Below are 111336 nucleotides of genomic sequence, written 5' to 3' on the forward strand. Positions count from 1 at the left end.
TGGCCAGCGCCACCGCACCGGACACCACCTGCCGCGCGGCGCTCCAATCGGTAAAACCATCTTCCTCTTCCGTCGCGTCGCTGCGATGAAAACGCACCCGCTCGCTGGCCGCTGGCGGCAGGCTGTAAGCGTCGTCAAACACCACCAGCTTCACCTGCGGATGCTCACCATCGACATGCTCGAAGCGCCAGGCATAACCCTCTTCGTGCAGAAGCCGCACGATGAAGTCGAAATCGCTCTCGCGGTATTGCAGGCAATAACTGCGCGGGCTGGCCGTGGCGGTGTGGAACTCCAGCGTCTGCACTTGGGCAAACACCGGGTTATTGGCCTGATGCTCGGCCAGAATCTGTTTGACGATGTCGGGGACGGACAAGTCCTGAAACACCCTCGAAGTGCGCCGCAGCCGCAGCAGCGCAAACGGCGGCTCGATGGTGAGGCCATACTTGGCAAAGCCGCCATCTGACCCCAGCAGCTCGGCCCGCGACACCACCCCGCAACGCACCACCTCGCTGCCATCGGCATCCAGCACCCCCAGGCGGGCAGCCACCCCCAGCAAGGATTTGAGCTCGATATTGCCGTCAGGCGACAAACAGCTCAGCTGATAACGATAAGCCTCGGACACCCCCTCGCTGCCGCCCAGCGTGTGCGGCAATAACTGCTCGGCGGCGATGTTGCCGCCATCCAGCTGCAGGGTGAGCAGGCGTTGGTGCTGGGAGAAGGCGGCGGCGAAGCTGCTTAAAAGGCTGGTAAGGTCCATCCCGGATTTATCTCTTATTTATTGCAAGGTGTGCGCCAGGGCAGGGCTGCTGCATGGCTTATTGCACCTTGTAAACATTGGATGACAGTTGCAGCGTGGCATCGAAGGTGACTGGCGGGCGGTGCGGGTGAATGCGCAGTACCGCATCCACGCGAAAGCGCAGATGGCGCTCCATTTCACGCGGGGCATCCAGATTTACCCGCACCCGCGATAGTCGCGGTTCATGGGTTTCGATGGCACGGCGCAGTTGTTCGCGCAGCAGCTCGCGGTCGTCCGGATTCAGCAGGCTGATGCCGCTGAGGTCGGGAATGCCGTAGTTGAGCATGCTGCTGCGCGCCAGCGGGTAGTCGTCATCGCGGACTTCCGCCGGCATCAGCCGTGTGTTGAGCAGCGCTTCCAGATCGCGCGCCAGCGATTGCTTGAACTGGGGCAGCTCGTATAGCGCGGCATGGTCGTGGCTACTGTTGTCCGGATGATCGTCCAGCAGGCGGTCCAGTACCGATGGCTGCAGCAGGGTGTGTCGGCTGAAGGTGCTCATGTCAGCCGCCAAATACCTTGCTTAATTGCTGTGATAGCAGCCAGCGGTAGGTCAGGAAAATGCCGCTGCCCACTACCGCCAGCAGGGCAAAGTACAGCCACAGGGGCAGTTCGTGCCGGACAAAGGCCTGAAAGCGCTGTGGCAGCTGCCAGTTGGGGGCAAACTCCGCCTTGCCGCCGCGCACCTGCTGGATTTCCTGGGCCAGCTTGTGGGTGAGGTAGCCCAGCTTTTCTTCGCCTTCCAGCAGGTATTTGCCCTGAAAGCCCAGCAGCAGGCAGGTGTAGAACACTTCCAGCGCTTCGATATTGCGGGTGGGTTCCAGCCGTAGCTGTTCCAGTCGGTTGAAAAAGCCTTCGCCGGCCAGATGCTCGCCAAACAGGCGCAACTGCAGCGGCATGCGTTCCCATTCGTCACGCAGGGAGAAGGCCGAGGACAGGATGATTTCGTCCATCAAGGCGCAAAAGGCGTACTTGGCATGATTGACGTCATTCATGTCCTTGCCGAAATTGCGGGCGTTTTTTTCGTACTGGGACAGAAAACCATCCACCCGGCGGTTGAATTCGACAGCACTGCCGGGGGCATTGCCATCCTTCAGCAGAAACAGCAGGTAAATGCCGTCCTCCAGCATTTCACGCAGCGAGGGGGCTGCGGGGGCTGACAGGGTGATCGGGCGTTCGGTAGTGGGGGTAGCGATAGCTTGGCTCATGGCGGACTCAGCGGAAGACGGCGATCAGCTCTAGCTTCAGATCTGACAGGGTTTGCGGAAGGTAAATGCAGATGCTGCGCGACTGCAGCATGCGACCGAAGATGTCGCCATGCGGCTCGAAGGCAAAGTAGTGGTTGCCCACCCGTACCGGCACCGCCGATGGTGTTTGTGCTGCATGGTGAATGGCCACGCCGCGCAGGGCGGAGTTAAGGATTTTCTCCACGTCGTCAGGTGCGCCAATCTTCATCTTGAGCGGCACGTTGTCGATGACCTGAGAGGCGGGCAGCTCGCTTTGCACCGATAGGTAGAAATCCACGTTTTCCAGCAGGCGGTCGCTTTCCAGGCGGCCAATATGGAAGGACGGCTTGGGTGAATGCAGTGGAATAACCGTGTAGCGGGCGGAAATCACGGTATCAAGCAGTTCGCGGATTTGCAGATCCAGCACGGGCAGCACCTGCTGCAGCTGGTCGTGGCGATAGGCTGGAATGTCGGCCAGGCTGTACAGCGTGGAGAAGGTTTGTAGCTCGCCACAGAATTCGGCCAGCGCCATGTATAGCTCTTCCGGGTGTAGCGGCTGGCACAGGGACAGGTGGCGCAGGCGGGCAAAGTTACGGTTTACGCTGTGCAGCAGCCAGAAAGAGCTGATGTCGGTGGAGCCGTACTCGACTACGCTTTTTGCCCGCTCGCGATGGCTGCCCGCCAGTGACTGGCTTTTTACCAGCAGGATATCCAGTAGGCGGCGCAGCAACTGCTGGATTTCATCCGATGCACTTACCGTAGTGAGCGGCGGGATAAAGCCTGCCGCCACCACCCACTGGCCGGTGGCGTTCTTTTCCAGGTCGCACAGGGCGATGGCATCGTAACCATCGCGGTTTTCTTCTTCCAGCAGCAGACGAACATCCAGCTCCAATGTGCTGATATCAGCGTCCACCGCCTGGGTGTACAGATCACCCAGCTCGCTTTGCTGGCTGGTAAAGCGGGTAGGGCGCGCACTGGTATCGCCGCTGCGGGTGTTGCCACCATAGGGCTGCATATTGGCCAGGCAGGCATAAAGGCGCGTTTTGATGCCGAGTTGCGGCAGTGTGGTCAGGTCGCGTGACAGGGGCAGTGCTGCGTTGCTGGGGGCCTGGTACAGGGTGCCGTCACGAAACAGCAGGGCCAGTTCATCCAGATGCACCATGCCGCCCTTGAGCGCCTGCTCGTCCAGTTTCAGCTGGATCAGTCCCCACTGGTGGCGGCATGCGTGTTGCAGCAGCGCTGTGGTTTTTTGTTCCAGGAAAAGTGCCTGTTGCTGGAAATGCTGTGGCCGAAGAAACATGCCTTCACCCCACAGAACCCGTTTTGCTTGTTGCATCGGATTTCAAACTTTCATGCTCATGGCATTATGGCTGTTACAGCGTAATGCCCTGGTTCATCGTGTCGATATTTCCGCGTCAAGGCCTTGTTGCCAGTGCTTGCGGATTACCTTGCCAAATCTGGTTTTGGTGGTTTTTTAGTGCTTTATGCGTATATTTACTTAGTAAAACTATCATTTGTCATATTTATTGGCCGAAAGATGTCAATAAAATTAAATTAATGAATCATTGAATGACTCATAACAAATGTTGTTAAATTGAGACAGTCCTGCGCCGAAGTTATAACTTTTTAACGCTGTTGTGCATGACAAACGCTTGGTATTTGCGCCGGCTGCCCCGGGATAGCGGTATTCTTGGTCCGCACTGGTAGCAGATAGCAGTCGGCCGCCTTGAAATTAAGGCCGTCACTTTTCACTGCGTCTGCCGCATACAGTAAGCGCCAGTAGGCCGGGTCTGCTTGTCTGAAAAAGCCCACCACGCCAACGTATCGCGTTTCTTCGCCTATGGTTTCCTGTTCGGCCAGCTTGCCTCCGGGAATCAGGGTGACCTCCTTGCTGGAGATCAGCGAATTGCCGAGCAGATCCGCTTCTGGCTTCCCGATCAGCAGGCTATCCATGGTCATGCGGTTGAAAGCATCGGCATTGCGCAACTGGTAGATATGCACCACCACGGACAAGGGTTTGCCTTGTGCGTCACGGTTCATCCCCTTGCTACCCTCGCCGGTGACATTGATCAGCTTGGGGCCGCCGCAAGCCGCCAATGCCAGTACTGGCAAGGCTTTTAGCAGCAGGTGCAGGCAGTGTGTTCTCGGTCTCTTCAGCATGGGTGAATTCTGAATTCAGCTAGTTTGGAAATGGAAGCTTCATATTTTACTAGTAATTACAACTAGTCAAAAGTCATGAAAAAGTACATTACAATATATCAGACAGCTATTGTTACATAAGCTGAATTCACTTTAAACTAAGTATCAAATATCCGAATTACTGGACAGAATCATGCAGTGGACTATCGCACTGCCTTTCGTCATTGCCGCGCTTGTGGTGTTGATGGCGTGGGTGGGGTGGCGTTTTTTTCTGGGTGGCCAGGTAGCTGGCAGTTGGGCTGTTGATACCTCAGCCGATGCAGTGCTGGAGCAGGGGGTGTCTGTGCCTCTTGCGCTGCCGCCTGGCGAAGCCGAGGCCGTGCCAGGCGCTGAGCCGGCTCCGGCCGCCCGGCTGCACAGCTATCGCTGGGTGACCTTGCCCTTGCTGTCGCTGCTGCTGGTGGGGCTTGGGGTGGTGGCTGTGTTCAAGATGGGCGGGCACTACTACCAGCGGCCTGATTATGTGGCCCAGGATTATCAGCAGGCCGGGCGTATCAAGCAGACCTTGCTGGAAGAAAAGCTGGTGCCGCCGCCGCCCTTGCCGCCCACCGCTTTTGCTGATGTGCAAACCCAGATGCCTTCCCTGGATATCGTGCATGCCAACCGGGACTGGTCGCATATGAATCCGGCCTTTGTGCAGACCGTATTGCGGGTGATGGTGGCCATGCGGGCGCGTGGGTTCGGCATGGTGTTGCTGGAAGGTTATCGCAGCCCGGAACGGCAGAATGAGCTGGCTGCACAGGGTAACCATGTCACCCAGGCCAAGGGTGGGCAAAGCAAGCACCAATACGGCCTGGCTGTGGATCTGGCCCCGATGCGCGCTGGCAAGGTGGTGATTTCAGAGCGTGATCCGTGGGCGATGCAGGCTTACCAGGCACTGGGTGAAGAGGCGCAAAACGCCGGGCTTACCTGGGGTGGTAACTGGAGTTTCAAAGATTATGGGCATATCGAGCAGACCGGTTCGCTAAAGGTATTGCTGGGTAAAAGGTAACGTTTCAATTTTCAAGAAGTGGTGGTTATGCAAGCTTGGCTTCGGCATGGGAAAGTCGCCTCGGCGATTGGTTTCCTGATTTTGATCCTGCTTATCTGGTTTGTTGGTCCCTGGATGGGGCTGCCTTCGCCGGAAGCGCGTCTGGGGTGGATTGTTGGGGTAATGCTGCTGTGGGTGCTGACTTTGCTGGTAGGTCAGCTGCTGACGCGCCGCGCCGGTAACCTGCTGGAGAAGATGCTGCGCAAACAGGCGGATGATGCGGTGATTGGTGCCGATGCGGGCAAGCGCGCCGAAGTTACGCTGCTACGGCAAAAAATGCTGGCGGCAGTGGATACCCTGAAAAAATCCAAGCTGGGGGTGTCCAGCGGCAGTGCGGCGCTGTACGAATTGCCCTGGTATATGATTATTGGCCATCCGGCAGCGGGTAAAAGCTCGGCCATCCTGCAATCCGGCCTGACCTTTCCGTTTAGTGACAAGAGCGGCATCCAGGGGGTGGGCGGTACCCGTAACTGTGACTGGTTCTTCTCCACCGAAGGGGTGCTGCTGGATACCGCTGGCCGCTACGCGACCCAAACCGAAGACCGTGTCGAGTGGCTGGAATTTCTCAAGCTGCTGAAAAAGCATCGTAGCAAAGCCCCGGTCAACGGTATTTTGGTGGCCATCAGCCTGCCCGAGCTGGCCCAGCACAATACCGAAGGCTTCACCACGTATGCGCGCCAGGTGCGCGAGCGCATTCATGAAATGTGCAATACCTTTGGCGCCCAGGTGCCGGTGTATCTGGTATTTACCAAGCTGGACCTGCTGGGCGGCTTTGCCCAGTTTTTTCAGGATGCCGACGATGAGGAGCGCGCCCGTGTCTGGGGCGTCACGCTGAGCGCCGAGCAGGGTAAGGGTTTTGACATTGCCACGGCCACCGCGCAGCAATTTGAAATGCTGTACCGTGGCCTGGTGCAGATGGGCGAGGACAAGCTGGTGCAGCATCGTGGCAGCCAGGTCAGCCCGGCGCACTTTGCTTTCCCCATCGAGTTTCATGGCCTGAAAGAAGCCGTGATCAAGTTCATGCGCCTGCTGCATGAGGAAGACCCATACCATGGCAGGCCGCTGCTGCGCGGTTTCTACTTCACCAGTGCCTTGCAAGAAGGGGTGCCGCGCATTGTGGCGGCCAACCGTGTGCAAGGGCAGTTCGACCTGAGTGCGGCCGGGCGCGATGGCAAGCAGGCACCCTCTTCATACAGTTTTTTCCTGCGCGACTTTTTCCGTGAAGTCCTGTTTCCCGATCAACATCTGATTTCCCGTCAGACCGCACCGCGTGGCGGTCGCGCCAGACTGTTGGCCATGGTGCTGGGCGTTATGCTGCTAGCTGGCGTGGCCGGGGTGTGGTCGTGGACCTACATTGGCAATCAGCGTCTGCTGGCGCAGGTAGCCAGCGATCGTAGCGAAGCGCAGAAAATGATGGCGTCCGGCCAGTTGTACAACAAGCTGCGTGGCTTGCTGGTACTGCAAAAGCGGCTGGAAGAGTTGCAGGACTACCGCAAAAACGGCGAGCCCTGGCAGCTGGGCTGGGGCCTGTATCAGGGTAGTGAAGTGGAAGTGGGCTTGCGCAAAGAGTACTTCACCGGCCTGCGTCAGGTAATGCTGGTGCCGGTGCAGCACAATCTGGAAGACGCCATCAAGCAGTACAAGGCGCAGCCAGAAGCCCAGCCTGTGGCTGCTCCCAAAGCCGAAGCAGTGGCCGCCAAGCCTGAACCGGCACGTGCCGCCCCGGCGGCCAAGCCCCGTCCGCGACCGGCCAGGCCGCACAGAGGCCTGCCCAATATCGTGATTGGTGCCCTTGGTGGGTACGACTACTGGGCGCAAAAGGCCACCGCCGCCATGCTGGATGCCAGTGCCCCCGCCGGTCAGGCTGCGGGCAACGGTGCGCCTGCCAACCAGCCGGTCAAGTTGGAAGTGGGATACAACGCACTGAAAACCTATCTGATGCTGCACGAGCAAAAGCGGATGGACGAGCCGCAGTTGATCGACCAGATTCCGCGCTACTGGCGGCCCTATCTGGAAAGCCAGCGTGGCCAGTATTCGGTAGAAGAAATCATGTCGGTGGCTGAAAAGCTGGTGGCTTTTTATGTCAGCCAGATCAAGGCGGGCGACCTGCCGTTGATCGACAACGATGCGCGCCTGGTTAGCGAAGTGCGAGACACCCTGCGCAGCTCCTACAAGCATTTGTCGGCGGAAGAGCGCGTGTACAACGAAATCCGCGCCCGCGCCAATACCCGTTATGCGCCGCTGACTGTGGCCCGTATTCTGGATAATCGCGATCTCGACATCATGGCCAGCAGCCAGATGGTGGAGGGGGCGTTTACCCGCGATGCCTGGAACGGCTATGTCAAGGCAGCCATCGATGAAGCCAGCAAGGGCGAAATTCGGGGGGATGACTGGGTACTGGCCTCGTCCATTCAGGACAATCTGGGCAAGGACGGCAATGTCGAGAAAAACCGTGCCGCGCTGATGGCGCTGTATCGCACCCAGTACATTGCTGCCTGGAAGAAATTCCTGCCCGGCGTGACGGTACGCGATTTTAGCAATCCGGCGCAGTCGGCATCGGCGCTGACCCGGCTGTCCGACAAGCAGAACTCGCCGGTAAAGCTGATTCTGGCGCGCGCCGCCATGGAAACCTCCTGGGATAACCCGTCCGAACTGAACCGCTCGCTGGAGAACGCCAAGCAGTCGGTGCTGGAGAAAACAACCGAGTTTCTCAAGGGTGGTAGCGATGGTCAGGGCAAGAAAACCGCTGACAAGCAGTTTGGCGAAGTAGGGCAGGCTTTTGCCGGGGTGGCGCAGCTGGTCAAGGGTGACAACCCGCCGATCAATGGCTATCTCGATCAGTTGGCCAAGCTGAAAGCCAAGGTGGCATCGATTGCCTCCACCGATGAGCCGGGTCCGCAGGCCCGCGCCACCTTGCAGGCCACGCTTAATGGTTCCGGCTCCGAACTGGCCGATACCGTTTCCTATGTAGACAACTCGCTGCTCAACCAGGTGTCCACCGATACCGCAGCCATGGTACGCCCCATGCTGGTTCGTCCGCTGTCGCAGTCCTATACCGCCATGCTGGGGCCGGTGCAGCAGGACATCAACCAGGCCTGGGCCAACGAGGTGCTGCCGCAATGGAAGCAACTGGCCGGCAAGTATCCGTTTACCGATTCGGGCAGCGCAGCTTCGGTGGCCGAGATCAACCGCTTTGTCAAAGCCAATGATGGCGTGCTGGATAAGTTCATCAACAAATACCTGAACGGCCTGGTGCAGCGCAAGGGTGACACCCTGGTGGCACGCGCCTGGGGCGAGCAGGGCATTCGCTTCAATCCGGAGTTTCTGTCCGCCGCCGGCAAACTGGGGGCATTGGCTTCCACCCAGTTGCAGGATGGCGAAAACAGCCGCTTCGAGCTGCAGCCGCAGCCTACACCGGGCTTGTCGGAAATATCCATTGTGGTGGATGGCCAGGAACTGCGTTACCGCAACGGCCCGCAAACCTGGCAGCCGTTTAACTGGCCGGGCAGTGACAATGCCGGCGGCGCGCGCATCCAGGTGGTTTCGTATAACGGCGCAGCCAGCGTGGTGGCCAGCCAGTCCGGTCGCATGGGTCTGATGCGTCTGCTGGCCTCCGCCAAGGTTGCGCAAGACAGCAGCGATCTGGTGCAGCTGTCCTGGCCTGTCGGAAAGGCCACGGACGGACAGATGGTGCGTTTCAATTTCCGTATGGTTGGTGGAGTTAATCCCTTGCAACTGATCAAGCTTTACAAACTAAACCTGCCTGAGCGCGTGACTTTGTAACAAGGACGACCAGTACATGGCCTTCAATTTCAAGCGCATACCAGTAACCGCAGGGGAATTCTGCGTATTTGGCAAATTGCCGCGACGTGGTGACTTCATCCGCATCAATGCCACCCATACGGCAGCGGCCCAGCTGGATCATGTCATTGCCGACAGCCTGGTGCTGCTGGATGACGACAGCGCCCGCCAGCGTTACCAGCAAATGCCGGCTTCTTCCTTCCTTACCCGCACGCCTGATGGCGCGTGGCTGGCCCTGGGGGTTATCCAGCCCAGCCGGGACGAAAGTGGCAGGCTGTATCCGCTGGTGGCTGCGTCCCTGCTGCCTTCGGACATGCCGCGCCCGTCGGTGGGCGTGATGATGCTGTCCAACGAGTTGTTCTACAACGGTTTGCAAGAGCAGCTGAGCAATGCCATCGACAACGCGGTGGAGATGGTGGCCTGCCGCCAGTATCTGGAGGAGCAATCCTTGTTTGGTGCCGGTTCTGCTGCAGATACCGAACTGGCCGAGCAACTGCTTAGCCGTCACCTGGCGGTGACGCCCTGCAGCCTGTTGTCTGCGCAGTTGGCACAGTCGGGCAATGCCGATCTGGCCTCCTTGTTGTTGTCCTTTGTGTTTCACAGCCAGCTGCTGCGCAAATTTCAGGGCAGCCTGTCTTCGCAGACTTATCTATTGCCGCTGCCGGATGGCGAGGGCGAAGACATGCTGGCGGTTGTCACCTGGCTGGCCCTGTTTACGGCGGCCACCTCCAGCCTGCCGGACACGCCGGTGCAATGCCTGATCATCCGTCAGCCGGAGCGCAACTGTCTGGCGCTGATTCCGGGGGCGCTTACCGCCCCCATGCTGGCGCAGTGCTGGGGCAAGCAGCTGGATACCCGCTACATCATCGATGTCACGGACCCAAACGCGCCCTGGTGCAACCACCAGTCTTACGCCGAGGCGGTGTACATCCTTAGTCGCCGCCTGAGCGATCCTCAGTTTTCACTGGCCCAGCTATGCGATGTGATGGCCAGTCTGTCTCGCAGTCTTGTTTAACGGTTTGATGCGCATTTTCGGTTATATGGGGATTCATCATGGGTAATGAAAGCACACAGAAAAAGCTGTCACGCGTACGTCCTCCGCGTGTGCAGATCACTTACGACGTTGAAATTGGTGATGCCATCGAAACCAAGGAACTGCCCTTTGTCATGGGCGTCCTGGGCGATTATTCCGGCCACCGCAAGGAGGCGCCGCCCAAGCTCAAGGAGGTCGATCGCAAGTTTGTGCAGATTGATCGCGATAACTTCGACGAAGTTCTCAAAGGCATGGCACCGCGTCTGGCAATGAAGGTGGATAACAAGCTGGTCAATGATGACAGCCAACTGGGCGTCGAGCTCAATTTTGAGTGCCTGGCCGATTTCGAACCGCAAAACGTTGCCAAACAAGTGGCACCGCTGAACAAGCTGGTTGCGGCGCGTCAGCGCCTGTCGGAGCTGCGTAACAAGATGGCAGGCAATGACAAGCTGGAAGCCCTGCTGGATGACATCGTGCAGGACACCGAAAAGCTGCAGCAGATCAGCAAATCCGGCAGCAATGACAAGGCAGGGGAGTGAGATGAGCGCAGAACAGCACATGGTTGCCAGCCCGCTGGCCGCCGAGCAGCAAGCCTCCAGCCTTCTCGATAGCATCATCGAACAAAGTCGTGTTGCCAGCAGCGATAGCGAACGCAGCCATGCCCGTGACCTGATTGCCGAATTGGCCGAACAGGTGCTGGAAGGCAGCGTTACCGTTTCGCGCGATTTGAGTGCCAGCCTGGATGCCCGCATTGCCGAAATCGATGCGCTGATTTCCGACCAGTTGAACGCCATCATGCACCACGCTGACTTCCAGCAACTGGAAGCGTCCTGGCGTGGCCTGAATTATCTGGTTAAAAGTTCGGAAACCAGCACGCAGCTCAAGCTGAAGGTACTTAACGTAACCAAGAAAGAGCTGGTCAAAGACTTCAAGGCCGCCTCCGAGTTTGATCAGAGCGCGCTGTTCAAGAAGATCTACGAAGACGAATACGGCACTTTTGGTGGCGCACCCTATGCCGCCCTGGTTGGTGATTTTGAATTTACCCGCCATCCGGAAGACTTCTACCTGCTTGAAGAACTGTCACACGTTGCCGCTGCCGCGCATGCACCGTTGATTTCCGCTGCTGCGCCGGGCCTGTTTGGGCTGGAAAGCTTTTCCGACATTGGCAAGCCGCGTGATCTGGCCAAAATTTTCGACACCGTCGAATACGCCAAGTGGAAGTCCTTCCGCGAGTCGGAAGATTCGCGCTATGTCGGCCTGGTTTTGCCGCACGTACTGGGTCGTCTTCCTTATGGCCGCGACAATGTGCCGGTGGAACAGTTCGACTTTGAAGAAAACGTGGATGGCACCAATCACGACAAATACCTGTGGACCAATGCCGCCTACGCCTATGCGGCACGCCTGACCGATGCCTTTGCCCAGTATGGCTGGCTGGCTGCCATCCGTGGGGTGGAGGGCGGTGGTCTGGTAGAGGGCCTGCCGGCACATACCTTCAAGACCGATAACGGCGAAGTGGCACTCAAATGCCCCACCGAAGTAGCCATTACCGACCGGACGGAAAAGCTGCTGTCCGACTTGGGCCTGATTGCGCTGGTGCACTGCAAAAACACCGACTATGCCGCCTTCTTTGCCGGGCAATCGGTACAAAAGGCCAAAACCTATAACACCGACGCGGCCAATGCCAATGCCCGTCTGTCCACCCAGCTGCCCTACATCTTTGCCGTGTCACGCATTGCGCATTACATGAAATCCATCATGCGCGACAAGATCGGCAGCTTTGCTTCGCGCCAGAACGTGCAGGACTACCTGAACACCTGGCTGGCGCAGTATGTGCTGCTGGACGACTCTGCCAGCCAGGAAGCCAAGGCCAAATATCCGCTGCGTGAAGCACGTGTGGATGTGGTGGAGGTGCCTGGCAAGCCGGGTGTGTACCGTGCTGCCGCATTCTTGCGCCCGCATTTCCAGTTGGACGAATTGACGATTTCCCTGCGACTTGTCGCAGAGCTGCCTCAGCCTGCGGGTTGATAAATGTTGGTGGGCTTGTCCCACGTGTCATTCATAATGAAAGGTAAATAAATGGCTTTTGATGCATTTCTGAAAATTGATGGTATTCCGGGTGAAAGCACCGATGACAAGCACAAGGACTGGATTGAAATTCTGTCCTTTGCCCATGGCCTGGAACAACCGGCCCAGTCCACTGCCAGCTCTGCTGGTGGTGCCACTGCCGAGCGCGTTAACCACGTTCCTTTTGAAATCACCCACTTCCTGGACAAGGCCAGCCCGAAGATCTACGAAGCATGCTGCACCGGTAAGCACATCAAGGATGTAACCATCGAGCTGTGCCGTGCTGGTGGCGACAAGGTGAAGTACATGGAAGTCAAGATGGAGCAAGTGCTGATTTCCAAGGTAGTTCCCACTGGTTCGGCCAATGACTCTGGCTTCCCCAGCGAAAAAGTCAGCTTCTCCTACGGCAAGATCAAGTGGACCTATACGCAGCAGAAACGTGCTGACGGTACTGGCGGCGGTAATGTCAGCGCCGGTTGGGACCTGACCAGCAACAAGACGATTGCTTAATTAGACTTGTTGTTGTCGTGCCCGCTCCCAGCCGGGGGCGGGCTGTTGTTCAGTTCAATTCTGGAAGTTTGTCATGAAGCAATTGCTGTTGTGCGGCCTGTTTTCGGTCATGTTGGCAGGCTGTGCTGCCAATCAGTCACATGCTATTGATCCCGTAGTCAAAGCTGCTTTGGATAAGGCCGCTGCGGAAAAGACGGCACTGGATAAAAAGATCGATGCCAACATGGCGATCGACGCTGATTTTATTCCGTTCGACAAACTCAGCCCCAAGCTGGATGAAGTGGGCAAGGGACAGCTGTTGCGGCTGTTGCCCAAACTTAAGGCGAGCAAGTCCATCATCGTGCGCGGCCACTGCTACCGTGGTGATATCGGCAATGCCAAGGTGGCTGCCCAGGCGCGTGCGGTGGACGTGAAAAACTTCCTGACCGACGTGGGTGTTTCCGATGTCTACATCACGGTTCGCTACGATACCGAACGCAAGTCGCATGGCGTGCAGCTGATTTTCAAATAAGCCAGGCTAGCGGCAAATAGGGCAGTGTGCAGGGAAGCTGCAAGCAGTTGCAGCTTCGACAGCGCATGCTGGCAGCTAAAAGAGGCTGGATTCAGCGCGCCCGTTTTCAGCTGGACAGCGCTGCGAATGCAAGTATCCAGGAAGATGGATGGCGTGGGCCTGGCGCTACCATCGCGCACTCAGTGCGTACCATCAACACCCCCTTCAAGATGACATGCGGCGTTAATTTAATCAGTTTGGATCAGCTTGGACTGGCCATGCTGTTTGAACTGCTCCCGCACCAGTTGGATTAACTGCCTGGCCGCCGGATTGGGCTTGTAGCCGGATCGCGTGATAAGACCGATTGTTCTCGATATTTGCGGATCATCCAGCATGATGCCAAGCAGTTGGTGCATATACGCTGGCGTCAAGGAGAGTTCGGGGACGATCATGACGCCAATACCGGCCATGGCCATGCCGTAGGCACCGTGCAAGTGACTGGCTTCATAGTGGATACGGGGCCGCTCGGCCAGGCTGGCCAGATGATGGTCCAGCAGCAGGCGGTTGCCGCTACGCTGTGACACGCCAATCAGCCGCTCGCCCACCAGGTCTTCCCAGCGCAGGCGCTGCTGGGAGGCCAGCGGATGATCATGCCGCATCACCGCCACATAGCGCTCGGTCAGCAGTGGCTCAAAGTCGATATTGGGGTCCTCTGCGCCAATAAAGTTGATGCCAAAGTCGGCACGTCCCGCCAATACCTGCTCCAGCACTTCTTGCGCACCCTCATCAAATACCCGCAGACACAGCGCCGGATGACTGGCGAGCAGCTTGGCCAGCGCGGCGGGCAACAGGTGCTGCGCCACCGATGGAATGCTGGCAATCGACACCAGCCCGCTGCGCCGCTCGGCGCGTTCACCCAGGCCACGCATGGCCTGTTCCAGTTCATCCACCACATTTTGTGCATGTTGCAGGAAATGGGCGCCCTCATCGGTCAGCCGCACACTGCGCGTGGTGCGTTCCAGCAAGCGCACCTGCAAGGACTGCTCCAGTTTTTCAATGCGTCGGCTCAAGGCAGGTTGCGACAGGTGCAGGGATTCCGCCGCTGCCTTGAAGCTGGACTTTTCCGCCACCGCCAGAAAAGCCTGCAATTCGTTGAGCTCCAGATTGATGCGTGCCATCGATTAATCCATGAAATAAAAGCAATTAAACATTTATTGCGTTTTGTGCATTATTCCAGCACAAGATAAGCACAACAAGAGGAGATTCTTCATGGCAAGAACATGGAAGCCGGGCTGTGGCCTGGCGGTATTGCTATTGGCCGTTAGCAGCATGCATGCGCAGGCAGATCAACTGACGGTGGTCAGCTCTGGCGGCTTTGCGGCCGCACTGAAACAGCTGGCACCGCAATTTGAACAACAAACCGGCCACCACCTGCAACTGGAATGGGGCCCGTCCATGGGCGATACCCCGCAAGCCATTCCGCAACGGCTGGCCCGTGGTGAAAAAATCGACGTGCTGGTGATGGTGGGCAGCGCGCTGGGCCAGCTACAAGCCCAAGGCCAGGTGGCAGCAGACAGCAACACCCCGCTGGCGGCATCGCGCATTGCGCTGGCGGTAAAACACGGCAGCCCGCAGCCGGACATCAGCACGCTGGCCGCCCTCAAGCAAACCCTGCTTAACAGCCATTCCATTGCTTACTCCGACAGCGCCAGCGGCGTGTTTTTGTCCAGCGTGCTGTTTTCCCGTCTGGGCGTGGCAGAGCAGATCAAGAACCGCAGCCGCATGATTCCGGCCGAGCCGGTGGGCAAGGTGGTGGCACGCGGTGAAGCCGAACTGGGCTTTCAACAATTAAGCGAGCTGATTCCGATTAGCGGCATCGACATTGTCGGCCTGCTGCCGGAACAGGCACAGCAAGTCACCACGTTTTCTGCTGGCATCAGCCGTGACAGCACCCATCAGTCAGCAGCGCGCCAACTGCTGCGCTTTCTTGCTGCGCCGCAGGCTGCGGCCACGATTCGCCAGACCGGGATGACACCGGTCAGCATCTCCGCTCAATAACAAGGACGACGACATGACCACTGCCAGCCCACGCCAGTCCAGCCTTTCCATGGTATTACGCGTTACCAGCGGTAACTTCCTGGAAATGTTCGACTTCTTCCTGTATGGCTTTTACGCCACCTATATTGCCAAAACCTTTTTCCCCAGCGGCAATCTGTATGCCTCGCTGATCATGGCCTTTGCCACCTTTGGCGCCGGTTTTCTGGCGCGCCCCATCGGTGCCATTGTGCTGGGCAGTTATATCGACCGCATTGGCCGCCGCAAGGGGCTGATTGTCACCCTGGCCATCATGGCCTGCGGCACCGCCTTGATTGCCTTTGTACCGGGCTATGCCAGCATTGGTCTGGCTGCGCCCTTGCTGGTGCTGCTGGGCCGTCTGTTGCAGGGCTTTTCTGCCGGGGTGGAGCTGGGCGGGGTGTCGGTATACCTGGCCGAGATGGCCACGCCGGGCCGCAAGGGCTTTTTTGTCAGCTGGCAGTCGGCCAGCCAGCAGGTGGCCATCATGTTTGCCGCCGTGCTGGGCTATCTGCTGCATCAAGTGTTCAATAGTCACCAGATCGACCAATGGGCATGGCGCATTCCGTTTTTCATCGGCTGCATGATCATTCCCTTCATTTTTGCCATTCGTCGTTCGCTGCAGGAAACCGATGCCTTCCTGGCGCACAAGCATCACCCCAGCTTTGCCGAAATCCTGCGCTCCATCGTGCAGAACTGGCAGTTGATTGCCGGTGGCATGCTGCTGGTGGTGATGACCACGGTGAGCTTTTACCTGATCACCGTCTACACCCCCACTTTTGGCAAGAGCGTGCTCAAGCTGAGCGAAAACGACAGCTTGATGGTGACCTTCTTTGTCGGCCTGTCCAACTTCATCTGGCTGCCCATCATGGGCGCGCTGTCCGACCGCATTGGCCGCTGGCCGCTGATGCTGGGTTTCAGCCTGCTGACCATGCTGACCGCCTATCCGGCGCTGGCCTGGATGGTGGCTTCTCCCAGCTTTGGCCACATGCTGGTGGTGGAGCTGTGGCTGTCCTTCCTGTATGCCAGCTACAACGGTGCCACCGTGGTGGCGCTGACCGAGCTGATGCCCAGCCATGTGCGCACCGTGGGTTTTTCACTGGCTTACAGCCTGGCTACCGCGATTTTTGGCGGCTTCACCCCGCTGGTATCCACCGCGCTGATTGACGCCAGCGGCGACAAGGCCGCCCCCGGCTACTGGATGACACTGGCCGCTGCCTGCGGCTTGGCCGCCACCCTGATGCTGTACCGCAAGGACATCCGCAGCCGCTTTGTCGGCAAGCCTGCCACCGCCTGAGGCATATCCCTCTCTTCGTGTGCTTTTGCTTACCAGTCAGCACATGTTCAGCCTCCGTCAGGAGGCTTTTTTTATGCCTGTCATCCGGACAGCGGTAGACTGCGCACTACACCATCAAACGCCACACCGGCGGTAACAGGACACGCAATGGAATTACGACAGCTGCGCTATTTTGTCAGCGTGGTGGCACAAGGCAGCATGGGGCGCGCTGCGCTGGAGCTGGGAGTGGGGACGTCGGCGCTCAGCCAGCAAATCAGCCGACTGGAGGGCGAATTGTCCACCCGGCTGTTGCAACGCACCTCCAGCGGCGTGCTGCCCACCGATGCCGGACTGGCGTTCTGGCGGCAGGCACAGCTGGCCATCCGCCATGCCGACGACGCCATGCGCGCCGCCCAGCTGGCGCGGCTGTCCGGCCATGTCAGCGTGGGCATGGCCCCCAGTACCACCGGGGTGCTGGGGCTGCCCTTCATGACGGCCATGCGCGCACGTTACCCGGACATCCGCCTGCATCTGGTGGAAAACCTGTCCGGCAATCTGGCCACCATGCTGGGGGCGCGCCAGCTGGACCTGGCGGTGCTGTTCCAGGAGGAGCGCACCCGGCGCTGGAGCGTGTTGCCGCTGCTGGAGGAAAAGCTGTTTCTGATCTGCCGCCGCGACCTGCCTGCTGCGCCCGCGCAGGACCACATCAGCCTGGCTGAGCTGGGCGACATTCCGCTGATTCTGCCCAGTGGCCCGCATGGTTTGCGCGCCTTGCTCAACAACGCCAGCAGCCAGGGCGCACACGCGCTGAATATCAGTGCGGAAATCGACGGCCTGTCCTTGCTGATGGATGCGGTGCGCGCCGGTTATGGTGCCACCATCCAGCCCGGTGCTGCCATTGCCCGCCTGCCGCCGGAGGAATTCCGCCTGATCGACATCACCGACGCCAGTGTCAGCCGCCCCAATTTGCTGGTAAGCCTGTCCGATGACGAGCTGTCCCCGGCCGGGCTGGCCACCCGCGTGGTGCTGCAGCAAGTAGCCAGCGAACTGGCCGATAGTGGCCGCTGGCCGGGCGTTACTGTTTACAAACGCTAAACACCTGTTGCCCGATCCGCTCTGGCGGGCCAGTCTGAGGGCTTTTTACAGTCTCCCCTTGTCTCAGGGAGGCTGTATCCATGTTTGATGTTTTGATCATCGGCGGCGGCAACGCTGCACTCTGCGCAGCACTGATGGCCCGCGAAGCCGGGGCCTCGGTGCTGCTGCTGGAGTCCGCCCCGCGCGCCTGGCGCGGCGGCAATTCACAGCACACCCGCAATCTGCGCTGCATGCACGATGCCCCGCAAGACGTGCTGGTGGAGGCCTATCCGGAAGAAGAATACTGGCAGGATCTGCTGCGTGTGACCGGAGGGCAAACCGACGAAGCCATGGCCCGGCTGGTGATTCGCGCCAGCGGCACTTGCCGTGACTGGATGCGCCGTCACGGCGTGCACTTTCAGCCCTCGCTGTCCGGCGCGCTGCACACCGCGCGCACCAATGCCTTCTTCATGGGCGGCGGCAAGGCGCTGGTGAATGCCTATTACCGCAGCGCGGAAAAACTGGGCGTGGTGATTCGCTACGACAGCGCGGTTGAACGGCTGGAATTACAGGATGGCCGCTTTGTTGCCGCCCATCTGTCGGGTGGCGAGCGCATCACCGCGCGCAGCTGTGTGCTGGCGGCTGGCGGTTTCGAGTCCAACCGTGAATGGCTGCGCAGTGCCTGGGGCCAGAATGCGCAAGGCGACTGGCCAGCGGACAACTTCCTCATTCGCGGCACGCGTTTCAATCAGGGCGTGCTGCTCAAGTTCATGGAGCAGGCCGGGGCCGACATGGTGGGCGACCCGTCGCAATCGCACTGCGTGGCGATTGACGCGCGTGCGCCGCTCTACGATGGCGGCATCTGCACCCGTGTGGATTGCGTGTCGCTGGGCATCATGCTCAACCGCAACGCCGAGCGCTTTTACGACGAGGGCGAAGACTTCTGGCCCAAGCGCTATGCCATCTGGGGGCGGCTGGTGGCACAACAGCCGGAGCAGATCGGCTATTCCATCATCGATTCCAAAGCCATTGGCCGCTTCATGCCGCCGGTATTCCCCGGCAACAAGGCCGACACCCTGCCGGAGCTGGCGCGTCAGCTGGGGCTGGACGAGGCGCGCTTTGTCGACACCATCCAGCGCTATAACGCCGCCTGCCAGGCCGGGCAGTTTGACCACACCGTGCTGGACAACTGCCACACCCAGGGCCTGACCCCCGCCAAAAGCCACTGGGCGCTGCCGCTGGATACCCCGCCTTATTACGGCTACGCGCTGCGCCCCGGCATCACCTTTACCTATCTGGGCCTGAAAACCAATGCCGACGCCGCCGTGCACTTTGCCGGTCAGCCCAGCCCCAACCTGTTTGTGGCCGGTGAAATGATGGCGGGCAATGTACTGGGCAAGGGTTATGTGGCCGGTATCGGCATGGCCATCGGCACCGCATTTGGCCGCATTGCGGGTAGACGCGCCGCGCAGGCTGCTTCAAAAGGAATCTGACATGCAACAACTCACCCGCCTGATTAACGAGGCGCAACAACTGGCCGCCGGTCAGCCAGCTTCACTGCTGAACAGTGCCGAAGCCGAAGTGGCGCGCGACCTGCAAATCTGTAATGCCTGCCGCTATTGCGAGGGCTTTTGCGCGGTGTTTCCCGCCATGACCCAGCGGCTGGAATTCGGCCAGGCCGACATCCATTACCTGGCCAATCTTTGCCACAACTGCGGTGCCTGTCTGCATGCCTGCCAGTACGCGCCGCCACATGAATTTGCCGTCAACATTCCGCAGGCCATGGCCCAGGTGCGCCAGCACAGCTATACCCGTTTTGCCTGGCCGGGTGCGCTGGGGCGGCTGTATCAGCATGCCGGGTTAACCGTCGCCTTGGCGCTGGCTGCCGGGCTGGCGCTGTTCCTGCTGTTATTGCAGGCACTGGCCCCCAGCGTGAACAGCGGCAATTTCTACGACTACTTCCCGCACCATCTGCTGGCCGGGCTGTTCGGCCCGGTATTCGGCTTTGCCGTGCTGGCACTGGGCATGGGGGTGCGGCGTTTCTGGCGCGACATCAGCCCGCAAGCCCCGGATGTACCGGCAGTGCTGGATGCCGGACATGCAGTGGCCACGCTGAAGTATCTGGATGGCGGCCACGGTCAGGGCTGCAATAACGCCGACGATGCCTACACCCTGTGGCGGCGGCGTTTTCACCACTTCACCTTCTACGGCTTCCTGTCCTGTTTTGCCGCCACCATCGTGGCCACCGGCTACCACTATTTGCTGGGCCTGCCAGCCCCGTATGCGCTGAACAGCCTGCCAGTGCTGCTGGGCAGTGTCGGCGGCATCGGTCTGCTGATTGGCCCGGCTGGCTTGCTGTGGCTGAACCTGCAGCGCAACCCGCAGCATGGCGACGTACAACAACGGCCGATGGATCGGGGCTTTATTGCCCTGTTATTGCTGACCAGTGCCAGCGGCCTGCTATTGCCCTTGGCCCGTGACAGCCATGCGCTGGGCAGCCTGCTGGCGGTGCATCTGGGCGTGGTGATGGCGCTGTTCCTTACCTTGCCCTATGGCAAGTTCGCCCACGGCATTTTCCGCAGCGCCGCCTTGCTGAAGTGGGCAATCGAAAAGCGTCAGCGCAAATAAATCATTCAAAAAAGCAATAAACACAACGCAACAGATGCAACAAAGGAGAGTACTCATGCAACAAACGCTAGCCACCAGCCAGCACCCCGCGCAGTCCCGACTGGGTGCGGTGCTGCGCGTGACCAGTGGTAATTTTCTCGAACAATTCGACTTTTTCCTGTTCGGTTTTTATGCCAGCTATATCAGCAAGGCATTTTTCCCCACCAGCAGCGAGTTTGCCTCGCTGATGCTCACCTTTGCCGTCTTCGGTGCCGGTTTCCTGATGCGCCCGCTCGGGGCCATCGTGCTGGGCAGTTATGTGGATCGCATTGGCCGCCGTCAGGGGCTGATTGTCACCTTGGGCATCATGGCCTGTGGCACGGTGCTGATTGCCTTTGTGCCGGATTACAGCCAGATCGGCCTGGCCGCGCCCTTGCTGGTGCTGCTGGGACGTTTGTTGCAGGGCTTCTCCGCCGGGGTGGAGCTGGGCGGGGTGTCGGTGTATCTGTCGGAAATTGCCACGCCGGGCCACAAGGGCTTTTACACCAGCTGGCAATCGGCCAGCCAGCAAGTGGCCATTGTGGTGGCGGCTGCCATCGGTTATGGCATCCAGCTGTGGCTCAGCCCGGCGCAGATTGCCGCCTGGGGCTGGCGCGTGCCGTTTTTCATCGGCTGCCTGATCATTCCGCTGATTTTCATGCTGCGCGGATCCTTGCAGGAAACCGACGCCTTTCTGGCGCGCAAACACCGCCCCAGCCTGCGGGAAATCTTTGCCACCATCGGCCTGCACTGGCGCACCATCGTGGCGGGCATGTTTCTGGTGTCGCTTACCACCACGCTGTTCTACTTCATCACCGTCTACACGCCGACCTTTGGTAAAAGCGTGCTGCACCTGAGTGCGGAGGACAGCCTGATCGTTACCCTGTGTGTGGGCCTGTCCAATTTCTGTTGGCTGCCCATCGGTGGGGCCTTGTCCGACCGCATTGGCCGCAAGCCCTTGCTATTGGGTATTTCGCTGCTGGCCTTGCTGACTGCCTATCCCGCCATGGCCTGGCTGGCCGATGGCCCCAGCTTTATCCGGCTGCTGACGGTACTGCTGTGGTTCTCGTTTTTCTTTGGCATGTATAACGGTGCCATGGTGGCAGCGCTGACCGAGGTGATGCCGGTGTATGTGCGCACCGTGGGTTTTTCGCTGGCTTTCAGCCTGGCCACCGCCATTTTCGGCGGGCTGACCCCGGCGGTGTCCACCGCCTTGGTGGAAATGACCCACAGCAAGAGTTCGCCTGCCTACTGGCTGCTGTTTGCCGCTGGCTCGGCCTTGATTGCCAGCCAGGTTTTGTTCAGGCAAAGCCATGGCAAGTCAAAAGAGTAAGCGTTGACACCAGGGCTTGAATTTTAACCGCGCTGGCGATTTTGATTGCTGAGGACAATGACCGATTTCCCCGTGGAGTCGGTCATTGTTATTGGTAGGGCCGGGTGGTGGCACCGATGATGGCGATGGATGTGCGCATGACGCTCTGCTTTTCCTATCCCGGCGTCAGTGCCAGCCTTGCTGCCAGTGCGCGGTATCGGTCAGCGTTTTCCAGGGAATGATGCGGCTGTGCCGACTGTAAACGGCTTCCAGCTCCACCTCGGTGATGGGCGTCTGCGGATCTTCCGGCAATAGCACGCGCACCACCAGAAAGTGCTTTTCCTTATTGGATGGCTGCAGTGCGGTCCATTTGCTTAACAGCAGCTTGCGCGGGTTGAGTTTGATACGCATGGCTCAGTCATCGCTGCGGGTTTGGCTGACCTGGATCAGCTGCTTGGTGTTGAAGCCCAGCTGTTGGGCCTGCGCCAGCAGTTTGTTTAGCACGGCATCCGGCAAGTGCTTTTCCCGCGCCAGAATCCACAGGTAAGAACGATCATTGCCCGCCACCATGGACCAGCGGTAATCAGGGTCCAGCGCCACCACGTGATAGCCGCCATAGAAAGGCCCAAAGAAGGATACTTTCAGCGAGCCGCTGTGTGGGTCTCCATTAAATAGTGCGCGGCCTTCTGCCTGTTTCCAGCGTCCGGCCTCGGTGTCAAAGCCGCGATTGATCACGCTGACGCTGCCATCTGCCTGTGGTGCATAGCTGGCGCTGACATCGCTCAGCCCACGCTCGAAGCGGTGGTCCAGACGGGCGATTTCATACCACTTGCCACTATAGCGTTGCAATTGGAAGCCACTGACCGGGGTAATGCCCGCTGGTGGCAGGGTAGAGCAGGCGGACAGCAGTACGCCGCAGCCGATGAGCAAGATGTGGAGTAAGCGTGGAAGGCGCATGGTGTTTTCCTTGGGTGATGGCGTCATCGGGTTTGCCGCCCTTGCAGATAGCGGGTTTGCTTGGGCGGGCAAGCCGGAGCTATTGCCCTTGAGGCAGCTGTTCATCGCCACTCTCCCTCGTCACGTACTGATAGCATGCGACGCAACAACCGTAGCGGCGGCCCGATCAGCGGCAGCTTGTGCAGTAATTCCTCGGCTGAATCCCAGTAGTCCCGATGCTGGATAACCTTGCCATCGGCATTAAAGCGCAAGTGGCTTGCGCCGTGCAGCAGATAGTCCTTGCCGCCTTTGCGGAAGCAGAAGTCCCAGGTGATGAAGGCCTGATCACCGTCCAGCAACTGCGCGCGAATGATGAAAGCTGGCGCTTGCAGCGTCTGGAACATGTGATGAAACACCGCACGGATTCCTTCCCGGTCTTGCACGGTATTGAAGGGGTCCTTGAAGCTGGCGGTAGCGGCATAGAAGTTGCCAATATCAGATAGCGTCTCCGGGCTTAACTGGGCGTACCAGTCCAGCAGCTTGGTCAATTGCGGCCTCAGTTGCGCACCAGATGGCGCAACAAGGGCAGTCTGAGACAGTAAGGCAGTTTCGCGAGCAGCTTGATCCATAGCGTAAACCTGCGTGGAAAGTGGATTTCAAAACAACCGCGCTCCAGGCCATGCACAATCCGTGCGGCCGCTGCTTCCGGACTGATGATGGCCGGCATCGGAAAGTCGTTGAGTGCGGTTAGTCGGGTGGAGACGAAACCAGGGTTAATAAGGTAAACATTCAGACAATAGCGTTTGAGTTCGGCATACAGCAGTTCGGCCAGATTGATCAGTGCGGCTTTGCTGGGCCCGTAAACGCTGGCACCGGGCAGGCCGACATAACCGGCTATGCTGGCGACCAGGGCAAGGCCACCGCTACGGCGTGCCATCAAGTCCGGCAGCATGGTTTCCAGGCCAAAGTACACGCCTGCCAGATTGGTGTTCAGGGTTTGCCGAACCTGTTCTGCATGTAGTTGCCAGCTTTGTTCGGGCCGGTAATCGGCCGCGCAGAAGATAACCAGATCCGGCAGGCGGTGTTGTGCGTGCAGCTGTGCCCAGCATTCACGCCAGGATGCGGGGTCGGCAACATCATGCACCAGCACCTGGGCTTGTGCATGACCAGCAGCCACCTGCTGCAATACCGCTTCCCGGCGCGCAGACAGCACGACATCGGCACCCTTTTCTAGCAGGTGACGTGCCAGCGCGGCACCGATACCACTGGATGCGCCGATCAGCCACACGCGTTGGCCAGGCCAGGCGCGGATGGGAGCGTTGGGGGGGGCAAATGGCATGGCCTTACTCCTTGCGGAAAAACAGGCTGACTTCACCCAGCCCGATGCTGAATTTGCTCATGCGCGCACTATTGAGCAGCGTCTGTTTGTCCTGCAGAAACATCCAGTCATCAAAGTCCACATTCCATTCCTGCCCGTCTACCGGCAGGCGCAGGCTGTAGCGCCAGTGCAGTGCGTTGCCAGCCACTTCACCCTCGGCCTCGCCGATCACATCTGCCGCCGTGCCGCGCCACTTGCCTTCACCATTGGGCTGCAAGCGCCAGCTGCGTTGCTGGTGTGTGCCGTCGGCATAAACAAAGCGTTCATCCAGAATCAGCACATCACCCGCGCGGTGGCCGTTGATGTCCACGCTAAAGCGCTTGATCAGTTTGCTGTTTCGGTCGCGGAACATGCCCCAGGCCTGGGTGTGGCCGGTGAAAAACTGGTACAGATCCAGCTTGGGCGTATTGTCACGGTAGCTTTGTATGTCAGGCGTACTGCAAGACGCCAATAGCGGCAGCCCGGTCAGCAGCAAGCAGCACAGGCGTTTCATGGTTGTGCTTCCTGCAGCAAAAATTGGGATACGCCTATGCTGTTCTCGTCAAACCCGGCCTCGCAATAACACAGGTAAAGCCGCCAGATGCGGATGAAGGCATCGTCGAAGCCGAGTTTGTGTACGGCGTCGAGCGCGTGTTCAAAACCATGCCGCCACCGGCGCAGGGTTTCTGCGTAGTCGTGGCCAAAATCCAGCCGGTCGCAGGTGTGCAAACCGGCACGGGCAGCCTGCTGCTGGAACGCATGCCGGCTGGGCAGCATGCCGCCAGGAAAAATGAAGGCCTGAATAAAGTCACTGCCGCTGCGATAACGTTCAAAACGGCTATCGGCAATGGTGATGCTTTGCACCAATGCCTTGCCGCCTGGTTTGAGCAGCTTGCGTAGTTGGCAGAAGTAGCCTTGCCAATAAGCTTCGCCCACGGCTTCAAACATTTCGATGGAAACAATGGCATCGTACTGGCCGTGCAGGTCGCGGTAATCACACCATTCCAGTTCTGCCAGTGGCTTGTTGGCCAGCCGCCGCTGTGCGAACTCCAGTTGGGCGTTGGAAATGGTGACGCCATGCACGGCAATGCCTTGCTGGCTTGCATGTTCGGCAAAGCCGCCCCAGCCGCAGCCTATCTCCAGTACCCGCATGCCAGGCTTCAGTCCCAGGACATCGCAGATGCGCTGGTATTTGGCTGACTGTGCTTGCGCCAGGGGCAAATCGTAATGGCCATCAAACCAGGCGCTGGAGTAAGTCCAGCTAGGGTCGAGCCATAGCTGGTAAAAGTCGTTGCCCAGGTCGTAGTGTGCATGGATGTTGCGCTTGCTACCGGCTTTGCTGTTGCGGCGCAGCTTGTGTTTCAGCCAGTACCAGGCACGCGCCGGCAGGCTGCCACTAGCGGCAGAACCCAGTACTTCTTGATTGCGCAGTGCCAGCCTTAGCAGGGCAACCAGATCGGGAGCGTCAAGCAGGCCATCTCGATACGCTTCGGCAAAACCGATATCACCGGCCAGCAGCAGCTTGCTGCAGGCTGCCCAGTCGCGTAGGTGCAATTCGGCATCCGGAATTTCCCCCGTCGTACCGAACCAGTGTGCGGCACCATCCGGTGTAATCAGGCGCAAGCTGCCATGACAAAGCCGGCTCAGCCTGGATAACAGTAATTTTCCGGCAAAAGGAGGTGTGCTGCATGGAATGTCTAGGGCGCGGGAAAGGCTCATGGGTGGAGCTCCTGTCCGTGAGTCAGATTACTGGATGGGGGTTGCGGTTTGCCGAACAACGGCACTTTCTTGCACAGCAGGCGCAGGGCCTGCCAATGAATGCGCAGGATGATGGACACGGTCAGCAAGGGTTGCTGCAGCAGGGCTGACACTGTGCTGGCTGAGGTCAACGGTGTCATGTCACCGGACACACTGGTATTGAGCAGCACACCGTCCGCATCGTGGTAATCGATACGCATCAGCATGCGATCGCTTTTTTCTGCCAGCCGGAACTGGTAATGCCCGGCTACCTGGCAGAAGGGGGATACATGCAGCTGTTTCACGCAGCTAAGGGCAAGGCCATTGCGAATAGGCTGGCCATTTTTGTTGGCCAACAGGTAGGCATGGTGTTCACCAAAGGTGTTGTTGACATCGGCCAGCACCGCCACCAGCTGGCGATTGGCATCGTGGCAGTACCAGAAGCTGACCGGATTGAATGCGTAGCCGAACACGCGGGGGAAGGTTTGCAGCCAAACCTCGCCATCGTCTGGCAAACCGGCCTTGGCCAATTGACTGCGAATCCAGGGCAGGAGCGGGCTGCCATCGCGCGGGCCATAGTCGCGGCTACGTACCGTCATCAAACGGAAGCGATTGACCCCGAACCAGGCATTGCCAATTTCATCCAGCGCAGACAGGCGCAAGCGCACGGCAAACACCGGATAGCGAAAGCGGTGATGGGCAGGGCGCAGCCGTTGGTGCATGACCACGCCCTTAACGAGATAGGCATCAGTCATCAGTCCAGCCTCGCCCAGCTTGGCAGTGGGGTAAAGTCCTGCGCTACCCGCAATGCCGATTTCAGACCATCCTCGTGAAATCCGTAACCGGTCCAGGCACCGGCAAACCAGGTGTGACGCTTGCCCTGCAAGGCAGGTAGCCGGGTTTGCGCCTGAATTGCAGCTTGATCAAACAAGGGGTGCTCATAGATGAAGCGGGCATACTCCAGTGATCGCTCTGGCTCCCGTAGCGGATTCAGGGTGACGATGACCGGTGAAGCAACCGGCACCGGTTGCAGTGTATTCAGCAAATAGCTGACGCACACGGCGCGCTGTGCGGCTTGCCGGCTGTCGGCAAGAAAGTTCCAGGCAGACCACACCTTGCGCCGCTTGGGCAATAAAGCCGGATCGCCGTGCAATATGGCCGTATTGGCTTGATAGCGTACCGCGCCCAGCACCGCCCGTTCTTCTGCATTGGCATCGGCCAGCATGGCAAGGGTTTGTGGGGCGTGAGTGGCAAAAATCACGCTGTCGAAGCGCTCTTGCCCATGGCGGCTATGCACGATTACCCCAGTCTCATCGCGCTGCACCGACAGCACGGGCGAGGACAGGCGCAGATCGGGAATTTGCTCCAGCAGTTTCTTGACGTACTGACGCGCACCGCCCGGCACGGTAAACCAGCGGGGACGCTGACTGATCTGCAACAGACCGTGATTCATGCAAAAGCGCAAGAAACTGGCGGCCGGAAACGCCAGAATTTCACCACTGGGGCTGGACCAGATGGCGGCGGCCATTGGCACCAGGTAATGGTCGCGAAAGCGTTCACCAAAGCCTTTCTGTTGCAAAAGCGCGCCCAGCGACAGCTGCTGTTTGAGCGCAGTTTCCAGCAAGCGCGGCGCTGCCTTGTTGAAACGCAGAATGTCGGACAGCATGCGGTAGAAACCGGGGGACAGCAGTTTGCTGCGCTGGGCAAACACGGTATCCAGATTGCTGCCCGCCCATTCGTCACGCCCTTGGTCCAGGGAAACGCTAAACGACATCTCGGTTGCGCAAGACGGCACGTCCAGCGCATTGAATAGCGCAATCAGATTAGGGTAGGTGCGCTCGTTGAATACCAGAAAACCGGTATCAACCGCGAAAGCGTGGCCTTGCAGTTCCAGATCCACCGTGTTGGTATGCCCGCCAGCGTAATCTGCCGCCTCGAACAGCGTGACGTGATGACTGGCGGAAAGTAGCCATGCGCTGCCAAGCCCGGCAATGCCGGCGCCGATAACGGCTACGCGTTGACCTTGGACTGGATTTGCTTTCACCATCACTCCCGAAAAAAGACACCGCTAGGTGTTGTTGGTCTGCAGGGGCGGTACGCAAGGGCCTTTGCAACAGGCCCGTATGCATTCTCTGCGATCAATCCATTCAAATCACTTGGCACCAGGCGACGCAGTGCTTATATTCAGCATATAACCGCTTTGTAAAAAAAGCTACTGATTAGTAAAAGGTCGTACTCATGAGTATTTTAAGCAAGCTCAGTTTCAAGGATCAGGCGTTCAAGTTGCGCGAGCAGGCCGTGCTGGATGCAACCACCCATTTGTTGGCAAGCAAGGGATTCGACCTGATGACCATGGACGATGTCGCCGAAGGTGCCGGCATCTCCAAACCCAGCTTGTACAAGCATTTCAAGTCGAAGGAAGATCTTGCGACAGAGGTGATGATCCGGCTGCTGGATGGCGCGCTTGACTATCTGGAGGGTCTGGATGAGGCACTGAGCGGCAAAGCCCGCTTGGGCAGCCTGCTGGAATGGGCACTGCGGGTAAGGCTGGAAGGCGGGCTGCCGTTTTTGCCGTCTACCAGTCCGCAGGTGAGGGAAATGCTGACACGCAGCATCCGCTATGTAACGCGTGTTTATAAACTGCACAAGCAATTGCAGGCCATTGTGGAGCAAGCAAAACTGGCTGGAGAAATCCGTTCCGATCTGCCGACGGATGTACTGCTTTACGCCTACTATTCACGCACTTGCGATCCAGCTGTTGATTACATGAAAGACTTTGGACGCTATAGCAATGATGAAATCGTCTCGCACATGCAAGCGATGATTTTTACCGGTATGGCGGCTTCTCCTACGGCGCATTAGCGCCGCGTATTTGTAGACGGATCGGTCTTCAGTTTAAACACATAATTAAGAGAAATTCATATAAAAAGCGGCTACTATAAACAGATCGTAAATTATGGCCTCAAGATGTCCCGCCTCCTCGACTCATGCGATTCCTTCACTGGCTGCTGATACTGCCGCTGTTATCCCAGGTCTGCCATGCCACCCCGATACGGCTGGTGACATTCGACTATCCACCCTATGTCGTCGATAGCGATCATGGCCCCCAGGGCCTTGCCACCAGTATCGTGAGCGAAGTATTTACCCGGATCGGCAAGCAGGCGCAGATCACACTCTATCCCATGAACCGTGGGCTTAGCCTTATCGCCAACCACCAGGTTGATGGTTTGTTTCCGTTAAAAAAGACCCCGGAGCGGGACTTGGCCATGGTCTATCCCACTCAGCCGCTGCTGGTTCAGGACTACGTGTTTTTTGTACGCAAGGACTCGCGGTGGAGGTTCAACGGCAAACTGGAGTCCATTGCCGGGGCCCGCATTGGCATTACCCGCAATGTGTTCTACAGCCCCCGGCTGGACAAGGCATTAAAAGCCGGGCTATTTGCCAACGTGGATAGCACCGATAGCCATGAATTGAACTTGCGTAAGTTGTTGGCCGGCAGGGTAGACATCGTGCCCTGCAGCCGTGTTGTCGGGCTTCATCTGCTGCAAACCATGCCGGGTGGAGATAAAGCCGTCCAGACCGGGCCTAGCATAGAAAAGGTAGCCAGCTATTTGGTCTTTTCACCTGGCCCTGATGCAGCCAAACTTGCCGCCCTCTTTGACCAGGTGATGACCCGCATGACCAAGGATGGAAGCCTGAACCGCCTGATCATGAAGGATCCGTAGGAACAGCAGAACCGGCCAGCTCGCCCCCATTAGTACCGGCACTTTCCATTACCTGGTCATACGTGGCCTGACATTTATACACTTGATGCCGTCGTATCAATCAGAAGCGGCTTTCTTTGGTGCGCATGGCTAAGCGGCCCGTTTCTGCCCGGATTTCAGCCTTATGCGGTTTGCAAGAATGCTTTCACCGCAGCCAAACCATCTTGATGCGGCGCGCGCAGACGCAGATTCGATGCACCATCCGCGCTTTGCACCACCACTGCCTTGGCGTGGCTAAAGCGGTTGAAACCGTGAATGCCGTGATAGGCCCCCATGCCGGAGGCACCTACGCCACCAAAGGGCAAGCTGTCGATGGCCGCATGCGTCATCACGTCATTGATCACCACGGCACCCGAGGTGGTGTGTTGGCTAAAGGCCTGCTGTCTGTTTTGGTTATCGCCAAAGTAATAGGCAGCAAGTGGGCGCGGGTGGGCATTGATATATTGCAGCGCGGCATCGAAGCTGGAAATCACCATGACCGGCAGCAGCGGCCCGAAAATTTCTTCTTGCATGATGGCCATGTCGTCGGTGGCATCCAGAACCAGATGCGGAGCCATCTTTCTGCCGTGCGGGTCTGCATCTACTTCGCCCGCTGCCGCCAGGCTGATGATGGTTGCGCCTTTTGCCCGTGCGTCATCCAGCAAGCCTTGTAACCGGGCAAAATGCTGCGGGCTGATGATGGCGGTGTAGTCCGGGTTGTCCTGAAAGCTGCGGTAGCTGTTGGCCACAAACTGGCGTGCAGCGCTTACCAGTCCGGGCAGATGCTGCGGTGTGAGCAGCAGGTAATCCGGCGACAGGCAGATTTGGCCGGCATTGAAGGTTTTGATGGTGAGCGTGCGGGCGATGGCCGTGTCCAGGTCCGCATCTTCGTCAATCAGCACTGGCGATTTGCCACCCAGCTCCAGGGTAACTGGCACCAGATTTTCTGCCGCCGCCCGCATGACATGCTTGCCCACAGCCGTGCTGCCGGTAAACACCAGATGATCGAAGGGCAGGGCACTGAATGCCCGGCCAATGTCGGCATCACCTTGCACCACCACCAGTTCATCCGGCGCAAAGTACTGCCCCACCAGCTCGGCCAGCAGGTCCGAGGTGCGCGGTGTCAGTTCCGATGGTTTCAGCATGGCGGTATTTCCGGCAGCAAATACCCCGGCTAGCGGCCCGAATGCCAGGTTGATGGGGAAATTCCATGGGCTGATGATGCCCACTACGCCCAGGGCTTGCGGTTCGATCCGCGCATGGATGCCAGGGGATCCCGCTTCCACAACTTGCGCTTGCATCCATTCACCAAGGTGGTCGGCGGCATGCTGCAAGCCCTTGATGGTGGTAACCATATCGACAAGCAGTGTTTGATATTGACTGCGGTGCGCAAAATCGGCGCTGATGGCATCAGCCAGGGCCTGATGGTTTTCTTGAATCAGCCGCACGCTGCGCTGCAATCGATCACGACGCAGCGCCATGCTGGCCGGGCCTGCCGCCAGTTGTGCTTTTTTTATTGCCTGCAGAATGTTGCGCAGGTCTTGTTGTGCTTGAGTGTCCATATCCGGTTTCTCTATGTTGGGCCAGCAGGAGCGGGTTGATCAGATGACGTGCAAAGCCACGTCGATATTGCCGCGTACTGCGTTTGAGTAAGGGCAGGTGGCATGCGCGGCGGCGACCAGCGCTTCGGCCTGGTTACGCTCGATGGCGGGCAGCTCGATACTCAGGCTGATGGCCAGGCCATAACCGCCTTCGCTGCGCGGACCAATTCCCACCTGGGCGGTGACGCTGGCGTTGTCCGGTACCTTGGGATGTGCGCCCTTGCTCAGTGCCGACACTGTTTTCATGGCGCTGAGAAAACAGGCGGCATAGCCCGCTGCAAACAGCTGCTCTGGATTATTGCCAACATCCTTGCCGCCGAGTTCACGCGGCAGGCCCAGCCAGATATTCAGTGAGCCATCTTTGGTGCGGGCATAGCCATCACGGCCACCGGTTGCAGTGGCTTCGGTTTGGTACAGGACAGAACTCAACATGCTTATCTCCTTGTTTGATGTGCATTTCTGCGATGGAGAAATCATAAGGGGGACTGGTATCTGGCCGCCAACAAGGGTATTTTTGCAGGGGTATAATTATTTTTATGGGCAACGCATGTCGCTAGTTCGTCTCAGAACATTTGTCGAGGTGTACCGCCAGCACTCGATCAGCGGTGCCGCCAGAAGCCTTAACCTCACCCAACCGGCCGTTTCACAGCATATTGCCGGTCTGGAAGTGGCCATCGGGCGGCCCTTATTCGAAAGACAGAGCCAGGGCGTGTTGCCCACTGCCGCTGCTGATGAGCTGGCAGCAGATATCGGCGACAAGCTGGATGCCGCAGAAGCAGCCTTGTCTACGGCACGGGCACGTTCGGCGGATATCGCGGGCAATCTGCATATCATCGGTCATGCAGACTTCATGGCAGAAAAGCTGGCCCCGGCACTGGTGCCTTTGCTGAAAGAGGAAATCCGCGTGCGACTGCATGCCGGTGACGGGCCGATGGTGACGCAGATGCTGCTGGAGGAGTACTACGACCTGGGATTCTCCGCGCACCCGGTCACGGATGCCCGGCTGAAAGGGGAGCTGATTCTGAGCGACCGGATCGTGCTGGTGGCTGCGCCTGCCGTGGCGCAGCGGCTGAAGACAGCCAGCAATCTGGGGGATGCGCTGCAGGCAGAGCCTTTGCTGGCCTACAATCTGGAGCGATCACTGATTGATCACTGGCTGGAAAAAAACCGTATCCATGCCCCCGGGCTTATCCCTGCGCTTACCGGCCAGGATTTACGAGGCTTGCGCAGCTTGTTGAGCCAGGGCTTCGGCTGGACGCTGTTGCCGTATTATCTGTGCGAATCCCAGTTGCATAGCGGGGTGCTGGAAGAGATTCCACCACCACTTGGCCATACTGAAATCCGCTATTACCTGATCTGGCTGCCAAGCAAGCTGCGTCAGCCACGCATTGCGCATGCCAGGCAAACGCTACTTTGGCAATTGGGAAAATAACAGGCATAGCGCGTGTAATTGGCTACTTACGTCAATGCGCTCACCAAGACCGAACCATCCATACACCAGAAATGTACTATTTAAAGCATGAGTGAAACTATCCAACTAGCTGATAAATCCCACGCTGCCGAAATTGCGGCGTTGGTCAATAAGGCATACCGGCCAGATGCCAATTCGCGTGGCTGGACACATGAATCGGATTTGGTGACTGGCGACAGAACATCACCAGAGCAAGTAATCCAGCAGATCAGCACCGGTTCAACAGTACTGATCGCCGTTCGCAACCATGAAATTGTTGCCTGCGTCCAGCTTACGCCTGATGCAGCAGATTGCTGGATAGGAATGCTTGCAACGCTTCCCTCCGCGCAAAATTCAGGGATGGGGAAAAAAATGCTGATAGCGGCTGAAGCTTACGCGATCAAATGTTTTAACCCGCAACGGCTGATGATGTCTGTGCTGTCTTCACGTATGGAATTACTCAGCTTCTATCAGCGAAGAGGATACCAACTTACCGGGAAAACAACGGCCTACCCAATTGATGCCGGAGTTGGAATACCGCTATTGCAAGACCTGCAGGTTTTGGAGTTGAGCAAGGCAGCCTGACCCGGTTGGCTGGGCTGAAATACCACTGCGCTCAAGCGTATGCGGGAATATTGAAACAAATTAGTCAGCCAAAGCAGGGCAGCACAAATACGGGCAAGTGTGTTTCTTCTGCTTTGGCTATTGGCACACGATCTTAGCAAATAGCGCGATTTACCCTGCTCACGCTACCGTAAGCGCACGATTGCCATTATCTCGGGAAATCGGTTTTCTGGCGCTCATGGACGCATCCAGGCTGCTGACGGTATCAAGACGTTGAATCTGTTCTGCCGAAAGCGTCAGCGCCAGCGCATCAAGGTTGTCCTTAAGCTGGGTTTGCGAGCGCGGCCCGATAATGGGAACGGCACCATGTGTCCCGGCCCAGGCAATGGCAACCTGACTGGCACTCACCCCTAGCTCAGCGGCAATTGCCAGTACCGTGTCAAGAATCTGCGTGCGCTGGATTGAGTTTTCTGCTTGAAAAACACGCCCGCCGAAACCTTCAGCCCGCCCTTTTTCACCTTGCCGATATTTGCCGGTGAGCATGCCGCCCCCCAGTGGTGACCAGGTTACAATCCCCAGGCCCAGCGCCAGTGATGCCGGGAACAAATCTGCCTCTGGCTCGCGATGTACCAGGCTGTGTTCAAACTGAGCCGCTGCAATGGGAACCGCATGCGTTAATTCTGCGTAGGTGACTGCCCGGGAAAGCCGCCAGGCCGGGAAGTTCGACAGGCCGGCATACAGAATCTTGCCGGCACGGGCCAAGTCCTCAAAGCCACGCACCATTTCTTCAATGGGGGTGATGCCGTCTGGATGATGTGCCCAGTAGATATCGATTCTATCGGTCTTGAGCCGTTTAAGACTGGCTTCCACCGAGGCAATCATTGCCTTGCGGCTATTACCGGTAACTAGCCGGTTGGCGTTGGGCGCGGAGCCGTTGGTAAACTTGGTTGCCAAAACAAAATCTTCACGCCGTCCTTCCAGCAGATCTCCCAGCAATGCTTCCGCCTGTCCAAACTGATAACTGTCTGCGGCATCGATAAAGTTACCACCTGCCTCGGCATAGGCGTTGAAAATACCAGCAGCAACGTCCGGATCGGCTCCATAGCCCCAGCCAGTGCCAAAGTTGCCGGTACCCAAAGCCACTTGCGATACCTGCAAGCCAGTGTTGCCAAAAATGGTGTAGTTCATACTTTGCTCCGTAAATGGAAGTATTCGTGTGCTGAATCAGCTGATGCTGCTGCGCGCATCAGTTTGCGTACTGGGCAAGGCCGCTGCCGAATGACCAGTTTTCTTTTTTAACCTCGACCAGACTGATGAAGACATCCTCCAGCCGAACACCCGCTTCTTTATTGAGCCCCTCCGCAATCGTCTGGTAGAGCAGCTTCTTTTGCTCTGTCGAGCGTCCTTCATTCAGCGTGATCTGGATAAACACCACGCCATCAGTCCGCTGGATTCCGAGATACGCGGGGTCGTAGACGAAATGATTGTCGTCGTGCTCCGTCAGGACCTGAAAGTTATCCTTGTCTGGAACATTGATCGCCTGCTTCATTGACGCGTAAACCACCTTGCCCAGCTTTTGGGCAAAGGTCGCATCAGGATTCTTTTTGATGTCGATACGCACCAGGGGCATGTTGCTCTCCTTGAATTTGCTTAAGCGCCTGCCCGGGCTGCGCAGGCCACAAGGGGGTGACCGCAAGCGCAACCCGGCTGAGGCTTCGATCAATAGTCGGTGTAGCCCTGTTCGCCAGGCGTGTAGAAGGTAGCGAAATCCGGCTCTGCCAATGGCTGCCCGGTCTGCAACTTGGTGACGAGATCGGGATTGGAGATAAACGGGCGACCAAATGCCACCAGATCGCCACGCTGCGCGTCGAGATCGGCCTCGGCGCGTGCGGCATCGTAGCCACCAGACAGAATGTACTGTCCGTTGAATGTGCTACGGATTTTGGCCTTCAATGCAGGGCTGACTTCCGGTGCACCCATGGCACTGTGATCAACAACATGGATATACAGCAGACCAAGGGTATTTAATTCCTCGATCAAGCGCAGATACAGCGTGTCCATTTCTGCATCTGGTACTTGCGCGTTGAAAACACCATACGGCGAGATACGCATGCCCACACGTTTAGAACCAATGGCAGCAACGGTGACTCGCGCTACTTCCACCGCAAAGCGGATGCGGTTTTCAACCGAACCTCCCCAGCGATCATGGCGCTGATTGGAGGCGGTATTAAGAAACTGGTCGATCAGATAGCCGTTGGCGGCATGCAATTCGACACCGTCGAAGCCCGCCTGCAGGGCTAGTGTGGCCGACGTGGCATATTCAGCAATGCTCTGGGCAATGTCCGCTTCATTCATTTCACCCGGCACCGGATACGGCTGCATACCAGCCGTGTCCGTCCAGGTTTCACCAGGAACCGCAATGGGCGAGGGCGCCAATACGCGGGCACCTTCCGGCATATTGGCCGGATGGCTGACGCGTCCGGTATGCATCAATTGCACAAAAATCCTGCTCCCGGCCTGATGCACGCCATCGGTTACCCGTTGCCAGCCCTGTACTTGCTCTGCATTGAATAATCCGGGAATGCGCGGATAACCCAGGCCATTTGGCGATGGGGACGTTCCCTCGGTAATGATCAGTCCTGCGCCCGCCCGTTGGCCGTAGTATTGCGCCATCAGTGCATTGGGCGTGTTGCCAAGCGCGCGGCTGCGCGTCAGCGGTGCCATCACGATGCGATTTTTCAGCGGCAGGCTGCCAAGCTGGGTAGGGCTAAATAAGAGATTGGGCATTGCAATGGCCTTGATGTTAGATTCACGTTTAGATGGATGGGCTGAGCTGCTCAGTGCTGTTGCTGATAGTGTTCTGCAGCATGGGCTTGCCGGATGTCTGACAGCAGCCCTTGACGCGCGCCATCCAGTGCATCCCAGCGTTCGGCCACATGCAGCGGGGGAATCGTTACCGGCTCGCGACGGTCGAAGCCGACCAGTGCCGCATCAACCAGTTCGCCTACTTCCATCACCTCCGGGAAGGTGTTGACGTCAATGCCGGCGTGCTGCCAGATTTCGGTGCGGGTGGCGGCTGGCAGTACCGCTTGTACGTAAACGCCTTTGGAGGACAGTTCCAGGCTCAAGCCCTGTGACAAATACAGCACAAAGGCTTTGGTGGCTCCGTAGATCGACATGGCGAACTCCGGGGCGAACCCCACCACCGAGCCAATATTGACGATGGCACCAGTACCGGACTGGGCAAGGCGCGGTGCAATCGCCGCAGCAAGCCGTGTCAGTGCGGTGGTGTTCAGCGTGATCTGGCGTTCAATCGCTTCGCCGGATTGCTGCAGGAATCCACCGGCTTGCGGCATGCCTGCGTTATTGATCAAGATGCCGATACTTGCGTCATCACGCAGCCGCGCTTCCAGTGCTGGCAGTTCTGCAGCGCGGGTCAGGTCGGCTTGCAGCACTTCAACGGCGACCTGGTACTCGGTATGCAGGCGCAGTGCCAAGGTATCCAGACGTGATTTGTCGCGCGCAACAATAATGAGATTGTGGCCGCGCCGTGCAAAGCGCTCGGCATAGGTGGCGCCAATGCCGCTGGAGGCACCGGTAATGAAAACGGTCGGAAGGGTAGTCATGGCTTTTCTCTGGATCAGTTGAATGGGTGGGAAGGGGAAGTAGGGCGGGCCTTACATCTTGACTACGACCTTGCCCTTGGATCGTCCCCGGGCCAGGTACTCAAGTGCGTTTTCTGCTTCCTGGAACGGAAACACCTTGTCGATCACCGGCTTGATCTGCTCTGTTTCCAGCAGCTTGCTGATGGCGGTGAGTTGCGTGCCATCCGGACGGACGAACAGAAAGGAATACGAGACGCTCCGCTGCTGCGCCAGGCGCCTGATCTTGCGGCTCATCAGGCCGAACACGAAGCGCAGCACAAAATTCAAGCCTTTTCTGCGCGCAAATGCCGCGTCCAGTGGGCCAACCAGCGAGACGATCCGGCTGCCCGGTTTGAGAATGGCAAGTGACTTTTCAATGCTGTCACCGCGCGTGGTGCCCAGCACGGCATCATAGTTACGCAGTACGGTTTCGAATTCCTGCTTTTTGTAGTCGACAACCTCATCAGCCCCCAGGCTGCGCACCAGGTCAACATTGCCCGTACTCGTGGTGGTGCCTACCTTTGCGCCCAGGTACTTGGCCAGCTGGATGGCAAACGTGCCAATCCCGCCGGACCCAGCCGGAATGAATACCTTCTGCCCAGCCTGCAGATTGGCCCGCTCTTTCAGCGCCTGCCATGCGGTGAGAGCCACCATCGGAATGGAGGCGGCTTGCACGAAGTCCAGATTGGCCGGTTTCAGTGCAGCAGCATGCTCCGGCACAGCGGCATATTCAGCAATCGACCCGGTACCCAGGTCGAAAATGCTCGCAAACACGGCATCGCCCGGCTTGAAGCGGGTTACGTTACTACCCACCTCGGTGACAACACCGGCCAGATCACTCCCCATTACGGCGGGCAGCTGGAAATGCAGCACCGGTTTGAACATCCCGGTCGGAATCATATTGTCGATCGGGTTAAGCCCGGCGGCGTGAACCTTCACCAGCAGTTCATCGGCTTTGAGTGCCGGGCGGGGTACTTCGGTAATGCCAATCTCTGGCGACTTGCCATAGCGTTTGAAGGTGAGTGCTTTCATGGTCTTCAATTTCGATCCTTAGTGTTGTCTTGTCAGTTCAATCTGCGAGGAAGTCCAACACGGCTGGCACAAACGTCCGGTAGTGCTGAAACACACCGCCGTGTCCTGAGTCGGGATAGATCGTGAGCTGTGCATTGGGCAAGCGGCGCGCCATGTCTGCGGAATGGCTGCTGTCCACCATCAGGTCCCGGTCACCGTTGGCGACAAAAACCGGCTGCGTGATGACCGAGAGATCGTCTGGCGCACTCAGCCCTGCAGTCTTGATGGCATTCAATTGGGCAAGCCGGGCTTGCAGGGAAATGCCCTTGTCGCGATTTGTGCTGCGCATTTTCAGGGCGGTGAAGTAATCCCGCGCCGCGCGCTTGCCTTCCGGGGTGCGAGGGAAAAACAGAAAATGTCGGGCATCGCTCCAGGTTAACGCTGCCTTGATGTAGGCCATGACGGCCACTTTGGTTACCTTTTCAATGCCGCCACCACCACGCGGCCCGGTGCCGGCCAGCACGATGCGTCGCACCAGGTCTGGCGCTTGCAATGCCACCATTTGGGCTACACCGCCGCCCAAGGAGAAGCCGAGCAAGTCCACCTGTGTGAAGCCCATGGCCCGGATAAAGGCAATGGCATCGCGCCCCATCTCTTCCACCGTATCGGGCACACGGCCGGTCGAGGCACCCACTCCGCGATTGTCAAAGGCGATGACGCGACGCTTGGCGGCAATGCCATCGATAACGCGCGGGTCCCAATCGTCCAGTACCGCCATCAGATGATGCAGAAAAATAACGGGCACTCCGGAGTCGGGGCCAAGATCGCGATAGGCAAAGGCCACGCCACCAACGTCAATGGTGCGGGTTGGCACATCCTGCCATTTCTCTTTGCGTACCGGCTGCATGACATGCGTGGCATGCCGGTCTGCGGCGGTCTTGGCAAACGATTGAGTGCTTGTATTGTGCGTGCTCATCAATGAAATCTCCCGACGAGTGGATTGCTAGTCCGTGAAGTGTTAGTATCAAAGTGATACGAACAATACTACCAATTTACCGATAAGTCACTATCAAAATAGTATGGACACTGAAAATAGTTGTGAGAACCCTTGCCCGATCTCCCGCAGCCTGAGCGTTGCCGGTGATGCCTGGAGCATTTTGATCCTGCGTGATGCCCATGCCGGACTGACCCGTTTCGACCAATTCCGCAAGAGCATGGGTATTGCACCCACGATGCTGACCCGTCGTCTGGCGACGCTGACTGACGAGGGTCTACTGGAAAAGCGGCGCTACTCCGAGCACCCGCCGCGTGAGGAATATCTATTGACGGCTGCCGGGCGGGATTTTTTGCCGGTGCTGTTCATGATCGGGGCGTGGGGCCGCAAGTACCGGGGTGGTGGCAAGCTGACGCAGTTTTTCGACGCCGAAACGGGGACGGAAATTAAAGCGATTGCGGTGGATGAAGTGACCGGAGCAAAGATTGGAACGCGGCCGATGCGCGTTGTTGTGCCGGATGAGCGCTGAGCGCACGGTGAATGCACAGTCTGCCAGCGCCAGGGGGATTCAGATTTCAGTCCTGCCTATTTGCATCCCTCTGCAGAGTTAGCAAGCAAGTTGCTGTTTTTAATGGAGCGATGGGCAGGTACTTGATGGCAGATCGTGCTGCCATCAACCGAATCAGGGAAATCCGGCTTCAGCGCGCGGCTTACTGCCATAGGGGGGATGGGCGCCCCATCTTTCGGGGCCGCCAGGTCTGAATACTCGCCAGCCCCCGCGTATGGATGGCCCCCGCCTTGCATGGAAAGGGGGCAGATCGTCGGCCAACGCAGCCAGGTATAGCCACAATCTCGACCTTCGCTTCTATATTGATTGCCGTCGTAAACGTATCTACAGAAGCAGGGCGCTTCACCCCCTGCTAACGCATGGGGCTAGACTGACGTTCGTGCAGTTTCTGCTCCAGCGCCGCCACGCGCAGCGCCAAGGCGTGCTCGGTGGTGACATCGGAAATGATGCCGTACCAGGCCAGTACCTCGCCTTGCTCGTTTTGGGCGGGAAAGGCACGGCTGCGCATCCAGCGCCAGCTGCCATCCGGCCACAAAATGCGAAACTCTATAAGAAACGGCTGCTTGCTGGGCAGATGTTTCAGCCAGGTTTCGCGTACCCGTACGCGGTCATCGGGATTCATGCGTGCCAGCCAGCAGGCATGACGCTCCTGATAACTGGAGTCTGCCGGGCAATCGACGAATTCACCCATATAGTCAACCAGCCCATCAGGACCGGCTCGCCAGGTGACATTGGGGCCTAGTTCCAGCACGGTGCGGAAGTGGGTTTCGCTTTCCCGCAGCTGCTTCTCTGCCTCGATACGGCTGGTAATGTCGACTAATACCAAGGACACGCCCAGCGGTAGTTGCTGGGCATCGGTAATCCGTTGATGGGTAATCAGGAAGGTGGTGCCACTGGGCTGATGGCAGTACTCGGTGGTTTCGCAGACTTCACCCGCCATCACCCGCACCAGCACCGCCATGAGGTTGGGGGTCATTTCATGGCCGAATATCTGGCTGACTGGTTTACGCAGGATGTAGTCCAGCTCCACACCCAGATAGCGGGCCAGCAGCTGGTTGGCACTGACAATGCGCATCTGGCAATCGATGAAGCACAAGCCCACTGGTGCATCCTGATACAGTGCTTCCAGCTGATGCAGGCGCTGGAACGGCGATAGGTCCAGCGTGGTCTGGGGTGCCTCTCCACCCCATGTCTGCAGGAGCTGCAAGGCTTGTGCAGCAGGCACGGCAGGTGACCACAGAAAGCCCTGGCCCGCATTGCAGCCCAGCTTGCGCAGTACGGCAGCCTGTGACGTGCTTTCTACACCTTCGGCCACAACGGTTAGCCCCAGACTTTGGCCAAGCCCCAGTACGGCAGTCACGATTCGCAGCGACTGTGTATCACTGTCTAATGCCGCAACGAAACTGGCATCAATCTTAAGTTCGTCGAACGGCAGTGAATACAGCCGGGTTAGGCTGGAATAGCCGGTGCCGAAATCATCCAGCGACAGCGCCATGCCGTGTTGTTTGAGGTCGCCCAGCACCTGCTGCACAGCGGCGCTATCGTGGAATAGCTCGCTTTCGGTAATTTCAATGACCACTCGTGACAGGGGAAAACCACTGCTGCATACGGTATCGAGCAGGTCGGTAACCAGCGTTGGCAACAGAAACTGGCTGGGTGCCAGGTTGAATGCCAGCGAGAACTGCCCCGGCCATGTTGCGACCACGCGGCAAGCTTCACCCATGAGTTTCAACAGCAAGGCATGCAACATGCCGCTGCGTTCGGCCAGGGGAATAAAGGTGGCCGGGGAGACACGACCATGCTGTGGGGAATCCCAGCGCGCCAGCACTTCAAAGCCGCAAACGTGGCCGCTGACCAGATTCAACTGGGGCTGAAAGGCCGGCCAGAACTCATCTCCCGCCAAGCCATGCCGTAAGGCGGCCTCCGATATGTGTTCGATCACATTATCTCCTTGTTGTCGCACCGCGCCGTAAGGGCGACAGACACCGCATCCTGACTAAGGGATTTCATGGCCATTAACGGCTCCATGGTAGCGCGATTGATCGATCCACGGCGTTGTCTTGGGACAAGCCCATCATCACCGTCAAATATAGCGCTGCCAGGTGCGGATGTGAGGCCAGTTTTTCCGGGGCTTGAGGTTGGCTAGGACTGCTATTCCTCGATTCAGCGGCATGCCCCATTGCGGCAGAGCGGCAACAAATGCCCCGCGCTACTGTGGCAGGCGAGAATGGCGCTGCTTGGCTAAGATGTAAAAGCAAAGGCCCGGTTTCCATCGCCTTGTGGATACCCATCCTTACCCGGTACTACCCAAACTGGTTGGATGTGCTCTGGCTCAGCAAAATGCAGGCTTGTTCAGACCTTCCCTTGTGTAATCGCTTCGCAAATTGTGATCGGTCATGACGCCACCGTTTGCGTGCATGCGCACTCGCCCGCGTCTTGGCGGAAGGATTGTATGCCGCTCATACCGGCATTGCATCAATGCCTTGTCGCAGCTGGCAGTGTATGGGCGATGAAATCCAGTTCAAGCCAAAAAAGTGCGATCCTTACAACAATTTACATGGCATTTGTTTGCGGTATATCAATAGATATCCTGTGTCGGATGTGCATTGGCAGACAAGGCATAGGCTTGCATTAGGTAGTTCTCCTTAGAACAATTACGGGAGCTGGACATGAAAAATCTCTACCGCCTCGCTTGCTTGTCTGTTTTTTATCCCTTGTTGATGTTGATCTTCCAACAGCAGGCTCTTGCCTTACCCAGCTATGCACGACAAACCGGAGAAGCATGTGTGGCCTGTCATGTCAGCTTCCCCGAGCTGACGCCTTATGGTCGGCTGTTCAAATTATCCGGATATACATTAGGTACGACACAGCTCTTTCCCGTTGCTGTAATGGCAGTGGGCTCAGTCAGCAAGGTATCCAATACGCAGGGCAATGACAGCAGCTACCCGCGTAATAATCAATTGCAGCTGGAGGGCGGCAGCCTGTTTATTGCGGGCAAGGTGGGTGATCACGCTGGCATGTTTTCCCAATGGACTTACAACAATCTCAATAGCACAACCCAGTCTGATGGCAGCACGGCCTTTAATGGCAAAACCACGGTCGACAATAATGATTGGCGGCTGAGCTGGCATATTGCCAAGGCCGACCTGGATTTGATCTACGGCCTGACGTTGAATAACAATCCGACGGTGCAGGATGTATGGAATTCCACCCCGGCATTCGGCTATCCCTACCAGTCATCGCGACTAGCCAGTGTCTGGGGAATCGGGCCACAGGCAACCCTGATTGAAGGCGGGCTGGCCCAGCAAGTAGCCGGGCTCAGTGCCTATGCTTTTCTCAACAAGAACTGGTATGCCGAAATAGGCAGCTATCGCGTGGCGGATGGCCCGTTCTCCTTCCTCAGCCATGGTGTAGACCTGAGCAACCGTCTGAGTGGCAATAATCCCTACTTGCGCTTTGCCTATAACCGGGACTGGGGCATGCATTCCCTGGCTGTCGGCGTGTTCGGTATGGATGCCAAAGTCCATACCGATGGCACCGATACCAATTCACCGCTCGATCATTACCACGACCGTGGCATTGACATGCAGTACCAGTATTTGTCCGATCCGCATATCTTCACCACCCAGCTTTCCTATATCCATGAAAGTACCGACTGGGATGCCTCGCATATCGGCAATGACCGGGCAGCTGCCAATAGCAAATTGAATAGTTTTCGCGCCAAGGCAAGCTATTGGTATCAACACACCTACGGGCTGAGCATCGGCTATTTTGGCGAGCATGGTACAACCGACTGGACCGCCTGGAGCAATACCGGCAGTCCGGATACCACCGGTTATATCCTGGAATTCAACTACATGATCAAGCCCAACTGGCGGGTTGGCTTGCAATATACCGGCTACACCAAATATCAGGGAGCCAGTCTCAACTACGATGGCAATGGGCGTAATGCGCGGGACAACAACACGACCTATCTTTATACGTGGATAGCTTTCTAGGAGCGATGGCCATGAAAATTACCAGAATTGCGCTGTTTGGGATGATTTCCCTGCTCCCCCTGCAAGTCATCGCGGCCGGTAGTGCAGAAGATCTGGCGCGGCAATGGTGTGCCAATTGCCATACCGCAGATGGCAATAGCAGCTCTCCCTTGTTCCCGCGCCTGGCCGGGCAGCAGGCAGGCTATATCGTCAATCAGCTGCAGGCGCTCAAGAACCACAGCCGCAGTGATGAATCTGCCCATGACTATATGTGGGGCATAGCCGCCACGCTGGATGACAAGACCATTGCCGACATTGCGGAGTATTTCTCCAGCCAGAAACCCCTGCCGAATACGGCTGCCGTGGAGCCGGAACTTGCCAAACAGGGCGAGCAGTTGTTCCGCAACGGCAATGAAGCCAAGGGCACACCGCCCTGCATGGCCTGCCATGGTCCCAACGGTGAGGGGAGTGAAGTCGGACCGCGCCTGGCTGGCCAACATGCGCCCTATGTCGAAAAACAGTTACATGTATTTGCCAGTACGCAACGACCATCCGCTGTAGAGATGCAGGCGATTGTCAAAACACTGGATGACAAGCAAATCCAGGCACTGGCGGCCTATATCCAGTCAATGCATTAGGATGCACACGGTGTATTTAAGGTATCAGACTTGATCTATCAACAAGGTGCATCGCCCCCGGTTTGCTAAACCGCGATGGCTGCATTTCCACTGCGACAGTGGCCATTGGTTATTTAAGGGGCGAATGGCCGCTTCGACCGAACTGCCGCCGACCAGGCTGACGCACCCTCAGTTGGTCGGCCAGAGCAGACGACTTAGTGACCCATGAAAAATGGCCACTTTCCCATAGGAAGCGGCCACAAATGTATCTAGTCGTCAACAGGGCAGCGGCGGCGCTGGATGCCGCCTGCGGCGGCCTTGGCCTTACTCGTGTGCTGTTTTACCAGTGCAAACCGGCAAGGCGCGCAGGCCGGGTGCAGATTGTGCTGGCGGATTTCGAGCCGGCGGCATGGCCGGTGAGCCTGGTGTATGCGGCGCAAGGCAGGTTGCCCATCAAACTGCGCGCTTTTCTGGACTTTGCCGCCCCGCGTTGGCGCGCGCAGTTGGCCGGGGGGTGAGGGCTGGTGCTGGTTTGTTTGTCGACTGGTAAACAGTACTTCAAAACAGCTGTGCTAGCATGACGGGCAATGCACGATGAATGGATTGGATCAAGAGAACTGGCATGCCCGCTCGCCAACCGTGAAGTGAGTCATCAAGGGCGAGTTTATGAGCAATTCCATTACCATGCTGATGCTGGATCTGCCAACGGTGCTGTTTTTGTATTCGACATCGTTGATTGCTGGTACCTGCGCCGTATTGAATGCATGGCGTCACCAGCGCAATGAAACCGGGCTTGGGCGGATTGCGCTGGCGCTGGCGGTGCTGGCGGTCGGGGGTGGGCTGGCGGGGCTGAGCGAGCTTGCGCTGCTGCCCTGGCCGTTCTTGTGGCGGTATGTGCATTTTTTGCTTGGCGTCGGCGGCTATGTTGCCCTGTGGAGCGGTTTGGCCGAGCTGAGCAGCCCGCGTTGGTGCGCCTGGAGGCTGCGGGTGGCCCTGGTGCCGCTGCTGTGGCTGCTTGTCGGCATGCTTACAGGTTTTATCGCGCACAATGAGCAGCGTGCGGCGGTGTTTCATTTCAATGCGTTTTTCTTCCTGTTGGCGGCGGCATTCTGCATGTGGCATGACCGTCATGCAGAGCCGCTGGCTTCCCGATTGCTGCTTAGCCTGACGCTGTTGCTCAGTGCCCTGCTGTATGGCAGCGAGTGTTACTGGATAGTGAGCAGTGCCTGGTCCCGGCAGTTGCTGTCCTGGGCTTTCTTCGCGCAGATCATCTGCAATTTCACCCTGGTGTTGCTGGTGCTGACCTTTCTGTCCGAGCGGGCCGCAATCAGGCTGCGTCAGGCCAGCGAACGGGACGAACTGACGGGCGTGGGTAATCGCCGTTACCTGTTTGCGCGCTTGCCTGCGCAGGCAGAGGCGGGCAACGCCATCATCATGGCGGATGTCGACCACTTCAAGCGCGTGAACGATTGCTTTGGCCATCTGGGTGGGGATCGGGTGTTGGCGGTGGCTGCGCAGGCGCTGCAAGCCACATTGCGAGAGCAAGACCTGATTGCCCGCTTTGGCGGCGAGGAGTTTGTGATTTTCCTGGCGCAGGTGAGTCAGGCCGAGGCCCGTAGCCTGGCAGAGCGGCTACGCTTGCAGCTGGCTGCGCAGGAAATCGACATGGCGGGTGAAAAATGCAAGGTCACCGTGAGTATTGGTCTGGTCTGGCTGGATGGCCCCGGCCGCAGCTGGGATGAGTGGCTGAATCTGGCGGATGCTGCCTGTTATCAGGCCAAGCAGCAGGGGCGGAATCGGGTATGCGAACATGCACTGTAAATGAATGGCGAGCGGGCATGAAAGCCTGCCGCGCTGCCAGCAGCGGTCTTCAGCAGGTTGTAGGCGATATACAACTGGTTATGTTGCGCATTGATGCTGGCTATTCACTGGTGCCCAGGCCCCAACTGCTGCGCTAGCGACCAGTTTCGCCAAATGCCATTACCTGGCTGCTCAGCAGCAGACCCGGACACAGTCCCAATACATGTTTCATGGTGTTTTCTCCAAGCAATAACAGTGATATCAAGCGTGAGCTTGTCCGAAATTCGGTGTAAAGCGGTCGTTATTACCAGCTAATCTCACCGATCGCTTTGGCCGACTTGTGACCTTAACACCGGCAGCTCTGACAGGCGGTTTGCCAAGACAGTGATCCGCAGAGACGTCCAGTAGACTTGGGCAACGAGTTCCACGCAAAGCGACTGAAAATGACTTCACTAGCAGAATCCATTGTGCTGATGGTCGACAGAGATAGTGTCTGCGCAGGAGATGACTGTGCATCGCATGCCTGCTCGTTTTCCGTACCCCCTGCGGCGTCTCTTTCAGAGCTGCTCTACCAGGCGAAAAAAGCGTGCAGGCTTGCAAGCATATCAGGTGGTAAAGCCACCTGGATTGTCGAAGTGGGAGGCTACGATGGCATGCCAATTGCAGTGGTGGCTCAGCAATGGGATGAAGCGCGCGCACTGATTCCAAGCGCAACAACGGTTGAAAGCCTGTTTGCCAATCAGCAGAAGCAGCTGTACTTCAAGTATTGGTGCCAAGCAAACCCGGAGACAGTGTTCGATGCCTTAGTGTCAAACAGCCCGCTGCCAAGTCGGTATGCTTCATAGCAAACTTGTTGCAGCGGCTAAAGCGTGTTTATAGAAGCCGGGGCGATTCAGAAGCACTTGTCGGTGCTGTCAATGACGGGTGACTCAAGGGGGACTCAGTGAGTACGTGCTGAATGCCCCACAGCGCAGATCGCCTCATCCGCATATCCTGCAGCATCTTGCTTGCATCCATATTTGATTTGGTAACTGTGACGCGCTCTAGTGGCGGGCGTTACAGGGACTGGCAGTACCATTCCAAAGCCAAGCAATGTCAGCGCGCGGCACCTGGGACAGCCTACCTGCCACACCTTGGCACGGCCCGTTGCTCTCCGGGAATACGCCCCAGGCTGAACCCGTCACAGAATTTGCCAAAACCGGCGCGATGACGACGCCCCCATTTATGCCAAATCACTGACAGAAAATCAGGTAAATTACTCACGCAGGCTAAAACCACACTCTGAGAAATGCGGCAAGAGTACGTCCAGGCCCGAATCCCGCCTCCAAAGGATATGCCATGATCAAGATCCGCCGATATTTTCAGTACCAGATGGGGGGACTTGTCCTCCTGATTGGCCTGGCATTTACGCTGGGTGCTTATGCCTTGATGAGCAAGGTAGCGGAGGACGAGGCAGAAGCGACGTTAAGGTTGATCACCAATGAGTCCGGTGCCGCCATGAATCATTTGTTGCTCCCGGCTACCACCTTGCTGAAACTGCTTTCCAATGTGCCCGACCTGAAAACGGGACAGGAAAAAGACTGGTTGGACCGCCTTTCCGCGCAAACATCGATATTGCGCGATCAACCCATGCTCAACAGTGTCTATGTTGGCGGCCCGCAAGGTCAGCTTCTATTGCTGCGCGCACTCAGGGATAAATGGGACCACACCAAATTCAAGGCGACCCCGGAGGCGCGCTGGCTTGTCCAACTACAAAGGGTTGACAAGAGCCGGGGCGAAACCCAGGACTGGGTTTATCTGGATGACAAGCTGCGTATTCTGCAGCGTAAGCAGATGCCGGGCACTGAAAGCTATGACCCGCGTAGCAGGCCCTGGTATCAGGCTAGTCGTCAAAATAGTGGGGTATTGCGCACCGAAACCTACAAGTTTTATTCCTCAGGGAAAATCGGTATCACTCTTGCCAACGACATGCACGATGGCTGGGTGATCGCGATGGATATCAGCCTCGAATCCCTGCAAGAAGAGTTGGCCAGAATGGCAACCGCCTATGCTGGCTATATTGGTCTGTTCGAGCAAACCGGCGCAATCATTTCCGCCAATCTTAACGAAAGCAGCGCCAACGTCTTCTTCAAGGGCTTGGTTGAAAAAGGGGGCATTGCGGATGGCAAAGACCTGAAATGGATGGTCGATCCGAACGGTCAGTCCTGGTGGATGGGCACGGCTAATGTCAAGCTGCAGAAATATGATGACATTTTCCTCCACGTTGCCGTTCCACGTGACCGCCTGTTGGCGAAGGCCCAGAAGCTGCGCAACTTTTTGCTGGCCCTCACCTTGCTGATAACGCTTCTTACCCTGCTGCTTGCGCAACGCAATGCAGACCGGATCGCTTTGGTATTCCAGACACTGGCAGACCGAGCCAACGCACTGGTCAATTTTGATTTCCGGCAGTTTGATCAATCCAAAACCCGTATTGCCGAAATTGCCCAACTGGAAACCGGGCTTGAGCGCGCGCGGACGAGCACCGAAAATTTTTTACACTTGCTAGGAAAAGTTTCGCGCGAAGCGGACCTCGACAAATTACTGCCGATGGTCGTGGAAGAAACAAGCGAAGCTGCACAAGGCGAGTTTGCCTGGCTCTACATTCAGGACGGCACGAACTGGACTTTGCGTGCACAGCGCGGGGATCGCAACGGCAATGATTGGTTAGCGAAGTACCAGCGGCAACGCGAGGAAAATGGCGATGCCCACTTTCGTCTGGATGAGCCGATTGATGGGCGCTATGCACTGATGCTGCCCCTGTCCGGCCGACGGGGCCAACTTCTGGGTCTGCTCATTATTGAGCGCCAGCAAGCATTCAGCGAACATCACCGCAGTTTTGTCGAAGCGCTTTCCGGTTTTGCTGCCTTGACGCTGGAATCACGAGAATTGGTTGTTCAGCAAAAGCGGCTGTTTGAATCTTTCATCCAGTTGCTGGCAGAAGCAGTGGATGCCAAAAGCCCGCATACGGGCGGCCACTGTCACCGTGTTCCCATCCTGACGGAATGGTTGGTTGAACTGGCCGGCAACAGCGATGCCCCCTGCGTTGCCAACTTCAACATCGACGACGAGATGCGCGAAGCCGTGCACATTGCGGCATGGTTGCACGACTGCGGCAAGGTGGTCACCCCCGAATATGTTGTCGACAAGGCAACCAAACTGGAAACGCTGTACGACCGGATTCACGAAATCCGGACGCGTTTCGAGGTATGTAAACGCGAGGCGGAGCTGAGTCACTGGAAAGCGGCATACCCGCAAGGACTGCCTGCCATGGAAGCCGAGCAACTCGCCGTCGAATTGAAAGCCCTGGATGAGGATTTTGCGTTTGTCGCCGAGTGTAATCTGGGCAGTGAATATATGTCAGAGGATGCAATCGCACGCATCAGGCAGATCGCGGCAAGAACCTGGACACGGACCATCGACGACAGCCTCGGCCTGTCGCACGATGAAATGCGCCGCCGTTGCGGCAGAAGCAGCGAATCATTGCCAGCCCGGGAATATCTGCTCAGCGACAAACCCGAGCATCGAATTGCGCGTCCGCAGGGGCAATCTTTTGCCGATGACAACCCGTGGGGATTCCGGATGCAAGTGCCAGAACTGCTCTACGACCGTGGCGAAATCAAGAACCTATCTATCCAACGAGGTACATTGACCGACGAAGAACGTTACAAGATCAACGAGCACATCGTACTGACCATCAAGATGCTGGAAGCCATGCCTTTTCCCCGACACTTGAAGGCCGTGCCGGAAATAGCCGGCGGTCACCACGAGCGGATTGATAGCAAGGGTTATCCCAAATCCATCCCGGCCGCGTCCATGAGCATCCCCGCGCGCATGATGGCCATTGCCGACGTATTTGAAGCACTGACGGCAACCGACCGCCCCTATAAACAGGGGAAAAGCGCAGATGAATCCCTGGACATCATGCGGCATATGGCAAGAGGAGGGCACCTTGACGTCGAGCTGTTTGAGTTGTTCGCCCAGTCGGATATTCCGGCCCGCTATGCGTCGCGATTCCTGGCGGCGACGCAGGCTGGTCCGGCCTAGCAAAACCGGGCCTGTCCGATTGCGCCCCCGCCAGCAGGCCGCTGCGACCGTCCCCCTGGGGCGCACTTTCAGTGAGCGACAGGGAGCCGCTTGCTGAGAAAACGCCCCCGCAGGCGTCCTGCCTAAGCCGGCAGTTGCTGGACGCTACGAGTTAAAACCGCGTGGCACCGGTTTGCGCTACCTTCCTGAGCGACCGCTGTCCAAATCTGGCTAGGTCCGCAAAGAGTGCAAAGCGAAAGCAGCTAGAGGCCGAAGCATATTCGGCCCGATCATCCAGATACGAATGGCTGTTTAGATTGGTGAAATGGGTGAAACAGCCGTTTTCATTGAACTAGCCATGGGCTGGCTTGGCCAGACTATCTGGCGTAGGGCTAACTTCGGCGGTCGTTCGGCCTGAGCGGACATCTACCCAGTTTTCGGATAGAGGTCCGGTTTTTCATTTTTCAGAGGCTGGAATCGGCCAGTGCCATGCGCGACCTCATGCTTCGCCCTCGTAAAGCAGACCGTAGCTTCCGCGCATTTGCTTTATTCGTGCGAAGCCAAGTTCCCCCAAATGCATGCCGGCGATCAAAAGCCCCTCAGAACTCACCAGGTCCAGAAGCCGTGATCGGGTAATGGCGGCCAGGGATGGATCCTGATCGAATGCAATCGATACCTCTGGCCGCTCAATCTGGATGTGAGGGAAATGAACAATATCTCCCCAGACAAGCACGCCTTGATCATGAGATTCGAGAAGATATCCGGCGTGCCCATCGGTGTGTCCCGGTAGCGGCATTGCTTTGATACCAGGTAGCACGTCGCCGCCATCGAAAGGACGGAGCTGGTCGCGGTAGCCGTCGAACACTTGACGCGCGATCAGGAAGTTACCGCGCGCACGCGCGCTGGAGCGGCTTAGATTGCCATCATCCTGCCAAAATTCGAGCTCTCGCTGATGAACAACAAGTTCCGCATTCGGAAAGGTAATGTGTCCGCTGGTGTCCACGAGTCCTCCAACGTGGTCGGGATGCGCATGCGTCAGCAGGATGGTGTCGATCCCGGCGGGCTCAACGCCTGCCAGCGATAAATTGGTTCTCAGCTGCCCACCCCATTGCTTGATGCCTCCAGCCCCACCGTCAATGAGAATTGTGCGACCCGCGCCGCGTACCAAGTAGCAATTGATGTGCACGGCGGAAGGTTCCTGCTGTCCGGCATCGCTTTGCATTCTGGAGGCCTCTGACGGGGCGATATTCGAGAGAAAGTCCAGGCTGGCGCTGAGGTAGCCGTCGCTGATTGCGGTAATCGTGAAATCCCCGATTCGCTGACTTGGAAAGGTAAAGATGGACACAATTTTTCTCCAGAAAACTTGCTAATTTCGGGCGTGAATGTCCGATGCGGCATACCCAAAGCAACGGATGCGCGCCGTGAGACCGGTGTGGCGCGCGATGGCGTCGTCCAGGGCTTGCGTAAACTGATTCATTAATGGGGGCGTGCGAAATGTCTCAAGGCGATATTGGATTTCCGCAAAGACAGCTTGTCCGTACCCATGCCGAACCGCGACATGGATGACATGAACGTTTTCCAGTGCAGCGCCAAGAATGCGCGTACAGAGTTCAACACAGTCGCTGGAAAGCTCGGCAAGCCTTGTATCAGGTGGCATTTGTCCCGTAGGAAGATAGAAAGTGACATTTGGCATCGCGGGCCTATTCTTCCTGTTCGGTGGAAACGGTGCAGGAGCGCGTCAGTTGTTCCGTCATTGGCGCGTAGAGATGGACGCCTTCTGGCAGGCTCTCGACAAGTAGTGTGTTTTGCCGAGGCAGTCTTGCGAGCCAACGGCGTTCCGGAAACTTCTCCAGCGCAACAGCGCGCATGGCCAAGGGCGTGAGGCCTATCTGGATCAGCGGTTCGGGGCCGCCAGCACACAGCACGAGAAGTTCGTCTGCATTAACCGCAGGCGCAAGGCCAATATCGCTATAGAGATTTCGGTGCCAGTCGGTGATGTATTGCTGCCACCTTGCAAAATTGCCGCCGCCTTTCTGGCGATATTCCTCTCCAGTCAGCACGTCGAGATTTTCAATGGTGTGGACGGCCAGGTAGATCGGGCAATCCTTGCTTAAGGCCTTGAAGCGCTGCGATGTGTGAAAGCCTGTCACCGAGATGAGCGCGGGTAGTTTTTCAAGGCTGTAGAAGTTGTTCCATTCGGCTTCGCTGATGGGGTCGGTGAAGCTGCATTCCACGGTGTAGATCATCAGATTGTCCTTAGAGAAGGTGGGAACTTGCTGTAACGTAATGCTAAGCGGACAATCTGCGTTCATATAGCGATATAAAGTCAGCCTTTAGTGACATTTGCTCAAGCTGGCATTGAATACATACCCATTAGCGAGACTCGAATGCGACGTAAGATTCCAAGCAATTCCGCGCTCCAGGCTTTTGAGGCTGCGGCTCGACACGGCAGCTTCGCCCGCGCGGCTGAGGAATTAGCGCTGACCGAGGGTGCCGTCAGCCGTCAGATCGGTCGATTGGAGGCGTTTTTGGGTGTTGCGCTGTTCGAGCGCGTGGGAAATCGGGTCCGTCTTGCGCCTAACGGCAAGCGATACGCGGCGCAGGTTCGGGAAACTCTGGATCGGCTGGAACGGGATAGCCTCTATCTGATGGAGCAGCCCATCGAGGGCGGCAGCATTGATATTGCCGCAATTCCGACCTTTGCCACACGTTGGCTGATTCCTCGGCTGAAACGCTTTCAACATCAGCATCCAAACATTACCGTACATATTGCCGAGCGCATGGAGCCCTTCATTCTGGCGGGTAGTGGTTTCGATGCAGCAATCCATTTTGCGCATCCAGCGTGGGCGGGTATGCATCTACATCACCTGCTGGAGGAGGTGCTCGTGCCGGTTTGTAGTCCGGTGCTGCTTGCAGAAGCCGACGCGGGCATATCGCTAGATGAATTGCCACGCCTTCATCGGCGACAAAATCCGGACGCATGGCAGGCTTATGCGCAAGAGGTCGGCATCATGCTGACCAATTCGGCGGTGGGGGCGCGTTACGACCTCCACGCCATGCTGATTGAGGCGGCACTAGCCGGCTTGGGGGTGGCATTGGTGCCACGTCTTTACGTCATGGAAGAGCTTGAACAAGGCCGTTTGGTCGCGCCCTGGCCGGACGGCAAAACGATTAGCAAAAACTTCTGCCTCGTTCTTCCTGAGCCGATCGCGTTAAGTGGAGGGCCACTACAAGCGTTTGCGCAATGGATTCTTCACGAAGCTCGGGGCTTGGCGCCTGCCGTTGAAGCGTGAAAGCCGTCTGCGCAGTCCCGCTGTCTACGGAGAGCGGGACTGCGCTGCAGGCTGTACCTGAGTTGTTGGCAGCCATCAATCCACTAGGGCTTTGACAAGGAAATAGCCTGATTGAAACTGGGGATGCGTGAAAACACGTCCGCAATGAAGTCCATGAACACCGTCGCTCGTGTTGGCAGAAGTCTGTTTGCAACATAAACGATCTGGACGGGGACGGCCGGAGCAGAATATCCCGTTAGAATGAACTTCAAGCGACCGCTCTTTATTCCTTCATCAAACAGCCATGCCGGTCCATGCCCAACCCCCAGACCGGCGGTGACCGCTGTGCTAACCGCGTCTGGTGAGTTCACGCGAAACTTGCCGGAGACTGGAATTTCAATGTCACGAAAGCGCCAAATCGCACCGGAAGACAGTAGTGTGTAGATCACGCAGTCGTGGTTGCGCAGGTCTTCAGGTGTCTGCGGAACCCCGCGTTTCTCCAGATAATCTTCACTGGCAACAAAGACGCGGTCGTACGATCCTATGCGTCGGGCGCGTAGTGTACTGTCCTCCAGGTGTCCGATGCGGATGGCGAGTTCGGTCCCTTCATTGACGAGGTCTACATAGCGATCGTTGAGCTGAAGATCCAAGGTCAATTGGGGGTACCGTTCCAAAAACATCGGTACGTACGGCAATACAAACGCGTGGGCAAGCGCTGTCGGACAGGCTACCCGCAGCAGCCCCGATGGCTCAACGATGTTCCTGAAAGACGATTCGGACTCGTCCACCGCATCTAAAATTCGCCGAATATCTGCATAGTAACGTTCCCCTTCAGGCGTCAAAGACAGCTTGCGTGTTGATCGATGTAGCAGCCGCGTTTGCAGATGATCTTCCAGCGCTGCCACGTAGCGACTGACGTTTGGTTGCCCCAGGCCCAGATCGCGCGCTGCGGCAGAAAAGCTACCGGTCTCTACGGCGCGCGCAAAGCATGTCATCAAGAGAAATCGGTCCATGCGCCCCCTATTCATGCACTGGCAGCATGAAATATATTCAAAAGTGCCATCTTATCGTTTCATTCGCATGACTGCACACTTCTCCTCGTCAACCACGGTTGGTTGTCACTCACAGGAGAACTCCATGTCACGCTTGCAAGGTAAACGTACTCTCATCACTGGCGGCACCATCGGCATCGGTCTGGAAACCGCAAAGCAGTTTCTGGCTGAAGGTGCCCGCGTTATCGTCACGGGTGTGAGTCCCGATTCGATCGCAAAGGCCCAGGCCGAGCTGGGGTCTGAGGTTCTGGTTCTGCGCGCCGACTCGGCCAGCATCACGGCACAAAAGGAACTGGCACAAACCGTCAAGGACCACTATGGCAAGCTTGACGTCGCCTTCCTCAATGCCGGTGTATCTGTCTGGCTGCCCATCGAGGAATGGACGGAAGAGATGTTCGATCGCTCGTTCGATATCAACGTCAAGGGGCCGTATTTCCTGCTTCAGGCATTGCTTCCGGTTTTTGCAAATCCTGCCTCCGTCGTACTTACAACGTCTGTCAGTGCGCATACCGGCGCAGACCGCTCATCCGTCTATGCCGCCACGAAGGCTGCATTCCTGAACATGTCGAAGACGCTGTCGACTGAGTTGCTGGGGCGCGGCATCCGTGTCAACGCGGTAAGCCCTGGTCCGGTTGCTACGCCACTGTACGACAAGCTGGGTATTCCCGACGCCTATCGCGAGCAAGTGAACAAGGACATTGCCGCCACCATCCCACTCGGCCGTTTTGGTAGTGCCGACGAGGTGGCCAAGGCGGTGCTGTACCTGGCGTCCGACGAGTCCCAATGGACGGTTGGATCGGAAATCGTTGTTGATGGCGGCCGCCTGCTCAACCGTTGATTACGCAAGCTTGGAGTTGGTGCAGGCGTCTTGATGTCTGGTTAAGGCAACGAGGCGCTAAAGATCAGCTTCAGCATTGAGCGACAGCCCTCCTGTCCAAGCAGAGGAAACAGCGACACGCACCTCCCGTGTTCCCTGTTTCCTCCCCCACAATCCAGCCAGAGCTTTACATCACCATGACTGCACTAACCCTCATAAGCCATCCGCTGTGTCCCTTCGTCCAACGCGCTGCGATCGTACTTCTTGAGAAGGGCGTTGAATTCGATCGAATCAATATTGACCTCTCCGCCAAGCCAGACTGGTTCCTGGCACTTTCGCCAACCGGCAACGTTCCCTTACTCAAGGTGCCCCAGGCTAACGGGGAAGAAGCGATTCTCTTTGAAAGCGTGGTCATCTGCGAATACCTCAACGAAACGCAAGACGGCACGCCGATGTACCCCGTTGATGCGCTGTCTCGCGCCCGGCACCGGGCATGGATCGAGTTTGCTACCCAGACCTTCACCGAGGGTTGGCAATTCCTCCACGCACGCGACGCCATGACTGCAGACACCAAGCGCGCCACCTTCCGCGAACGGCTCGGCAAGCTGGAGTCAGAACTCGGCAGCGGGCCTTACTTCGCGGGTGCGGACTTTGGCATGGTCGATGCGGTGTACGCCCCACTGTTCCGCTACTTCGGAATCATTGACCCGGCGGTCGCTCAGCAAGTCTTCGATGGCCTTCCGCGTATCTCGGCCTGGCGCTCCGCGCTGGCTGCGCGCACTAGCGTCAGGGAGGCCGTGGGCGAAGACTATACCGATCGAATCCAGGCACATCTGCGCCAGCAGGGGGCACTCATCGCATCTACCCAAGCCTGTTGATCTATTAACCAATCCATCCCTTTCTAAACAGGAGTCACAACCATGACCACTCCACACTCGCGCCCAACGCGTGCGAAGAGGACACCAACCCGCGCCGCTGCGTGCTGATGCGAATAAAAACAGCGGCAGACCCCGTGGTGCTCGCTAGTTCAATGTCTGCTGTGACAGCGCGGATATCTGCGCTCGTAGCCAGATCAAGGCGGGGTCCTTGCCGCTACGGGCATGCCATGCCATCGAAATCGCAAATGCAGGCAAGTCAAAGGGCAGTGGGAACAGGTCAAGCTGGTCTGCAAAGCGATTGAGGAAGCGGATCGGCAGCGTGCATACATGATCGGTACAGGTCAGAAGACCGGGAACCAGACTGTAGTGCGGGATGGAGACGGCGACGCTGCGCCGGTGATTGGATTGCGCAAGCAGTGCGTCGATGAAGCTGCTGAAATTGCCCTTGCCCGACACCAGCACGTGCGACTGCGCGCAGTAGCTGGCAAGCGTCAGCTCCGCCGTCCCCCTTGGGTGCGCTTTGCGCTGAGCCATGACGTATTGCTCGGTACACAGCGGTACCGCCTTCAGCGCACCGGGTATCGTCCGCGTTGTAGCCAGCAGGAGGTCGATTTCGCCGCGCTCCATCTGGCCGACAATGTGATCGATCGTGGGTTCGTGAAATGCGATCCGCAAACCCGGGCCGCCGGATTGATCCATTCTCTTCACCATTTCCAGGCCCAGCATGATGATGGCGTTATCGTTGGCCGCGATGTGAAAAGTGCGCTCTGCGCGCAGCGGGTTGAAATCAGCAGGTGTCTCGACGACATCCCTAAGCTGGCGCAGCGCCTCGCGCAGTGGTTCGGCCAGGGCCAGGGCGCGCGGTGTCGGCACCATGCCGCGACCGCTTTCAGATGGAACCAGCAAGGCATCGTCGAACAGCGTGCGCAGCCGCGCCAACTGTGCCGACATGGCCGGTTGGCTCAGATGTAGCCGGCCCGCCGCGCGTGTCACATTGCACTCTTCAATCAGCGCGTTGAGCGAAACCAGCAGCGGCAGGTCGCCAGGATTCATATCCATGGTGTGGATACCTCGTATGTGAATAATCGATTTTATGTATAGCTTGGTAAGCAACACAATGGCTGCGTTGATGACTACGCAGGAGGACCCCCACCATGAATCGCTTACCTACCATGCTGTCTTTGAGACTGTTAAGCCTGTGTTTCTTCGCACTGGGCTGTGCTTCGCTTTCCGTCGTTGGCGCGCTGCAGTCCATCTCAAGCGCATTGGGTTTGTCGCGTGCCCACGTCGCCCTGCTCGTGCCGGCATTTGCCGTCACGTTTGCTATTGGTGCGCCGGTACTGCAAGTGTTGTTCGGCCATGGGCGGCGGCGCACCCTGCTATTGATTGGTTTGCTTCTGATGGCTGCCGGCCTGTTGGGTTGTGCCGCAGCACCCGCTTACCCCTTGCTGATTGCGGCTCGTGTGCTTACCGGTTTCGGGGCGGCCCTGGTCAGCCCGATGGTGTCTGCACTGGGGGTGGCCTTGGTACCAACCGAGCGCCAGGGCCATGCACTGGCGGTAGTCTTCCTGGGCATGACCATGGCTTCCGTGGTCGGCGTTCCCTTGGCGTCGTGGTGCGCTGCCACGCTGGGTTGGCGCGCCATGTTCGGCGCCATTGCGTTGCTTGCTGTACTGGCTGCGATCCTGGTGGCCGTTTTGATCGACGACACATCGCATGGCCAAGCCGTGCAGGTGCGGCATATTGTCGAGGTATTCGCCCATCTGCCGACAGCCGGTGGCCTAGCCGTCACGGTCCTGGGGCTGGCTTCGCTGTTTACCACCTACACGATGATTACGCCTATCTTGCGCGACCAGTTCCATGCGGGCGCGCAGAGCATCTCGTTTGCCCTGTTCATCTATGGCCTGGCCGGCGTAGCCGGTAACCGAGTGGCGCAACACCTCGCTCTGCACTGGTCATCGATGCGGTCTGTGAAGTTTGCCTTGATCCTGCTGGTGCTTGGCTTCGCCACACTCTTTTTGGCGCCCGGCAGCTTAATCATGGCCCTGTTGGCGCTGCTGCCCTGGGCGGTTGCCGTCGACGTGCTATTGCCCGCGCAGCAGCGCCGCATCGTCGAACTACGCCCAGATATGCGCGGCCTGGTGCTGGCCTTGAATTCGTCGGCGCTCTTTGTCGGCATCGCCATGGGCGGCGCGCTCGCAGGCTACGTGTCGACGCACTGGGGCCTGGAAGCACTCCCCTTGGTATCGATCGGGCTTAGTGCGCTGGCCTGGGTGGTGTTGACACGCACTGCGCCGCGCGGGGTAGGCGGCGTGCTGGCGCCCACTTGCTAAGACAAGATTAGCCCCGACTGACGAGTCGCTTGCGCTGTTGTCAGCGTTCACTATCGATGTTGATGCTAAGTTGCGAGCGCTGGGTATTGTTTGATTTCATTTACCGTGAGTCGCTGTAATGCACCCGATGGGGAAATAAAAAATGACTTTGATTATGGGTGGGCTTAATTGAATATGACAAATGCCGTTACTGTTTTTGCAGGGCATGGTTCTTAAGCTTTGGTTAAGAAACTTCGCTTAGGATGGGCGTACCCTTTCAAGCGGAATATCCAATGTCTACCTTTATGAAAAAAGCATGTACTGTGCTCACCATGAGTGTGCTATCTCTTTCCTTGATGTCCATGGCTCAGGCCGGTGAGGTAAAGAAAGTAATGAAAGATATGAAAATTGCCATGCAGCAGGCGATGGACAGTAAGTCAATGCCTGAGTTTTCCCAGAAATTTTCACGACTTCAAAATGATGCAAAGCTAGCCAATGCGCAAGCGTGGAAAGCTGATCCTGCTTTGTATAAAGAGGGCATGCAAAAACTGCAGTTTCAACTTGATGCGGTTGATGCTCAGATTAAAGCGAATAATTTATCAGCTGCTAAATTGGCGTTGAGTAATGTCAATCCCATCAAGAAAAAGTATCACAATTATTTAAATTAATACTGGGGTAGGCGTCAATGGAGTCATCTGTTGCAGTAGGAGTTGCTATGAAAAATTCCGAGCGTTATCCATTTGCAATCATACTTATTCACTGGTTAATTGCAGCGGTAATCGGTGCCAATCTAATTATTGGGTGGATGCTGGATGATGCAACAGAGTTGCTTGATTTGCATCGCACGCTAGGGATGGTGATTCTTGTTCTGGCGGTGTTTAGATTGTTTTTCCGGTTTTTGAGTCGTAGAAAAATTCCTGCCTCGGTAAATGAGCCTGGGACGCTACAGTTCTTGGCGGAAAAGATAGTGCATTCTCTGCTGTATGTTGGAATGGTTATGGTTCCCTTGTTGGGCTGGCTGAAGACCAATGCTGCAGGGCATGATCTGGTGTTGTTTGATACCGTCAACTTCCCGACTTTAATCGAAAAAAATAGAGAGCTATCATCGATTTTTGGTTTGTCACATTCGATTGTGGCTTATTGTTTTGCGTTGTTAATTGGGCTGCATGTTGCCGGTGGTGTTGCGCACTACATGATGGAAAAGAAAAATATCTTTAAAAGAATGATTCCTTAGATTTTGGTGAGAATCGATAGTAGTGAGTTTTGTTGATTTTTAATAATGACGACGCTTCCCCCCCCCCCCACTTCCAGTAGTGGGGGGCTTGAGAGTCCAAGCTTAATTTAGCTGATTTCTCCGTCAGTGATTCGGCATGGGCTGCCGGTGTCAAACCCCCAGTGCCTTCTTCGGCCTTTCATTGTTGTATTCCCTTCGCCAGGCTTCGATAACAAGCTGGGCCTGGTGCCGGTTGAGTGCGCTGGAGAAACAGGTATGGGTGATGCCTGCTTAGCAAGCAAGATATAGACAGATAGGCCTTGCAAGTCTGATTTGGGTCGGGTGCGGCCCAAGCGGGTGAGGGAAGCTGCCAATGAGGCAGGGCGTATCCCTTCGGGTAGCAAGCCGACAGGTTTCAGACCTTGCGCGGGGTACTTCCCAGCGGCAGCTAAGGTCGATCTGCCGCCGACAAGGAGAGGACCAGGGGGAGGGGAATTACGAGACAACTCACACTGGGGCCGGAGTTAACCTCATGTCATGGACTCGTAATTGCATGTCATTGAATGACTGCTTGGTGACTGCAACTAGGGGCTAGTTAGATCAGGCTTATGCGATCATTTCTCTCAATAACATTGATCTGGTACTGGGCATCATTAAGCTGCTGATACACATCGCGCAGAAGGGTTTCCAGCAGTTCGAGCCTCATCTTTTCTGCGGAACTCGACGTCAATCCTGAGATTTCCTTAGCAAGGAGGATTGCAGCTTGCAGTTCTCCTTGTGCAATTTGGAGCACGTCCATCTTTTTACAATTCCAATACGTTTGGGTAGGCATTGATGCTTTGTGCATATTCTACCACCGATAGACATACACTTGTTTGATTGAGACTCCCAATCGTCCGGTAAATGGTTTCATCAGGTTGGGGGCTATCAAGTGCTGGGCAGCGCGTCTTGGCGCCACCCCGCAGATGATCATTCTGCACACTCAAGACTTCATCGCAACGTAGCCAATCTGATAGCAATCGCCGTGCATGGCCTGCGGTAGGTTGTTCTGCTCTTTACGCCATGTAGAAATACGCAGCATCTGCCATTGCTGTGGATCGTAAGCACTGACAACAGATAAAGCACCTTGCTGCTGCAGCCTGATGGCCAGCTCCTGTTCCTGCTGACGTAAGGCGTCAAGTGACTGGCCTTGTGGAATGGCTTGCGCGTGCCGGTAGCAAATGGTTGCTGAGGACATGGCGTCACCGCCTATGCAGTCCCATACCGACCAGATATCGATACGGGGTCTGCCGAAGTCCTCGCACAGTGCCCTGAACCCAGAACTCGACAGGAACTGATTGATTCCCTCGTTATCCTGCCAAAGATAAAACGGGGCATAGGCATTAATCGCGCCTGGGCGTTGGCTAGCCTTTTCCGACCAGAGGTATGCCTTCCATTCAAGATGGGGGAAGCCATCCAGCAGATAGCCCCGTTCACGAATTCGCTGCCTGATGATGGCCATGTCGTAATCGGCTGGCAGGACAAATCGGTATTGCATGGCAAGCATGGAGTTTCTCCTAGATACAGTTCTCTGGCAGGGCAGACTTGCCGTTGCCGAATGACCAGTCTTCCAGTCCGGTAGTGGTGATCACCACCATGATGTCTTGCTTGCGCAAGCCGGGGCTTGCCTCCAGGCACGCTGCCAGCTTTGCAAAAAATGTGCGTTTGCAGGCAGTGCTGCGTGCACGGCCAGCCGTAATGTGGAACAGGATGAAATCGTCACTGCGAGCGTCTGACAGGTACTCCCGATCAAAAACCAACTCACCAGCCTGACATTGCTGAAACACCTGAAAACAGTCGCCGACAGGTACTTCAAAACTTTCTTCCAGTGCTTTTTGCAGGCTGGCAGAGATGGCCCTCAGCCAGGATGAGGGCTTGCCTGCAGCTAGAGCGATACGGACATAGGGCATGATGAACTCACTTTCCATGTGGAATGCTGGCCAGCAGATCCACGGCAGATGCCGCAGCTGGCCATCCGGCGTAAAAGGCCAGATGGGTGATGAGTTCGCCCAGTTCGGCACGGTTGATGCCGTTGTCCATGGCCAGCTGTAAATGAAAAGGCAGCTGCTCTAGGCGGTATAGCGCGGTGAGTGCGGCCACCGTAGCAATGCTGCGCTCACGCGGGCTCAGTTCAGTGCGTTGCCAAATGTCGCCAAACAATAGCGATTGGGTAATTTCGGCTAGCTTTGCAGCCTCATTCCTCATGTTCTGCATGCTTGTTGAAGTGGGGGTAGGCATGATTTCTCCATTACCTGTTTTGACAAAGCCCAGCTTATCCAGTCAGAATGGTTTTGATAATCAAAATGTTTTTTTCTTATTGTTCATTTTATCGGGATGGTTATTGTGAGTCGTACCAGTCTGGATCTGGAAGTACTGCGCAGCTTTGTAGCGGGAGTGGAGATGGGTAGCTTTGCCATGGCTGCCCAGCACATGAGCCGATCGACATCAGCCATCAGTGCTCAACTGAAAAAACTGGAAGAACAGGCTGGCCAGCCCTTGATGCGCAAGGCAGGTCGGGGGCTGGTACTGACACCGGCCGGGGAAGTCATGCTGGCCTATGCGCGCCGGCTGTTGGCACTGAATGATGAGGCGGTGCAGGCCGTTCAAGGCAGTGGGCTGGAGCACGGCTGGATACGTTTTGGTATGCAGGAAGATTTTGGTGAGTCACTGCTGCCAGCCATTCTTGGGCAATTTTCCCGTGCCCATCCGCAGTTCCGGCTGGATGTAAAAGTAGCACGCAATCAGCAACTGCTGGATGGATTGACCAAAGGTGAACTGGACCTGGTATTAGCCTGGGATGGCGGACAGTCATGGCCGTATCAGGAAGAGATGGGGACACTACCGCTGTGCTGGATAGACAGCAAAGCTAATCCGGTTGAGTACCCGCCGGTCAGCACCATTCCATTGGTGGCATTTGAAGCGCCATGTTTGATGCGCGCGGCGGCTTGTGCCGCGTTGGAGCAGGCTAATCTTGCTTGGCGGCAGGCGTTTTGTAGCAGTAGCCTGAGTGGGATCTGGGCCGCCGTTGCTGCAGGACTGGGGGTGACGGTGCGTACCCCCGCTGGTTTGCCGGATACGCTGCAGCTGCGTAAAGATCTGCCTGCACTGCCAGATATCCGACTCATGCTTTATCGTGCTGAGTCATCCGTTTCTACTGGCAGTGAACGCTTGTCAAAGATTATCAGCCAAGCCTTGCATGAATATCTGCATGGTCTGCAGCCGTAGTGACTCTCTTCTCGTTTTTAGAAGGATGGCAGGAGCGGCTGAGGCATTCTGTACGAGCCGGAACATACGTCGGTCGGCCAAACCGGTCTGTCAGCACGCAAGGTAGTCAAGACCGGTTTACACAGAATTTCGCACACGCCCGATCGTCAGGGCCAGTTTGCAATTGTGTTTGAAGCTATCTGTGACCACGCCGCAAGGCTTCAGGTACTTGCCGTATTGAATCAGGTGAAACTGGTTTAATACAGGTCATCATCGTCAGTCATGTCTTGTATTACGCTGCCACGGTTCCCCCCTCTCAATAAGGATTTCAATGCGCATTTTACTTATCGAAGACGACTCTTTGATTGGGGATGGTCTCAAGGCCGGGCTTGAACACATGGGGTTTGCCGTGGATTGGCTGAGCGATGGCAAGCTGGGGCGGACGGCGTTGGCCTCCGCCCCGTTTGATGCAGCAATTCTGGACCTGGGGTTACCCGGAGTGGACGGCATGTCTGTGCTAGCTGCTTGGCGACGACAAGGGGACACTGTGCCGGTTCTGATTTTGACCGCAAGAGATGGCATGGCGGACCGGATATCTGGGCTCGACATGGGCGCGGACGACTATATGGTCAAACCTTTCGTGCTCGAGGAGGTTGCCGCTCGACTGCGTGCGCTGATACGCCGTCGCCATGGATGGATGCAACCGATGCTTTCACATGGCGGCGTGGTATTGGATCCGGTGGCCCGTTGTGCGTGGTTGGGTGATCATCCACTTGACCTGACCGCTAGCGAGCTTGCGCTGCTGGAACTTCTGCTCAGCAATAAGGGACGCATTTTGCCCCGTGAACTGATCGAACAAAAGCTCTATGCCTGGGATCAGGAGCCGGAAAGCAATTCCATCGCCGTGTTCGTGCATCACTTGCGCAAGAAACTGGGGAGCGATTTCATCCGCACTCTGCGTGGCATTGGTTATACCTTAGGAGTTGCGCCGTGAAGTCGCAAACTGGTTTACGGCGGCGGCTGATCATTTTCCTGCTGCCTGTAGTCCTGCTGACCTGGTTGTCCGCCAGTGTCATGGCTGTCCTGATGACGCGTCACGAGGTGGATGAACTTTATGATACGCAGATGGCCGACTTCTCCCGTCAGGTCATGCGTATGAGCCAGTCAAATGCAGCCGCGCCCGCCAGTCCGGCTATCCAAGACCGCTTGCTGCTGGGCAACGGCAATAACGGCACAGTCAATGTGAGCGAACTGGGTTTTGCCGTTTGGGGCAGCCGGCATCAACGTATATTCAGTGACGAACAGGGCAAGAACCTACCGTTCGAGCCGGGGCTGGAAGGTTTTGCCAATCGTATCGTCCCCGGTTCTGGTCAGGAATGGCGTGTCTATTACCGCTCCGCACCGGATGGTGCCACCAGGGTGGCGATCGTTCAGCGCCTAGATGAACGCTGGTTTGTCACTTCCAAAATCGTGTTGACGCAGGCATTACCCTGGTTACTTGCCTTGCCCTTCATGCTATTGCTCATTCTCTGGGCGCTTGGCAAGGCACTGTCCCCGTTAGGACATTTGACCCGCTCGCTTGTGAATAGAGACGGAGATGACATGACGCCCTTACCGTTGCAAGTGCCTACCGAGGTATTACCACTTGTAGAAACCCTCAATGCGCTGTTTGTACGGATATCCCGGAGCATGGCGCGAGAGCGTCGCTTTACGGCCGATGCCGCACACGAGCTGCGATCGCCATTGGCTGCGCTCAAAGTCCAGGCCCAAGTGCTGAAGATGATTCGCGATGAGGGCGCGCAACAACATGCCCTTTCCCAATTGATGTGCGGCATCGAGCGTGCCGAGCACCTGGTCACCCAGATGCTGGTCTTGTCGAGGCTCGATGCGCAGGACTCTCCACCGCAGTGTGAGCCCGTAGACTGGGAGCGCGTAGTTCAGTCGGCCCTGCATGAAGTGGCGTGGTTAGCCGAGCAGCGCGATAGTTTCCTGAGCCTGCGTGTAGAAGACGGCCAGACCTTACCGGTCAATGGGGATGAAACACTGCTGGGGCTGCTGCTGCGCAACTTGCTGGACAATGCGCTGCGATACGGCCCCGAGGGAGTGGAAATCACGCTGCGGCTGACGCCAACCGAGGTGACGGTGCTGGATAATGGGCCAGGTATTGATCCCGCTTGGTTATCACAAGTTGGAGAGAGATTTCTTCGTCCTCCCGGCCAAGCTGTGACAGGCAGCGGACTGGGATTGTCGATTGCTAAACGTGTGGCGCAATTGCACGGCTTGCAGCTTGAGTTCAACGCGCGTCCAACGGGGGGACTTGCGGTGCGTCTGATCAAACAACTACCTGATTCCGATCGTTCTTCGGGGGGCGAAATTACTGGTTAATTTTCGATTAAAACTTGCACGGGAAAATGCATTTGTGGGTGTATCCGGTCCCCGGCAAGAGACCGTATGTATTGTTGCAATTTTAATCGAACACCGTTCTCGCCAGTACGCAAAATCAGGAAAACAATGATGAACAAAGAAAAAAGTACGATCAATCTTTCCGCTGTCAAATGGGGTTTGGCGCTAGCCATGTTGACACTTTTGATCAATATTGCCTTTGGTGCTCTGTTCGGACTGAACGAGGACATGTTTCAAAATTACATTCAGGCCGGGATTTCGGCTCACCCGGCATTATTCAAACCTAACGACGCTGAAATTATTTGGCGCATGGTCCAGCGTGCGCACTTCCATGCTGGTGGGATCGGTGCTTATTCACTGGGTTTGGTCATTGTGACCGCGCTGACCAGTATGTCTGAAAAGCGCAAGCAGATTACTGCGCTGCTGATAGGCCTGTCCATTTTCTATCCACTGGCCTGGTTTGCCATGTTTCTGGTCGCACCTGATATTGGCCGCTCCGCGTCACATCATGCGTTTTTACCCGAATTGTTTACGCGTATCGGCGTAGGTGGCTTGTGCCTGGGCATGCTATCGCTGATTGTCGGCGTATACCAGGAGTGCTTTCAGGGCAAGAAGGCCTGATCTTTCGGGACCGGTGCCAACGGTACCTTGCTCACGCCGCCTGCCTAGGACGTGTCCGACGTTCTGTGTAAACCGGTTGTTATGCCCAGCCACTCTCATTGGCCACCTGGTTAGCGGCAGTTAGGCCAAAGCCGCTATTCGATTGAATAGCGGTCTATGGCTGCTTTACGCACATGTTCAGACTGATGCATTTCAGGGCTGGTGATATACCAGGCTATCTATCAACGGGGGCCTGTCCTCTATCAAGCAGACCATAATCCCGTTTGACTGCAGCCACCCGTAATCGGTAATCCGCAAAGATACCTGTCCGACCCCATTGTTGTGCGCTGCGGTGCTGCGCTAACTGAGGCCATTGTTGAACAGCGGCTTCGTCGCGCCAAAACGATAAGGACAGAAGCTTGCCTGGCTGATTCAGGCTTGCAAAGCGTTCAATCGAGATGAATCCATCCATTTCTTGCAGCAATGGGTTGAGTTCAGCAGCCAAAGACAAGTAGCGCGGTTGTGCATCAGCACTCAGTTCAACTTCAAAAATGACAGCAATCATTCTGACTCCTTGTTAATTGAACTCGGGAACGCGCGCATTTGGGGAAGGGCGCCAGGATTGTTGTGCCAGGGTCTGTGCACTTACCCCATGCTGCAACAGGTGTTCAATTCCCGCAGAAGCAATACCGCATCACCTGCATGCAGTGGACAGCCAGACAGCTGGGTATCGGCTGAAACAAAGCGGCGTGTATTCTGGATAGGTGGCAAATCGTTTAGGACATGCGCCACCCACTCAGCCCCTTGCTACCAGCCAAGCTCCCCACTTGGGATGGCAGCTTTGAATGGGAAAAAGAGTGGAAGGAAAATACACCACCAGCCAAGCCTGATGAAAAGCTGGTGATTGCCCTGGCCAAAGCAAAAAAGCTGGATCCAGCCACTGGCTTACCCAGGACTGAACTGCCAAAACCCAAACAACCACCCCAAATCAAATTGGGATACGCAGGCCACAGTCATCCTTATCCAGATGCAACAATCGCTGCAACGACTTGACCGGCTCCAGCTCAAGCCGTTAGCCCCGCAGTAAGGTTACGCCACGGCCAGGCGGTGGTTTTTGGATTCCATATCGGCCCAAAGCCGGGTCATTTGCGGGCATGGCCAGCCTGCGGCTTTATCAGCCCATGTCCTCTTCCATCTCGCGCGCGCTTTCTAGCAGCACCTGGCGCAACCATTCTATGCCTGGGTCATTGGTGCGATAGCGATGCCATTGCATCATCTGGTGCATCTGCGCCAGCGGCAGCGGGCTTTCCTTCAATACCACCGGCAGTTGCGGTGCCAGCTTGCGCGCCAGACGACTGTGCACGGTGGCGATGCGGTCCGTTCCCTGCACCAGTTCCACGCAAGAGGCGAAGTTGAAACTGGTCACCTCCACGCGTCGCGCAAAACCCAGTTTGTTGGCCATCCATGCTTCCACCGAGCTGGAATTGGTGCCGGGCGGCACCATCACCACGTGGCCGGCGTTCATGTAGCGCTCCAGCGTGAGCTCGCCTTCAGCCAAGGCACTGTCGCGCCACACCACGCACACATGGCGTTCGAGGAAGACTTCTTCGGCAGGGTGGTCGGGCGTGCAGAATTCCTGTGGCAGTACCAGCAAATCCACCTCTGCGCGGTCCAGCGCGCGGGTCGGGTCCTGCACCTGTGGTATCAGCGCAAAGCGGATGCGCGGCCCCTGGGCATGGGCGCGCGCGATCACGCGCGGGATCAGCACGCTCAGGCTGAAATCCGAAACCGAGATGCGGAATTCCCGGTTCGATTCGCTTGGAACAAAGGCCGGCTTGGCCGAGATCGAGCCTTCGATACGCCGCAGCACATCGTTGACCGCATCGCGCAGCACCTCGGCGCGCAGCGTGGGTTGCATCCGGCGTCCGACCTGGATCAGCAATTCGTCATCGAAGTATTCGCGCAGGCGGGCCAAGGCATTGCTCATGGCTGACTGGCTGAGATTGGTCTTCTCGGCGGCGCGGCTGATATTGAGTTCGGTCAGCAGGGCATCCAGAGCGACCAGCAGATTCAGGTCGAGCTTGTTGAAGCGCATGGATAAGTCTCCCCGGTAGGGTGCCAGCGCTGCTTGCGCAGGCTTGCTGGGTGCGGTCAGGTATTGATGCCGTCCATAGCATGAATCAAAACAATCCATTTGATCAATATCAAACCCGATCTTAATGTTGACTCATCCGCTGCACGGCCTCGCAGAGAAACACGAGAAAAGGCCGGCACGGTAAATCGGTGGTGCTGGAGGCACTGCTGTTCTACCTGGCTTACATAACACGCCGCAACGGCGAAACAACAAGCCAGGGAAGGTAGGAGACTAGGAGACAGAAATGAAAACAACACACGTACCAGCCCGGCGGCTGGCCGCTTATGCTGCCCTGACCGTTTTGGGTGCTGGCAGCATGCAATCCGCGCTAGCCTTTGAAGGTGGCATTTCGCCATTCCCCACCGGATCTTCCACCGAATACATCGCCGCCTTGCCGCCCATTCCGGGGGTATTCGCGGTGGAACAGTTCAACTACAGCAGTGCAAACGGTCTGTACGACAACCAGGGCAATAAGCGGCCCATCCCCTTCAAGTCCAACGTCTCCAGTTTGACCACGCGTCTGCTGGCTTCCTATGGCGTGGAATTTCTGGGTGCCAAGGTGTATTCGCAACTGGTGCTGCCCGTTGTTTCGCTGCATACCGAAGTGGCGGGGCAGGGCGAAACCCATAACGGCCTCTCCAACGTCACCGTCACACCGCTGTTTCTGCGCTGGGACGTGGCTGCCAACACCAATGTCACGTGGGGATTGGACTTCGCCCTCAAGAGTGGTGCCTACGATCCTGCCCGCACCAGCGTGGCGGTGGGCTACAACTCCTACCAGCCGGTGCTGGCCATCCGCCACAACGACCCGAACGGCCTGGACCTGGGCATCTCCAACCGCCTGCTCTTCAATGACAAGAACAGCGATACCCACTACCGCTCTGGCTCCGCCTATGTGGCTGAATTTATCGGTGGCTGGAACTTTGGCAAGTGGAAGATCGGCGCCACCGGTGCCTATCTGAACCAGTTCACCGACGACAGCCAGAACGGCAGCAGCATCACCGGCAACCGCGCGCGCAGCTTCGCCATCGGGCCGACCGTGGCCTACAACGCCGGCAGATTCAGCATCAACATGAACTACCAGCAAGGCCTGTATGCCGCCAACACGGCCAAGAGCAATGCCGTCTGGATCAACTTTGCCATGCCACTGTGGCTGGGCGGGCAGCACTGAGGCGGTATCAACACGGCATTCGCCAGCATTACTCATTATTAAAGGAGTCAAACCATGTTCCGTTACTTCCCGACGAACTATGTCTGGAATCTTTCCGTCGATCTCGCCATCGAGATGGGCGCGCGTATCGGAGAAATCGAGGCCATGTGCGCGCCTTTGCAAGAGGCAGCCAGGCAGCCGGACGCTGAGGGCACTGCCGCCTTCCGTGCCACCTGGGCCGACATGGCGGAAAAATTGTGCAGCCTGGCCGCCGAGGACGAAGGGCGCGGGCGGCTGCTCTCGGCCGGTGCCAAGTACAAGCGCGCCGCCAGTTATCTGCTGACCTGTGAGCGCCTGCAGGGTCACGGCGCACCGGGGCGGCTGGAACTGTACCGGCGCTTCCTGGAAGTGTTTCAGCGCGGCATTGCCTTGTCAGGCGAGAACTGCGAGCGGGTGGAAATTCCTTATGAGGGCAAGGTCATTTCCGGGCTGTATGTCCGCGCCAGCAAGGTCGAAGGCCCTGCGCCGGTGCTGGTTCAGCTCAATGGACTGGATTCGACCAAGGAAATGAAATACATGGTCGGCTTGCCCGGCTGGCTGGCCGAGCGTGGCGTCTCCTCGCTGGTGATTGACCAGCCAGGCACCGGCGAAGCCCTGCGCCTGCACGGCCTGACCGCGCGCTTCGATGCCGAGCACTGGGCGCGCCACGTGGTGGATTGGCTGGAGCAGCGCGACGACGTGGACCCGGCACGCATCGGCTGCGAAGGGGTGTCGCTGGGCGGTTACTACTGCCCGCGCGTGGTGGCCATGGAGCCGCGCTTTGCCTGCGGCGTGGTGTGGGGAGCCAATCACGACTGGCGCGACGTGCAGAAGCGCCGACTGGAAAAGGAGGGCGACTTCCCGGTGCCGCATTACTGGCAGCACGTGTGCTGGGTGTGGGGCGCCAAGGACATCGACGACTTCATGCGCATTGCCCAGGACGTGCACCTGGATGGCGTGGTCGAGAAAATCCGCGTGCCTTTTCTGGTTACCCACGGCGAGAAGGACAGCCAGATTCCGCTCAAGTGGGCGCAGCGCACCTACGAACAACTGGTCAACAGCCCCAAGCGTGAATTGAAGATTTTCACCGAGCGCGAAGGTGGCGTACAGCACGCCAGTTTCGACAACTCCATCAATGCCGGTCACGTTATCGCCGACTGGGTGGCCGAAACCCTGGGCGGGCGTACCAAGGCCTGATGTCTACCGCACAACGCAATACGAAAACACTCAGTCAATCAAAGGAAATACCGATGAACATCATTGGCCCCGATGCCCTGGTCTTCGGCGTGGATGATCTGCCCGCCTGCCGCCAGTACCTGCTCGACTACGGCTTGCAAGATGCAGGCGACGACCGCTTCGAAGCCCTCGATGGTACCGCCATCGTATTGCGCGCCAAGGACGACGCCACCCTGCCACCGGCCATGGATACCGCCAGCCTGCTGCGCGAAACCGTCTATGGCGTGGCCGATGCCGCCACGCTGGACGCCATCGAAGCCGAACTGCGCCGCGACCGCGAAGTCAGCCGTCGCGATGGCGTGGTGCGCTGCGTCGATGACATGGGCTTTGCGCTGGCTTTCCAGCAGACGGTGCGGCGCGAGCTGACACTGCCTTCCGAGCGCGTCAACAGCCCCGGCGACGCCCAGCGCGCACCCAACCAATTGGGCTTGCCTGCGGACTTGCCAGCCCTGCCGCGCACGCTGTCGCACGTGGTGTATTTCGTGCCTGATGTCGCCAAGGCCGAGGCTTTTTATCAACGCCTGGGTTTCATCTGCACCGACCGTTTCATTGGTGTGGGGCCCTTCCTGCGCCCGGCCGGTACGCAAGATCACCACACTCTGTTCATGATCCAGACGCCACCCTTCATGAAAGGCTGCGAACACTTTACCTTCCACATGGGCGGCCCCACTGAAATGCTGCTGGCCGGGACCCGCTTTGTCGAGAAGGGTTACCAGAGCTTCTGGGGGCCGGGACGCCATCGCTTTGGCAGCAATTGGTTCTGGTATTTCAATTCGCCGCTGGGCTGCCATGTTGAATACGACGCCGATATGGACCTGCACGATGAACAGTGGGCCGCGCGTGAAGCGCCCATGGGCGCGGATGCCTCGCAACTGTTCTTGTTCCAGTACCGTGAAAAGTGGGCGCCGGGCAGCCCGCCGCCGCCTGGCGCGGCACATTGACCCTGGCAGTGCGGAGACGGCCATGTACCTGTGCCATATCAGCCAATTACCCGAGGACGGCGCGCGCGGTTTCGATACCGAAGGCGCAGGGCTGGCCACCATCTTTTTGCTGCGCAAGGGCGATCAGGTGCGCGCCTGGCGCGACGCCTGCCCTCACCACGGCACACCACTGCCGTGGCGGCGCGATGCCTACCTCGACATGAGCGGCCAGCATGTAGTCTGTGCCGCGCATGGCGCGCTGTTTGATCCGCTCAGCGGGCTGTGCACGCTCGGCCCTTGCTTGGGCGACAGACTTACCCCGGTGCCATTGCGCATTGATGACGCAGGCGGCCTGCATGTGGCAGGGGGTGAGCAGATTTAAATCGTGCAAGAAAAATTCAACAAGAAAATAAAGGAGACACATCATGACACTAGCAGCGCAACGCATCCTCATCATCGGCGGCGGTTTTTCCGGCATGTCGGCCGCCATCGACCTGCGCCGTCGTGGCGCACACGTCGAATTGGTAGAACTGGACGCCCAGTGGCGTAATTATGGCGCCGGCATCAGCCTGGGGCCGGCCACCCTGCGCGCCTTGAAACAACTGGGCGTGCTCGACGCCTTCCTGCGTGAAGGCGCAGCCGGTGACGGCGTACGCCTGTGCCTGCCGCACGGTCCGCAGGTTGCCGAACTGCCCACGCCGCGTCTGGCCGCACCCGATGTGCCGGGCGGCGGCGCAATCCTGCGACCGGTACTGGCCCGCATCCTGGCCGATGCCACCCGCGCAGCGGGAACCGACGTGCGCCTGGGCTGTACCTTCACCGCACTGCGCGAAGTCGGTGAGCAAGTCGAGGTGGACTTCACCGATGGCCAGACCCGCCGCTACGACCTGGTGATCGGTGCTGACGGCCTTTATTCCAAGCTGCGCGCCCAGATTTTCCCCAACGCTCCCAAGCCCCGCTACAGCGGCCAGGCGGTGTGGCGCGCGGTGCTGCCGCGTCCGCCAGAGATCGTCACGACCACCATGTGGCTGGGGCCGCGCATCAAGCCGGGCGTCAATCCGGTTTCCCAGGACGAGATGTATCTCTTCGTTACCGAGCCGCGCCCGGTGAATGACCACGTTGACCCGGCGACCTTCGTCAGCCATCTGCGCGGCTTGCTGGAAGACTTCAGCGCACCGGTGTTGCAGACCATTCGCGAACAGCTCGATGACAAGGCCCGCATTATCTTCCGTCCGCTGGAGGGCCTGCTGTTGCCGCGTCCGTGGTACCAGGGCAGGGTGGTGCTCATCGGTGACGCCGTGCATGCCACTACCCCGCACCTGGCTTCTGGTGCCTGCATCGGTATTGAAGACGCGCTGGTGCTGGCCGAGGAACTGGCACGCCATAGCCAGGTGGGGCAGGCCCTGTCGGCCTTCGAAGAGCGCCGCTGGGAGCGCTGCCGCATGGTGGTGGAGAACTCGGCGCGGCTGGGCGAGATCGAGGTCGAGGGCGGCGACAAGGACGAGCACTCCCGCATCATGCGCGAGTCGCATGCCGCGCTGGCGCTGCCGATCTGACTGTCCAGACGACCTGAACGATTAGTGTTTCTCAATTTGCGCACAGCGCAAGGAGACAAAATGATCACAAGCAATTCCAAGCGCGCGCTGGCTGCGCTGATGCTGGCGCACTGCGCCGGCATGATAGACCTGGTGGCGCTGCCGGTCTGGGTCGGCACGCTGGTGGCGCATTACCACTTCGACCCCATGCAGGCCGGTTTGCTGGCTTCGCTGTTCCTGGGCGGGGCCGTGCTGGCCAGCGCCGTGCTGGCACCGTATTTCAATCCGGATACGGCGCGCTGGCAGGCCGCCATCGGCTTCAGCCTGTCGGCTGTGCTGTTTGCCGTGGCGGCGCAAACCAACCACTACCTGCTGCTGGCCGCGCTGCATGCGCTATGCGGTATCACCACCGGGATGTCGCTGAGCGTGACGCACGGCACCATCGCCAGGGGCAGCAACCCGCATCGCGGCTTCGCGCTGGTGGGCATCGCGCTGGGTGTGTTTGCCATCCTGTTTCTCGGTGCTGCGCCGCCTGTCGTCGCCAGCCTGGGCGGCCCGGTGCTGTTCTATCTGTTTGCCGGGGTGATGGCCGTGGGTGCCTTGGCCTGCGCCTTGGCCTTTCCGCGTCCAGAGGGCGACGGTCTGCCACGGGTGACCCAGCCGCGCCAGCCGCTGCCGCGCCAGGTTTGGTACGGCATTGTCGGCATCGCCTGCATGGGGCTGGTGCAATCGATGACCTTCAGTTTTCTGGAGCGCGTCGGCAGTGATCGTGGCTTCGGCCTGCACGCGGTAACCGGCGTACTCATCGCGCTGGGCTTCGTCAATCTGCTACCTGCCCCCCTGGCCGCGCTGCTGGAAAAACGCCTGCCCGCCCGCAGTGTGCTGATGGTTGGTCCGCTGGTACAGGCCCTGCTGGTGGTGGTGATCATGTCCTCTGTGCGTTTTGCGCCTTATGCGGCGGCGGCGTCGGTGTTTGCCGCCGTGATGATCTTCACCCACACCTTTGCCTTCGGCCTGATGGCCCGGCTGGACCGCAGTGGCCGTGCCATGGCGGCTACCCCCGCCATGCTGATGACCGGTGCGGCCATCGGCCCCATCCTCGGTGGCACGCTGGTGCAGGGCTGGGGCTATGCCAGCCTGGGGCCGGTGACGCTGGTACTGGGCGTGGCTGCAGCGTTCTGTTTCTCGCGGCTGCCGCGCAGCACCGCTATTCAATCCCTGGAGGCCCTGGCATGACCGCATCTTTGCAAGCCCGTCGGCATCATCGTTTCGTCGATTTGTCCATCTATCTTGAAAACGACGTGCTCTCCGACCCGCCGCCACTGGCACCGAAGATCACCTACCAGACCCATGCCGACACCCTGCCAGAATTCATGGCCATGCTGCCCGGCACCCAGCCTGAGGATTATCCCGACGGCGAGGCCGCAGCAGCCGAATGGGTGACGCTGACCACGCATAACGGCACCCATCTGGATGCACCCTGGCATTTTCATTCCACCCAGGATGCCAAGAACGGCGGTGCGCGACCCTCCATCACCATCGACCAAGTGCCGCTGGAGTGGTGCTTCCAGCCCGGTGTGAAGCTGGACTTCCGCCATTTCCCCGATGGTTACGTCGCTACCGCCGCTGATGTGGAAGCCGAACTCAAGCGCATCGGTCACGAGCTGCAGCCGCTGGATATTGTGGTGGTCAACACCCGTGCCGGTTCGCGTTACGGTCAGCGCGACTATCTTGGTGCCGGTTGTGGCATGGGGTACGAAGCCACCATGTATTTGCTGGAACGCGGGGTACGCCTGACCGGTACCGATGCCTGGAGCTGGGACGCGCCGTTTTCCTACACCGCCCAACGTGTGGCCGAAACCGGCAACAAGGCGCTGATCTGGGAGGGCCACAAGGCAGGCCGCGACATTGGCTACTGCCACCTGGAAAAACTGCACAACCTCGAAGCCTTGCCCGGCCATGGCTTCACCATCAGTTGCTTCCCGCACAAGATCCGTGGTGCCAGCGCTGGCTGGACGCGGGCGGTGGCAATCTTCGACGAACCCTGAATGCCTGCTTTGCCAGCAGCAGTTTTCGCTCAAGCAAGCCATTCACAGGAGCCCATGATGTCCTTTCCCCCCATTCACCGCGTCGTCACCGGCCACGACGCGCAAGGCCGGTCCATCGTCAGCAGCGACGGCCCACTGCCCACCATCGTGGAGGTGGCGGCCATTCCCGGCACGCTCTTCCATGAGGTATGGAGCACCAGCACCACTCCGGCGTGCGTGGACAACGGCGCCGATCCTACCCTGGGTGCACTGGTGCTCTCGCCACCGGAGCACGGCACGCGCATACGCTTTGTCGATATTCCGCCCGATACCGCAGAGTTTCTTGCCAGCGCCAACAGCAAGATGCACGAAGCCTTCAGCCAGATCGGTGAAGCTGCCGCTTCCACCGTGCAGGCCGACTCCCCGCACCCCTTGATGCACCGCACCGAATCGGTGGACTACGGCATCGTCATCGAAGGTGAGATGACGCTGGTGCTGGAGCGCGGCGAAGTCGCCCTGAAACCCGGCAGCGTGGTGGTGCAGCGTGGCACCAACCATGCCTGGGCCAATCGTTCGGGCCAGCCTTGCCGCATGCTGTTCATCCTGGTTGATGGCAAATACGATCCGGCAATTGCCGCCCAACTGGCCAAGGAGAATGCAGCATGAAGTTTGCCACGCTGCGTGACGGCACCCCTGATGGCGCGCTGGTGCTGGTGTCCCGCGATGCCCGCAGTGCCTTGCCGGTGCCACAGGTCGCCCGCACCCTGATCGATGCCATGGTGCGCTGGGACGAGGTGCTGGCACCTTTGGCGGCGCAGGATCAGGCGCTTAACGAAGGTCGCGCCGAGGGCATCATCGCCTTCGATCCGCAGCAGTGCATGGCACCGCTGCCGCGTGCGCCGCAGTGGCTGGACGCCTCGGCCTTTCTGAATCATGGCCGTCTGATGGAAGAGGCTTTCAAGACGCCGCCGATTCCGCACTTCGACACGGTTCCGGTGATGTACCAGGGTGCCAGTGATGACTTCCTCGGCCCGTATCAGGACGTGCCGCTGCGCTCCGAGCAGGAGAGCATCGATTTCGAAGGCGAGTTCGGCGTCGTCATCGGCCCGGTCGCCATGGGTGCTACGCCGGAAGACGCATTGCGCGCCGTGCGCCTGGTGGTGCAGCTCAATGACTGGAGCCTGCGCGCACTCGGCCCGCATGAAATGAAGACCGGCTTCGGCTTTCTGCAAGCCAAACCGTCCACCGCCTTTGCCCCCATTGCCGTCACGCCGGATGAACTGGGCGAGGCCTGGCGCGATGGGCGCGTGCAGATGCCCTTGCATGTGCAGTGGAATGGCGAGCGTTTTGGTCAGCCGCACGCTGGCGAGATGAACTTCTCTTTCGGCCAGCTGATCGCGCACGCCGCGCACAGCCGCCGCCTCACTGCCGGTTGCATCATCGGTTCGGGGACGGTGTCCAATGTGGCGCGCACGGCGGGTTCAGCCTGCATCGCGGAACGGCGGGTGATCGAAAAGATCGACTTGGGCGAAATCCGCACCGGCTTCATGCGCTTTGGCGATGAGGTACGCATGCAGGCCTGCTACGAGGATGGCCGCGCAGGCCCCTTCGGCGTGGTGCAGCAGCGCGTGGTGGAGGCGTCATGAGGGTTCTGGTTACCGGCGCAGGCGGCTTCATCGGCACCGTGCTGTTGCAGTTGCTGCAGCAGGCAGGGCAGGTGGGCAGTCAGCGCATCACTAGCCTGGCGGCGATGGATCGGCAATTGCCACCGCTGCCCGGCGCGGTTGAGCGCATCGAAGGCGAATTGCAGGATGCGCAAGTGCAGGCGCGTATCGCCCGCTTTAATGCCGATCTGTGCTTTCATCTGGCCGCCCTGCCTGGGGGCGCGGCTGAAGCCGATCCGGCCCTGAGCCGCCGCGTCAACCTGGATGCCACCCTGGACCTGTTTACATCGCTGCTTGCCGAGCGCGCGGCATCGGCCAGGCCGCCAGTGGTGGTGTATGCCAGCACCATTGCGGTTTATGGCACGCCCTTGCCAGACCCGGTGACACCGGCCACGCCCACACGACCGGCGCTGATCTATGGCGCGCACAAGCGTGCCTGCGAAATCCTGCTGGCCGACGCAACGCGCCGTGGACAGCTGGATGGCCGATCGCTGCGGCTGCCGGGTATTGTGGCGCGTCCGCGCGTGGCCTCGGGACTGGTCTCGGCCTTCATGAGCGAACTCATGCATGCCCTGGCCGCTGGCGAAGCGGTGACGCTGCCGGTCGGCCCGCAGGCAACCGCCTGGTGGATGTCAGCCCGGCGCTGCGCCGAGAATTTGCTGCATGCCGTAAGCATGAACCCGGCGCTGGACACCGATGGTCACACCGAGCGCACCTGGGCGATGCCGGTGCTCAGGCTGTCCATGCTGCAAGTGGTGGAGACCCTCTCTGCCATGTATGGCGTCGATGGCCGGGCCCTGGTGCACTATGCCCCGCAAGAACAGGTGGAAGCGGTTTTTGGCCGCTATCCTGTCCTTGACGACGCCATTGCACGCCGTCTTGGGCTGCGCGATGACGGCTCAGCCGAGGAACTGGTACGGCGCGCATTATTTCCCTTCTCCTGTGCTTCCCGGACACGCAACTTTGTAGCATGACCGGGAAGTTGGGGTGGATACGGCATGCTGTCGCATCTGCCCCTCTTTTTATTTTCACGACGGATAGGGAATAAACCAGTGCCACGATATTGAGTGGCACCTGACTTTAGCGCCGATTCAGACCGCCATGGAGATTAAACATGAAAAGCCGATTCATGGCGGGACAGAAAAGAATTGTGGGTTTAATGGCAAGTGTTGCACACCATTAAACCCACATTATCAGTTACCACGCGCTAGAACGGTAATCCAACATAGTTTTCCGCCAGCGCTCCCTGTGCCATCTCGGAGGAAAACAGGTATTCAAGATCGGTTTGTTGCAATTTCTGATCGTAAAAATTACTTTCCGGAAAGGTATGCAGCATTGTCGTCATCCACCAGGAGAATCGCTGCGCCTTCCATACCCGTGCCAGTGCTTTCTCGGAATAAGTATCCAGACCGGTATTGTCATTGTCTTGGTAGTGTGCAAGCAGCGCGTGATAAAGGTAGTAAATATCTGATGCAGCACTATTCAGGCCGCGTGCACCTGTCGGTGGCACGATATGCGCAGCATCGCCAGCAAGGAACAGGCTGCCATAACGCATGGGTTCCGCCACATAAGAGCGCAGCGGAGCGATTGATTTTTCTATCGAAGGGCCGGTAATCAGACTAGCTGCTATCTCCTCCGGTAAACGTCGTTTTAATTCATCCCAGAATTTATCGTCGGACCAGTCCTCAACCTTGTCACTCAATGGTACCTGAATATAGTAACGACTAAGCACCTGCGAGCGAAGTGAACAGAGGGCAAAGCCACGGTCATGTTTGGCGTAAATCAACTCCGGCGAAACTGGCTTGGTACGGGACAGCACGCCCAGCCAACCAAAGGGATAAACCTTTTCGTATTCTTTAAGTACTGTGTGGGGAATAGACTTGCGGCTTACGCCATGAAAACCGTCTGCACCGATGATGTAGTCACAATCAATACGTGTAACTTCGTCACCTATTCGATAAGTAAGGTGCGGGTTGGTGGACAGCAAATCATGAAGTTGAACATCTTCGGCATTATGGATGACGATACCATTCATGCGATCACGCGCTTCGTACAAGTCTCGGGTCAGCTCAGTCTGGCCATAAACAACAACCGAGCTACCGTGACTATATTTGTGCAAATCAACGCGGCGCTGCGTGCCGTTGTGCGCAATGATAAAGCCATCGTGAATTTCACCCTCGCGGTCCATGCGCTCACCACACCGGGCTTCACGCATCAGCTCCGCAAAACCGTGCTCGAGAACCCCGGCGCGAATGCGGCGCAGCACATATTCCCGGCTTTGCCGCTCAAGGACAATCGTGTCGATCCCCTTAAGATGCAAAAGTTGTGAAAGCATAAGGCCGGATGGGCCTCCACCAATAATGCAAACGCTTGTTCTCACTTCATGTCTCCTTTTTGAAATCGCTGCATTCCCTACTCAAATACATAGGGAATGATCACGGGATCAATTCGCCGTGATGCCAGCGCCTGGCAATTGAGAGACTAGTCTTCATAGGCCGATGCACCAATGGACAATCAGTGCAAAGACTTGTACTTTTTTTATACAGACAAGCTTGATTGAGGTTGTATTTATTCTTTTCCTGGTATTTTTTTAATATGAATATTCTTGTACCTACATTTTCCTTGTATGGAGAAGAGCCCACCAGCATCTGCCGGGAATATCTCCATATCGAAGAAATATCGACACGCAGTGCCGCGCGAAACTGGCAGATAGACACCCACACCCACGAGGGCATGTTGCAACTATTATTTGTTTTCTCGGGCAGTGCGCGGGTGCAACTGGATAGTGATGAAGGTGAGTATGTATCTCCAATTGCGGTGATTATTCCACCAGGCGTGATTCATGCTTTCAAGTTTGAATCACAGACCAGGGGTTATGTCCTTACGCTTGACGCTTCAGGTCTGGCAGCTGAAGCCGAGGATGGAACACAAATGTTTTCTATTCTTAAGGGAAGGGCCGATGTAATTGTTTTGGCAAATGAAGGCAACTGCAGTACCTCACGTATCCGAGCCCTGCTAGAACAAATTGAAGCGGAGTTTAATGATCCTGGTCCTGCGAGCATTCGCTTGCAAGTATGGCAGGTGAGGGCACTGCTGCTTTTGTTAGTGCGAGTGCAGCTACAGACCGAAATGAACGCCGATGAAAAGACCGTTGGCTTGATGGTAAGATTTCGAGAGCTTGTTGAAACACACTATGCCGAGCACTGGGCTGTCGAACGCTATGCTGCAGAACTCAATTTAACTGAAAGCAGACTCAATCGCTTGAGTCAGAAGAGTTTCAGCAAGTCTGCCTTTAGCTTCATCCAAGAACGCTTACTTCTCGAGGCTAGACGAAAACTTATTTATACGAGTACATCAATATCTCAACTGGCTTATGAGCTAGGATTTTCAGACCCTGCTTATTTCTGTCGATTCTTCAAGAAACAAGCAGGGATGGCACCTAGCACATTCCGGAGCAGTAGTCTGCGTTAGCGCAATGAATGAATAGCTTTTAACCGCAAGGCCATGTGTGATATGACGTGGGCCGAGGCTTAATGTTTTAGCCGGTTTGGGTATTGCCATTGTCTGGATTTGATCATTGAATTGCCCCGGCTTCTTTCCATGCATTAACAACGGCAATCAATACAGAAGCGCACCCTGTTGTTCTTGCCCGTGACTGTCCGCAAAGGCCGAACTGCCGCCGAACTAGTCGGCTTGCATCCTGACGTAAGCCTGCGGACTCACTCCAAGCGTTTTGCGGAACAGGGCCGTGAATGCGGACGGGCTGCCATAGCCCAGCTCCAGCGCCACGGACGTAACACTTTGCCCTGCCTCAAGCCGCCTGATGGCGGCCAGCAAGCAAGCCTGCTGCCGCCATTGCATGTAACTGATACCAGTTTCCTTTCTGAAAAAGCGGGTAAAAGTGCTACGGCTCATGGCCAGGCGCGCGGCCATGGCATCGGTATCCATCAGCAAAGTCGGCGCTGCCAGTAGTGACTTGCACAGCTCGGCAAGGCCTGCATGCACTGGCAGTGGGGCATGCAAGGGCAACACGGTGGCCATCGATATTTCGGTAAGCAGCAAGCCCATCAGGTGATGGCTACGTCCCTCCAACGGGTACACCAGGGGGAGTTCAACCGCCTGCAGCAATAGCTGGTGCAGCAATGGGCTGACCGCACACACCTGGCAGTGCGTGGCCAGGCCAACCCTGTCCGCCGCATCCACACGCACAAAGGTGTTGAGCATGACAACCGGCCCCAGCATCTGCATTTCGTGTTCGACCCCCGCAGGCACCCACACAGCTCGCCCCGGCGGCACCAGCCAATGCCCGAAGCGGGTCATCACGCTGATGGAACCCTGCCGGGCAAAAGCCAGCTGCCCGCGCTGGTGGCGGTGAGCCGGATAGTGGCTTCCTGCCGCAAACGCGCGCTCAATCACCACAACCTCGCGGGGCACATCACCCAATAATTCAAGTTCGGCATCTCTCATGCCCAAACTCTATGATATTTGACCCGGCAGCGAAAGCAGGTCAAACGCCATGCGCTTACCCTGTGTGCTTTACATCATGCACTTTACACCGGGGGAATAATGCCGAACTCGCATCATCGCGTGGGGAATGGGCCGCACCATGTCATCGTTCTGCATGGCTGGTTTGGTGACCGCCATTCATTTGCACCACTGGAGGACATGCTGGATCAACAGGCATTCAGCTATCTGTTCATGGACTATTGCGGTTATGGCGACATGCAAGACAGCAAAGGCAACTTCACGATTGATGAAATTGCTCAAGATGCCTTGGCGCTGGCCGACACACTGCAACTTGACCGATTCAGCCTGGTAGGTCACTCAATGGGGGGAATGGCAATCGAGCGGATCGCCAGCCTGCAAGCGCAACGGGTGATATCGATGGTGGGGATTGCCCCGGTCCCCTGTGGCGGCGTCATGCTGGACGAGTTGGCCATCAGCCAGCTGCACGCCGCAGTAAGCAATATGGATAAACGAATCGCCATCATTGACCGCAGCACGGGGCATCGCTTACCCCGGAAGTGGCTGGAATGGAAAGCGGCATACTCATGGCAGCACGCTACCCAGCAGGCCTTCGCGGCATACCTGGCAGCCTGGCTGCACACCGACTTCAGCCATGAAATAACAGGCAAGGCCATCCCATTCAAACTGATTACCGGGGCGCACGACCCGGTGTTCAACAGTGCTCTGATGCAAGCCAGCACCATGCAGCGCTACCCAAACGCCAGTCACGAAGCGTTAGCCAATGCAGGCCACTACCCAATGAATGAAACACCGCTAGCCCTGCTGGCCAGCATGGAAGCGTTCTTGCATCGGGCATGAAATCTAGATGCCAAACGTACTGACCAACGGGCCGTCATGTTCTCGCCATCTTCGTCGAACTTGCTATCCAGCACATGTGCGATCACCGGCCCGTAGCAGTCAGGGTTATGGGGCAGTGAGTCGTTCGCTACATGAGGCTTGGTCATGCGCTCTCCAGTAAAAAAGCCCGCAAGGCGCGGGCTGGTGGAATTTGGGACAAATTTGGGACAGAGAGTGCTACGCACTCCCACACAAAACGGCGCTATCCAGCCGCAAAAAGGCAATAAAAAAGCCACCAATTCTGTCTGGAATCCTTGCTTTTCAAGGGTTTTCGTCAAAATTGATGGCTAGATAGGTGGCGGAGGCTGTGGGATTCGAACCCACGGACGGTTTCCCGTCGGCAGTTTTCAAGACTGCTGGTTTAAACCACTCACCCAAACCTCCGCAGTTTCTTGCCGCTGGCTGTTGTTTGATGCCATGGCGAGAGAGGACGCAATCATAACCGCCCCAAGCCGTTTTGCCTAGGGGGTGGCATGGTTCATTTTCAGCATTTCTGCAGCATGCTGTCGGGTGGTTTGGGTGAGTTCGGCGCCGCCCAGCATGCGGGCGATTTCCAGTACGCGCTGCTCGGCATCCAGCGGGGTGATGCGGCTGACCACGCGTTTCTTTTCTTCGCGCTTGCTGACTTGCCAATGCTGCTCGCCGCAGGAGGCCACCTGCGGCAGGTGGGTGATGCACAGCACCTGATAGCGTTGACCCAGTTGCTTAAGCATGTGGCCGATGACTTCCGCCACGCGCCCGCCAATGCCGACGTCCACTTCGTCAAAAATCAGCGTGGGGACGCTGGCCACCTGGCTGATCACTACTTGCATGGCCAGGCTGATGCGGGAGAGTTCGCCACCGGAGGCCACCTTGGCCAGCGGGCGCAGGCTGGTGCCGGCATTGGCAGCCACCAGGTATTCGATGGATTCCAGGCCATGGGCACCGGGTTCGGCCAGGGCGGCCAGTTCGATGGCGAAGCGGGCGCTGCTCATCGCCAGTTGTTGCATTTCCTTGCTGATGCGGGCGGATAGTTCGCTGGCGGCCTGACGACGTTTGCCGGACAGGGCTTCGGCCAGGGTGCGGTAGCGCGACAGGCTGGCGGTTTCGGCCAGCGCCAGGGCTTCGCTGTCGGTGGAGGCTTCCAGTGTGGCCAGCTGGGCTTGCCAGTCTTCCAGTTTGAGCGGCAGTTCCTGCGGCTGGACGCGGTATTTGCGCGCCATGCTCATCAGGCTGTCGATGCGGCTTTCCACTTGTTGCAGCTGGCCGGGGTCTTCGTCGATGTCGCTGGCGTAGTCGCGCAGGCTGTACACCACTTCGCGCAGCTCGGCATCCACCGAATCCAGCAGGGACAGGGTGTCGGCCAGGCGCGGGTCGAGGTTGGCCAGCTTGCTCAGGCGGGTTTGAACCTGGGTGAGTACGGACAGGCAGTTGCCCTCCATCTCGGACAAGGTGTCGACGGCGTACTGGGCGCTTTGCACCAGCTCGGCGGCATTGGCCAGGCGGGAGTGGCTTTGGTTGAGGCCGGCCCATTCGTCTTGTTGCAGGCCCAGTTCGGTCAGTTCGTTGATCTGCCATGTGAGCCGTTCGCGTTCCACTTCGGATTCGCGCGACAGTTTGTCGGCATCGCTGCGTGCCTTGCGGGCGGCTTGCCATTCCTGCCAGGCCTGATGCACTTCGCGCGCCAGCGAGCTGCAACCGGCGTAGGCATCCAGCAGTTCGCGCTGGGCTTCGGCTTTTACCAGGGACTGGTGGGCGTGCTGACCGTGAATATCCACCAGAAACTCACCCAGCAGCTTGAGCTGGGCCAGCGTGGCCGGCTGGCCGTTGATAAAGCTGCGCGAGCGGCCGGATTTGTCCAGTACGCGGCGGATCAGCACGATGTCGTCGTCGCCGGACAGGGCGTTTTCTTGCAGCCAGGCCTTGATTTCCGGGCGTTGGCGGCTGTCGAATTCGGCGCTGATTTCGGCGCGTTCGGCCCCTTCGCGCACCAGCGAGCCTTCGGCGCGATCGCCCAGCAGCAGGCCCAGCGCATCCAGCAAAATGGATTTACCGGCACCGGTTTCGCCGGTGAGCACGGTAAAACCGGTGGCGAAGTCCAGCGCAATGCTGTCAACGATGACGAAGTCTTTGACCAGAAGTGATAGCAGCATGGTGTTTGCGTGTCAGAGCAGACGCTCGCCCCAGTGGAGCTTGTGGCGCAGCATGTCGTAGTAGTTGTAGCCCACCGGGTGCAGGATGCGCAGCGGGTTGCGGTAGCGGCGAATCAGCACACGGTCCATTTCCATCAGATCGCAGTGCGACTGGCCGTCAAAGTGGACACGGGCATCCAGGCCGCGTGTCAGCATGAATTCAACCTCGCAGGAGTCATTCACTGCAATCGGGCGGTTGTTGAGTGACTGCGGGCAGATGGGCACCAGTGCAATCGCTTGCAGCGTGGGGTGCAGGATAGGGCCGCCAGCGGCCAGTGAGTAGGCGGTGGAGCCGGTGGGGGTGGCAACGATCAGACCGTCCGAGCGCTGGCTGTAGACAAACTGATTGTCGATGAAGACTTCGAATTCGATCATCGAACCCACCGCGCCACGGCTGAACACGATGTCGTTGAAGGCCAGGGCATTGGCCACTTCGGCGTCTTCGCGAATCACCGATGCCTGCAGCAGGATGCGGTTTTCCGGGACAAAGTTGCCAGCCAGAATGGCGTCGATGGCCTCCAGCATTTCATGACGCGGAATGTCGGTCATGAAGCCTAGCCGGCCCTGGTTGATGCCCACCAGTGGCACACGATAGGGCGCCAGCTGGCGGGCAATGGACAGCATGGTGCCATCCCCGCCCAGCACGATGACCAGGTCAGCCAGCTTGCCCATGTCGCTGCGTTCAATCAGCTGATGCGGCCCGGCTTCAGCCTGGGTGGCACTTTCTTTATCAACGAATACGGTGACGCCGGCGGCGGCCAGATGGTCGGCCAGAGTGCGCAGCGATTCCACCACTTGCGGTTTGCTGTGTCTTGCCACTAGGCAGACATGTTTGAACAGTCGTTCCATAGGGGCCGATTCTACTGCTTTGCGGTCGTTTCGTTCAAAAAAGACTCGTCATTACGTTTTTTCCCGGTGGCTTCCAGTGCTTTCAGGTAAAAGCGGATCAGGTCGGCCAGCGAATCGACGCCAAGCTTGCTGAACAGGTTGGCACGATGGACTTCGATAGTACGGGGGGAAAGATCCAGCTGGCGGGCGATTTCCTTGCTGGACAGCCCGTCGGCCACCAGTTCCAGTACTTCACGTTCGCGGCCGCTGATGCGGTCCAGCTGCAGCATGACTTCCTGTGTTTCTTCGTCCTGTTGCAACTGGTCGATGCTCATGCGGATGCCTTTGCGCAGGCTGTCGATCAGGCGGTTCTGGTCAATCGGCTTGGTCAGGAAGTCGATGGCACCAGACTGGAAGGCACGGCGGCATTGTTCGATATCGCCATGACCGGTAATGAAGACAATGGGAATGCTCAGGCCGCGTTCCACCAGCTTTTCCTGCAGGGCAAGGCCGGTAATCTGCGGCATGCGGATATCCAGCACCAGGCAGCCAACTTCGCCTTCGGTATAGCCTTCGAGAAACTCCATGGCATTGGCGAAAGTTACCGTGCGCATGCCCTGGGCCATGATCAGCAGGGCCAGTGAGTCGCGTACGGCGGGGTCATCATCCACGATGAAAACGGTGGGCATCATGTACTTCATGAGCGGTATTCTCCTGCAACAGCATGTGCTGTCTGTGTGCCAAATGCGGGAAGGCCGGGGGCATATGCCCGGCTGCCATGCAGCCTGCGGTGTAGCGGCCTTCCTGTGGATTGTCTGCTAGCTGGTATTCCAGCTTTTTGGTGTTGCCTGCTTGTCCGGCCATCATGATACCCGTCTGGCGTTGGTCTGACCGGGGTTTGCACAGGATAAGCGACCGGCTTGGGCCTGGTTTGCAATGCCGTATGCCTGTTATTGCAGGCTGAATGTTATCAGCATAAAAGCAGGCTGGCATGCCGACTTGTCATTCTGCCGCGCGAATCAAACGCTGATGATGGCCTTGCCAGGGCGCGGTGCGCTTGCCGTTGGTGCATGTAGCGGGGCCTTAGTCCTGCTTCAGCCATGCGGCGAACGCCCGTCGCAGCTTGTGCTGTTTGGGCAGAATGACTGCCTGGCAGTAGGGTTCGTCTCCGTGCAGGGCAAAATACTGCTGGTGGTAGCCTTCGGCCGGATAAAACCGGCTGGCGGCTTCCAGCGTGGTGACAATGGGGGAGGGGAAAACCTGCTGTTGTTCCAGTTCGGCAATGACTGCCAGTGCGGCATCGTGCTGGGTGGCATCCAGATAAAAGATGGCAGAGCGGTATTGGCTGCCCACATCGTAGCCCTGACGGTTAAGGGTGGTGGGGTCGTGCGTGGCAAAGAAGACTTGCAGCAATTGGCGGAAGCTGATGATGTCGGGATCGAAAGCAATTTCAACTGCTTCGGCATGCCCGGTCTGGCCACTGCATACACTGCGGTAGTCCGGATCTGCCGTGTGGCCGCCGATATAGCCGGATACCACTTTTTCGACACCGTTCAGTGCCAGGAAAATACTTTCGGTACACCAAAAACAACCGCCAGCAAGAATGGCCTTATGCATTGTGTTCGCTCCGGATGGACGTGGTGGCCTGCATGGGTGTTGTGTCCGTATACAGCTGCCATGCAGCGTGGATGGTATTGGTCTGGATGTTGACCGTGTCGGTGATATCGCTGGCATAGCCACCGGCCATGGTGATGACCAGGGCGGCACCCGCCTGGCGGACTTGCTGCATCACCAGTTGATCGCGCTGTAGCAAACCTGCCTTGCTTAATGCCAGCTTGCCCAGTCGGTCTCCCTTATAGGGGTCGGCACCAGCCAGATAAAACACGATATCCGGCTGGTGTTGCAATAGCAGGGCAGGCAGATGCTGTTGCAGCAGGGCAAGGTAGTCTGCATCGCCGGTGTGATCGGGCAGGTCGATATCCAGTGAACTGACTTCCTTGCGGAAAGGGAAGTTTTTTTCGCCATGCATGGAAAAGGTAAACACGCGTGGCTCATCACGAAAGATGGCAGCGGTGCCATTGCCCTGATGCACATCGAGATCAACCACCAGAATGCGCCGTACCAAGCCTTCTTGCAGCAACAGACGGGACGCTACGGCAACATCGTTGAATACGCAAAATCCACTGCCCTTTTCGTGATAGGCATGGTGGGTTCCCCCGGCCAGATTGACGCCACAACCATCCAGCAGTGCGCTGCGTGCGGCAGCAATGGTGGCACCAACAGAACGACGCGAGCGTTCCACCAGTTGGGGTGACCATGGGAAGCCAATTTCTCGCCAGGCACGGGGTGGCAGGCTGCCATCCATCACCTGCGCAACATAGTCTGCTGCGTGGGCTTGCTGTAGTTCCCAGGCCGTGGCCGCCGGCGCGGTTTCCATTGCATGGCTGGCAAAACCTGCAACAGCGTCAGCCAGCCGCTGGTATTTTTCCGCCGGGAAACGATGGCTGTCAGGCAGTGGCAAGGAAAACTGATCAGTACGGTAGATGCGCATGGCTGTGCGGCTAAAACAGCTTGACCGGGGAGAAGCGTGGCCGGCTTTCGCCTTCGTGAATCACGGTTTCCAGAAACATGCCGGCAGGGCGTACCCATAGCTGGTAATCACCATACAGGGCGCGATAGGCCACCATGGGTTCATGCGTTTCAGAGTGCAGGCCCAGTCCAAGCACTTCATATAAATTACCCCGGTAATGGCGGTAAATGCCGCGTGGAATGTTCATGATAGGGTCCTTGCTGTCAAAAACGGTCGCCAGCATGGCGCGAAGGCCGGGCGTGGTCAAGCACCCTTGCCGTCCCAGTAGTACACCCGGAATGCCTTGTCCTGCACAAAGCCGTTGCCTTCGTACAGGCGCTGGGCGCGGGTATTGTCGTGGGCGGTCTGCAGCATGATGTCACCGCCGCCCTGGTTGAGGACATGAGCCTGACAGGCTTGCAGCAGCTGGCGGCTGACCCCGCTGCCACGATACGCCGGTGCGACATAAAGATCATGCAGCAGCCAGTTGGGCTTAAGGGTAAGCGAATTAAAACCGGGGTACATCAGGGCAAAGCCAACCGCCACGCCCGCATCTTCGGCCAGCCATAGCCGCGCTTCGTGATGATGCAAGCGGGCCTGCAGGAAGGCCAGGCAGTCGGCATCGGACTGTTCTACGGCATAGAAAGCCAGATACGCCTGAAACAGTGGCAGGCAGTGTTGCAGTTGATGGGTAGTGACAGGGCTGATTTTCAGGGTCATGCATTCGCTCCCGGGCAGTGATTCCGCTACAATAGCGCCCTTTTTTCAGCAGGTTAAGTCATGAATCTGATGCTGGCACCGATGGAGGGCCTGGTCGACCCCATCATGCGGGATGTACTGACCCGTTTGGGCGGTATCGACTTGTGCGTCACCGAGTTTGTCCGTGTCACCAATGTGCTGCTACCTACCCGTGCCTTTCATCGTCTGGCACCAGAACTGCTGCATGGCGGCAAGACCCGTGCGGGGACAACGGTACGCGTGCAGTTGCTGGGTTCTGATCCGGTTTGCCTGGCTGAGAATGCGGCTAAGGTGGCCAGCCTGGGCGCGCCGGGTGTCGATTTGAATTTTGGCTGTCCGGCCCCCACGGTCAACCGCCATCGCGGCGGTGCAGTACTGCTGACCGAGCCGGAGTTGCTGCACGCCATTGTCAGGCAGGTGCGTGCGGCTGTACCAGCCCATATTCCGGTAACGGCCAAGATGCGGCTGGGCTACGCAGACAAGAGCCTGGCACTGGAGTGTGCGGCCGCGCTGGCCAGTGCGGGTGCTGCCGAGCTGGTGGTGCATGCGCGTACCAAGGTGGAAGGGTATAAGCCGCCAGCCCACTGGGACTGGATTGCCCGCATCCGCGAGCATGTGGCAGTGCCGGTAATTGCCAATGGCGAGGTATGGACGGTGGCCGATTATCATGCCATTCGCCAGCAAAGCGGTTGCGAACGGGTGATGATAGGGCGGGGCCTGATTGCTGCGCCTGATCTGGCACAGCGCATTGCCGGCAATCAGTCTGCGGTGCCAATGGCTTGGCCGGTACTGATGGAATGGTTGCTAGACTTCTATCAGCAGTGTTTTGCCGAGGCCGGGGAGTCGCGCTATCCGCCGGCACGGCTTAAGCAGTGGGTGGGGCAATTGAAGAAAACCTATCCCGAAGCAGAGCATTTTTTCGAAGTGATACGTCGTGAAACGTCAGCTGAGAATATTCTTAATATAATGCGAGATATGTCTGCTAAGTAAATTCCACCATAGTCAATGCCAGGTGCAAGCGCTACGATGCACATGTGCTTGGCTCTTGGTATGGAGTCAGGTGCTGTATGACCGGCTGCCCTCAGCTTCCGGTCGTTACACTTCCCCGATACCCTGTTAATCCCTCCCCTCGTGGGAGGGTTTTTTTATGCCTGCTTTGTTCTGGCCGGTGAGGCCAAAGCCAATCTGTCCAGTGACGCAAGTCGGGCCGATGAGAGCGGGGCTGTCGCGGGGAGTAGGCCGTAGGCCAAATGAAATCAGACCAGGCATGCTGGTCTGATGGTGTTGGTGCGAAAGGTGGAATTTGCCCGACGCGCGGACTAGACGAACTGCACCGGCACAAAGTAGCTGCGACCGGTACGGGATACCAGCACTTGCGGTTGTCCGGCGCGGACTTCACGAAAAGCACGCGGCAGACGGCGCCAGTCCATGAATTTCATCTTGATCAGGCTCTCATCGATTTGCATCATGTGCTCCTTTACGAGACCGGGTGAATGACGTTGGTCACCACACCCCAGATAAACAATGCCGCTTCTTCCGGCACTTCGATTGGCGAGTAGGCTGGGTTTTCTGGCATCAGAAACAATCCGCTTGCCGTTTTTTCCAGCCGCTTTACCGTCAGTTCGCCATTGATGACGGCCACCACCACCTTGCCGCTGCGGGCTTGCAGGGCGCGGTCCACAATCAGCAGATCGCCATCGTGAATGCCGGCGTTGATCATCGAGTCGCCTTTCACCGTTACCATGAAGGTGCTGGCGGGGTGGCTGACCAGATGGGCATTCAGATCGATGTCGGCTTCTTTCAGGTCATCAGCTGCCACGGGCGAGCCGGCAGGTACCCGGCTGGCAAACAGCGGCAGCGACAACTGGCTGAGGGTGTCGGACAGGGTGCGGATGTCCTGGGTGTCAGCAGTGCGCACCGTGCGCAGCTGGCGGTACTCGGCCAGCCAGCTTTCCAGCAGTGGACGCAACGGTTCCGGAACCCGCATGGCGACGGTCTTGTCGCCACCAAATGCCGATTTGCGTCCGGCGCCGTCTCGTTTGCCTCCTTGTGCCATCTTGGCTTTTCCCTGATTCGCTTGCGGTGAATTGATTGTGTACAAATTCAAATGACTTGGCAATGCCAATATGAAAATTGGCGGCTGCAGTGTGGCATTCTTGCTGCGATTTTTATCTTGTTTTGAGCTAACTGATTGATATTTAAAAGGTATCAATCGGTTAGCTTGTGCGTGCCGGGCCGGGTGCGCCATCCGGTGCAGCAAACAACAGAAACAGGCCGGCTTGCTGGCTGACGCCTAGCTTGGCGTACAGATTGCGCCGGTGCACCTTGGCAGTGTCCAGTGAAATGCCTAGTTCGCGGGCAATGGCCTTGGTGGAGTGCCCGGCCAGAATCAGCAGGGCGACTTGCACTTCACGTTCGGTCAGCTGCGGATTGCCGCGCTGGCGTAGTGCATCTTCCAGCCTGAGCTGGCGTTCGGCCGGGTTGTTCTGCTGCTGTTCGATCAGGCAGGCATCAAATTGTAGTGTCTTGCGCATCAGCGGCAGCAGCCAGGGGCTGAACAGCTGGCAGCTGCCGATTTCGCCAGCGCTGAAGCGCTGGCGGCTGGCCAGGGATAAGGACAGTACGCCCAGTCCGGCAACCGGCAGCAGGAATTGCAGTTCATCCGCGCCCACATTGCGGCTGAAATACTGGCGGTAGTATTCCGTGTCACGGAAAGAATCCGGCGCTACATCATCCAGACGGTACAGGCCGGGCATCGGGTTTTGCTGGCTGAAGGCATAGAAGGGGTCGATGCGGTACAGCCCGGCACGGTAGTGGGCAAACAAATCATCTGCTGCCAGATTGGCAGCATGATCAGCCAGAATCAGCGGTGGCTGGTCGGCCTGAAACAGCAGCACCACCCAGGTATCAAAAGCTGCAATTTCCCCCAGAAAGCTGGCCAGCACCGGCCAGAAGCGTGGCTCTCCCAGTTGTTCCAGTAATTTCCCCAGCCGGTGATGAAAGGCCAGGTCACTCACGGCGATCTGCATGTCTATTTTTGCTCCTGTGTCGGTATTGGCCATGGCTTTGCATGATGCCGCAAGCGTTCTGCCCCGGCGCTACCCCCAAGGGGTGAGTGTACTCACCCATCAAGGCGATGGGCGGGGCGGAGTGGCCTGCCTAGACTGTGGCCATTGCATGCCAGTCGGTTGTTGTACTGCGACTGGCCAAACCCGACAGGAGAGTAGCATGTTGTCATCGAAAGATCTGTCATTCTGGACGGCTTGCGCCAGCACTTTGCAGCCCACCGCGCAGGCTTATATTGATGGCCGCCTGCAAGACGCCGTGGATGGCCGCCAGTTTGCCAGTACCTGTCCCCATACCGGTCAAACCATTGCCATGGTGGCGCGTTGTGCGCAGGCAGATGTTGATCTGGCAGTGAGCGCTGCGCGGCGCAGTTTTGAGGCCGGGGACTGGTCGCGCTGTCATCCGCGTGAGCGCAAACCGGTGCTGCAAAAGCTGGCGCAACTGCTGCGCGACAATGCCGACGAGCTGGCCTTGCTCGATTGCCTGGACATGGGCAAGCCCATCTCGGATGCGCTGAATATCGACGTGCCGGCCACGGCAGCGCTGTTCGACTGGTATGCCGAGGCCTGCGACAAGCTGTATGACGAAGTGGCCCCCAGCGGCCCGGACGCATTGGCGCTGGTGACGCGCGAACCGGTGGGTGTGGTGGCGGCGGTGATTCCGTGGAATTTCCCGCTGGACATGGCGGCCTGGAAAGTGGCCCCGGCGCTGGCGGCAGGCAATAGCGTGCTGCTGAAACCGGCTGAGCAATCGCCGTTATCTGCCATTCGTCTGGCGCAGTTGGCCAGCGAGGCCGGTCTGCCGGATGGGGTGCTGAATGTACTGCCCGGTTATGGCGAGGAAGCCGGGCAGGCGCTGGGTCTGCATCCGGACATCGACTGCCTGTCGTTTACCGGCAGCACCGAAATCGGCAAGCGCTTTCTGGCCTACTCCGCCGCTTCCAATATGAAGATGGTGTGGCTGGAGTGTGGTGGCAAGAGCCCGAATCTGGTGTTTGCCGACTGTGCCGACCTGGATGCGGCGGCGCGCAAGGCGGCCTTCGGCATCTGCTTCAATCAGGGCCAGGTGTGTTCCGCCAGCTCGCGCTTGCTGGTGGAAAGCAGCATTCACGACTGTTTTGTTGAAAAGGTGCTGGCCGAAATGGCGCACTACCAGCCGGGCAATCCGCTGGACCCGGCCACACGGCTGGGTACGCTGGTGGATGCCGGGCATACCCGCCGGGTGCACGGTTTTATCGAGGACGGCGTGCAGCAGGGCGCGCGCTTGCTGGCCGGTGGCGAGCGGCTGCGCATTGGCGACAGCGACTGTTATTTGCAACCCACCCTGTTTGCCGGGGTGACGCCGCAGATGCGCATTGCCCGCGAAGAAATCTTCGGCCCAGTGTTGTCGGTGCTGCGTTTTGACAGCGAAGCCGAGGCGATTGCCATGGCCAATGACAGCATCTACGGCCTGGCGGCGGCGGTATGGACCGACCAGCTGCAGCGTGCCCACCGCGTGGCACGTGCCTTGCGCGCCGGTACTGTTTCAGTCAACACCGTGGACGCACTGGACCCCGGCGTGCCGTTTGGCGGTTGCAAGCAGTCCGGCTTTGGCCGCGACCTCTCACTGCATGCACTGGACAAGTTCAGCCAGCTCAAAACCACCTGGATCAGCCTGTAAGCCGTTGTCACCGGCATGGAGACTTCAATGCACAATCATCAAGCCAAACGCAGCACCGCCGACTATCAGGCCATGGATGCCGCCCACCATATTCATGCTTTTCTGGACCAGAAAGCTTTGAACGAAGAGGGCGCACGCGTCATCACCCGTGGCGAAGGGCTGTATGTGTGGGACAGCGAGGGCAAGCAGTATCTGGACGGCATGTCCGGTCTGTGGTGTACCAATGTCGGTTATGGCAGACAGGAATTGATTGATGCCGCCACCCGGCAGCTCAAGGAACTGAGTTACTACAATATGTTTTTCCACACCACCCACCCGGCGGTGGTGGAGTTGTCCGAGCGGCTGTTTTCCTTGCTGCCCGGCAGTTACAGCCATGTGATTTATACCAATTCCGGCTCCGAAGCCAATGAGGTGCTGATCCGCACCGTGCGCCGCTTCTGGGATGTGATGGGCCAGCCGGACAAGAAAATCTTCATTGGCCGCCAGAATGGCTATCACGGCTCCACCGTGGGCAGTGCCTCGCTGGGCGGCATGGCCTTCATGCACGAGATGGGCAATCTGCCGATTCCGGGGGTTGAGCACATTGACGAGCCAGACTGGTATCGCCATGGCGGCAGCCTCAGTCCGGCGGAATTCGGCCTGCAGTGCGCCCGTGCACTGGAGCAGAAAATCCTGCAACTGGGCGCGGACAAGGTGGCGGCTTTTGTCGCCGAACCGTTCCAGGGTGCCGGTGGCATGATTTTTCCGCCGGAAAGCTACTGGCCGGAAATCCAGCGCATTTGCCGTCAGTACGATGTGCTGCTGTGTGCTGATGAGGTGATTGGCGGCTTTGGCCGTACCGGCGAATGGTTTGCCCACCAGCATTTCGACTTCCAGCCGGACACCTTGAGCATTGCCAAAGGGCTGACCTCCGGCTACATCCCGATGGGCGGGCTGGTGCTGTCGCGGCGCATGGCCGAAGCATTAATCGACAAGGGCGGGGTGTTTGCCCACGGCCTGACTTATTCCGGTCACCCGGTGGCTGCCGCAGTGGCGCTGGCCAACCTGGATGTGTTGCAGGGTGAAAGCATGGTGGCTGCCGTCAAGCAGGACACCGGCCCTTATCTGCAACGCTGTCTGCGTGAAGTGTTTGCCGACCACCCGCTGGTGGGCGACATCCAGGGCACGGGCATGGTGGCGGCCTTGCAGCTGTGCGAAGACAAGGCCAGCCGCAAGCTGTTTGCCAATGAAGACGATATTGGCTGGCGCTGCCGCAGCCATGGCTTTGACGAGGGCCTGATCATCCGCTCCACCCATGGCCGCATGATCATGGCACCGGCACTGGCCATTAGCCGCAGCCAGATTGACGAGCTGCTCACCAAAACCAAGCGGGCAGTTGATCGCACCGCCCGCGAGCTGGGCATGTTGTAAGCCCTGCCACCGGCACTATCTCAGAGCCGTTCAGCGGCCAGCCCTTGCCGGGACCACTCCTTCAGCACAGCGCCATTGTTCCCGCCACCGGTCAGCCTGGCCGGTGGACGGGTGTTGCCCGTTAGCACTACAGGAGTTTCACCATCATGCGCTTCACACCCACCCTGCGCCGTCTTGCCTCTGTCTCGCTCTGTTGCCTTGGCGTCACCGCCCAGGCGGCGGAACTGCATGTTTATAACTGGTCCGATTACATCGGTGAGCAAACCATTGCCAGCTTCGAAAAACAGACCGGCATCAAGGTGAAATACGATGTCTACGACAGCGATGACACCTTGCAGGCCAAGATGTTGACTGGCCGTGCCGGTTACGATGTGGTGGTACCCACTTCCAACTACATGGCACGCCAGGCGGCTGCCGGTATTTATCAGCCGCTGAACAAGGCGCTGCTGCCCAATCTGGCCAATCTGGACCCGCAGTTGATGAAAATGGTGGCCAGCGCCGACCCCGGCAACAAATACGGCGTGCCCTATGCCTGGTTTACCGATGGCCTGGGCTTGAACCTGACCAAGGTAAAAGCCGCGCTGGGCAATGAGGCAGCACTGGATAGCTGGGACCTGCTGTTTGATCCGGCCAGAGTAGGCAAACTCAAGGGCTGCGGGGTGTCGATGCTGGATCAGGCCAGCGATGTGTTTGCCATCACCCTGCATTACCTGTATAAAGACCCAAACAGCAAGAACCCGGCCGATTATCAGGCGGCGTTTGAAACCCTGAAGAAAATCCGCCCCTATATCACCCAGTTCAACTCTTCCGGCTATATCAACGATCTGGCCAATGGTGATGTCTGCATGGCGGTGGGCTGGTCGGGTGATATCGGCATTGCCCGGCGCCGGGCAGCGGATGCCGGCAAGCATTACCAGATTGCCTATGTCATCCCCAAAAGCGGCGCACCGTTTTCCGTGGACATGATGACCATTCCGAAAGATGCGCCCAACCCGGCAGCCGCGCACCAGTGGATCAACCACATCTTGCAGCCCGATGTGGCGGCTGGCATTACCAATAAGGTGTTCTACCCCACGCCCAATATTCCGGCGCGCAAACTGGTGAAACCGGCTATTGCCAGCGATGCTGGCATCTATCCGCCACCAGCCGTAATGCAGACGCTGTTCCTGTTGCAGCCATTGCCTACGGATATCCTGCGCTTGCAAAACCGCTTGTGGACACAATTGAAAACCGGGCGCTGACGAAGCGGGCTGCTGCTGGGCCAGTGGATGGGCGGTGCTGCGTGTCGTTGGTCAGTGTTGAAATGTGACCGCAAGCGGGTTAGTCTCTGCTCCGCGCCGGATTGCTGCTGTATTCGCAGTGGCTGCCGGTGGCGGATTCAAGGGGAGACAAGTATGCGCGTACAGGCAAATCCGGCTGATATTGGCCGTTGTGGATGTGGACGCAGGGATTACTGCGATGGCAGCCATGGTCTGACTGAAGAACAGTGGCAGGCAAAACTGGCCGAGGAACAAAAACAGGCGGCAGAGCAGGCGGCTGCGGCAGATTTTGGTGACGACTGAAATCGTGCCACCGTGGGCATGGCCCCATTGTGATGGCTGAAACAGTACAGCCCGCACATCCGGCAGGATGGCGGGCTGTATGTTGATGGGCGGTTTATTTCTTGTGACTGGTTTCTGCGGTGGGCTGCTGCAGATAACTCGTCAGGCCCTGTAGGGATTGCTGCATGCTGGATAAGTGCTCCAGCGCCAAACCTTGCAGCTCTTCCTGGGTTTTGGACAGGATGTCGCAGAATTCGCCAGAGCTTTCCATGGCCTTATTGGCATTGGCCCGGGCCAGGTCACTGATCTGGCTGAGTGCCTCCTGCGGGGTGCTGGCCTGGCTTAGTGCATGGATAGATCTTGCGTAGTTGTCCAGATGTTCCCGGCTGGTGCTGATCTGAAAATTCACCAGCTGCTCAATATTGTTGATTGAAACCTGCAGAAACTTCAGGGTGATGTCCAGATTGGGTTGTTGCGGAGTCCGTGCATTGTTCGAGCTGGATGACATGGCGCTTCTCCTTGCGTGACGGGGCTGAATCGGTAAGGCAGGGCATGTTGCATCAGTTGCAACAGCAGCTTGGAGCCGGGCTGCTGGCAATCGTTCAGCATGTTGCCTGTCCAAGAGGCGTATCGTGCACAAGAAACCATGCAGGCCAGGCGCTTTCGCCAACCTGGCCTTTGTAGACTGCAATCAGCTTCAGCCCAGGGCGCGGGCAATGAAATTACGCGGTACGCGTGGCTTGGGCACCTTGCCAGCAAACCAGTTGCGCACGTCCTGATCCAGCCCGATGCCGTGCATGAAGTTGTACAAAGCCTTGTTCAGCGCCTTGCCCATGGCGTCGTGGTCGGTGCCGGTGGGGTCGATGAAGCCGACATCATTCTTGGCAAAGCTGACCGGGGGCAGTGGCCGCAGCGTAACGCCGTATTCTTCCGGGTTTTGGCCCACTGGCGAGTGCACGGTGCAGGCAAAACGGTGGAAAAAACCGGACTGGATGCAGCCGGTGTCAAACAACTGGCGTACGTATTCCAGTGCGTCCACGGTGTCCTGCACCGTTTGGGTGGGAAAGCCGTACATCAGGTAGGCATGCACCAGCACGCCCGCTTCGGTAAACCCCTGCGTCACCCGCGCTACCTGTTCTACCGACACCCCTTTTTTCATCAGCTTGAGCAGACGGTCCGAGGCCACTTCCAGCCCGCCGGAAATAGCGATGCAGCCGCTTTCCGCCAGCAACTGGCATAGCTCGGGCGTGAAGGATTTCTCGAAGCGGATATTGCCCCACCAGGAAATGGACACATTGCGGCGCAGCAGTTCTTCGGCCAGCGCGCGCAGCATCTTGGGTGGTGCGGCCTCGTCGACAAAATGGAAGCCGGTCTGGCCGGTTTCGGCAATGATGGCTTCGATACGGTCCACCAGCGTGCTGGCAGAGGCGGTTTCGTAGCGCGAGATATAGTCCAGTGTCACGTCACAGAAGCTGCACTTTTTCCAGTAACAGCCATGCGCCACGGTCAGCTTGTTCCAGCGCCCGTCGCTCCATAGCCGGTGCATGGGGTTGAGCATGTCCAGCAGCGACAGGTAACGGTCGATGGGCAGGCCGTCCCAGGTGGGGGTGCCTACCTCTTCGAAGGGGATGTCGGCTTCCATCATATTGATGTAGCGCACCTGGCCGTCTTCGCGCACAAAGCTGCGCACCAGCCGCGCTACCGAGCGCTTGCCTTGCAAGTGCTCCAGCAAGGCCAGGATGGGCTTTTCGCCATCGTCCAGCGTGATGAAGTCAAAGTAGTCGAATACCCGTGGTTCTTTCAGTTCGCGCAGCTCGGTATTGACGAAACCGCCGCCCAGCACGGTGCGGATGGCAGGCCAGCGTGCCTTGATGGTCTGGGCAATGCGAAAGGCGGCATACACCGAACCGGGGAAGGGCACCGACAGCAGCACGATATCCGGCTGATGACGGGCAATGGCTTCTTCCACCAGTTGCTGCAACATGTCATCCACTAGCGTGGGCTTGCCAGCCAGCGCGCGCGCCAGTGGGTCGAAGGTGGGCTGGCTCATGGCCAGCGATTCGGCATAGCGCACAAATTCAAAACGCTCATCCACCGCTTCGCGCAGCACATCGGCAATATCGTTCAGGTACAGCGTGGCCAGATGGCGGGCGCGGTCCTGCTGACCCAGTGCGCCAAAGGCCCAGGCCAGCGGGTCGCCGCCGTAAGGATCGTCCGGGTCGACATACACTTCCAGCGCGGCAAAGCGCTCGCCTTCGGGCAGGAAGCTGCGGCTGCAGATGCGATGGGCCACGGTGGAGTCGCGGCCTTGCAAAAAGGCAATGGCCGGGCCGATGGTGGCCAGGTAGCGCTCAAACTGGCCGACAAAGCCGTGTAGTTGCGCACTGCGTTTTTTGGGCGGAATGGCGTCAATCTGCTGGCGCACCGCTTGCAGGCCGGTGACGGAAAACAGCCGCAATACCAGTTGCAAAGCCAGGTCTTCCTGCATGGCGGTAATCTGACGGCTACGCAGAAAGCCGGTGATGTAGGCCGTGGAGGGATAGGGCGTATTGAGCTGCGTCATCGGCGGGATGAGCGACAGCACGCGCGGGGACGCGTTGGGTGTGGACGTCTGCATGGGGGTGGTATTCAACTGCATGGCTTTCATTGATTGCTGCGGCCCGCCGGAGCGGCCAGGGTCAGCGGCGACGGGCGGTATTCATGATGTGCGTGCTGCGGCGGGCAGGCTGGCCAGTAATTGCTCGACCGCCTGCGGGCTGTCGGGCCGCACCAGCCGGGCAATTTCCTGCCCGTCTTGCAACAGCACCAGCGTGGGCCACAGCTTGACCCTGAAGCTGCGACCCAGGCGACGGCCTTTGCCGTCCTCTATCTTGATGTGCGGCAAGTCGGGCTGCTGCTGCATGGCGGTGGCCAGCAAGGGCTGTGCAGCCTGGCAATAACTACACCAGGGTGCGCCAAACTCCAGCAACAAGTTGCCTGGCATGGCCTGCAGCTGTTCGGCAGACGGTTCCTGATCTTGCGGCGTAAAGGTGCGGTTGAAGGGCATGGTGCTTCCTGTCGGCAAAGGCTGCAGGAGGATACCATTCCTGGGCACAACCGGCCCGGCTTCCTTGTGCAGAAAGGCGGGCTGGTTGCTGGCGTGCGACAGGATCAGCTATTGGCCAGCTGGGCGCTCAGGCGCGACAGGAAGGTGTCGCAGGCAGCCAGTTGCTCCAGGGCCAGCCATTCGTCCGGCTGATGCGCCTGGGCGATATCGCCGGGGCCGCACACCACGGTGGGAATGCCGCAGCGTTCGGCAAACAGCCCGCCTTCGGTGCCAAAAGCGATCTTGCGCGGCGGGGTGTGGTCGTTCAGCAAGCCCTGCACAAAGCGCACCACGCTGGCATCCGGCGGGGTAAGTAAGCCCGGATAGCTGGTTTTTTCCGTGAAGCTAAAGCCACAGTCGGGATCAACCGCCTGCATTTCCGGCTGCAGTACTTGCAGGGCATGGTTGCGGATGGCATCCAGCAGGCTTTGCGGCGGGTCTTCCGGCAAGTGGCGGATTTCAAAGTCGAACTGGCAGTGCGCCGGGATGATATTGAGCGCAGTGCCGCCTTGCATGGTGCCCACGTGCAGGGTGCTGTACGGCACTTCGTATAGCGGATCGAACGGGCCGTGCTGGCGTCGCTGCCGGGCCAGGCTGCGGATGAAGCTGACCAGCTCGGCGGCGTATTCCACCGCGTTTACCCCGGCCGTCGGGTTGCTGGAATGGCCTTCGTGACCACGCGCCGTCACCCGCCAGGCGGTTTTGCCCTTGTGAGCGGCCACCAGCTTCATTTGCGTCGGCTCGCCAATAATGCCCATGGCTGGCAACACCGGCAGCCCGCCCAGCACTTCCAGCAGGCGGCGCACGCCGATGCAGCCGATTTCCTCGTCATAGGTAAAGGCCAGATGCACCGGGGTGTGCAGCTGACTTTGCGCCAGTTGTGGTACCTGGGCCAGCACGCTGGCCAGAAAGCCCTTCATGTCGGCGCTGCCACGGCCATAGGCCCGCTCATCACGGATATCCAATACAAACGGGTCACTGCTCCAGCGCTGGCCATCTACCGGCACCACATCGGTGTGGCCGGCCAGCATCACGCCGGGACGGTCGGTGGGGCCGATGGTGGCGTACAGGTTAGCCTTGCTGCCGTCTTCGTTTTCCACGATATGGCTGCTGATGCCGTAGCCGGCCAGGTAGTTTTTGACAAAGCGGATCAGCTGCAGATTGCTGAGGCGGCTGGTGGTGTCAAAACCGATCAGCGTGTTGAGCAGGGTAAGGGATTCCATCATGTTTCTTTCGGTGGCATGCGCGGTGCGACGGTTGGGCTTGCTGTGCTGGCAGCGGCTTATTTTACCTCCTGGCGCAGCTATGCCTGGGTATTGTTCTTGCTTTGTAAGCAGCAGGCCGGCCAGTCCGGTGCAGGCAAGGCTGTTGTTGATTGACAAGGCGAGTGTAGGCAGCCACATTAAATACCGAAAATATTATTATTTTTTCATCTGGATAGATAAAAAATATGCAATACACCCTACGGCAGCTGGCTTATCTGGTGGCAGTGGCAGATCACGGCAGCGTCACGGCGGCGGCCAATGCGCTGTATACCTCGCAGCCGGGGATTTCCAGCGCCATCGCCCAGCTGGAGGAGCAGTTTGGCCTGCAGTTTTTCATTCGCCATCATGCCAAGGGTGTGTCGCTAACCCCGGCTGGGCAAAGTTTTGTTGCGGCGGCGCGCAATCTGCTGGCGCATGCGGACGACCTCAGCCTGCATGCCAGCGCATTGAGCCAGTCCTTGCAGGGTGAGTTGCAGCTGGGCTGCTTCACCACCATTGCGCCCTTGTTTTTGCCTGGTTTACTGGCGGCCATGCGCGAGTCCTACCCGGATATCACGGTGCAGTTGCACGAGGGCGATACCGGCCAATTGCAGCAGGCGCTGCTGAGCGGCCAGACCGAGCTGGCCTTGCTGTACGACCTGGATTTGGCACCCAGCCTGTACCGGCAAACTTTGCAAACCGTATTGCCTTACGCCGTGCTGCCTGCCAATCACCCCTTGGCCTCGCGGGCGGCGGTATCGCTGCAGGATCTGGCTGAACTGCCCATGGTGCTGCTGGATTTGCCGCATAGCCGCGAGTATTTTCTGTCGGTGTTTCGCCTGCACAATCTGGGGGCGCGTGTGCGCCACAAAACCGTTAATTTTGAACTGGTGCGTGGCCTGGTGGCAGCGGGCAACGGCTATGCCTTGCTGAACTTGCGCCCGCAAACCCTGCACTCCTACGCCGGAGATCCCTTGGTATACCTACCCATCGTGGAGGATGTGCCCGCCTTGAATATCGTGCTGGCCTGGCCGCAGGAGCTACGACTGACCCGCCGGGCAGAGGCTTTTGTCACCCTGTGCGAGCAGCGCATCAGCCGACTGGGCTGAGCCTGCTGTTGCTGTATCGCAAAAACCAATGCAGTTGACAAGGTAAAGCTATTTTACCGATTGACCGTGCTGTCCCTACAGTGTGTTTGCAGCCGCCCACCTGGCTGAACCACCTGGAAGGAATTGCCCCATGTCTTCATTCATGCATTGCCGTGTTGCAGCCTTTGCTGGCTGTCTGTTGCTGTCAGCCACTTCCCATGCTGCCGAATTGACCGTGGTGTCGTTTGGCGGGGCCAACAAGGATGCCCAGCAAAAAGCCTATTACCAGCCCTTTGCTGCCAGCAGCGGCATCAAGGTGGTGAGTGGTGATTACAACGGTGAAATGGCGCGGGTGCGTTCCATGGTGGACAGCAAGCGGGTGAGCTGGGATGTGCTGGATGTTGAATCGCCAGATTTGCTGCGTGGTTGCGAAGAAGGTATGTTCGAAAAGCTGGACTACCGCCGCATTATCAAGCCTGCCGAGTTATTGCCAGGCGCCGCCCAGTCATGCGGCATGGCGGCCTACGCCTGGAGCACGGTGCTGGCTTATAACGCCGACAAGCTGAAAACCGCGCCACGTTCCTGGGCGGATTTCTGGGATGTGAAGAAATACCCCGGCAAGCGCGCATTGCGCAAAGGGGCCAAGTACACGCTGGAAATCGCCCTGATGGCCGACGGCGTGGCCCCGCATGACGTGTACAAGGTGCTCAATACCCCGGCAGGTTTGAATCGCGCCTTTGCCAAGCTCGATCAGCTCAAGCCTTATATCCAGTGGTGGGAGGCGGGTGCCCAGCCCGCGCAGTATCTGGCTGCGGGCGATGTGGTGATGAGCTCGGCCTATAACGGTCGCATCAGCGCCGCACAGAAGGAAGGTGGCAAGCAGCTGCAAATGGTGTGGAACGGCAATATCTACGATTACGACTACTGGACCATCCCCAAGGGCAGCGCCAATCTGGATGCCGCTTACAAGTTTCTGGCCTTTGTCAGCCAGCCCGGTGCACAGGCTGAATACGTGAAGGGCATCAGCTACGGCGTCAGTCACCGCCAGGCATCGGCGCTGATCGACAAGGCTACGCTGCACAACCTGCCCACCGCACCGCAGAATCTGAAGCAAGGGGTGGCGATTGACAGCAGTTTCTGGGTGGATCACGGCGAAAACCTGGAGCAGCGCTTTAACGCCTGGGCGGCGCGCTAGCGGGTGCTGTGCTGCACACCAGCCCTGCTGACTGGGCTGGTGTGGTGCAGAAAATCAGGGCAAGGGGCTTGTCAAATGGCATGGCTCGTTTACAATGCCAGCCGTCATCAGGGAGTAGCCGCCCTCCGAATGCGAGAGGGACGTGTGTCAACAGACTTGCCGGTTCCGGCATGGCACACGTGGTCCGAGACTTGGCGAGACTTTTGACCGTAATGCTCTGCATGGCCGGGACGCATTGCGGTCACTCGTATTCGCGTCCCGGCCATGGAGAACTCTTGATGCAGTCTTTTCTGGTATCCACCGGTGTCGTAGCCCTGGCCGAAATCGGCGACAAGACCCAGCTGCTTTCCCTCATCCTGGCTGCGCGTTATCGCAAGCCTGTTCCCATCATTCTTGGTATTTTGCTGGCCACACTGGTGAATCATGCCGGGGCCGGTGGCGTGGGTGCCTGGCTGTCCACTGCACTGAGTCCCAATATCCTCAACTGGACGGTTGTCGCCTCCTTTGCCCTGATGGCCGGCTGGATTCTGATTCCGGACAAGCTGGACGAAGGCGAAATCGTCATGCCCAAGCGCCAGATGGGGGTGTTTGCCACCACGGTGTTTGCCTTCTTTCTGGCGGAAATGGGCGACAAGACCCAGGTGGTGACTATTGCGCTGGCGGCACGCTTCCATGATTTTCTGCCGGTGGTGGCTGGCACCACACTGGGGATGATGCTGGCCAACGTACCGGTCATTTATCTGGGTAGCCGCTTTGCCGACCGTCTGCCCACCAAGGCGGTGCATATTGTCGCCTCGCTGATTTTTGTGGTGCTGGGGGGGCTGGCGCTGATGAATGCCATCAATGGCAATCAGCTGCTGGGTTGATCTGACTGCTGCGCCAATAAAAACGCCGCCCGGCTTATGCCGCAGCGGCGTTTTTGCTGCCAGTCCCCGGAGGGCTATCAGGCCAGTAGGCTGGCGAGGTTGCTGGTGGATTGCTGCATCTGGGCCAGTGTGGCGTTAAGCGTGGTGTATTGCTGCAGATAAGACGCGCGCAAGGCATCCAGATTGGTCTGGATTTCCGTCTGGTGGCTGGTTTCGTCGGTAACGCTCTGGTTCAGGTCATTCTGTTTGGTAACAATAATGCCGGTTGGCCCCAGCAGATTGTTGATGGTGCTGTTGAAGCGGTCGGCAAAGCCGGTGCTGCTGCTGTTGCCAAACAGGTTGGCCACGGCGCTGGGGTTGCTGGTGAGTGCCTTGTTGAAGGCGGTCTGGTCCAGTGCCAGCGTGCCGTCTTTTTGCAGGGAGATACCCACTTGCGACAGGTAGGCAAAGGAGGTGGTGGCATCCACCCCGGCAACCTGGGTTTGCAATACCGAGCTGAGTTGATCCTGGATGGACAGCAGCGAATCGTCACCCTTCATATCGCTGTTGAATGCGCTGTTTACCGTGCTGTGCACCTTGTTGTAGGCATCAACAAAACCTTGCAGGGTGCTGGCAATGCCAGAGGTGTCCTGCGCCATGCCAATGGTGACCTGACCTGTTTTCTCAAGATTGACCGTTGCGCCATTGATTACCCCGGTAACCGCGTTGCTGCTGGATGACACATTGACGCCATTCACGGTCATGAGGGCATCGCTGGCGGCAAACGATTCGGTGGCCGCCGTGCTGCTTTGTTGTAATCCCGCCAGCGTATTGCCGCTGGTGCTGCCACTGTCGCTGCCGCCTGCCGTCACGCTGAAGGCATTGGCTGAGCCGGAGTTGGCCGAAGCAATCACCAGTGAGTAATTGCCGTTGTACTGCACGATGGATGCATTGACCCCGGCATTGGCTGAATTGATGGCATCCGAGATGTTTTGCAGGGTTTCACCGCTGCTGCCGCCGTTGTTCAGCTGTACGGTGGTGTTGGTGCCGGCCACGCTGAAGGTGAGCGAAGAGGGGACGCCGCTCAGTGCCGTGGTGGCACTGGTAATGGCCTGTCCGCTGCTGTTTTCATCAAATACCAGCTGGCGCGACTGTGCCAGTTTGCTGACATTCAGCTGGTAATTGCCGGCAATCCCCCCGGTGCTGGTGCTGACGGATGCAATGGTGCTGTCCGAGCTGGTGGCTTTGAATGTTTGCAAAAATGCGCCGGACGACAGGCTGCTGACCGAGGTTTGCAGTGCGGACAAGGCGGAGCTGATCTGGCCCATGTCGCTCAGCTCGGTATTGTACGTGGAGACCTTGTTCTGGCTGTCAGTCAGTGGCTGTTGTTCCACTGACATCAGTTGGCTGACGATGGACTGAACGTCCAGCGGGCCGGCGGTAGTGGTGATGGATGCTGCGCTCATGCTGTTCTCCTTGCTGTCCGCAGATAAGCAGACAGACCCTGTCAGGCTCTATCTGCATTATCGGGCGGGAGAGGGGGCAGCTTGATGGCAAATCACCGTTAAAAGATGTTGCCAACTGTTAATATTGTCACAAACCGTCAAACAGGCTGACGTCAGCATGGCCGTGCAGCCAATTACTGGCTCAGGAAGACCCAGAGGGCGAGCCGGCAGAGCTGACACCCGCCATCAGGCCGGACAGATTGCTGGTGGATTGCTGCATCTTGGCCAGTGTGGCGTTCAGCGTGGTGTACTGGCGCAGATAGTTGGCCTGTTTGTCACTCATCTTGGTTTGCAGTTGAGTCTGGTGGCCGGTTTCATCCGTTACGTTCTGGTTCAAATCATGTTGCTTGGTCACGACGATCCCCGCTGGTCCCAGCAAATTGTTGATGGTGGTGTTAAAGCGGTCGGCAAAGCCGGTATTGCTGCTGTTGCCAAACAGATTGCCCACGGCTGATGCTTTGCTGCTAAGCGCTTTGTTGAAGGCGGACTGGTCCAGCGCCAGCGTGCCATCCTTTTGAATGGAAATGCCCACCTGCGACAAATAGGCGTAGGAGCTGACCGGGTCGGCTCCGCTGACCGGGGTTTGCAGTACCGCACTGAGCTGGTTGCGGATGGAGGTCAGCGCCGCATCGCCCTTCATGCTGCCGCCTGACGCATTGTCCAGCGCGCTTTGCACCTTGTTGTAGGCGTCAACAAAGCCCTGCAGTTTGCTGGCAATGCTGCTGTTATCCTGCGTCATGGTGATGGATGCCTCACCGGCTTTCTGCAGGCTGATGCTGGCACCATTGATCACGTCGCGGACGGTATTGCTGCTGGACGATACATACACGCCATTGACAGTGAGTGAGGCGTCGCTGGCATCGCTGGATTCGCTGATGGCGGTGTCGCTTTGCTGCAAACCGGCCAGGGTGTTGGCAGCAGTCGGCGTCAGGCTGCTGTCGCTGCCGCCAGCGGTAATGCTGAAGGCACTGTCCGAGCCCGATTCGGCTGAAGCAATCACCAGTGAATAGTTGCCTTTGTACTGCACGATGGAGGCATTGACGCCGGTATTGGCAGCATTGATCTTGTCGGCGACGTCCTGCAGGGAGACGCTGGCTGGTGTTGTGGGGGTGCCAGCGCTACTGCTGGCGTCGGATGTCGTGGTGCTGACCGGGTCGCGCAGCTGCACGGTGGTGCTGTTGCCTCCCACCGCAATGGTGAGTGAATCAGGAGCATTCGCCAGCGCCGTGCTGGTGCTGGTAATGGATTGCCCGTCCGCTGTAGTGTCGAACACCAGCTGGCGTGGCTTGGCCAGCTCTTCCACATTCAATTGATAGTTACCGGCCAGGCCGCTGCCATTGGTATCCACTGTGGCAATGGTGGCATCCGAGGTGCTGGCTTTCAGGGTGTGCAGGAAATTGCCCGATGCCAGGTCGTTGACTGCGGTTTGCAGGCCAGACAAGGCAGAACTGACCTGCCCGATATCGCTGAGCTTGCTGTTGAAGGTTTTCAGCTTGGTCTGACTGGTGGCGAGCGGCTGCTTTTCCACCGTCATCAGTTGACTGACGATGTTCTGCACGTCTAGCGGCCCGGCGGTGGTGGTGATGGATGCGCTGCTCATCTTGTCTGTGCTTGCCTTGAGGGTGATGGCATGACGGACACATGCCGGTACGCACGATTATCCCCGAGCGCGCCGCTGGCCGGATGGGCAAGACAGGTCAAAAAATGTTTGCTTTTGCAAATAGGGTAAGGATGTGTAAAAAGCAGGCTGAATGCCTGCCGGTGCCGATGGGGTGCTGCAGGATAGAAGGTGCGCCGGAGTGCCTGCGGGCCGCTCCGACGCTATATGACGGATAACTCAGACGCCCAGTTTGTCGCGCATCGAATAATACCAGGCACCCATGGCGGTGAATGGCACCCGCAGCAGGTTGCCGCCAGGGAAGGGGTAGTGCGGCAGCGTGGCGAAGGCATCAAACCGCTCGGCCTGACCACGCAGCGATTCCGCCATCACCTTGCCAGCCAGATGGGTGTAGGTAACGCCATGACCACTGCAGCCTTGGGAGTAGTAAATATTGTCGCCAAGGCGGCCAACTTGTGGCAGGCGCGATAGTGTCAGCAGGAAGTTACCGGTCCATGCATAGTCAATCTTCACATTGGCCAGTTGCGGGAATACCTTCAGCATTTTGGGACGAATGATTGCTTCGATATTGGCCGGATCACGGGCACCGTAAACCACACCACCACCAAAAATCAGCCGCTTGTCTTCGCTCAGGCGGTAGTAGTCCAGCAGATAGTTGCAGTCTTCCACGCAATAATCCTGGGGCAGCAGGCTGGCGGCCAGTTCGTCACCCAGCGGTTCGGTGGTGATGACTTGTGTGCCGCACGGCATGGATTTGGCCGCCAGTTCCGGCAGCAGATTGCCCAGGTAAGCATTGCCGGCAACCACCAGGAAGCTGGCCTTTACCTGACCTTGCGGTGTGGTAACCACCGGCTGTTTGCCGCGTGTAATGCGCAGGGCCGGGGATTGCTCGTAGATAACCCCGCCCAGTTGCTCTACGGCAGCGGCTTCGCCCAGTGCCAGGTTCAGCGGGTGGATGTGGCCGCCGCTCATGTCCAGCATGCCGCCGATGTACTGGTCGGTTGCCACGATGCTGCGCATGTCATCCTTGCCTAGCAGTTGCAGCTGCTTGTGCCCGTAGCGTTCCCATAAGGCCTTTTGTGATCGCAGATGCCCCATTTGCTTTTCGCTCAGCGCAGCAAACACGCCGCCGTCTTTCAGGGCGCAATCGATGTTGTATTTGGCAATGCGCTCGCGGATGATCCGGCCGCCTTCAAATGCCATGTCGCCCAGCAGGCGCGCTTGGCTGCCACCTACGCTGCGCTCTATCACGTCGATGTCGCGGCTGTAGCTGTTGACGATTTGGCCACCGTTGCGGCCAGACGCGCCAAACCCAACCCTGGCTGCCTCCAGGACGGTAACCCTGAAGCCGTTTTCCAGCAGGAAGAGTGCAGTGGACAGGCCGGTGTAGCCGGCTCCGATGATGCAGATGTCGGTTTCGATATCGCCTTGCAGGGCCGGACGGGACGGAACCGGATTGGCGGAGGCGGCGTAGTAGGATTCTGGGTAGCTGGTTTGTGGCATTTCGTTAAACTTTTTCGTTTAATATTTTGCACATGCCAGATGATTCTAGCCCAGACTCTCTGCTGTTGCCAATAGATTTGATCAAATAATTGTGTGTTGCCACTAAGGGTACGGAGCCTGCCGCAAGCCTGCTTATGGTGACGAACCCGCTACGGGAGGGCGGGGGGCGGCTTGATGGCAGGACAGCCGCGACAGCAACTGTCCTGCGGGTAAGGGCTTATTTGTTGTGCTGGTGACCGCCAACAGTTTCCTTCACCTGGCCGCTTGCAGCAGAGCTGTGCTTTTTGGTTTTTTTCTTTTTCTGCTCTTTTTGCTTGATTTTGGAGTGATCAGCTTGCCAGGCTTTTACCTCGCTGGCGGTGGGCTGTTGCTGATGCAGCTTGTTGGCCAGTACCGGGCCGGCAACGAAGGTGGTGATGAGTGCAAGCGCGGCATATTTCATGAGCGTCTCCGGGGTGATGAGGCTGAGTGGATTTGTCCGTTTACCGAACAGGAGACAGTCTATGAATTCACCATGGGCTGATTAAGCGGTTTAGTCCCAATCTAATTAGTCTTACTTCCCGCAACTTCATAAGATATTTCCTTGGCCAGTTTCCAACTACTTTGTAGATGTAGTGCAAATACAAATGGAAACCATGTCATCTGACTGTCGTAATTAACAGGGCTGGTCAGTGTTAAGCTTGGCCATATCCAAATCATTGCGGCCAGTGTGTCGACTGGCGATGTCAAGAAAGTGTTGCAAGTAATGAGCCTGTCTATTGTCAGCAACACCTATGGCGCTGATCAGGTTGGCTTGATCAGTGGTTTTCGTTTTGCTCCCGATCAGTGTGGGCAAGCCATCGGGTCTGATGAGGCACTGGATTTCCTGCGGGATAGCCAGGCTGAGGATGGCTTTGTCTGGCTGCATTTCAATTTGGCGCATGTGGCGTGCGAGCGCTGGATGCGTGCCAATCTCGACTTGCCAGAGGGCTTTGATGAAATGCTGCATGCCGGTGGCGGCTCCACCCGCATCGAGCCGTCAGACGGCATGCTGCTGGCGGTCATCAATGATGTCGCACTGGGTTTTGGTGTAGTGAGTGCGGATGTGGCCACCCTGTGGGTGGCGGCTGGGGCGAGGTTGCTGGTTACGGCACGGGTGCGGCCGCTGCGTTCGGTGGACCGGCTGCGGGGGGCGGTAAAGGCCGGGGAGGTGTTTCCTTCGGCGCGTTCGCTATTGTTCCATCTGATGCAGGATCAGGCGGATGTCATGGCCAGTATTGTGCGAGAAACCACCTGCAAGGTGGATCATATCGAAGACCGGCTGTTGGCTGAGCGGCTGCAGGATCATCGTGCAGAGCTGTCCAGCATGCGGCGTACGCTGGTGCGCATGCAGCGTCTGCTGGCCCCGGAACCGGGGGCTTTGTTCCGGCTGCTGAACCGCCCGCCGATCTGGCTGGCCGAGCCGGATGTGCAGGCATTACGTGAATCTACCGAAGAGTTTTCCTTGGTGCTGAATGATCTGACCACGCTGGTGGAGCGCATCAAGCTATTGCAGGAAGAACTGGCCGCCAAGCTGAACGAGCAAACCAACCGTACCCTGTTCACCCTGACCATGGTGACGGTGCTGGCCTTGCCCATCAATATCGTGGCCGGCTTTTTTGGCATGAATGTGGGGGGCGTGCCGCTGGCCAATCATCCACATGGTTTTTGGGTGCTGGTGGCACTGGTGGCCACCTTTACCTTGCTGGCTGGCCGGTGGGCATTTAGCCGTCAGGCGGCACGCTGAACAGGCAGTGTTTGTGATTAACCATGAGACAGGTGGGTGAACTTATTGCCATGCTGGCGTACAATAGCGCGCTTTACGCCACCGTCTGCGGCCGGTGGAATCTTCTTCAGTCTGATTGACAGCAAGGTATAGCATGAGCGGTTTGCCCAATTGCCCCCAGTGTGGTTCCCAATTTACTTATGAAGACGGCGCCATGCTGGTCTGCCCGGAGTGCGCCCATGAATGGTCGGCCCAGGCCGAGGCCGCCGGCGAAGAGCAGGGGCGCGAGGTGCGTGATGCCAACGGCAATCTGCTGCAGGATGGTGACACCGTTACCGTGATCAAGGACCTGAAAGTGAAGGGCTCTTCACTGGTGGTCAAGGTGGGTACCAAGGTTAAGAACATCCGCCTGGTGGATGGTGATCACGATATCGATTGCAAGATCGATGGCATCGGTGCCATGGGTTTGAAGTCCGAGTTCGTCAAGAAAGCCTGATTCTTCCGCGTCCGGTTTCCTGCAAAAAAGCACCCGCTTGCGGGTGCTTTTTTCATATTGCGATGCATATGCTGCTTTGCAGCTGCACGGGCTTTGCTACCATGCCATTTTTGTGTCCGCCAGATTCATGATGATTTCCATTTCCGGCTATTCGCCGCCACGCACGCGTCAGCTGATCAGCTTTGCCATTCCGGTCATGCTGGCGGCACTGGCAACACCATTGATGGGGCTGGTGGATACCGCTGTGCTGGGCCGGCTGGGCAGCCCGGTGGCGCTGGCGGCCGTGGCCGTGGGGGGCAGCATTTTCACCGTGCTGTACTGGTGTTTTAGCTTTCTGCGTTTTACCACGACGGGGCTGGTGGCACAGGCTGCCGGGCAGCGCAGTCCGGATGCCGTGGTGCTGGCCGGTTTACGGCCCATGCTGGCCGCGCTCTTGGGTGGGTTTGGCCTGTTGTTGTTGCAGCAGCCTTTGCTGTGGCTGGCCCTGCATCTGCTGGCACCGCCAGCTGAAGTAGCCGGGCTGACGCAGGATTATTTTTCTGCCCGAATCTGGTCTGCGCCGTTTACCTTGTTGTCCTATGCCCAGTTCGCCTGGCTGTTGGGGCTGGGCAAGTCACGCCAGGTCATGGTGTTGCAGCTGCTGATGAATCTGCTGAATGCGCTGCTGGCTGTCTGGCTGGTATCGGTACTGGGCTGGGGGGTTGCCGGTGCGGGCTGGGCCACGGCGATTGCCGAGGCGGTGGGCAGTGTGCTGGCCTGGCGGGTGATGCTGCGTCAGGCCTCGTGGCCGCAGTGGCAGCAGGCCTTGTCTCGCGTCGGCGGGCGGGCCGCCTGGCGGCAACTGTTTGCTGCCAATATCGACATCATGGTCCGTACCCTGCTGTTGACAGTGGCGTTTGCCTTGATGACGCGCAGTGGCGCGCAGCTGGGTACGCTAACGCTGGCCGCCAATCAGCTGCTGTTACAGGCCTTTATGGTGTGTGTGAGTTTGCTGGACGGTTTTGCCGTGGCAGCCGAGGTGCATGGTGCGCATGCCATCGGTGCGCAAAGCCGTGCGGGGCTGCGGCAGGTGGTGCGGCGTTGTGCCTGGTTGTCGCTGGGGTGGAGCAGCGTGCTGGCGCTGGGCATGGCCTTGCTGGGGCTGGTTTACCTGCCCTGGATGACACCGGACCGGCAGCTGCAGCAACTGGCAGCACAGTACTGGATCTGGCTGGTGGTGTTGCCGCCGGTCTGTATCTGGGCCTTTTTCTGGGATGGCGTATTCATGGGTGCCATGCGTACCGCCGTGCTGCGCAATGGCATGCTGCTGAGCTTTGTGGTGTACCTGCCTGCGCTGTTGCTGCTGCAGCGCCTGCTGGGTAATCACGGTATCTGGGCTGCATTACTGGTGTTGATGGCGATGCGCGGCATTTTGCTGACCCTGGCATGGCCGCGCTTGCGGGACAGTGTGGGGCAGCCATTGCATTGAGCGGGCGGCAGTGGCCTGCTGTGGCAGCGCTATAATCAGCCGCAGTGCAGTCAGGAGCATGGATGGTGACATTGAACAAGGAAGAGTCTGCAGCCTTGCAGGCTTCGATCAGACAA

113 protein-coding genes, 1 tRNA gene, 1 pseudogene and 1 riboswitch (1 of these 116 only partly in view) are annotated in these 111336 nt (G+C 58.1%); of the genes and pseudogenes, 59 read left to right on the forward strand and 56 right to left on the reverse strand.

The window, feature by feature from the left end; all coding sequences use genetic code 11:
* The 5 genes from ACODR9_RS07835 to tssJ form a co-directional block, all read right to left on the reverse strand.
* A partial coding sequence (locus ACODR9_RS07835) for a type VI secretion system Vgr family protein (protein WP_488808630.1) occupies window positions 1-757 on the reverse strand: 757 nt, incomplete at its 3' end.
* Window positions 758-815: 58 nt separating this feature from the next.
* The gene (gene tssE / locus ACODR9_RS07840) at window positions 816-1295 is read right to left on the reverse strand and encodes a type VI secretion system baseplate subunit TssE (RefSeq protein WP_488808631.1); all 480 of its coding nucleotides are present in this window, start codon (window positions 1293-1295) and stop codon (window positions 816-818) included.
* A gap of 1 nt (window position 1296) precedes the next feature.
* Window positions 1297-2001: a type IVB secretion system protein IcmH/DotU gene (gene icmH / locus ACODR9_RS07845; protein WP_488808632.1), complete on the reverse strand. Its 705-nt coding sequence runs from the start codon at window positions 1999-2001 to the stop codon at window positions 1297-1299.
* 7 nt (window positions 2002-2008) lie between these two features.
* A complete protein-coding gene (gene tssK / locus ACODR9_RS07850; RefSeq protein WP_488808633.1) occupies window positions 2009-3355 on the reverse strand; it encodes a type VI secretion system baseplate subunit TssK in 1347 nt (448 codons plus the stop codon).
* Window positions 3356-3645: 290 nt separating this feature from the next.
* Window positions 3646-4179 (reverse strand): type VI secretion system lipoprotein TssJ, encoded by a 534-nt coding sequence (gene tssJ, locus ACODR9_RS07855; RefSeq protein ID WP_488808635.1) that lies wholly within the window; start codon window positions 4177-4179, stop codon window positions 3646-3648.
* Window positions 4180-4351: 172 nt separating this feature from the next.
* Here tssJ and ACODR9_RS07860 point away from each other — a divergent pair, with 172 nt between their 5' ends.
* From ACODR9_RS07860 to ACODR9_RS07890, 7 genes are all read left to right on the forward strand, one after another.
* Window positions 4352-5209, forward strand: a complete 858-nt coding sequence (locus tag ACODR9_RS07860) for a M15 family metallopeptidase (RefSeq protein ID WP_488808637.1) — start codon at window positions 4352-4354, stop codon at window positions 5207-5209.
* Between the two features lie 27 nt (window positions 5210-5236).
* Complete coding sequence (gene tssM, locus ACODR9_RS07865) at window positions 5237-9031, forward strand: type VI secretion system membrane subunit TssM (protein WP_488808638.1); 3795 nt, start codon at window positions 5237-5239, stop codon at window positions 9029-9031.
* 16 nt (window positions 9032-9047) lie between these two features.
* Window positions 9048-10064 carry a type VI secretion system-associated protein TagF gene (gene tagF, locus ACODR9_RS07870; RefSeq protein ID WP_488808639.1) on the forward strand — a complete coding sequence of 339 codons (1017 nt, stop codon included), beginning with the start codon at window positions 9048-9050 and terminating at the stop codon, window positions 10062-10064.
* A 38-nt stretch (window positions 10065-10102) separates the two neighbouring features.
* On the forward strand, window positions 10103-10621 hold the full coding sequence (tssB, locus tag ACODR9_RS07875; RefSeq protein WP_488808641.1) for a type VI secretion system contractile sheath small subunit: 519 nt from the start codon (window positions 10103-10105) through the stop codon (window positions 10619-10621).
* A 1-nt stretch (window position 10622) separates the two neighbouring features.
* Window positions 10623-12107: a type VI secretion system contractile sheath large subunit gene (gene tssC, locus ACODR9_RS07880; protein WP_488808642.1), complete on the forward strand. Its 1485-nt coding sequence runs from the start codon at window positions 10623-10625 to the stop codon at window positions 12105-12107.
* Between the two features lie 51 nt (window positions 12108-12158).
* Window positions 12159-12656, forward strand: coding sequence for an Hcp family type VI secretion system effector (locus ACODR9_RS07885; protein ID WP_488808643.1), 498 nt, complete (start codon window positions 12159-12161; stop codon window positions 12654-12656).
* A 73-nt stretch (window positions 12657-12729) separates the two neighbouring features.
* A complete protein-coding gene (locus tag ACODR9_RS07890) occupies window positions 12730-13167 on the forward strand; it encodes an OmpA family protein (protein WP_488808644.1) in 438 nt (145 codons plus the stop codon).
* A gap of 227 nt (window positions 13168-13394) precedes the next feature.
* Here the strand turns inward: ACODR9_RS07890 and ACODR9_RS07895 are convergent, their stop codons facing one another.
* Window positions 13395-14324: a LysR family transcriptional regulator gene (locus ACODR9_RS07895; protein ID WP_488808645.1), complete on the reverse strand. Its 930-nt coding sequence runs from the start codon at window positions 14322-14324 to the stop codon at window positions 13395-13397.
* Between the two features lie 91 nt (window positions 14325-14415).
* On the opposite strand from ACODR9_RS07895, the gene ACODR9_RS07900 reads away from it, so the two are divergent.
* From ACODR9_RS07900 to ACODR9_RS07925, 6 genes are all read left to right on the forward strand, one after another.
* Entirely contained in the window at window positions 14416-15204 is a 789-nt protein-coding gene (locus tag ACODR9_RS07900) for a substrate-binding domain-containing protein (protein ID WP_488808646.1), read from the forward strand.
* A gap of 13 nt (window positions 15205-15217) precedes the next feature.
* On the forward strand, window positions 15218-16516 hold the full coding sequence (locus ACODR9_RS07905; RefSeq protein WP_488808647.1) for an MFS transporter: 1299 nt from the start codon (window positions 15218-15220) through the stop codon (window positions 16514-16516).
* A 147-nt stretch (window positions 16517-16663) separates the two neighbouring features.
* Window positions 16664-17590: a LysR family transcriptional regulator gene (locus ACODR9_RS07910; RefSeq protein ID WP_488808648.1), complete on the forward strand. Its 927-nt coding sequence runs from the start codon at window positions 16664-16666 to the stop codon at window positions 17588-17590.
* Window positions 17591-17670: 80 nt separating this feature from the next.
* Entirely contained in the window at window positions 17671-19062 is a 1392-nt protein-coding gene (tcuA, locus tag ACODR9_RS07915) for an FAD-dependent tricarballylate dehydrogenase TcuA (protein ID WP_488808649.1), read from the forward strand.
* Window position 19063: 1 nt separating this feature from the next.
* Window positions 19064-20197 (forward strand): tricarballylate utilization 4Fe-4S protein TcuB, encoded by a 1134-nt coding sequence (tcuB, locus tag ACODR9_RS07920; RefSeq protein WP_488808650.1) that lies wholly within the window; start codon window positions 19064-19066, stop codon window positions 20195-20197.
* A 55-nt stretch (window positions 20198-20252) separates the two neighbouring features.
* Complete coding sequence (locus ACODR9_RS07925; RefSeq protein WP_488808651.1) at window positions 20253-21548, forward strand: MFS transporter; 1296 nt, start codon at window positions 20253-20255, stop codon at window positions 21546-21548.
* Between the two features lie 165 nt (window positions 21549-21713).
* Here ACODR9_RS07925 and ACODR9_RS07930 read toward each other — a convergent pair whose 3' ends face one another.
* From ACODR9_RS07930 to ACODR9_RS07965, 8 genes are read right to left on the reverse strand one after another with little or no spacing between them, the layout of a single operon-like run.
* A complete protein-coding gene (locus ACODR9_RS07930) occupies window positions 21714-21938 on the reverse strand; it encodes a TIGR02450 family Trp-rich protein (protein WP_488808652.1) in 225 nt (74 codons plus the stop codon).
* A 3-nt stretch (window positions 21939-21941) separates the two neighbouring features.
* Entirely contained in the window at window positions 21942-22589 is a 648-nt protein-coding gene (locus ACODR9_RS07935) for a lipocalin family protein (RefSeq protein ID WP_488808653.1), read from the reverse strand.
* Window positions 22586-23011, reverse strand: a complete 426-nt coding sequence (locus tag ACODR9_RS07940; protein ID WP_488808654.1) for a nuclear transport factor 2 family protein — start codon at window positions 23009-23011, stop codon at window positions 22586-22588. Before ACODR9_RS07940 ends, ACODR9_RS07935 begins: the two co-directional genes overlap by 4 nt.
* Window positions 23012-23019: 8 nt before the next feature.
* A complete protein-coding gene (locus tag ACODR9_RS07945) occupies window positions 23020-23802 on the reverse strand; it encodes an SDR family NAD(P)-dependent oxidoreductase (RefSeq protein WP_488808655.1) in 783 nt (260 codons plus the stop codon).
* 4 nt (window positions 23803-23806) lie between these two features.
* Window positions 23807-24334 carry a DUF3833 domain-containing protein gene (locus ACODR9_RS07950; protein WP_488808656.1) on the reverse strand — a complete coding sequence of 176 codons (528 nt, stop codon included), beginning with the start codon at window positions 24332-24334 and terminating at the stop codon, window positions 23807-23809.
* The gene (locus ACODR9_RS07955; RefSeq protein WP_488808657.1) at window positions 24331-25539 is read right to left on the reverse strand and encodes a class I SAM-dependent methyltransferase; all 1209 of its coding nucleotides are present in this window, start codon (window positions 25537-25539) and stop codon (window positions 24331-24333) included. The genes ACODR9_RS07950 and ACODR9_RS07955 overlap by 4 nt, the downstream gene beginning before the upstream one ends.
* Window positions 25536-26312: a DUF1365 domain-containing protein gene (locus tag ACODR9_RS07960; RefSeq protein ID WP_488808659.1), complete on the reverse strand. Its 777-nt coding sequence runs from the start codon at window positions 26310-26312 to the stop codon at window positions 25536-25538. The genes ACODR9_RS07955 and ACODR9_RS07960 overlap by 4 nt, the downstream gene beginning before the upstream one ends.
* Window positions 26312-27604: an NAD(P)/FAD-dependent oxidoreductase gene (locus tag ACODR9_RS07965; RefSeq protein ID WP_488808660.1), complete on the reverse strand. Its 1293-nt coding sequence runs from the start codon at window positions 27602-27604 to the stop codon at window positions 26312-26314. Before ACODR9_RS07965 ends, ACODR9_RS07960 begins: the two co-directional genes overlap by 1 nt.
* Before the next feature lie 191 nt (window positions 27605-27795).
* On the opposite strand from ACODR9_RS07965, the gene ACODR9_RS07970 reads away from it, so the two are divergent.
* Window positions 27796-28419, forward strand: coding sequence for a TetR/AcrR family transcriptional regulator (locus tag ACODR9_RS07970; RefSeq protein WP_488808661.1), 624 nt, complete (start codon window positions 27796-27798; stop codon window positions 28417-28419).
* Window positions 28420-28544: 125 nt separating this feature from the next.
* Window positions 28545-29282 carry a substrate-binding periplasmic protein gene (locus ACODR9_RS07975; RefSeq protein WP_488808662.1) on the forward strand — a complete coding sequence of 246 codons (738 nt, stop codon included), beginning with the start codon at window positions 28545-28547 and terminating at the stop codon, window positions 29280-29282.
* Window positions 29283-29443: 161 nt separating this feature from the next.
* On the opposite strand, the gene ACODR9_RS07980 is transcribed toward ACODR9_RS07975, so the two are convergent.
* Together ACODR9_RS07980 and ACODR9_RS07985 are read right to left on the reverse strand one after the other, a co-directional pair.
* Window positions 29444-30862: a coniferyl aldehyde dehydrogenase gene (locus tag ACODR9_RS07980; protein ID WP_488808664.1), complete on the reverse strand. Its 1419-nt coding sequence runs from the start codon at window positions 30860-30862 to the stop codon at window positions 29444-29446.
* Between the two features lie 39 nt (window positions 30863-30901).
* Window positions 30902-31333 carry an organic hydroperoxide resistance protein gene (locus ACODR9_RS07985; protein ID WP_488808665.1) on the reverse strand — a complete coding sequence of 144 codons (432 nt, stop codon included), beginning with the start codon at window positions 31331-31333 and terminating at the stop codon, window positions 30902-30904.
* Between the two features lie 115 nt (window positions 31334-31448).
* Here ACODR9_RS07985 and ACODR9_RS07990 point away from each other — a divergent pair, with 115 nt between their 5' ends.
* Window positions 31449-32333, forward strand: coding sequence for a LysR family transcriptional regulator (locus tag ACODR9_RS07990; RefSeq protein WP_488808666.1), 885 nt, complete (start codon window positions 31449-31451; stop codon window positions 32331-32333).
* 87 nt (window positions 32334-32420) lie between these two features.
* The gene (locus ACODR9_RS07995) at window positions 32421-32936 is read left to right on the forward strand and encodes a GNAT family N-acetyltransferase (protein ID WP_488808667.1); all 516 of its coding nucleotides are present in this window, start codon (window positions 32421-32423) and stop codon (window positions 32934-32936) included.
* A gap of 159 nt (window positions 32937-33095) precedes the next feature.
* On the opposite strand, the gene ACODR9_RS08000 is transcribed toward ACODR9_RS07995, so the two are convergent.
* From ACODR9_RS08000 to ACODR9_RS08025, 6 genes are all read right to left on the reverse strand, one after another.
* Window positions 33096-34103: an aldo/keto reductase gene (locus tag ACODR9_RS08000; RefSeq protein ID WP_488808668.1), complete on the reverse strand. Its 1008-nt coding sequence runs from the start codon at window positions 34101-34103 to the stop codon at window positions 33096-33098.
* Between the two features lie 58 nt (window positions 34104-34161).
* A complete protein-coding gene (locus tag ACODR9_RS08005; protein ID WP_488808669.1) occupies window positions 34162-34545 on the reverse strand; it encodes a tautomerase family protein in 384 nt (127 codons plus the stop codon).
* A gap of 89 nt (window positions 34546-34634) precedes the next feature.
* Complete coding sequence (locus ACODR9_RS08010) at window positions 34635-35702, reverse strand: alkene reductase (RefSeq protein WP_488808671.1); 1068 nt, start codon at window positions 35700-35702, stop codon at window positions 34635-34637.
* A 50-nt stretch (window positions 35703-35752) separates the two neighbouring features.
* Window positions 35753-36541, reverse strand: coding sequence for an SDR family NAD(P)-dependent oxidoreductase (locus tag ACODR9_RS08015; protein ID WP_488808672.1), 789 nt, complete (start codon window positions 36539-36541; stop codon window positions 35753-35755).
* Window positions 36542-36592: 51 nt separating this feature from the next.
* Window positions 36593-37591 carry an NADP-dependent oxidoreductase gene (locus ACODR9_RS08020; protein WP_488808673.1) on the reverse strand — a complete coding sequence of 333 codons (999 nt, stop codon included), beginning with the start codon at window positions 37589-37591 and terminating at the stop codon, window positions 36593-36595.
* 37 nt (window positions 37592-37628) lie between these two features.
* A complete protein-coding gene (locus tag ACODR9_RS08025; protein WP_488808674.1) occupies window positions 37629-38546 on the reverse strand; it encodes an alpha/beta fold hydrolase in 918 nt (305 codons plus the stop codon).
* A gap of 103 nt (window positions 38547-38649) precedes the next feature.
* Here ACODR9_RS08025 and ACODR9_RS08030 point away from each other — a divergent pair, with 103 nt between their 5' ends.
* Entirely contained in the window at window positions 38650-39093 is a 444-nt protein-coding gene (locus ACODR9_RS08030; RefSeq protein WP_488808676.1) for a winged helix-turn-helix transcriptional regulator, read from the forward strand.
* Window positions 39094-39484: 391 nt separating this feature from the next.
* Here the strand turns inward: ACODR9_RS08030 and ACODR9_RS08035 are convergent, their stop codons facing one another.
* Window positions 39485-41074, reverse strand: coding sequence for an EAL domain-containing protein (locus ACODR9_RS08035; protein ID WP_488808677.1), 1590 nt, complete (start codon window positions 41072-41074; stop codon window positions 39485-39487).
* A gap of 727 nt (window positions 41075-41801) precedes the next feature.
* Between ACODR9_RS08035 and ACODR9_RS08040 the strand changes: the two genes are divergently transcribed.
* The 6 genes from ACODR9_RS08040 to ACODR9_RS08065 all read left to right on the forward strand — a co-directional run bounded on the left by ACODR9_RS08040 (window position 41802) and on the right by ACODR9_RS08065 (window position 49609).
* Window positions 41802-43130: a hypothetical protein gene (locus ACODR9_RS08040; RefSeq protein ID WP_488808679.1), complete on the forward strand. Its 1329-nt coding sequence runs from the start codon at window positions 41802-41804 to the stop codon at window positions 43128-43130.
* Window positions 43131-43141: 11 nt separating this feature from the next.
* Entirely contained in the window at window positions 43142-43747 is a 606-nt protein-coding gene (locus ACODR9_RS08045) for a c-type cytochrome (RefSeq protein ID WP_488808680.1), read from the forward strand.
* 197 nt (window positions 43748-43944) lie between these two features.
* Entirely contained in the window at window positions 43945-44244 is a 300-nt protein-coding gene (locus ACODR9_RS08050) for a LysR substrate-binding domain-containing protein (protein WP_488808681.1), read from the forward strand.
* Window positions 44245-44392: 148 nt separating this feature from the next.
* Window positions 44393-45547 carry a GGDEF domain-containing protein gene (locus ACODR9_RS08055; protein ID WP_488808682.1) on the forward strand — a complete coding sequence of 385 codons (1155 nt, stop codon included), beginning with the start codon at window positions 44393-44395 and terminating at the stop codon, window positions 45545-45547.
* Window positions 45548-45969: 422 nt separating this feature from the next.
* Window positions 45970-46371, forward strand: a complete 402-nt coding sequence (locus tag ACODR9_RS08060) for a hypothetical protein (protein ID WP_488808683.1) — start codon at window positions 45970-45972, stop codon at window positions 46369-46371.
* Between the two features lie 493 nt (window positions 46372-46864).
* Entirely contained in the window at window positions 46865-49609 is a 2745-nt protein-coding gene (locus tag ACODR9_RS08065; protein ID WP_488808684.1) for an HD domain-containing phosphohydrolase, read from the forward strand.
* A gap of 478 nt (window positions 49610-50087) precedes the next feature.
* Here the strand turns inward: ACODR9_RS08065 and ACODR9_RS08070 are convergent, their stop codons facing one another.
* The 3 genes from ACODR9_RS08070 to ACODR9_RS08080 are packed head-to-tail and all read right to left on the reverse strand — an operon-like array spanning window position 50088 to window position 51834.
* Window positions 50088-50933, reverse strand: coding sequence for an MBL fold metallo-hydrolase (locus ACODR9_RS08070; protein WP_488808686.1), 846 nt, complete (start codon window positions 50931-50933; stop codon window positions 50088-50090).
* A gap of 21 nt (window positions 50934-50954) precedes the next feature.
* Entirely contained in the window at window positions 50955-51281 is a 327-nt protein-coding gene (locus ACODR9_RS08075) for a hypothetical protein (RefSeq protein WP_488808687.1), read from the reverse strand.
* 7 nt (window positions 51282-51288) lie between these two features.
* On the reverse strand, window positions 51289-51834 hold the full coding sequence (locus ACODR9_RS08080; RefSeq protein WP_488808688.1) for a hypothetical protein: 546 nt from the start codon (window positions 51832-51834) through the stop codon (window positions 51289-51291).
* Between the two features lie 141 nt (window positions 51835-51975).
* Here ACODR9_RS08080 and ACODR9_RS08085 point away from each other — a divergent pair, with 141 nt between their 5' ends.
* Window positions 51976-52881, forward strand: a complete 906-nt coding sequence (locus tag ACODR9_RS08085) for a LysR substrate-binding domain-containing protein (protein WP_488808689.1) — start codon at window positions 51976-51978, stop codon at window positions 52879-52881.
* Between the two features lie 83 nt (window positions 52882-52964).
* Here the strand turns inward: ACODR9_RS08085 and ACODR9_RS08090 are convergent, their stop codons facing one another.
* Complete coding sequence (locus ACODR9_RS08090) at window positions 52965-53873, reverse strand: LysR family transcriptional regulator (protein ID WP_488808690.1); 909 nt, start codon at window positions 53871-53873, stop codon at window positions 52965-52967.
* A gap of 124 nt (window positions 53874-53997) precedes the next feature.
* Here ACODR9_RS08090 and ACODR9_RS08095 point away from each other — a divergent pair, with 124 nt between their 5' ends.
* The gene (locus ACODR9_RS08095) at window positions 53998-54750 is read left to right on the forward strand and encodes an SDR family oxidoreductase (RefSeq protein ID WP_488808691.1); all 753 of its coding nucleotides are present in this window, start codon (window positions 53998-54000) and stop codon (window positions 54748-54750) included.
* Window positions 54751-54926: 176 nt separating this feature from the next.
* Window positions 54927-55607, forward strand: coding sequence for a glutathione S-transferase family protein (locus ACODR9_RS08100; protein ID WP_488808692.1), 681 nt, complete (start codon window positions 54927-54929; stop codon window positions 55605-55607).
* A gap of 144 nt (window positions 55608-55751) precedes the next feature.
* On the opposite strand, the gene ACODR9_RS08105 is transcribed toward ACODR9_RS08100, so the two are convergent.
* On the reverse strand, window positions 55752-56666 hold the full coding sequence (locus tag ACODR9_RS08105; protein WP_488808693.1) for a LysR family transcriptional regulator: 915 nt from the start codon (window positions 56664-56666) through the stop codon (window positions 55752-55754).
* Window positions 56667-56761: 95 nt separating this feature from the next.
* Here ACODR9_RS08105 and ACODR9_RS08110 point away from each other — a divergent pair, with 95 nt between their 5' ends.
* The 3 genes from ACODR9_RS08110 to ACODR9_RS08120 all read left to right on the forward strand — a co-directional run bounded on the left by ACODR9_RS08110 (window position 56762) and on the right by ACODR9_RS08120 (window position 59153).
* Window positions 56762-57940 (forward strand): MFS transporter, encoded by a 1179-nt coding sequence (locus ACODR9_RS08110; protein ID WP_488808694.1) that lies wholly within the window; start codon window positions 56762-56764, stop codon window positions 57938-57940.
* Between the two features lie 272 nt (window positions 57941-58212).
* Complete coding sequence (locus tag ACODR9_RS08115) at window positions 58213-58587, forward strand: cytochrome b562 (protein ID WP_488808695.1); 375 nt, start codon at window positions 58213-58215, stop codon at window positions 58585-58587.
* Window positions 58588-58634: 47 nt separating this feature from the next.
* Window positions 58635-59153 carry a cytochrome b gene (locus ACODR9_RS08120; protein WP_488808696.1) on the forward strand — a complete coding sequence of 173 codons (519 nt, stop codon included), beginning with the start codon at window positions 58635-58637 and terminating at the stop codon, window positions 59151-59153.
* Window positions 59154-59268: 115 nt separating this feature from the next.
* On the opposite strand, the pseudogene ACODR9_RS08125 reads toward ACODR9_RS08120, so the two are convergent.
* From ACODR9_RS08125 to ACODR9_RS08145, 5 genes and pseudogenes are all read right to left on the reverse strand, one after another.
* A pseudogene (locus ACODR9_RS08125) lies at window positions 59269-59390 on the reverse strand (integrase core domain-containing protein); the annotation flags it as partial.
* A 337-nt stretch (window positions 59391-59727) separates the two neighbouring features.
* Window positions 59728-59931, reverse strand: a complete 204-nt coding sequence (locus ACODR9_RS08130; RefSeq protein WP_488808697.1) for a hypothetical protein — start codon at window positions 59929-59931, stop codon at window positions 59728-59730.
* Window positions 59932-60114: 183 nt separating this feature from the next.
* Window positions 60115-60678, reverse strand: coding sequence for a DUF4865 family protein (locus ACODR9_RS08135; RefSeq protein ID WP_488808698.1), 564 nt, complete (start codon window positions 60676-60678; stop codon window positions 60115-60117).
* Window positions 60679-60688: 10 nt separating this feature from the next.
* The gene (locus ACODR9_RS08140) at window positions 60689-61099 is read right to left on the reverse strand and encodes a tautomerase family protein (RefSeq protein WP_488808699.1); all 411 of its coding nucleotides are present in this window, start codon (window positions 61097-61099) and stop codon (window positions 60689-60691) included.
* Window positions 61089-61409, reverse strand: a complete 321-nt coding sequence (locus ACODR9_RS08145) for a carboxymuconolactone decarboxylase family protein (RefSeq protein WP_488808701.1) — start codon at window positions 61407-61409, stop codon at window positions 61089-61091. The genes ACODR9_RS08140 and ACODR9_RS08145 overlap by 11 nt, the downstream gene beginning before the upstream one ends.
* 105 nt (window positions 61410-61514) lie before the next feature.
* On the opposite strand from ACODR9_RS08145, the gene ACODR9_RS08150 reads away from it, so the two are divergent.
* The 4 genes from ACODR9_RS08150 to ACODR9_RS08165 all read left to right on the forward strand — a co-directional run bounded on the left by ACODR9_RS08150 (window position 61515) and on the right by ACODR9_RS08165 (window position 65399).
* Window positions 61515-62396 carry a LysR substrate-binding domain-containing protein gene (locus ACODR9_RS08150; protein ID WP_488808702.1) on the forward strand — a complete coding sequence of 294 codons (882 nt, stop codon included), beginning with the start codon at window positions 61515-61517 and terminating at the stop codon, window positions 62394-62396.
* 310 nt (window positions 62397-62706) lie between these two features.
* On the forward strand, window positions 62707-63369 hold the full coding sequence (locus ACODR9_RS08155; RefSeq protein WP_488808703.1) for a response regulator: 663 nt from the start codon (window positions 62707-62709) through the stop codon (window positions 63367-63369).
* Window positions 63366-64760 carry an ATP-binding protein gene (locus ACODR9_RS08160; RefSeq protein ID WP_488808704.1) on the forward strand — a complete coding sequence of 465 codons (1395 nt, stop codon included), beginning with the start codon at window positions 63366-63368 and terminating at the stop codon, window positions 64758-64760. Before ACODR9_RS08155 ends, ACODR9_RS08160 begins: the two co-directional genes overlap by 4 nt.
* A 129-nt stretch (window positions 64761-64889) precedes the next feature.
* On the forward strand, window positions 64890-65399 hold the full coding sequence (locus ACODR9_RS08165) for a hypothetical protein (RefSeq protein ID WP_488808705.1): 510 nt from the start codon (window positions 64890-64892) through the stop codon (window positions 65397-65399).
* Between the two features lie 214 nt (window positions 65400-65613).
* Here ACODR9_RS08165 and ACODR9_RS08170 read toward each other — a convergent pair whose 3' ends face one another.
* A complete protein-coding gene (locus tag ACODR9_RS08170; protein WP_488808706.1) occupies window positions 65614-65943 on the reverse strand; it encodes an antibiotic biosynthesis monooxygenase family protein in 330 nt (109 codons plus the stop codon).
* A 218-nt stretch (window positions 65944-66161) separates the two neighbouring features.
* Here ACODR9_RS08170 and ACODR9_RS08175 point away from each other — a divergent pair, with 218 nt between their 5' ends.
* On the forward strand, window positions 66162-66431 hold the full coding sequence (locus tag ACODR9_RS08175; RefSeq protein WP_488808707.1) for a DUF6396 domain-containing protein: 270 nt from the start codon (window positions 66162-66164) through the stop codon (window positions 66429-66431).
* A gap of 121 nt (window positions 66432-66552) precedes the next feature.
* On the opposite strand, the gene ACODR9_RS08180 is transcribed toward ACODR9_RS08175, so the two are convergent.
* Window positions 66553-67473 carry a LysR family transcriptional regulator gene (locus ACODR9_RS08180; protein WP_488808709.1) on the reverse strand — a complete coding sequence of 307 codons (921 nt, stop codon included), beginning with the start codon at window positions 67471-67473 and terminating at the stop codon, window positions 66553-66555.
* A 283-nt stretch (window positions 67474-67756) separates the two neighbouring features.
* Here ACODR9_RS08180 and ACODR9_RS08185 point away from each other — a divergent pair, with 283 nt between their 5' ends.
* From ACODR9_RS08185 to ACODR9_RS08230, 10 genes are read left to right on the forward strand one after another with little or no spacing between them, the layout of a single operon-like run.
* Window positions 67757-68683 (forward strand): SphA family protein, encoded by a 927-nt coding sequence (locus ACODR9_RS08185; RefSeq protein WP_488808710.1) that lies wholly within the window; start codon window positions 67757-67759, stop codon window positions 68681-68683.
* A 54-nt stretch (window positions 68684-68737) separates the two neighbouring features.
* The gene (locus ACODR9_RS08190) at window positions 68738-69898 is read left to right on the forward strand and encodes an alpha/beta hydrolase family protein (RefSeq protein ID WP_488808711.1); all 1161 of its coding nucleotides are present in this window, start codon (window positions 68738-68740) and stop codon (window positions 69896-69898) included.
* A gap of 53 nt (window positions 69899-69951) precedes the next feature.
* Window positions 69952-70878 carry a VOC family protein gene (locus tag ACODR9_RS08195; RefSeq protein WP_488808712.1) on the forward strand — a complete coding sequence of 309 codons (927 nt, stop codon included), beginning with the start codon at window positions 69952-69954 and terminating at the stop codon, window positions 70876-70878.
* A gap of 22 nt (window positions 70879-70900) precedes the next feature.
* Window positions 70901-71239 carry a Rieske (2Fe-2S) protein gene (locus ACODR9_RS08200; RefSeq protein ID WP_488808713.1) on the forward strand — a complete coding sequence of 113 codons (339 nt, stop codon included), beginning with the start codon at window positions 70901-70903 and terminating at the stop codon, window positions 71237-71239.
* Between the two features lie 43 nt (window positions 71240-71282).
* On the forward strand, window positions 71283-72413 hold the full coding sequence (locus ACODR9_RS08205) for an FAD-dependent oxidoreductase (RefSeq protein ID WP_488808714.1): 1131 nt from the start codon (window positions 71283-71285) through the stop codon (window positions 72411-72413).
* Window positions 72414-72473: 60 nt separating this feature from the next.
* Window positions 72474-73628 carry an MFS transporter gene (locus tag ACODR9_RS08210; RefSeq protein ID WP_488808715.1) on the forward strand — a complete coding sequence of 385 codons (1155 nt, stop codon included), beginning with the start codon at window positions 72474-72476 and terminating at the stop codon, window positions 73626-73628.
* Window positions 73625-74440 carry a cyclase family protein gene (locus tag ACODR9_RS08215; protein ID WP_488808716.1) on the forward strand — a complete coding sequence of 272 codons (816 nt, stop codon included), beginning with the start codon at window positions 73625-73627 and terminating at the stop codon, window positions 74438-74440. The genes ACODR9_RS08210 and ACODR9_RS08215 overlap by 4 nt, the downstream gene beginning before the upstream one ends.
* 57 nt (window positions 74441-74497) lie before the next feature.
* Entirely contained in the window at window positions 74498-75085 is a 588-nt protein-coding gene (locus tag ACODR9_RS08220) for a cupin domain-containing protein (protein ID WP_488808717.1), read from the forward strand.
* On the forward strand, window positions 75082-76065 hold the full coding sequence (locus tag ACODR9_RS08225) for a fumarylacetoacetate hydrolase family protein (RefSeq protein WP_488808718.1): 984 nt from the start codon (window positions 75082-75084) through the stop codon (window positions 76063-76065). Before ACODR9_RS08220 ends, ACODR9_RS08225 begins: the two co-directional genes overlap by 4 nt.
* Window positions 76062-77057: an NAD-dependent epimerase/dehydratase family protein gene (locus tag ACODR9_RS08230; RefSeq protein WP_488808719.1), complete on the forward strand. Its 996-nt coding sequence runs from the start codon at window positions 76062-76064 to the stop codon at window positions 77055-77057. Before ACODR9_RS08225 ends, ACODR9_RS08230 begins: the two co-directional genes overlap by 4 nt.
* Before the next feature lie 233 nt (window positions 77058-77290).
* On the opposite strand, the gene pobA is transcribed toward ACODR9_RS08230, so the two are convergent.
* The gene (gene pobA, locus ACODR9_RS08235; RefSeq protein ID WP_488808720.1) at window positions 77291-78463 is read right to left on the reverse strand and encodes a 4-hydroxybenzoate 3-monooxygenase; all 1173 of its coding nucleotides are present in this window, start codon (window positions 78461-78463) and stop codon (window positions 77291-77293) included.
* Between the two features lie 215 nt (window positions 78464-78678).
* On the opposite strand from pobA, the gene ACODR9_RS08240 reads away from it, so the two are divergent.
* Window positions 78679-79554 (forward strand): helix-turn-helix domain-containing protein, encoded by an 876-nt coding sequence (locus ACODR9_RS08240; RefSeq protein WP_488808721.1) that lies wholly within the window; start codon window positions 78679-78681, stop codon window positions 79552-79554.
* A gap of 213 nt (window positions 79555-79767) precedes the next feature.
* On the opposite strand, the gene ACODR9_RS08245 is transcribed toward ACODR9_RS08240, so the two are convergent.
* Window positions 79768-80550: an AraC family transcriptional regulator gene (locus ACODR9_RS08245; RefSeq protein ID WP_488808723.1), complete on the reverse strand. Its 783-nt coding sequence runs from the start codon at window positions 80548-80550 to the stop codon at window positions 79768-79770.
* A gap of 99 nt (window positions 80551-80649) precedes the next feature.
* Here ACODR9_RS08245 and ACODR9_RS08250 point away from each other — a divergent pair, with 99 nt between their 5' ends.
* Window positions 80650-81408, forward strand: coding sequence for an alpha/beta fold hydrolase (locus ACODR9_RS08250; protein ID WP_488808725.1), 759 nt, complete (start codon window positions 80650-80652; stop codon window positions 81406-81408).
* Between the two features lie 335 nt (window positions 81409-81743).
* Here the strand turns inward: ACODR9_RS08250 and ACODR9_RS08255 are convergent.
* The 8 genes from ACODR9_RS08255 to ACODR9_RS08290 form a co-directional block, all read right to left on the reverse strand.
* Window positions 81744-81831, reverse strand: a tRNA-Ser gene (locus ACODR9_RS08255).
* Between the two features lie 77 nt (window positions 81832-81908).
* On the reverse strand, window positions 81909-83579 hold the full coding sequence (gene recN / locus ACODR9_RS08260) for a DNA repair protein RecN (RefSeq protein ID WP_488808726.1): 1671 nt from the start codon (window positions 83577-83579) through the stop codon (window positions 81909-81911).
* Window positions 83580-83591: 12 nt separating this feature from the next.
* Window positions 83592-84467, reverse strand: a complete 876-nt coding sequence (locus tag ACODR9_RS08265) for an NAD kinase (RefSeq protein WP_488808727.1) — start codon at window positions 84465-84467, stop codon at window positions 83592-83594.
* 11 nt (window positions 84468-84478) lie between these two features.
* Entirely contained in the window at window positions 84479-85147 is a 669-nt protein-coding gene (locus tag ACODR9_RS08270; RefSeq protein ID WP_488808728.1) for a response regulator transcription factor, read from the reverse strand.
* 382 nt (window positions 85148-85529) lie between these two features.
* The gene (gene msrA / locus ACODR9_RS08275) at window positions 85530-86063 is read right to left on the reverse strand and encodes a peptide-methionine (S)-S-oxide reductase MsrA (RefSeq protein WP_488808729.1); all 534 of its coding nucleotides are present in this window, start codon (window positions 86061-86063) and stop codon (window positions 85530-85532) included.
* A complete protein-coding gene (locus ACODR9_RS08280; RefSeq protein WP_488808731.1) occupies window positions 86056-86997 on the reverse strand; it encodes a histone deacetylase family protein in 942 nt (313 codons plus the stop codon). Before ACODR9_RS08280 ends, msrA begins: the two co-directional genes overlap by 8 nt.
* Window positions 86998-87007: 10 nt before the next feature.
* Window positions 87008-87223, reverse strand: a complete 216-nt coding sequence (locus ACODR9_RS08285; RefSeq protein WP_488808733.1) for a DUF1653 domain-containing protein — start codon at window positions 87221-87223, stop codon at window positions 87008-87010.
* A gap of 56 nt (window positions 87224-87279) precedes the next feature.
* Window positions 87280-87735, reverse strand: coding sequence for a GNAT family N-acetyltransferase (locus ACODR9_RS08290; protein ID WP_488808735.1), 456 nt, complete (start codon window positions 87733-87735; stop codon window positions 87280-87282).
* A gap of 60 nt (window positions 87736-87795) precedes the next feature.
* Between ACODR9_RS08290 and ACODR9_RS08295 the strand changes: the two genes are divergently transcribed.
* Window positions 87796-88743 carry a tRNA dihydrouridine synthase gene (locus tag ACODR9_RS08295; protein WP_488808736.1) on the forward strand — a complete coding sequence of 316 codons (948 nt, stop codon included), beginning with the start codon at window positions 87796-87798 and terminating at the stop codon, window positions 88741-88743.
* A gap of 329 nt (window positions 88744-89072) precedes the next feature.
* Here ACODR9_RS08295 and ACODR9_RS08300 read toward each other — a convergent pair whose 3' ends face one another.
* From ACODR9_RS08300 to ACODR9_RS08310, 3 genes are all read right to left on the reverse strand, one after another.
* Window positions 89073-89219, reverse strand: coding sequence for a hypothetical protein (locus ACODR9_RS08300; protein ID WP_170124147.1), 147 nt, complete (start codon window positions 89217-89219; stop codon window positions 89073-89075).
* An 11-nt stretch (window positions 89220-89230) separates the two neighbouring features.
* Window positions 89231-89809 (reverse strand): LexA family protein, encoded by a 579-nt coding sequence (locus ACODR9_RS08305; protein WP_488808739.1) that lies wholly within the window; start codon window positions 89807-89809, stop codon window positions 89231-89233.
* Window positions 89810-89969: 160 nt separating this feature from the next.
* Entirely contained in the window at window positions 89970-90782 is an 813-nt protein-coding gene (locus tag ACODR9_RS08310; RefSeq protein WP_488808740.1) for a helix-turn-helix transcriptional regulator, read from the reverse strand.
* A 199-nt stretch (window positions 90783-90981) separates the two neighbouring features.
* On the opposite strand from ACODR9_RS08310, the gene ACODR9_RS08315 reads away from it, so the two are divergent.
* From ACODR9_RS08315 to ACODR9_RS08330, 4 genes are all read left to right on the forward strand, one after another.
* A complete protein-coding gene (locus tag ACODR9_RS08315) occupies window positions 90982-92478 on the forward strand; it encodes an aldehyde dehydrogenase (RefSeq protein ID WP_488808741.1) in 1497 nt (498 codons plus the stop codon).
* Window positions 92479-92505: 27 nt separating this feature from the next.
* A complete protein-coding gene (locus tag ACODR9_RS08320; protein ID WP_488808743.1) occupies window positions 92506-93888 on the forward strand; it encodes an aspartate aminotransferase family protein in 1383 nt (460 codons plus the stop codon).
* A gap of 146 nt (window positions 93889-94034) precedes the next feature.
* A complete protein-coding gene (locus ACODR9_RS08325) occupies window positions 94035-95129 on the forward strand; it encodes a polyamine ABC transporter substrate-binding protein (protein WP_488808744.1) in 1095 nt (364 codons plus the stop codon).
* A gap of 153 nt (window positions 95130-95282) precedes the next feature.
* On the forward strand, window positions 95283-95450 hold the full coding sequence (locus ACODR9_RS08330) for a hypothetical protein (protein WP_488808745.1): 168 nt from the start codon (window positions 95283-95285) through the stop codon (window positions 95448-95450).
* A 94-nt stretch (window positions 95451-95544) separates the two neighbouring features.
* On the opposite strand, the gene ACODR9_RS08335 is transcribed toward ACODR9_RS08330, so the two are convergent.
* The 4 genes from ACODR9_RS08335 to argE form a co-directional block, all read right to left on the reverse strand.
* The gene (locus ACODR9_RS08335; protein WP_488808746.1) at window positions 95545-95937 is read right to left on the reverse strand and encodes a phasin family protein; all 393 of its coding nucleotides are present in this window, start codon (window positions 95935-95937) and stop codon (window positions 95545-95547) included.
* Window positions 95938-96126: 189 nt separating this feature from the next.
* Complete coding sequence (locus ACODR9_RS08340; protein ID WP_488808747.1) at window positions 96127-98067, reverse strand: B12-binding domain-containing radical SAM protein; 1941 nt, start codon at window positions 98065-98067, stop codon at window positions 96127-96129.
* 60 nt (window positions 98068-98127) lie between these two features.
* Window positions 98128-98475, reverse strand: a complete 348-nt coding sequence (locus ACODR9_RS08345; RefSeq protein ID WP_488808748.1) for a thioredoxin family protein — start codon at window positions 98473-98475, stop codon at window positions 98128-98130.
* Window positions 98476-98579: 104 nt separating this feature from the next.
* Window positions 98580-99740 (reverse strand): acetylornithine deacetylase, encoded by a 1161-nt coding sequence (gene argE / locus ACODR9_RS08350; RefSeq protein WP_488808749.1) that lies wholly within the window; start codon window positions 99738-99740, stop codon window positions 98580-98582.
* A gap of 224 nt (window positions 99741-99964) precedes the next feature.
* Between argE and ACODR9_RS08355 the strand changes: the two genes are divergently transcribed.
* The 3 genes from ACODR9_RS08355 to ACODR9_RS08365 all read left to right on the forward strand — a co-directional run bounded on the left by ACODR9_RS08355 (window position 99965) and on the right by ACODR9_RS08365 (window position 102907).
* Entirely contained in the window at window positions 99965-100867 is a 903-nt protein-coding gene (locus tag ACODR9_RS08355; RefSeq protein ID WP_488808750.1) for a LysR substrate-binding domain-containing protein, read from the forward strand.
* A 130-nt stretch (window positions 100868-100997) separates the two neighbouring features.
* Complete coding sequence (locus ACODR9_RS08360) at window positions 100998-102041, forward strand: ABC transporter substrate-binding protein (protein WP_488808751.1); 1044 nt, start codon at window positions 100998-101000, stop codon at window positions 102039-102041.
* Window positions 102042-102138: 97 nt separating this feature from the next.
* A riboswitch (yybP-ykoY riboswitch) is annotated at window positions 102139-102316 on the forward strand.
* A gap of 3 nt (window positions 102317-102319) precedes the next feature.
* Window positions 102320-102907 carry a TMEM165/GDT1 family protein gene (locus tag ACODR9_RS08365; protein WP_197077199.1) on the forward strand — a complete coding sequence of 196 codons (588 nt, stop codon included), beginning with the start codon at window positions 102320-102322 and terminating at the stop codon, window positions 102905-102907.
* A 77-nt stretch (window positions 102908-102984) separates the two neighbouring features.
* On the opposite strand, the gene fliD (ACODR9_RS08370) is transcribed toward ACODR9_RS08365, so the two are convergent.
* From fliD (ACODR9_RS08370) to ACODR9_RS08385, 4 genes are all read right to left on the reverse strand, one after another.
* Window positions 102985-104352, reverse strand: coding sequence for a flagellar filament capping protein FliD (fliD, locus tag ACODR9_RS08370; protein WP_488808753.1), 1368 nt, complete (start codon window positions 104350-104352; stop codon window positions 102985-102987).
* Window positions 104353-104533: 181 nt separating this feature from the next.
* Window positions 104534-105991 (reverse strand): flagellar filament capping protein FliD, encoded by a 1458-nt coding sequence (gene fliD, locus ACODR9_RS08375; RefSeq protein ID WP_488808755.1) that lies wholly within the window; start codon window positions 105989-105991, stop codon window positions 104534-104536.
* A 237-nt stretch (window positions 105992-106228) separates the two neighbouring features.
* On the reverse strand, window positions 106229-107512 hold the full coding sequence (locus ACODR9_RS08380; protein WP_488808757.1) for an NAD(P)/FAD-dependent oxidoreductase: 1284 nt from the start codon (window positions 107510-107512) through the stop codon (window positions 106229-106231).
* 217 nt (window positions 107513-107729) lie between these two features.
* Window positions 107730-107954, reverse strand: coding sequence for a hypothetical protein (locus tag ACODR9_RS08385; RefSeq protein WP_488808758.1), 225 nt, complete (start codon window positions 107952-107954; stop codon window positions 107730-107732).
* A gap of 303 nt (window positions 107955-108257) precedes the next feature.
* On the opposite strand from ACODR9_RS08385, the gene ACODR9_RS08390 reads away from it, so the two are divergent.
* The 4 genes from ACODR9_RS08390 to ACODR9_RS08405 form a co-directional block, all read left to right on the forward strand.
* Window positions 108258-109277 carry a transporter gene (locus ACODR9_RS08390; protein ID WP_488808760.1) on the forward strand — a complete coding sequence of 340 codons (1020 nt, stop codon included), beginning with the start codon at window positions 108258-108260 and terminating at the stop codon, window positions 109275-109277.
* Between the two features lie 133 nt (window positions 109278-109410).
* Entirely contained in the window at window positions 109411-109752 is a 342-nt protein-coding gene (locus tag ACODR9_RS08395; RefSeq protein WP_045847365.1) for a zinc ribbon domain-containing protein YjdM, read from the forward strand.
* Window positions 109753-109879: 127 nt separating this feature from the next.
* Window positions 109880-111220 carry an MATE family efflux transporter gene (locus tag ACODR9_RS08400; protein WP_488808762.1) on the forward strand — a complete coding sequence of 447 codons (1341 nt, stop codon included), beginning with the start codon at window positions 109880-109882 and terminating at the stop codon, window positions 111218-111220.
* A gap of 62 nt (window positions 111221-111282) precedes the next feature.
* A protein-coding gene (locus tag ACODR9_RS08405) for a YkgJ family cysteine cluster protein (protein ID WP_488808763.1) crosses the window boundary here: on the forward strand, window positions 111283-111336 show its 5' end (the start). The gene runs 603 nt beyond the window's last position; the window shows 54 of its 657 coding nt (coding positions 1-54); the start codon lies at window positions 111283-111285; its stop codon lies beyond the right edge, outside the window.

This window comes from Aquitalea sp. FG25 (assembly GCF_057809375.1).

Coding starts and splice junctions, on each gene's coding strand:
- ACODR9_RS08080 (WP_488808688.1), bottom strand. CDS start 51,834: ATGATCTACACCGTGGAATGCAGCTTCACCGACCCCATCAGCGAAGCC.
- ACODR9_RS08095 (WP_488808691.1), top strand. CDS start 53,998: ATGTCACGCTTGCAAGGTAAACGTACTCTCATCACTGGCGGCACCATC.
- ACODR9_RS08320 (WP_488808743.1), top strand. CDS start 92,506: ATGCACAATCATCAAGCCAAACGCAGCACCGCCGACTATCAGGCCATG.
- ACODR9_RS08075 (WP_488808687.1), bottom strand. CDS start 51,281: ATGCCAAATGTCACTTTCTATCTTCCTACGGGACAAATGCCACCTGAT.
- ACODR9_RS08300 (WP_170124147.1), bottom strand. CDS start 89,219: ATGCAAATCGATGAGAGCCTGATCAAGATGAAATTCATGGACTGGCGC.
- ACODR9_RS08380 (WP_488808757.1), bottom strand. CDS start 107,512: ATGCCACAAACCAGCTACCCAGAATCCTACTACGCCGCCTCCGCCAAT.
- ACODR9_RS07905 (WP_488808647.1), top strand. CDS start 15,218: ATGACCACTGCCAGCCCACGCCAGTCCAGCCTTTCCATGGTATTACGC.
- msrA (WP_488808729.1), bottom strand. CDS start 86,063: ATGCATAAGGCCATTCTTGCTGGCGGTTGTTTTTGGTGTACCGAAAGT.
- ACODR9_RS07895 (WP_488808645.1), bottom strand. CDS start 14,324: ATGGCACGCATCAATCTGGAGCTCAACGAATTGCAGGCTTTTCTGGCG.
- ACODR9_RS08225 (WP_488808718.1), top strand. CDS start 75,082: ATGAAGTTTGCCACGCTGCGTGACGGCACCCCTGATGGCGCGCTGGTG.
- ACODR9_RS07935 (WP_488808653.1), bottom strand. CDS start 22,589: ATGAACAGCTGCCTCAAGGGCAATAGCTCCGGCTTGCCCGCCCAAGCA.
- ACODR9_RS07995 (WP_488808667.1), top strand. CDS start 32,421: ATGAGTGAAACTATCCAACTAGCTGATAAATCCCACGCTGCCGAAATT.
- ACODR9_RS08085 (WP_488808689.1), top strand. CDS start 51,976: ATGCGACGTAAGATTCCAAGCAATTCCGCGCTCCAGGCTTTTGAGGCT.
- ACODR9_RS08190 (WP_488808711.1), top strand. CDS start 68,738: ATGTTCCGTTACTTCCCGACGAACTATGTCTGGAATCTTTCCGTCGAT.
- ACODR9_RS08135 (WP_488808698.1), bottom strand. CDS start 60,678: ATGCTTGCCATGCAATACCGATTTGTCCTGCCAGCCGATTACGACATG.
- ACODR9_RS08010 (WP_488808671.1), bottom strand. CDS start 35,702: ATGCCCAATCTCTTATTTAGCCCTACCCAGCTTGGCAGCCTGCCGCTG.
- ACODR9_RS08105 (WP_488808693.1), bottom strand. CDS start 56,666: ATGGATATGAATCCTGGCGACCTGCCGCTGCTGGTTTCGCTCAACGCG.
- ACODR9_RS07945 (WP_488808655.1), bottom strand. CDS start 23,802: ATGCCATTTGCCCCCCCCAACGCTCCCATCCGCGCCTGGCCTGGCCAA.
- ACODR9_RS08295 (WP_488808736.1), top strand. CDS start 87,796: ATGAATCTGATGCTGGCACCGATGGAGGGCCTGGTCGACCCCATCATG.
- ACODR9_RS08200 (WP_488808713.1), top strand. CDS start 70,901: ATGTACCTGTGCCATATCAGCCAATTACCCGAGGACGGCGCGCGCGGT.
- ACODR9_RS08230 (WP_488808719.1), top strand. CDS start 76,062: ATGAGGGTTCTGGTTACCGGCGCAGGCGGCTTCATCGGCACCGTGCTG.
- ACODR9_RS08220 (WP_488808717.1), top strand. CDS start 74,498: ATGTCCTTTCCCCCCATTCACCGCGTCGTCACCGGCCACGACGCGCAA.
- ACODR9_RS08040 (WP_488808679.1), top strand. CDS start 41,802: ATGAAAAATCTCTACCGCCTCGCTTGCTTGTCTGTTTTTTATCCCTTG.
- ACODR9_RS08165 (WP_488808705.1), top strand. CDS start 64,890: ATGAACAAAGAAAAAAGTACGATCAATCTTTCCGCTGTCAAATGGGGT.
- icmH (WP_488808632.1), bottom strand. CDS start 2,001: ATGAGCCAAGCTATCGCTACCCCCACTACCGAACGCCCGATCACCCTG.
- ACODR9_RS08000 (WP_488808668.1), bottom strand. CDS start 34,103: ATGAACTACACCATTTTTGGCAACACTGGCTTGCAGGTATCGCAAGTG.
- tcuB (WP_488808650.1), top strand. CDS start 19,064: ATGCAACAACTCACCCGCCTGATTAACGAGGCGCAACAACTGGCCGCC.
- ACODR9_RS08155 (WP_488808703.1), top strand. CDS start 62,707: ATGCGCATTTTACTTATCGAAGACGACTCTTTGATTGGGGATGGTCTC.
- ACODR9_RS07980 (WP_488808664.1), bottom strand. CDS start 30,862: ATGGACACTCAAGCACAACAAGACCTGCGCAACATTCTGCAGGCAATA.
- ACODR9_RS07970 (WP_488808661.1), top strand. CDS start 27,796: ATGAGTATTTTAAGCAAGCTCAGTTTCAAGGATCAGGCGTTCAAGTTG.
- ACODR9_RS08005 (WP_488808669.1), bottom strand. CDS start 34,545: ATGCCCCTGGTGCGTATCGACATCAAAAAGAATCCTGATGCGACCTTT.
- recN (WP_488808726.1), bottom strand. CDS start 83,579: ATGCTGCTATCACTTCTGGTCAAAGACTTCGTCATCGTTGACAGCATT.
- ACODR9_RS08090 (WP_488808690.1), bottom strand. CDS start 53,873: ATGGACCGATTTCTCTTGATGACATGCTTTGCGCGCGCCGTAGAGACC.
- ACODR9_RS08100 (WP_488808692.1), top strand. CDS start 54,927: ATGACTGCACTAACCCTCATAAGCCATCCGCTGTGTCCCTTCGTCCAA.
- ACODR9_RS08385 (WP_488808758.1), bottom strand. CDS start 107,954: ATGAAATATGCCGCGCTTGCACTCATCACCACCTTCGTTGCCGGCCCG.
- ACODR9_RS07890 (WP_488808644.1), top strand. CDS start 12,730: ATGAAGCAATTGCTGTTGTGCGGCCTGTTTTCGGTCATGTTGGCAGGC.
- ACODR9_RS08030 (WP_488808676.1), top strand. CDS start 38,650: ATGGACACTGAAAATAGTTGTGAGAACCCTTGCCCGATCTCCCGCAGC.
- ACODR9_RS07860 (WP_488808637.1), top strand. CDS start 4,352: ATGCAGTGGACTATCGCACTGCCTTTCGTCATTGCCGCGCTTGTGGTG.
- ACODR9_RS08285 (WP_488808733.1), bottom strand. CDS start 87,223: ATGAACATTCCACGCGGCATTTACCGCCATTACCGGGGTAATTTATAT.
- ACODR9_RS07925 (WP_488808651.1), top strand. CDS start 20,253: ATGCAACAAACGCTAGCCACCAGCCAGCACCCCGCGCAGTCCCGACTG.
- ACODR9_RS08340 (WP_488808747.1), bottom strand. CDS start 98,067: ATGCAGTTGAATACCACCCCCATGCAGACGTCCACACCCAACGCGTCC.
- ACODR9_RS08310 (WP_488808740.1), bottom strand. CDS start 90,782: ATGCAGATCGCCGTGAGTGACCTGGCCTTTCATCACCGGCTGGGGAAA.
- tssK (WP_488808633.1), bottom strand. CDS start 3,355: ATGCAACAAGCAAAACGGGTTCTGTGGGGTGAAGGCATGTTTCTTCGG.
- ACODR9_RS08055 (WP_488808682.1), top strand. CDS start 44,393: ATGAGCAATTCCATTACCATGCTGATGCTGGATCTGCCAACGGTGCTG.
- ACODR9_RS07960 (WP_488808659.1), bottom strand. CDS start 26,312: ATGACTGATGCCTATCTCGTTAAGGGCGTGGTCATGCACCAACGGCTG.
- ACODR9_RS07900 (WP_488808646.1), top strand. CDS start 14,416: ATGGCAAGAACATGGAAGCCGGGCTGTGGCCTGGCGGTATTGCTATTG.
- ACODR9_RS08290 (WP_488808735.1), bottom strand. CDS start 87,735: ATGACCCTGAAAATCAGCCCTGTCACTACCCATCAACTGCAACACTGC.
- ACODR9_RS07930 (WP_488808652.1), bottom strand. CDS start 21,938: ATGCGTATCAAACTCAACCCGCGCAAGCTGCTGTTAAGCAAATGGACC.
- tssC (WP_488808642.1), top strand. CDS start 10,623: ATGAGCGCAGAACAGCACATGGTTGCCAGCCCGCTGGCCGCCGAGCAG.
- fliD (WP_488808753.1), bottom strand. CDS start 104,352: ATGAGCGCAGCATCCATCACCACTACCGCCGGCCCGCTGGACGTTCAG.
- argE (WP_488808749.1), bottom strand. CDS start 99,740: ATGATGGAATCCCTTACCCTGCTCAACACGCTGATCGGTTTTGACACC.
- ACODR9_RS08180 (WP_488808709.1), bottom strand. CDS start 67,473: ATGCGCTTCAACAAGCTCGACCTGAATCTGCTGGTCGCTCTGGATGCC.
- ACODR9_RS08045 (WP_488808680.1), top strand. CDS start 43,142: ATGAAAATTACCAGAATTGCGCTGTTTGGGATGATTTCCCTGCTCCCC.
- ACODR9_RS08305 (WP_488808739.1), bottom strand. CDS start 89,809: ATGGCACAAGGAGGCAAACGAGACGGCGCCGGACGCAAATCGGCATTT.
- ACODR9_RS08400 (WP_488808762.1), top strand. CDS start 109,880: ATGATGATTTCCATTTCCGGCTATTCGCCGCCACGCACGCGTCAGCTG.
- ACODR9_RS08360 (WP_488808751.1), top strand. CDS start 100,998: ATGTCTTCATTCATGCATTGCCGTGTTGCAGCCTTTGCTGGCTGTCTG.
- ACODR9_RS08020 (WP_488808673.1), bottom strand. CDS start 37,591: ATGAAAGCACTCACCTTCAAACGCTATGGCAAGTCGCCAGAGATTGGC.
- tssE (WP_488808631.1), bottom strand. CDS start 1,295: ATGAGCACCTTCAGCCGACACACCCTGCTGCAGCCATCGGTACTGGAC.
- ACODR9_RS08240 (WP_488808721.1), top strand. CDS start 78,679: ATGAATATTCTTGTACCTACATTTTCCTTGTATGGAGAAGAGCCCACC.
- ACODR9_RS08280 (WP_488808731.1), bottom strand. CDS start 86,997: ATGCGCATCTACCGTACTGATCAGTTTTCCTTGCCACTGCCTGACAGC.
- ACODR9_RS07965 (WP_488808660.1), bottom strand. CDS start 27,604: ATGGTGAAAGCAAATCCAGTCCAAGGTCAACGCGTAGCCGTTATCGGC.
- ACODR9_RS08265 (WP_488808727.1), bottom strand. CDS start 84,467: ATGGAACGACTGTTCAAACATGTCTGCCTAGTGGCAAGACACAGCAAA.
- ACODR9_RS08205 (WP_488808714.1), top strand. CDS start 71,283: ATGACACTAGCAGCGCAACGCATCCTCATCATCGGCGGCGGTTTTTCC.
- ACODR9_RS08185 (WP_488808710.1), top strand. CDS start 67,757: ATGAAAACAACACACGTACCAGCCCGGCGGCTGGCCGCTTATGCTGCC.
- ACODR9_RS08395 (WP_045847365.1), top strand. CDS start 109,411: ATGAGCGGTTTGCCCAATTGCCCCCAGTGTGGTTCCCAATTTACTTAT.
- ACODR9_RS08015 (WP_488808672.1), bottom strand. CDS start 36,541: ATGACTACCCTTCCGACCGTTTTCATTACCGGTGCCTCCAGCGGCATT.
- ACODR9_RS08215 (WP_488808716.1), top strand. CDS start 73,625: ATGACCGCATCTTTGCAAGCCCGTCGGCATCATCGTTTCGTCGATTTG.
- ACODR9_RS07910 (WP_488808648.1), top strand. CDS start 16,664: ATGGAATTACGACAGCTGCGCTATTTTGTCAGCGTGGTGGCACAAGGC.
- fliD (WP_488808755.1), bottom strand. CDS start 105,991: ATGAGCAGCGCATCCATCACCACCACCGCCGGGCCGCTAGACGTGCAG.
- ACODR9_RS08115 (WP_488808695.1), top strand. CDS start 58,213: ATGTCTACCTTTATGAAAAAAGCATGTACTGTGCTCACCATGAGTGTG.
- ACODR9_RS07950 (WP_488808656.1), bottom strand. CDS start 24,334: ATGAAACGCCTGTGCTGCTTGCTGCTGACCGGGCTGCCGCTATTGGCG.
- ACODR9_RS08120 (WP_488808696.1), top strand. CDS start 58,635: ATGAAAAATTCCGAGCGTTATCCATTTGCAATCATACTTATTCACTGG.
- ACODR9_RS08130 (WP_488808697.1), bottom strand. CDS start 59,931: ATGGACGTGCTCCAAATTGCACAAGGAGAACTGCAAGCTGCAATCCTC.
- tcuA (WP_488808649.1), top strand. CDS start 17,671: ATGTTTGATGTTTTGATCATCGGCGGCGGCAACGCTGCACTCTGCGCA.
- ACODR9_RS08195 (WP_488808712.1), top strand. CDS start 69,952: ATGAACATCATTGGCCCCGATGCCCTGGTCTTCGGCGTGGATGATCTG.
- ACODR9_RS08330 (WP_488808745.1), top strand. CDS start 95,283: ATGCGCGTACAGGCAAATCCGGCTGATATTGGCCGTTGTGGATGTGGA.
- ACODR9_RS08355 (WP_488808750.1), top strand. CDS start 99,965: ATGCAATACACCCTACGGCAGCTGGCTTATCTGGTGGCAGTGGCAGAT.
- ACODR9_RS08025 (WP_488808674.1), bottom strand. CDS start 38,546: ATGAGCACGCACAATACAAGCACTCAATCGTTTGCCAAGACCGCCGCA.
- ACODR9_RS08065 (WP_488808684.1), top strand. CDS start 46,865: ATGATCAAGATCCGCCGATATTTTCAGTACCAGATGGGGGGACTTGTC.
- ACODR9_RS08110 (WP_488808694.1), top strand. CDS start 56,762: ATGAATCGCTTACCTACCATGCTGTCTTTGAGACTGTTAAGCCTGTGT.
- tagF (WP_488808639.1), top strand. CDS start 9,048: ATGGCCTTCAATTTCAAGCGCATACCAGTAACCGCAGGGGAATTCTGC.
- ACODR9_RS08270 (WP_488808728.1), bottom strand. CDS start 85,147: ATGAAGTACATGATGCCCACCGTTTTCATCGTGGATGATGACCCCGCC.
- tssB (WP_488808641.1), top strand. CDS start 10,103: ATGGGTAATGAAAGCACACAGAAAAAGCTGTCACGCGTACGTCCTCCG.
- ACODR9_RS08250 (WP_488808725.1), top strand. CDS start 80,650: ATGCCGAACTCGCATCATCGCGTGGGGAATGGGCCGCACCATGTCATC.
- ACODR9_RS07990 (WP_488808666.1), top strand. CDS start 31,449: ATGTCGCTAGTTCGTCTCAGAACATTTGTCGAGGTGTACCGCCAGCAC.
- ACODR9_RS08210 (WP_488808715.1), top strand. CDS start 72,474: ATGATCACAAGCAATTCCAAGCGCGCGCTGGCTGCGCTGATGCTGGCG.
- ACODR9_RS08390 (WP_488808760.1), top strand. CDS start 108,258: ATGAGCCTGTCTATTGTCAGCAACACCTATGGCGCTGATCAGGTTGGC.
- ACODR9_RS08170 (WP_488808706.1), bottom strand. CDS start 65,943: ATGATTGCTGTCATTTTTGAAGTTGAACTGAGTGCTGATGCACAACCG.
- ACODR9_RS07955 (WP_488808657.1), bottom strand. CDS start 25,539: ATGAGCCTTTCCCGCGCCCTAGACATTCCATGCAGCACACCTCCTTTT.
- ACODR9_RS07885 (WP_488808643.1), top strand. CDS start 12,159: ATGGCTTTTGATGCATTTCTGAAAATTGATGGTATTCCGGGTGAAAGC.
- ACODR9_RS08325 (WP_488808744.1), top strand. CDS start 94,035: ATGCGCTTCACACCCACCCTGCGCCGTCTTGCCTCTGTCTCGCTCTGT.
- ACODR9_RS08335 (WP_488808746.1), bottom strand. CDS start 95,937: ATGTCATCCAGCTCGAACAATGCACGGACTCCGCAACAACCCAATCTG.
- tssJ (WP_488808635.1), bottom strand. CDS start 4,179: ATGCTGAAGAGACCGAGAACACACTGCCTGCACCTGCTGCTAAAAGCC.
- ACODR9_RS08315 (WP_488808741.1), top strand. CDS start 90,982: ATGTTGTCATCGAAAGATCTGTCATTCTGGACGGCTTGCGCCAGCACT.
- ACODR9_RS08175 (WP_488808707.1), top strand. CDS start 66,162: ATGCGCCACCCACTCAGCCCCTTGCTACCAGCCAAGCTCCCCACTTGG.
- tssM (WP_488808638.1), top strand. CDS start 5,237: ATGCAAGCTTGGCTTCGGCATGGGAAAGTCGCCTCGGCGATTGGTTTC.
- ACODR9_RS08365 (WP_197077199.1), top strand. CDS start 102,320: ATGCAGTCTTTTCTGGTATCCACCGGTGTCGTAGCCCTGGCCGAAATC.
- ACODR9_RS08140 (WP_488808699.1), bottom strand. CDS start 61,099: ATGGAAAGTGAGTTCATCATGCCCTATGTCCGTATCGCTCTAGCTGCA.
- ACODR9_RS08245 (WP_488808723.1), bottom strand. CDS start 80,550: ATGAGAGATGCCGAACTTGAATTATTGGGTGATGTGCCCCGCGAGGTT.
- ACODR9_RS08145 (WP_488808701.1), bottom strand. CDS start 61,409: ATGCCTACCCCCACTTCAACAAGCATGCAGAACATGAGGAATGAGGCT.
- ACODR9_RS07975 (WP_488808662.1), top strand. CDS start 28,545: ATGCGATTCCTTCACTGGCTGCTGATACTGCCGCTGTTATCCCAGGTC.
- ACODR9_RS08345 (WP_488808748.1), bottom strand. CDS start 98,475: ATGCCCTTCAACCGCACCTTTACGCCGCAAGATCAGGAACCGTCTGCC.
- ACODR9_RS07985 (WP_488808665.1), bottom strand. CDS start 31,333: ATGTTGAGTTCTGTCCTGTACCAAACCGAAGCCACTGCAACCGGTGGC.
- ACODR9_RS08060 (WP_488808683.1), top strand. CDS start 45,970: ATGACTTCACTAGCAGAATCCATTGTGCTGATGGTCGACAGAGATAGT.